Here is a 115,343-nt window from a genome sequence, read left to right as displayed (position 1 = left end):
GGAAAGAAGCCGGCGCGCTGCGCGATGAGGTGTGCGCGGCGAGCGGATCGGGCGGCATCGTGGGCGTCAGATGGCGAGGTGCCGCTGTCGAAGCAGCGATATCCCTTGTAGCGGAGCGCCGCGATGCGATGCGATCGCGATGCAGATCGTCAATCGACGTGGCGGGGCGGACGCTGACCCGCTGGCTCATCTCGAGGAGCTGGTCGTGGCTCACGGTATCGCCGCTCCCGGGAGCGAGACCTCCGGCGCCCCGCGCTCCGTGGGCATCCTCGGGGGGGGGAGAGAGCGAGAGCCGAGACCTCCTTCCCTGTCAAGCGCCCCGTCGAGCGAGGGCGCCGAGCGAGGGGGCGCCGCCCGTCGCCCCCCGATCGCAGCAGAGCCGGCCAGGCCGGTGACGCAGCGCCTGCACGTTGCCCTCGCCGGGGCGAGCTTCTCGGCGTACAGGGACCCCCTGCACTGGGCGAGGGCGTGCGTACCTCCTCACACGAAAGGGTCGCTACCATGGACGGTTTGAATCGCGTGATGCTGCTCGGAAACCTCGGCGCCGACCCCGAGCTCCGGTTCACGCAGGGCGGGCAGGCGGTGCTCAACATGCGCCTGGCCACGACGGAGACGTACCTCAACAAGGACAAGGAGCGCGTCGAGCGCACCGACTGGCACAACGTCGTCGTGTGGGGCAAGCGCGGCGAGGCGCTGGCGAAGATCCTGACGAAGGGATCGTCGGTCTTCATCGAGGGCTCGCTCCGCACGTCGAGCTACGACGACAAAGAGGGCAACAAGCGCTACAAGACCGAGATCAACGCCAACAACATCATCCTCACCGGCCGAGGCAAGGGCAGCGGCAGCAGCGGCGAGACGTTCGTGCCCGATGGCGGCGGGTACGAAGCGGAGGGCGAAGGCTACGGCGGCGGCGGCGGCGGGTACGCGCCTCGCGGCGGTGAAGGTGGAGGCGCGCCCCAGGGCGGCGGATACGCCCGCAGCAGCGGCTCCTCGGCGGGCGGCTCCGCCGCCAGCGCGGGGGACTTCGAGGTGAGGTTCGGTCGCGACAAGGGCAAGCGGATCAGCGAGGTCGCGGATCTCTCGTGGCTCCGCGGGACGCTGGAGAGGGACCTCGCCGACGGGTCGAAGTCCCAGTTCCACGAGAAGGCGCGCGGGCAGCTCGCGGCGATCGACGCGGAGCTGGCGCGGCGCGCGGGCAGCGGCGCGCGCTCGGTCGCGACCGGCAGCGGCGGGGGGCGAGCGCCCGCCGGCGGCGGTGGGAGCGCGCCTCGCGGGGGACGCCCGGCGCCGCAGGATGCGCCGCCGGCCGACGACTACGACACCGGCGGCGGCGGCGGCGGCTTCGGGAACGACGACGACATTCCGTTCTGATCGCCGGGAGACAAGGCCAGCGCTCCTTCGCCGCGAAGCTCCGCCAACGAAGCGCGCCAGAGGCGCTCTCGAGCGCCGGATGGCGTTGGCCAGAGTTGACCCAGGGGGACGGGGCGACGAGAATCGCGGGACGAGGGTCGAGGTGTCGCGATGAGCGATGAGACGCACAGCGGGCGCCGCCAGGCGCCGAACAAACGGCCGCCTCACCCGGCGACGGTGGCGCAGCCGAAGGCGCCGCATCTCGCGTCCGCCCCGGGCAAGGGGCGGCCGCCTCACCCGGCGACGGTGGCGCAGCCGAAGGCGCCGCATCTCGCGTCCGCCCCGGGCAAGGGGCGGCCGCCTCACCCGGCGACGGTGGCGCAGCCGAAGGCGCCGCATCTCGCGTCCGCCCCGGGCAAGGGACGGCCGCCTCACCCGGCGACGGTGGCGCAGCCGAAGGCGCCGCATCTCGCGCCCGCCCCGGGCAAGGGACGGCCGCCTCACCCGGCGACGGTGGCGCAGCCGAAGGCGCCGCATCAGGCCCTCATCGCTCGGTCCCCCGTGGCTCAGCGGATGGAAGCGACCTACGACGTAGCTACGTGGAAGTTCACTGCCTTCAAGGCTCACCTCGCGGTCAACGACAAGCTCGACAACGAAGACTGGGATGACTACAAAAATCGGATCCTAGGGGCGTTCAGGAATTATGACCCCGGTCGACAAGCGAAGTTCTTCAACAACGCCGTGACCGCCCGCCAACAGGCGTGGGTGAAGAAGCAGTCCACCAATTCGCCCAAGAAGCCCAGCAAGGAGAAGCTGTGGTCCAGCGCGTTTTGTTACAACGGGGAACGCTGGACCCCGGCAACACATAGCGAACCCAAGCAAAGGGCCAACAGGCGTACCACGACCAACAAGCACGCAGAGCAGAGCCTGTTCAGCACGATGCACCTGCCCATGAGCTCCGGATGGATCGGCTTCGTGCAGAATGAATGGCCGTGTCAAGGTGAAGGATGCTGCTCATTCTTTATCGGAGTATCCAAACTTAAAAACGTGGCGGGCGTGATCTTCACGGTGCAAGGCTCCGGGGGGTACGCCACCGAGCACGGCCGCGAGATAGGATCCAGCGGGCATGTCTATTTCTGGAATGGGAACATGACGTACGACCCGCCCCCGGGGGCCCCGGCCCCGCCCCCCTGACCATCGCTTCTCGCTGGCGGTGCAGGCGGAGTAGACCCAGGGGTCGACGTGGCGCGCAGGGCCGAGCGCAATAGCGGAGCCGTCACCGCGAAGGAGGAGCGAAGGAGACCACCATCCCACCAGCTCCTGCACACCTCGTCCTCATTGAACGGGCCGTTGTCCGTCTCCTCCACGGTAGAGACCCAGTACCCGCCGCTCGAATCGAAGTCGACATCAACAGCGGTGTTGTGCCACGTGTCGATCTCCCAGTCCTCTCTCCAGTACGAGAGCTTGTCCTCGTCCTCTCCGCCGCGCTCGGGCTCCTGCGTTGCGAGCTACATGCCTCCTGGCGGCGCGAGGCGCGCGGCGATGTGACGGCGTGAGCCGCCGTCCTGACGGACACGTGCGTCCGGCTCCATCCCCCGCCAGCGAGCAGCGTCAAGCGCCAAGAGCGCGTGGCTATGACAGACAATGTCCGACATGGTCGACGCCTCGATCGCGCCCCCTTCCTCTCCAGTTCTCCACAGGCGTTCTCCACAGGACATCCCCTGGACAACAGCTGGATTCTGTCGATTACCCTCGCCGCGCGCGCCTCTCCTCGTCATGGCCATTCGCACAGCCTGGCGGAGCCCCGCGCCGCAGGGGATCCCGGCGCCGTCGATCCACGTAAGCACGCGTAATCACAACGATTTTCTGGCCACGGACACCGCCGTCCGCCCCTGACAGGCTGGGACAATGTCCGTCCGATCGATCCCTTCCCCGACGGGTCGAAGATGACTATTGATGGTAGACATCAAGGACGCGGCGCGACGGCGTGTCTCTCGCACGAAGCGCGCACATGGCGCGCCGGAATGCTTCGTTCTGGAGGAGACTTCATGGAAAAAATCTCGCTCACGTACTTTGTCGACTTCGTTCTCAAGGCCGGGACGCCCAAGCTGACCGGCGTCAGGGACCTCAAGGAGCGGAAGGACGACCTCCACACGGACTTTTACAGGCAGGTGCGAGAGGCGATCGTCGACATGCACAGGAGCGGAGAGCCCACCAGCGTGCTCGACGGCTTCCTCGCCGCCCAGCACGACGAGCGGCGCCGCCGCATCTACCCGTCGGTGGTGAACGGATATCGCAAGTTCCTCGCCTCGGCCAGGATGACGTGGTTCGCGCCGCCGGTGTCGACGTATCGCCTCGGCGATCTCGAGATCAACGTCAACCCGGAGCTCGGGCTCGTCATCGATGGGACGCCCCATGTCATCAAGATGTATTTCCGCGGGGAGCCTCTGTCGTCCAAGCGCGTCTCGGTCGTGCTGAACCTGCTCATGAACGGACTCGCGGAGAGCACGCCGGGCGGCGCCTTCGCGGTGCTCGACGTGCGGAACGCCAAGATCCACACCTTCAAGGTGCCGAACCCGCGGCTCAGCCTGCTGCTCCGCGGCGAGGCGGCCTCCTTCGCCACCATCTACACCGGGTTGTGATCGCGGCGCCGCCGGAGGATAGCCCGCGCAGAGCCACTCCGACCTGTCAAGAAGGAGGCGATCGGTCGGCTGCGCGGGCTGCCGGTGGCACCGGAGGGGTGAGCGAGCTTGGGCCGGACGTCGAGCCCGCCGCTCGCGTGGACTCGCGGGACGGGAACTAGCTAGTATTCGCGGCAGTCGCCCGGCGCCTGGAGCGCGCCGAAGCTGTAGGGCCGCGCCTGCTTGACCAGCAGCCGGCGCTCCGGACCCATCAGCTTCCATTCGATCTGCATCGCGTACAGCCGGTTCTCCCCGCCCGGGTCCACCAGCGGCTTGTAATGCTCGTGGATCGACCCGAGCACGCAGCCGAGCCGCTGGACCTCCGGGAACGACAGCACGTCGCGCCCGCGCGACAGGCTCGAACGCGCGAGGTACTCCGCCTTGATCGTGCGGGGCGGCGGCGTGTACACGATCTCGTCGCTGCTCACGCCGGGCGCGGGGTTCGTGACCGACGCCTCCCCGATCTGCGCGTTGATGTAGTACTGGCTGTCGCGGGTCGCATCGAGCGCGTTGCGGCTGATGCCCACGCCCTGCGCGCGCTCCGATTGCCAGGCCTGGTGCACGAGCACCGCCATCGCCGCGCTCGCCTGCTCGACGTGGCCGAACTCGCGCTCATCGTAGGCGCGCGTGTTCCAGAGGCTCGACCAGACCGTGAGCAGCGCGTCCTCCAGGGAGCTCGACGCCGCGTCCAGCTCGCCGCTTGTCGACGTGTGCAGCCCCGCGCCGTTGAAGGTCGCCAGATCCTCGGTGTTGCTGCTGCTGCGCAGGCGCACGCGGTCGCCGCCGAAGCGCCGCTGGACGGCGGCCGTGACCTCGCTCATGAGCTCGCCATCGACCGGGTGCGCCAGCATCCGCGCGCGCACCTGCGCCAGCCCCTCGGCGTGCGCGTGCGGATCGGCGCGGAACTCGGGATCCTTCTCGAGATCGGCCAGGAGCTCCGCCGCGCCGCTCGCCTGGAAATGATCCATGTAATGCGCGAACGGGATCGCGAACGCCGCGGGCGGCACGTACAGCGGCACCAGGTCGGTCGGGCAATACGACTTCACGCCGCTCACGCGGTACAGCTCGGCCATGCCTGCCGCCTTGGAGCCGATGCTGTCGCTCATCGAATAGCTCGCGGCGTCGAGCGACACGATCCCGCGCACGGAGAGGTCGAGCGCCGGCACGAGCCGCTCGCCGGTCGGCTTGCGCGCCTCCCAGTAAGCGTCCGCCTCCTGCGCGGTCGCCTCGCGGAGGTCGAAGTCCGACGCCCGCACCTCGAGCCGCACCAGCTTGCCGAACAGGCCCTTGAGCCGCTCGTCGTCACGCGCGCGGCGCAGGGCCATGTTCGGCGTCCCCCGGCCGCGCGCCAGCACGTTCACGTGCGCCAGCGGCGTCTGGAACGCCTCGGTGATGAGGCCGCCCATGAACGCCGTCTCGTTCGGCACGTCGTCCGTCACAACGATCACGTTCGGGCCGAGCTCGGCCGTCTCCAGATCGCGCGCCGGGACGAACGTCAGCGTGCCGAAGCCCTCGGCCGGGTTGAGCGGCTGGTAGGTGAGCCCCTTGTACGGCGCGTTCGGCCCGACCAGCGGCGCGTTCCCCTCGATCGCGCGCAGCTCGGCGATCTGGCGCGCCTCGGTGGGCCGGATCGCCCACGCCTGCGGGTCGGGCACCGCCTTCATCACCGCGAAGAACGCGCGTCGCATCTGCTCGCCGACGATCTTGTCGCCGGGAGAGAACTCGACGGTCTTTGTGCCGTTTGTGTGCTCCACCAGCGTGCCGAGGAGGTAGCGCCGGCCCTCGACGCTATAATACTCGGTCTGGCTGAACAGCCCCCAGCCGAGGTTGAACTCCGCGGCTTGCTCGGGGTCGCAGCGATCGAGGTGCGGCTGCCGCTGGATCTGCTCGCGGATGAAGGTGTAGTGGAGCGCCCACTGGCGCGTGCTCAACAGATGCACGGTGTCGTTCGTGGCCATGTCGATCACGAACTTGACGCCGGCCTCGCCGACCGCGGTGCCGCCCCTGGCCAGCTCGGCGAAATCGCCGGCGGTCTCCAGCCGACGCGCGCGCCCGCTCGCGAGCTCACGCCCCGGCAGCTCGGTGCAGCCCTCGTTCGCCGCGCCGGGGCTCGCCGCTGCGCAGTAGCGCGGGGTCCCGGTGGCGTCGGGCACGCGGGCCAGCGAGGCGCCTTCCGGCCAGGCCATGAAGTCGACCCGATCGCTCGGCACCGGCCGGTCCACCTGCCGCAGCGTCACGATGCCCTCGAAATCCGGCGAGGCCTCGAGCTCGGCCGTATCGCTCGCGCTCACCGGAACGCTCACGCGCTCCCCGGGCGCGAGCGTGGCCGACGGCGCTGGCCACGCGAGCAGCACGCCCACGCCGGCGCCGGGCATCGCCTGTCCCGGCGAGAGCGTCGCGAGGCTCAGCGCGAAGGCGTCGAGCTCCACGGCCTCGGCGCTCGCGTTCAGCACCTCGACGAACCCCGCGGGCCGCAGCGAGAGCTCCGAGATGACCAGCGGCCCGGCGATGGCCGGGAACGGCTCGGGCCACGGGAAAGGCGCGAACTGGATGCCGTCGTCGAGGTTCGGCGGCTCCGGCGGATCGCAGGTCTCGCCGTTCTCGCGCTCGGGCGTGGCATAGCGGCAGATCGACGGCTCGCCCGTGCCGTCGGGCAGCCGCGCGTAGCTCTCGGAGCGCGGCAGCTCCGGCACCTCCACCACGTCGGCGAGCTCGCACGACGCCGACCACAGCAGCACGCGCGCGCCCGAGTTCGAGAGCTTGAACGGCAGGTGCCGCGGGCCCTGATCGGGCGTGTCGTCGGCCCAGAACAGCACCGTTCGACCCGGGTCGAGCGCCAGCTCCGGCAGCCGCGTCGCCTTGCCGAGCTTGTCGCCCAGAAAGTACTGCCCGAGATCGAGCGCGCGGTCGCCCATGTTGATCAGCTCGATGAAATCGTCCGTCTCGCCGATCTCATCGACCCACGCGCCGTCGTTGCCGGTCATCACCTCGTTGATGCGCAGACCGCCGCTCGGCGCGGGCGCGCCGCCCGCAGGAGCCACGAAGTCGCAGCTCGGCGGGTCCGGCGGGTCCGGCGGGTCCGGCGGCCCCGGCGGCGGGTCGAGCGTCTCGCCCGAACAGCCGACGAAGAGGGCCAACGACAAGAGGCCCGCCCCCGCACGCGCACGGCGCGAACGAGGGGGGCGGCGATCGAGGGATGAGCTTGCCGTCATGCCCGCTCCGTCAGCATGCCGTATGCCACGCCGGGCGGCGCCCGGCACAGCCAATAAAGTCATCAAATTCAACTGCTTGGCCGTGTGGCCCAGCGTGCGATGCGCCGAGCTGTGCCAGCTCACGCGCGGTCACCGTCAGGGGCGGGTCGACCTCTTAGCTGGGTGGCCCCGGTCAGCGTCGCGTCGCAGCAGCCGCTCGGCGACGAGGAACCCGAGCGGGACGAGCGACAGGCCGAGGACGCGGAGCAAGCTCCTCGTCGGGACCGCTCGTTCGAAATACGCCCGAGAAGCGACCGAGAGCAGCACGAGAAAGAGCAGACCGTGAATGGTTCCGGCGACGCGCACCGCGATCGCGAGGCCGAGACCGTACTTCAGCGGCATGGCGACAAGCAGGAGGAGCAGCAGGGATGCCCCCTCGACGAGGCTCGCCAGACGCAAGGAATGAAGCGAGCTCACTGGAACACCTGCGCCCACGTCGGCTTGAGGACCATGAGCCCGACGACGCCGGCGAGCGGAAGCGCAGCGCACGAGAACGCTCCATGACCCCGCTTGTCACGCGAGACGCAGTAGACGAGGATGACGTTGGAGCCGACGGAGAGCGCGAGCCCGCCGACGACCCACAGCTCGAACATCCGAAAACCACCGAGCGCGGTCAGGGCGTATCCAGCGCACCACGTCGCGAGCAGGCTCGGAGAGGCGATGCGGTGCACGGCGCGCTTCCGCTCGCGCGGATCCGCCGTGACGAAGCTCGCGACGAGCCCGCCGGCGTACCCCATCGCGCCGAGAAACTTCAGCGTCAGGACCAGCTGGTACAACATCATCTCGCCCCCCGGGGGCCTCTCACCGGAGCCCCGCGTTCCCGCCTGACCATGAACGACACCATCGCACGCGCGCCGCGGCCGCGCGATCGGCTGAAACGCCAAACATCGCCAGGTTCTGGCCAAGCGGCTCGAACGCCACGGTGGAGCCGAAATGCCGGCTGGTCGTCGCGCGAGCTGGCCTGGCGCGATCATGGCCTGCATGCATAATCCGGCCATGCATCGCGTCGCCATCGCCGCCTTCGACGACGTCGTGGCCTTCGATCTATCGATCCCGAACGAGGTGTTTGGACGCGTGCGGCTCCCGAACGGACGCCCTGGCTACGAAGTCCGCGTGTGCGCCGCTGCGAAGGAGGTCGACGCGGGGACCTTCGCCTTGCGGGTCCGTCACGGGCTCGAGGAGCTCCGCAGGGCCGACACGGTGATCCTCCCGGGGGTCGCCGACATCGGTCGCCCCGTACCGGAACGGTTGCTCCGCGCCGTGCGGACGGCGGCCGGCGCCGGGGCCCGTGTCGCCTCGATCTGCACCGGAGCGTTCTTGCTCGCCGCGACCGGGCTCCTGGACGGGCGGAGGGCGACGACGCACTGGCTCGCCGCCGGGGAGCTCGCGCGGCGGTTTCCGCGCGTCGAGGTCGATCCGAGCGTCCTTTATGTGGATTGCGGACAGCTGCTGACGTCCGCCGGCGCAGCTGCCGGCTTCGACTTGTGCCTGCACATGGTCCGGCTCGACCACGGGGCGGCCGTCGCGGCGGAGGCGGCGCGCCTCTCGGTGATGCCGCTCGAGCGCGACGGCGGTCAGGCGCAGTTCATCGTGCACGCGCCGCCCACCGCCGACGGCAGCTCGCTGAGCCGCGTCCTCGACTGGGTCGAGGAGAACCTGCGCGAGGAGATCGCGCTCTGCGACATCGCCCGGCAGGCGGCGATGAGCGTCCGCTCGCTGAACCGGCACTTCAAGGAACAGACGGGGACGACCCCGCTGCAGTGGCTGCTGCGCGCCCGCGTGCGCAGAGCGCAGCTCCTGCTGGAGACGACGGCGCGCTCGGTGGAGCGGGTCGCGTCCGACGTCGGCTTCGGCTCGGTGGCCGCGTTCCGCCAGCACTTCCACCGCGTGGCTGGCACCAGCCCGCAGGCCTACCGGAGCGCGTTTCGGAGCCGCACGCGCCCGCAGGACGGACGCCGCGGCTGACTCGCTGCGAGCGCCGCCGAAGACCGCATGACCCTCTACCTTCCGACACGCCACGTCACGCCGCCGCCCGAGGCCTGGGACCCCGGCCGCGCGCGCTCCTGGCTGCAGCGATGGGCCGCCGACGCGCTCTCGGTCCGGGCCCGGCAGGCCTGGCCGGTGCACCCGCGCGACGCCGAGGACTCCCCGGAGCCGGAATCCCCCGCCCCGCTCCACAGCCTGTACCTCGGCGCGTGCGGCGTCTGGCTCGCCCTCGCCCGCGTCGCGGCGGCGGGCCTCTGCAATCTGCCGATGGGCCTGCCGCAGATCTTCGAACAGGTGCTGGAGGACTACACGCGCTCGCCCGACGACGGCGCTCGCGTGCCGTCGTGGTTCCTCGGCGAGAGCGCGCTCTTGACGATCTGCTGTCTTGCCCGACCGGACGCGCACAAGGCCGCTCGCCTGGCCGAGATGATCCGCGAGAATCGCGCGAACCCGACGCGCGAGGCGCTGTGGGGCGCGCCCGGGACGATGATCGCGGCGCTGTTCCTGCACGAGGCGACCGGGGACGAGCGCTGGGCGGAGCTGATCCGCGACAGCGCGGCGGCGCTCTGGGAGAGCTGGGTTCACGACGAGGCCCTGGACGTGTGGTTGTGGGAACAGGACCTGTACGGCCGCCGGATCCATTATCTCGGCGCCGCTCACGGCTGGGCCGGCAATCTCTATTCGCTCTGGCGCGCCCGGCCCCTGCTGAGCCCGGAGCAGCAGACTGCGCTGCGCGCGCGGACCCTGCAGGGGCTCGACCGCCTGGCGGTGATCGATGGAGAGCTCGCCAACTGGCCTGCGCACACGGAATCGCCGTCGAAGCTGCTCTTGCAGTGGTGCCACGGCGCGCCGGGGATCATCACGTCGTTGCGCCACGCGGAGCTGCCCGAGGCGCTGCCCCTGTTGCTCCAGGGCGCGCGGTCGATCGTGGCCGCCGGGCCGCTGGCGAAGGGGGTGGCCCTGTGCCACGGCACCGACGGCAACGGGGCCGCCCTGCTGGAGATGTACCGGCGCACCCAGGACGCCTTCTGGCTCGATCGCGCCCGCGAATTCGCCATGTGGGCCCTCGCGCAGTCCGAGGCCGAGCTCAACCGGGTTGGCCAGTGGCGCTACAGCCTGTGGACCGGGGACGCCGGGCTGGCCTGCGCCCTGCTCGACTGCCTCGACGGGCGCAGCCGCGGTATGCCTGGGCTCGACAGCCTGTGGTGACGACGTCGCGCCCGGCGCGCGCTGGCCCGCCCCGCTCGCCAGGGCGGCGGCCGCCCCGGCGAGACGCGGAGCCCGTCCGCCTGCACGCGCTCCGCGCGGCGACCCGCCGAAGATGCCAGACCTCCCCGGTCGGCGGACCCACCGCGTCGCCGCCGCTGTAGAGTCCGTCCCCGAGATCACCGCCGTCCTCAACCCCCTGGAGAGATCCATGCTGACGAAGCTCGACGAGAGTGAAGCCGTCGCGTCCTGCGAGCGCTGCTGGGAGCAGGAGATCGTCCCCGCGCTCCACGACTACATCCGTATTCCCAACAAATCGCCCGCCTTCGACCCCGCCTGGCGCGAGAACGGCCACATGGAGAAGGCGGCGTCGCTCATCGCCGCCTGGTGCAAGACGCAGCCGATCCCGGGGCTCACGGTGGAGGTCGTGCGCATCGGAAACCGCACGCCGGTGATCCTGATGGAGGTGCCGGGCAGGCGCGACGACACGGTGCTTCTCTACGGCCACCTCGACAAGCAGCCCGAGATGACGGGCTGGCGAGAGGGGCTCGGCCCCTGGGAGCCGGTGCGCGACGGCGACCGGCTCTACGGCCGCGGCGGCGCCGACGACGGCTACTCGGGCTTCGCGTCGCTCGCCGCGCTGCGCCTCCTGCACGAGCAGGGGCTGAAGCACGCGCGCTGCGTGGTGCTCATCGAGGGCTGCGAGGAGAGCGGCAGCCAGGACCTGCCGGCTTACATCGACGCGCTCGCGGACCGCATCGGCAAGCCGAGCCTTGTCGTGTGCCTCGACTCCGGCTGCGGCAACTACGACCAGCTCTGGACCACGACGTCGCTCCGCGGGCTCCTCCAGGGCACGCTCGAGGTGAGCATCCTGCGCGAGGGCGTGCACTCGGGCGTGGGCAGCGGCGTGGTCCCCTCGACCTTCCGCGTCCTGCGGCAGCTCCTGTCGCGCATCGAGGACGAGCGGACCGGGCGCGTCCTCGTGGACGCGCTGCACGTGCAGATCCCGGACGAGCGCGTGGCGCAGGCGCGGGCCGCGGCCGAGGTGCTCGGCGCGACGGTCGTGAGCGAGCTGCCGTGGGTGCAGGGCGCGGGCCCGGTGACCGGCGACGTGGCGGAGCTCCTCCTGAACCGCACCTGGCGCCCGGCGCTCTCGGTGACCGGCGCCGACGGCCTCCCGCCCCTCGCCAGCGCGGGCAACGTGCTGCGCCCGTTCACGAGGGCGAAGCTCTCGATGCGCATCCCGCCGCGCGTCGACCCGAAAAAGGCGGCGGCGGCCCTGAAGCAGACGCTGGAGCAGGATCCGCCGCACGGCGCGCAGGTCCGGTTCCACGTGAGCGAGCCGTCGCCCGGGTGGGACGCGCCGGCAACGGCGCCCTGGCTGCAAGCGGCGATGAGCAAGGCGTCGCAGGCGTTCTTCGGCCGGCCGGCGATGGGGCTCGGCGAGGGCGGGACGATCCCCTTCATGGCGATGCTCGGGGAGAAGTTCCCGGAGGCGCAGTTCCTGATCACCGGCGTGCTCGGGCCGCAATCGAACGCGCACGGTCCGAACGAGTTCCTGCACCTCGGCATGGGGAAGAAGCTGACCTGCTGCGTGGCGAGCGTGATCGCGGACCACGCCGCGCGGCCGCGCTGAGCGGGGTCGTTGTCGCATCGGCCCGGAGGGAGAGAGTTCGCAGGAAGGCGGGAAGGCGGGAGGATTACTGAGCTCTTCTCTCCGCCTCCCCGCCTTCAGCTTCAAACAGGACAACGACCCTCAGCGGGCGCGCGCGGCCGCGCCGGGGGCGACCGCGAACGTGAGCACGACCCTCGCCCCGCCCTCGCGGCCTTCCTCGATCCGGATCGATCCGCCGAAGCTCTTCATCCGGTTCGCCGAGAAATGCAGCCCGATGCCGTTCGCGCCCTCCCGGGTCGTGAACCCGTACTGGAACACCTGCATCCGCGCGCCCTCGGGGACGCCTGGCCCGTTGTCCTCCACGGCACAGCACACCTCGGCCCCGTCCTGCCATGTCGCGATCTCGATCCAGGGCTCGCGCATCTCCCCCTCGTCGAACGCCGCCCGCGCGTTGTCGAGGAGGTTGTACAGGATGGTCAGGAGATCATGGCGATTCGCGACGATGTCGTCGATCGGCCGCAGATCGAGCCGGAGGGCGACGCCCGCGGTCACGAGCGCCACCCCGTGCACGTGCAGCGACTCCTGGACCACCTCGCTCACGGAGAGCCGCTCCGTGCGGTACGCGTTCCTGTACGCGTACCGCTCCTGCGCGCGGATGGCGTCGCGGATGACGTCGAGCTGCTCGCGCACGCGCTCGACGTCCGCCGCGGTCTCCGCCTGCTCCTGCTCCAGGGCGGCGAGCGCCAGGTCGACATAGCGGCGCAGGCTCTCGCTGCGCGGCTCGTCCGCCGGATCCGCGACCTCCGGACCGCCCCTCATCAGCTCGGAGAGGGCCCTCGTGAGCCGCGGGAGCCGCGACCTCTCGAGGCGCTCCCGCACCAGCTCGGCCGTGACCCCGGCGCTGCTCAGCGTGTTGCCCACGCTGTGGAGGACGTCCATCGCGACCTGCGCCATGCCCGAGTGCCGCGCGATCTCGGCCTGCTCCGCGCCGAGCTGCTGGTACGACCGGTACAGCCGCACCATCGATCGCACGCGCGCCAGGAGCTCCCGCGGGGAGAACGGCTTCACAAGGTACTCGTCGGCGCCGCCGTCGAGCCCCGACGCGACCGCCTCGTCGTCGGCGCGGGCCGTGACGAGGATCACCGGCACGTGGCGCAGCACGGGGTGGGCCTTCAGCCAGGCGATGAGCTCGATGCCCGACATCAGCGGCATCATCACGTCGGAGACGATGACCTGCGGGGGCGAGCGCTCGATCAGCCGCTGCGCCTCGAGGCCGTTCGTCGCCTCCAGGAGGCGGTAGCTTGGAGACAGCAGCGACCGCATGAACTGCCGCATGTCCGGGTTGTCGTCGACGAGCAGCAGCAGCGGCCTGTCCGCCTCCGCGCCCGGCCGGGCGCCGGACGGCGGCCCCGGCGGTCTGCTCGACAGGCGCCCTTCGCGCGGCGCGCCGGCGCCCTCCTCCAGCCCGCCGACGCCGGCCGAGATCGCCACGGGCGGCAGCGAGCTGAGCCAGCGCCGCGTCTGCGCGGTGCTGTTCTCGCTGCGCGACCCCGGCTCGACGTCGCGCGGCCCGGCGTCCTCGAGCGCGAGCGGCAGGCGCACGCGGACGGTCGTCCCCTGGTCGATCTCGCTCTCGATCGCGACCGAGCCGCGCATGAGCTCCGCGAACTGCTTGACCAGCGAGAGCCCGAGCCCCGTGCCCTCGTACCTCCGCTTCGCCGAGCCGTCGACCTGGGTGAACTTCGAGAACAGCTTGCCGAGCTCGCCCCGGGGGATGCCGATCCCCTCGTCGCGCACGCTGAGCTCGAACGACGCGTCGTCGAGCGCGCGCAGCGCGACCTCGACGTGCCCTCCGGGGTGGGAGAACTTGAGCGCGTTGCTGATGAGGTTGAGCAGGATGCGCTCGTACTTGTAGCGATCCAGCAGGACGACGCCGATCGCGTCGCCGGTCATGGCCAGGGTCCGCCCGCGGGCCACCGCGCTCGGCCGGATGTCACTCAGCATCAGCGAGGTGAACCGGTTAACATCCACGGGCTCCCAGTCGACCTCCATGCGCGCCGCCTCCGCCTTGGAGAAGTCGAGGAGGTCGCTCACCACATTGAGGAGCCGCGCCGTGTTGCGGCGGATGAGCTCCAGCTCGTCGCGCACGTCGCCCGGCAGGGCCGTGTGCTGGGTCTCGAGGAGTCGCTCCAGCGGGGACAGAATCAGGGTGAGGGGTGTCCGCAGCTCGTGGCTCACCGTGGCGAGGAAGTCGCTCTTGGCGTTGTTGGCGCTCTCCGCCTCGTCCTTTGCGCGGGCGAGCGCGAGCTCGGTGTGCTTGCGGTCGGTGATGTCGGTCCAGGAGCCGAGGATGCCGAACACCTCGCCGTTCTCGTCCTTGAGCGGCACCTTGCACGTGAGCAGGTACCGCTGGCTGCCGTCGGCCTGGCGCTGGGTCTCCTCGATGTTCAGCATCGGCTCGCCCGAGGCCATGACGGCCTTGTCGAGGCGGATGTAGTTCTCCGCCTCCTCGGTGGTCCAGGGCAGGTCGTGGTCGGTGAGGCCGATGATGTCGTCCGCGCGGCTCAGCCCCGCTCCCCGGGCGCTCATCTCGTTGGTGCCGAGGTAGACGCAGTCACGGTCCTTCCACCAGATGCTGTAAGGAAACGTCGAGATGATGTGCCGTAAGAGCTGCTCTTGCTGGGCCTCGACAAGGTTCGGCGGCTTGCGCTTTCGCTCTTTCGAATCCGACATAGGAAGGCCGTGACGACGGGCGGAGCTCTCCGTGGCTGTCCGCGCGGCGCTCCTGACCGGCGGCCCCCACGCGACCTCCCCTGCAGCCTGGCTGCTCCGCGGGCCGCCGGGGATGGATCTGAGACCCGTTGGGCATCCTATCTCACGCAATGGCCTCCGCGCAAACGCTCGGGGGCCGGGGCGCCGCGCGGACCGGGGGCGTCGCAGCGCTCACATGTCGCGCAAGCGCCGCGGCGCGCCGAACGATCTGGCAGTGGGCCGCGGGCGCATAGCGCCCGTGGGCACGAGCGCCCTGTTGGGCAGCATGGGGAAGAAAGAAAGAGAAGAGGACCGCAAGGGCGCGATGCACCCTTGCGGTCCTCTTCGCTTCCGTCATCTCAATGGCTCGGGAAGGGCGATGTGGGGCGGGAGCAGCCGGGCCACCGGACGCCGATCGCGGGCGCAGGGCGGCGCGGCTCGCCTGCGCGCTGAGCCGTCGCGACGGGGTCCGGCCATCTAAGAGGCTACCGCGATGTCCGTGCACCTCCGCGTCGTCCGAAAGCCTCGTCCACCGGACCGCCCTGCCGGCGCGCAGCCCACCTCGCCCCCCGCACAGCCCACCTCGCCCGACCTCCTGCGTGGCCTGCACGCCCGGAATCCCGCGGCGGAGCGCCGCCTGCTCGACGCGTATGCGGGCCTCGTCGAGCGGATGCTGTTTCGCATCCTGGGCGACATCCGGAGCCTGGAGGACCTGGTGCAGGACGTGTTCGCCCGGGTGTTCTCCCGCATCGACGACGTGCGCGAGCCCGAGGCGCTGAAGCCGTTCATCGCCAGCGTCACCGTGTTCGTCGCGCGCGAGGCGATCCGCAGGAAGCGGCGTCACCGCTGGCTCGCGTTCTTCGCGAGCGACGAGCTGCCGGAGATCGCGGCCAGCGTCGATCCAGAGGCCCGGCAGGGCGTGCGCGCCTTCTACCGGGCGCTGGAGACGCTCGATCCCGACGAGCGGCTGGCCTTCACGCTGCGGATCGTCGAGGGCCAGGAGCTCACCGAGGTGGCCGCCGCGTGCAACGTGTCGGTGGCGACCATCAAGCGCCGGATCCACCGCGCGGAGCTCGCGTTCGTCGAGCGCTGCAAGGAGGACGAGGCGCTCTCCAGCTGGCTCGAGGAGGGCGACCGATGGACCTGAGGACCAAAGACGTCGAGGCCTTGGGGCGCCGGATCGCCGCGCACCAGGATGCCGCGCTCGGCCGGCTGGTGCGGCCCTCCACCGCGGATCGGCTCCAGGCGATCTACCGCAAGGAGGCCGCGCTCTCGCTGCGCTCCAGGGCGGCTCCCTTCCCGCGGCGGCTCGGCGTCGCGCTCGCGGCGGCGTGCGTCGCCGCTTCCGCCCTCGTCTTCGCGCTGTCCCGACCGGACCCGTTGATCTACCGGGTCGAAGGGTCGCCGGGCGCCGTCGGCCGGTGGGTGGCCGCGGACGCGTCGCAGGTCGGGCTCGACTTCTCGGATGGGTCGCGCGTGGACCTCGCGCCGGGGACGCGCGCCCGCGTGACCGAGATCGGCCCCCTGGGCGCGAGCGTCCTCCTGGAGCGCGGATCGCTGCGCGTGCGCGTCGTGCATCGCCGCGACACCCGGTGGGTGGTGGCGGGGGGGCCGTTCGAGGTCCACGTGATCGGCACCGAGTTCGACGTCACGTGGGACACGGAGGCCGAGGAGCTCGCGGTCTCGATGATCGACGGCCGCGTGCGCATCCTGGGCCCCTGCGTCGAGCCGGCGGGGCGCGCCGTCGCCTCGCCCGAGTCGATACGGCTGACGTGCGCCGCTCCTCGCGCCGCCGCGCCGCGGGCGTCGCCTCCGGCGCCCGATCCAGAGGCAGGCCCGCCGTCCGCTCCGTCTCCCGCCCTCCGCCCGAGCGCGAGCGCCGCCGCGCCCGCTCCCTTGGCTTCGCCGCCGGCCCGCGCGGCGGCGCCCTCGGCCGAGGCTCCCTCGGGGAGCTGGCGCGCGCACCTCGCCGCGGGGAGGCTCGGCGAGGCGCTCGCGGACGTGGAGCTGCTGGGCATCGACGCGGTGCTCGGGCGCGCCGGTGCCGCGGAGCTCGTCGATCTCGGATCCGCCGCCCGGCTGGCGCGCAAGCCGAGCGTCGCGGTGCGGTTCTACGAGGCGGCGCGCCAGCGGTTCGCCGGGGGCGACGCCGCGGCCGTGGCGGCGTACCACCTCGGCCGCATGGCGTTCGACGGGCGCGGCGCCTGGGCGGAGGCCGAGCGCTGGTTCGCCGTGTACCTCGCGGAGAGGCCCCGCGGCGCGCTCGCGCCGGAGGCGCTCGGCCGCTCCCTGGAGTGCGCCAGGAACCTGAAGCTTCACGCGCGCGCCCGCGAGCTCGCCGCGCGCTACCTCGCGGCCTACCCGGACGGCGCCCACGCCGGGCTCGCGACGGCGATCGCCGGTGGGGCCGATTGAGCCTGCGCTCGCGGAGGTCGCGGGGGTCGGGCCGGCGCCGGCGGAGCTCGCCGGAAGCACGCGGTGTGGCGGGCGCGATGTGCGGCGCGCTCGTCGCTTCCTTCGCGCTCCTGGCGCTCGCCGCGCCGTGCTCCGCCGACGAGCTGCCGCCGGTCACCGTCGTGGCCGGTGCGCGCGGGGCGCTGGCGCACCGGCTCTCGCAGGAGCTCGAGGCGGCGGGCTTGCGGGTGCAGGTCGAGGCGGGCCCGGCGGCGGTTGTTCCCGGGGGCCTGCTCATCGTCATTCCCGAGGGCGACGAGGGGGCGATCGAGATCTGGTCGGCGTCGGGCGGACGGGCGGACGTCATCGCGAGCGTGGCGCCCGACGGCCCGCTCGACACCCGGGTGCTCCGCGCGGCGGAGCTGGTGCGGGCGCTCCGGCCTTCGGCCGGCGCTCCCACCGTCGCGACGCCGGCCCTCACAACGCCGGCGGCCGTCGTGCCGGCGCCGCTTCCGCCCGCCCCCGTCGCGCCACCGGCCGCGGTGCACGGCGCGGCGTGGCGGAGCTTGCCGCTCGGCGCCTGGGCGCCTCCAGCGCCCCCGTTCCCGGTGGCGCCAGCGGCGCCGAGGGCCGCGCTCGTCGATGTAGGCGTCGCGATCGCCGTCGGATGGCAGGCGCCGGGCGCGTCGCTGGCGCTCGACGCCTCGCTCCGGATCTGGCCCTCGGCCCGGATCGGTGTCGGGCTCCTTGCGAAAGTGCCAGTCGTCGGCCCGGATATCGAGGCGTCAGAGGGCAAGGTCGGCTTCCTCCCCGCGCTCTTCGGCGCCGAGCTCGTCCTCGCGCCCATCGCGAGGAGCCGTCGCTTCGGGCTCGTCCTCTCCCCCGGCCTGGGTCTCGGTTACGTGAGCGCGTCCGGCGACGCGAGACCGCCCTACGTCGACAGCGACGAGTCCACGTTCACTGCCCTCGTGTACGGGCGAGGCGAGGCGCGTTTTCGGCTCATCGACTCCTTGTATCTCACGGCAGGCGCGCTCGGCGGCGCGGCGATCCCGCCTGTCGACATCCGGTTCGCAGGACGGGTCATCTCGACGTTCAGCCCGCTCGCGTCCTTCTCGCTCGGCGTCGTCGTCCAGCGGTGAGCCGCCGCGACGACGGGCGGCCATTCATGGAAGCACGACACGCGTGCTTCTTCAAACGCGAGCGGAGGGTTCTCCTTGAAACAGCTCATCGTACCTGGATGCATTGTACTCGTCGCGCTCGCCACCGCGTGCGACAGGATCCCGCTCGATCCCATTCACGGCCATGGCGCCGGAGGTGATGCGACGGGAGGAGGCGGCGGCAGCGGCGGCGGCGGCAATGGCGGCAGCGGCGGCGACGGCGGCAATGGCGGCAATGGCGGCAGCGGCGGCGGCAATGGCGGCAGCGGCGGCGGCAATGGCGGCGACGACGGCGGCAGCGACGGCGGCGCCGGCAGCGGCGGCGCACCCGGCACCGGCGATTCTCTCTGGAGCCGGCAACTCAGCGCGAACGCGGACCGAGCCAGCCTCTGGGCGGGCAGCTGCATCGCCGTGGACGAAGCCGGCGACGTCGTCCTCGCGACGGGGGTTGCCGATGGCGTCGATTTCGGCGACGGTCCGCTCTCGACCGGGGGCAGCGACGTGTTCGCCCTCGCGAAATTCGACGACGAAGGAGGTGTCCTCTGGCACAAGGAATTCTCCCGTTTCACCTACGCGCGTGACGTCGCGGTCAACCAGGCGGGGCTCATTGCGACGACGGGGTGGGTCTCCGCCAGCAGCATCGATCTCGGAGGCGGTCCGCTCGTGGGATCGGACGGATCGCTCGACGCCTTCGTGGCCGTCTTCACGGCAGACGGAGATCACGTATGGTCGACTCGGATCGGCGCCGACGCCTATCAATACGCGGACAGCATCGCCATGGACGCAGCCGGGAACGTCGTCGTGGCAGGGAGCTTCCATCAACAGATCAGCCTCTGCGGCGCCACGCTGACCAGCACCGATGAGCTCGGCTCGCTCGACTCGTTCATCGTGAAATTCGACCCTGCGGGGCATTGCCTCTGGAGCAAGCACTTCGACGGCTATACGGAGGTCCACAACGTCGCTCTCGACGCGTCGGGCAGCATCGTCCTCGCCGGCAGCTTCGGCTCCTACCTCGTCGAGGCGCTCGACCTCGGCGGCGGGCCGCTGATCTCCGCGGGCCGCGACGATATCTTCGTGGCGAAGCTCGATGCTGCCGGAGAGCACCTCTGGAGCAAGCGGTTCGGCGACGCCGCGATCCAGCGGGCGTACGGCGTCGCGGTCGACGGCGCTGGAGACATCGTCATCAGCGGGACGTTCCTCGGGAGCGTGGATTTCGGCGGAGGTCCGCTGGTGAGCGCAGGAGGGTTCGAATATCTTGAGTCCGGCTCTGTCACGTGGGGCGGCAACGCCTTCGTGACCAAGCTGAACCCGGCAGGCGAGCTCCTCTGGGCCAAGCGCCTCGGGCAGCATGGGCCACAGACAGCGCTGGACGTCGCGACGACCGTGGACGGCGATATCGCCATCACCGGCTTCATGTACGGCGACGTCGACTTCGGCACGGGCCTGATGGTCTGCACCTATGGCGATGCCTTCGTCGCGAAGCTCGATGCGACGGGCACCGTGCGCTGGGTGAAGCACACCGGCGACCGGGGGCACCAGTACGGCTATTCCACGGGCATGGACGCGGCCGGCAACGTGTTCGCCGCCGGGCCGTTCCTCGGCACGATCGACTTTGGCACGGGGCCGCTGGTGAATCCGAGGTTCGCCCTGGATCTTTTCCTCGCGAAGTTCGGCCCCTGAGGCCGCGGGCGGCGGTCTGCGGGACGACGTTCACCGCAGGCAGGCGCCGAGCCATCGCGCGGCGTTCTGACCGAGGACGGGGCCCAGTTGCTCGGGGGGGAGATGAAGGCCCTGATAGGTGCCGAGGACGCGGGCGGATTGACCTTCGGTTTGACGAAAGAAACGAAAATTCTCCGCCTTCAAGAGACCCATGTTCGACTCCGCCTGCAGGTCCCACATCTCCGTGGACGTGGGGTTCAGCCCGCTCGTGACGAGATCGGTCCCGAACAGGAAGCGCTCGGGCCAGCGAGAGAACAGCCCGAGGAGCTGGGCGCGCTCGCGCTCGAGGTTCGCAAACCCCTCTGCCGCCGGGCCGGCAGAGCCATGGCTCGTATCGACGAGGAGGCCGGGAAACGCCTGCATCAAGGACTCCACGCGCGCGAGATCGGTGCGGCTGCCGCAGAGGTGTGCGCACGCCACCCGCAGGCTGGGGAAGGCGCGCAGGACCGCCTCGAGCTCGCCCCGGTAACGGACGGTGTTGGCGTGAAGGAGAACCGGGAGAGCCTGATCGGCGAGCGCCTGCCACATCGCCTGGTGCGACGGGTCGTCGAGGGGACGCTCGTGGAAGAGGTTGTGCCCCTGGTAGAGCTTCACGCCGCAGGCGCCTCGGCGGCGGAGCTCGGCGAGGTACGGGAGGTCGTCGTGCCCCAGCTCCACGGTGACGAACGGGATGAGCTTTCCGGGGTGAGCCGTCGCCGCGTCGAGGACGATCTCGTTGCCTGCGCGGTAGCCGGAGAGCCCGGATCCGCCGCGGCCGCTGGTCAGGTCCGGGCTCGCCAGGATGACGGCGCGATCGATTCGATGCTTGGCCATGTGGGCGAGCAATGGTGCCACCGCGTCAGCCTGCGTCAGGTGCACATGGACGTCGATGACCTCCTTACCGGCCGACGGGGTCGGCGAGGAGCGGCACCCCAGGACGGCGGCGAGCGCGGCTCCCCACGCCACGCCGCGCACGCGAGCCCAGCGTTCCGTGTGCGAGACCATCGATAGAGGACGACGACGGCGCGAGCGACGAGAGCGACATGAGCGATGCGGATCCATGGCCGACAAGGATACGCGGCAGCCGGGTTGGCGCCACGAGGAATGGAGGGATGCATGAGAAAATGATGTGATTGACAGTCCACATCCAACCCTGGTTCGCGCAACGCTCGACGCTCGCGCTTCGACAGCGGAGCCTCGCCTTGAAGGTCGTTATTCACCCGTGCCCAAAGGAATCTTTATGTCACCTATCCGTAGCTCGATTCGTCTCATGGGTTTCGCAGCGCTCTACACCTTGTTGCTGGGAACGACGTCTTGCTCGCGTGAGCCGGACGACGGCGCGGGCCCCGGCGCTGGAGGCGCTAGCAGCGGCGGCGGCACCACCAGCACCAGCGGCAGCGGCGGCACCAGCAGCAGCGGCGGCGGCGGCGGCGGCGGCGGCGGCACCAGCAGCAGCACCAGCAGCAGCGGCGGCGGCACCAGCAGCACCAGCGGCGGCGGCGGCGGCGACACCAGCAGCGGCAGTGGTGGAGCCGGTGGAAGCAGCGCCGAGACCGGGAGCGGCGGAGCGTCGGCTTGCGCAGACGACGCCTACGAGGGGAATGACGGGGCCCTCTCCGCGGCGCCGCTCGCCTATACAGCAGGGGGCAGCGGATCTCCCGACGCGTGGTTCTCGAGGATCGATTTTGTCCTCTGCCAGGGAGACGAAGACTGGTACCTGCTCGACACGTCCCTCGGGTTCGAAGAGGTCTACTGGAAGCTTCGCGTCCTGGCCGCCGGGGCAGAGCTCTGCGGCGCGGCCTGTGAGCAATATACTCCCCCATCCCGTCCGGAGAACACGGTGTTCGTGGAGGTCTATAGCGCTGCCACGATGAATCTCATCGGATCTGAGCAGAGCGAGTATGGACGGGTATGGCTCGACGGCGAGGGGCTGGATTCGGCGGACGATCTGCTCCTCCGCATTTATGGGCCGCCCGAGGCGAGCTACCGGTACGACATCACGTTCATCGCGAAGTCCTACGAAGGCGAGGACGAGTGCGAGTGCTGAGCTCCGGTGAGCTCGATCCGATCCATGCTCGAGACCATGCCCCCTGAGCGCGCTCTGTTCTCCAGGTAGCGATTCAGCTCGTCACCTCGTGGCCGGCGTCTGCGGAAGTTGTTCCCGACATCAACCTCACGCTCTCGGAGGACGAGCGGCAGCTCGTCGGCGACATCAATCACGTCACGTGGGTCCTCTGGGACATGTAGCCGAGCGGGTGCGCGGACGGACCGCCGCGCGCGCAGCTCGCCTCAAAGGCTTGAATCGCTTCCGCGCCTCCCCCGGCGGCACCAGGAGGCGGGGCACCGCGCTCGCGCGCGAGGAGCCGTGCGCGTTTACGCGCGCCGCGCGCCCCTGTAGGCTGGATGGCTTGCCCGCTCACATCGAGCGGCCCGGAGGCTTACACGATGGCATATCGCACAGAGCTTGTTGCGCCGAGCACGGCGCTTCTCCTGCTCACCCTCTCCGCCGCGTGCACTGGCAACGCGGGAGCCCCGGCGGCCACGGGAGACGCGGGGACACAGGACGGCACGGGGGGCGCGGGCGCCGGCGAGACGGGCGCGGGCGGCCGAGGGACGGACGCGAGCGCGGGCGCGGGCGGAGGCGATGCGGGCGGAGGCGATGCGGGCGGAGGCGATGCGGGCGCGGGCGGGGCAGGCTCGGGCGGGGCGGGCGCCGGCTACGCGGGCGCGGGCGGTGGCGGCGGTTCGACGGGCGAGCAGGTGTGCGCTCGCTGGAACGCCGACCGGAGCGACGTCAAGGAAGGCACCTGGAACGGCGGCGTGAGCTCGTGCGTGGGCGGCGAGGTCCCGGCCGAGGGGCGGGTGAACGCGGTCAAGCTCCTGAACCTCTACCGCTTCATCGCCGGGCTGCCCCCCGTCACCACCGAGCCGCTCCGCGACGAGAAGGCGCAGGCCTGCGCGCTGATGATGCACGCGAACGGCATGCTGTCGCACAGCCCGCCGCCGAGCTGGACCTGTTACACCGAGCTCGGCGCCGAGGGGGCCGCGAGCAGCGTCATCTCGCCGACTCCCGGCGTCGAGAGCCTCGACCTCTACATGGCCGACCCCGGCAACGAGACAACGATCGGCCACCGCCGCTGGCTGCTCTCCGAGGAGCTCGGCCCGATCGGGCTCGGCTCCACGAGCGATTACTCCTGCATCGTGGTCTTCGGCGGGTCGGGCTCCGGCGAGAAGCCGTTCATCGCATGGCCCGCGCCGGGCCCCTTCCCCTCGGGGGCCCTCCACGCCTCCTACGCGCCGCTCGACGAGACGGGCTGGACAATCCAGAGCTCGCGGATCGACCTCGGCGACGCGCAGGTGACGGTGACCGACGCCGGGGAGGACCTCCCGGTCGAGGTGACGCAGCTCGACCCGAACTTCGGCAGCGCCTTCGCGCTCCGCTTCAACCCGCAGGGCTGGAGTGCCCAGGCCGGTCACACCTACGCCATCCATGTGACCGGCGTGAGCGAGCCCATCGACTACGAGGTCGAGATCATCGCGTGCGAGTGATGCGGATCGGGCGCCCCAACCTCGGTCAGGCGGCCAGCGCCGCGAACGCGGCCTCCGCGCCGACCTTGCCGCGCACCACCGCGCCGTCCCGCCGCTCGAAGTCGACGTGGCCGCTGTGGAGCGACGCGTACAGCTCGCGGTAGAGCGCCGCCATGGGCGCGGACACGCCGAACGACGTCAGGACCGGCTCCACCTGCTCGAGCGGCAGCGGCGCCACGTGCGCGTCCCTGCCGAGGAGGACCTTGCCGAGCGCGCGCGCGATCGCCTCGGGCGTGTAGTCCTCCGGCCCGGCGAGCTCGATGACCCGCCGGCCCGCCCCCCCGGCGAGGAGACGCTCCGCCGCGACCCGGCCGATGTCCTCGGTCGCGACCATCGGAAAGGCGCGCCCCGGCTGGAGGAAGCTCGGGAGCACCCCGTCGCCCTTCACGGCCGCGAACACCGAGCGCCAGTTCTCGAGGAAATACGCAGGCCGGACGAACGTGATGTCCCGCGCCACGGCGGAGAGCCGCTCCTCGGCGTAGCGCACCGTCACGATCGGCCCCGTCCGCTCCGGGTGGTGCGCCCCCACCGACGAGAGGAACACGACATGAGGGACCGCGCTCGCCGCGACCGCCCGCGCCATCGCATCGACCTGCGACCTGCTCTCCCCGAGCGGGTCGGCCGACGCGATCGACGGCGGGCTCAGCAGGTAGACGCCCTTCACGCCCTCGAGCGCCCGCGTGACCGCCGCCGCGTCGTCGAGCTGCGCGACCGCGACCTCGGCCCCCTTCGCCTTCCACGCCTGCCCCTTCGCGGCGTCGCGAACGATGACCCGCACCTCCTCCCCGGCGGCGAGGAGCTCACGCGCGACAACGGACCCGGTGTTCCCAGTAACTCCAGCGACAGCAAACATGGATGTCTCCCTTCGAGCGGGGATGCGCGGCCTCGCCCCCGCAGGGGCGTCGCCGCGCGCTCGATGTGAGGAGGTTTTGCGCTTTCTCCGGTCAGTCATCCAATGCATGATTGCGATACGCATCATGACTGCGGCGCATCTCTCCGGGCTCGACCTCAACCTGCTCGTCGCGCTGGACGCGCTCCTCCGCGAGGCGCACGTGACCCGCGCCGCCGCGCGGATCGGCCTCACCCAGTCGGCGATGAGCCGGTCGCTCGCGCGGCTGCGGGACGTGCTCGGCGACGCGCTGCTCGTGCGCACCGGCCGCGGGATGCGCCTCACGCCCCGCGCCGAGCGGCTGGCCCCGGCGCTCGGGCGCGTCCTCGCCGAGCTCGCCGCCGTCCTCGAGGACGCGCCCCGGTTCGATCCGCGCACGGCGACGCGCACCTTCACGATGGTGATGCCCGACTTCGGCGAGGTGCTCGTCTTGCCGCCCCTCGTCGAGCGGCTGGCCCGCGAGGCGCCGGCCGTCGACGTGGACGCCCGGGGGGCCTCGGCGGATCCGTTCGGCGCGCTGGAGGCGGGGGAGCTCGATTTCGCGTTGCTGGCGCAGCGGGCGGCGAGGCCGGCCATCGTCTGGACACCGCTGTTCCCGGAGCGCTTCGTGTGCCTCGTCCGCGAGGGGAACCCATTGGCCTCGCGCAAGCTGACGGTGGAGCAGTTCGCCGCGATACCGCAGGTGCTCGTGACGCCCGAGGGGAGGCCGGGGGGCGTGATCGACGATGTGCTCGCCGGGATGGGCCTGCGGCGCCGGGTGGCGGTCCGGGTGGCGAGCTTCATCGCCGCGCCGGAGATCGTGGCGAGCTCGGACCTGATGGTGACGCTGCCCGAGCGGATCGCCGCGAGGGCGCAGCGCTACCTGCCGCTGCGCGCGATGGAGCTCCCGTTCAAGCTGAAGGGGTTCACGATGTCGCTCGCGTGGCACGAGCGGATGCGGCAGGACCCAGGCCACGCCTGGTTCCGGGCGCTGGCCGTGTCGGTCGGGCAGGAGTTGAAGCGGCAGCGGACGGGGTAGAGGGGTTAGCCGCGCGAGCGCGAAGGGCGCCAGGCTTCGAGCCCGGCGGGGCTCACTCGATGACCGAGTCCGTCACCGCGATCGGCGTGTCGTCGTGGTTCGAGATCTGCGGGTAGGTCGGGTACCAGGAGCCGCCGATGTTCTCGGTGATCACCGACCGATCGATGACGATGTTCCCCGTGTGGTCGTTGCTCACGAAGAAGATCGCGCTCCCGTGGGCGTTCACCTCGTTCCGCTCGATCCGGGTCCCGCAGAGCGTGAGCGTCATGGCATTGCCGTCGTTGTAGATGGCCCCGCCGCTGCCGCCGCCCGGCGTCCCCTCCTCGGCGGGGTTGCCGCCGTTGCCGAGCGCGCGGTTGTGGGAAAACAGGCTGTTCACGACCGTCCATGAGACGCCGATGCTGCTGATGCCACCGCCGTTCGCGCACGCGTTCCCGTGGCCCTCGGCGCCGCCGAAGGTGCTGTTCACCACGTAGAGCGGCAGGCCATTGTATTGCATGAAGGCGCGGATCCCCGCGCCGCCGACGTCGGGGCCGACCGCGTCGCACGCGTTGTTGAAGAAGCGCGAATTGACGACCTTCAGGCGCCCGCCCTGCGCGAAGATGGCGCCGCCGCCCTCGTCGTCATCGCCTGTCGAGTCGCCCTCGATGAAGGTGAGGTTCTGGATCGTCAGGCGCGGGTGATCCTGGTTGTCGCAGCTCGACGTCGTCCAGACCTGCGCCTCGTCGCAGGTGTTCATGTAGAGGATGCGCCGCTGGCCGCCGCCGCTCAGGGTCACGAGCCCGCCGCCGTCGATCACGATCTCGGGGCCGGTATCGTTGAAGATCTTCGCGGTCTCCTCGAGCGTGATCGTGATCGGGTCGGGGCCGCAGTCGAAGGTGATGATGCCGCCGGCCGCGACGGCGCGGACGACGGCCTCCGAGGTGCAGCTCGCCGGCGTCCCGTCGCCGATCACCGTCGTCGGGGACGAGGTGTCGGCGGCCCGCGCCTCGGCCGGCACAGCGCAGCTCCCGTCGGGGTTGCCCGCCGGCGGGCCGCCGCCCTCATGCGCGGGAGATCCCGCGCCCGCGCCGCCCGAGCCTGGACCCGCGCCGCCCGGGCCTGCGCCCGCGCCGCCCGCGCCCGACGCGCTCGTCGCGCCGGCGCCGCCCGAGTGGGTCGTCGCCTCCCCCCCGCTCGCGTCGTCCCCGCAGGCCCCGAGCGCGGTCCCCATCGACAGGCACAAGATCAGCTCCAGCGGTCGTCGCATCATGTCCTCCTCACCTCGAAAGCATGCGGGCAGCGGCGTCGACCCCTCTCGGGCCGCTCTCGCCGCGACACGCGGAAGGCAGGGTACCCCAAGCTCCGCGGCGATGCCCCGTGCGCCGCCCCATTGACATACCGCCGGGACCGCCGTGTGCTGTGCGCCGAGGAGAACATCGTGATGGCACAACTTCGATTCACTTGGCTCTGTGTCGCAGCGCTCTGCGCGGGAGGCTGCGGCTCGGGCGACGAGCCGGGGGACACCGGCGCGCCGGGCACGAGCGCGACCACCACCACCACCACCACCACGTCCCAGGGATCGACCGGCACCGGCGGCACCGGCGGCAACGGGCAAGGGGGAACGGGCGGCGGGGCCGCGACGACGACCGTCGTTGTGAACGAGATCTCGGCCAAGGGCGGCGACTGGATCGAGCTTGGCAACCCGGGCCCGGGGTCGGCCGACCTCGGCGGGCTCGGCCTCTGCGACGCCGACGATACCGGGCAGTGCAACCCGACCGACGCGCTCATGTTTCCGGAGGGCACGCAGCTCGCCCCGGGGGAGTACCTGCTCATCCTCGGCGATCAGGCCGCCGAGGCCGGCCCTGGGCCCCACACCACGTGCCTGCCGGAAGGCGGCCCGAGCAGCTGCTTCTATGTGACCTGGAAGGTGAGCGCCTCCAGGGGCGAGACCGTCGGGATCATCTCGCCGAACGACCAGGTGCTCACCGAGCTGGAGTACCCGATCGAGGCGGCAGCGGATGGGCAGACGTGGGGCAGGCTCCCCGACCTGACCGGCGAGGGCACCGTCACGGCGCCCACCCCCGGGGCGGCGAACGCGGCGCCCTAGCGCCTCGGGGGGCCGCGGCGCCCCCCCAGCGCCCGCCGGTCGCCGACACCGATCCCGCCGCGTCGAGCGGTAGCGAAGCCTGCGAGAACCTCACCGAACAGGAGACCTGATGTCATCGACGCCTGCGACCGAGATCCTCCGCGCCCCGTTGCTGCCGCCGCGTCCCCGCCGGGCGTCCCGTCCGCGCGGCGGGCCTGCGCCAGGGGCCCTGGCGTGGCGCTCGGCGCCGCCAGCGCTCGCGCTCTCGCTGCTCCTGTCGGGTTGCGGGGCCTCGGATCCGCCGGAGGTGCGGGTCTCGGGCTGCCCTCGTTGCGCCGGGGTGACGCAGATCGGCGCGCTTCCGCGGGGCGACATCGACGAGTGCTCCGGCGTGGTCGCCGGCGGGGTGCACCCGGACGCGCTCTATGTGCACAACGACCACGGCGACGACGCTCGGTTCTTCGCGATCGGGCTCAACGGCGCGCTGCGGGCCGAGGTGAACGTGGCCGGCGCGGCCGCGATCGACTGGGAGGACATCGCGCGCGGTCCCTGCCGTACGGGCGGGGGCAGCTGCCTGTTCCTCGCGGACATCGGCGACAACGACGGCGAGCGCGCCAGCTACACCGTGTACAGCGTGCCGGAGCCGGACACGCTCGGAGGAGCGCCGCAGGCCTCGACCGCCGAGGCGTTCGTGCTCTCGTACCCCGACGGGCGGCACGACGCGGAGACGCTGCTCATTCACCCCACCACCGGGGCGCTCACCCTCGTGACGAAGGTCAACAAGGGCATCTCTCGCATCTACGAGCTGCCGGCGCTGCCTGCCGCGGGCGCGCCGGCGACGCTCGTCGGGGCGGGCTCCATCCAGCCGCCCTCCGGGAGCGCGCGCTTCACGGGCGGCGACGTGCGCCCGGACGGCACGGGCGTGCTGCTGCGGACTTCCTCGCGCGTGCTCTATTACCCCATGACACCGGATCAGACCGTGGCGCAGGCGCTGGCCGGCTCGCCCTGCGTGCTGCCGTCACCCGACGAGGAGCAGGCCGAGGCGATCGCGTGGGTGCCCGGCGGATGGGACTACGTGACGATCGGCGAAGGGAAAGAGGAGCCGATCCACCGCGTGTCCTGCCAGGCGCCCTGAACGGCGCCCGAGGTCCCGAGGCCGCGCCGGTCGTCGCTCGCGGCCCTCGGGCGGCAGGAGCGACCGGGAGCGCCCTGGAGGTCCGGCGTCGGGCCTGCGCGGGGGCGCCGGGACAGCGCGCCGCGCGTTCATGCGGTGTCGGTCACCTCGCCTCGCCTGGACGCATCGAAGAGACCGCGGCCGATGGCGCGCGCGGCGGCCAGATGAGCAGCCGGATCCTGCGTCTCCGATTCTAGCAGGAGCTCGGACGTCACGACGCGTGCGCCGCAGTAATCGAAGATCCCGTGGTCGATCTGCGTCTTCATGGCACCGAGATAGCCGTGCCGCGCATAGGTTCGCGCGTCGCTGCCCGCGAGGGCGACGAGATGAACCCGGAGGTCGCCGAGCTGCTTCACCAGCTTGCTCTCTGGGCTGAAGTCGAAAGCCCAGCCATTGGAGAACACGCGATCGATCCATCCCTTGAGGAGCCCCGGCATCGACCACCAGTAGACGGGATAGACCAGCACGAGGGCATCCGCGCGATCGAGCCTCTCCTGCTCGGCGGCGACATCGGCGGGGGGCGGCGCCTTCCGGCGATGAACGGCGAGATCAGCCGCGGTGAACCTCGGATCGAAGGCCTCCGCCGCGAGGTCCGCGATCTCGAAGGAATTGCCGGACAGGGACACCCCCTCAGCAACCTGCGCGGCGACGCCATGGGTGAGCGACGCGGGCTCGGGATGCGAGATAACGATGAGCGCGTGCATGTCGACAGCTCCTGCTCGCTGATGACGGAGGAAAGGGTGAGCTACTTTTAGACGCTCTCATCGGAACGGCCACGGCTCGCCGACGCTCCGCGAGGCGATGCGGTAGTCGCCGGGCTCGCCCCACACCGCGGCCTCCCGGTCGGGCGCGTTGGGCCCCATCGCGAACGTGAACGACAGGACAGGCCGCTGCCCCGCGCGCGGTCGCCGCTGGGGCCCCGACCAGCGGACCTCCAGGTTCGTGGCGAGCGCCGCCTCCAGGGCGGCGACGGCCTCGTCGGCATCGGTGGTCGTGACCCGGGTGCCAACGAAGAAGCCGGGGGTGTTCTGCTCCACGATGTGAAGGTGCTCGCGCAGCCACGCGGCCCCGTGCGCTCCCGACGCCGGGGCGAACGGCGGCGCGTAGAAGACCGCGGCGACCGCGGCGCCGACCAGGCCGGCCACGCTGATGTGGTGCCACTGCAGGCGCTCCGGCTCGGGCGGCCAGGGCTCCGTCTCCAGCTCGATGGCGAGCGCCTCGAGGTACTGCGCCGGCCCGTCGAACGCCGGCGCCACGCCCGCAGCCTCGGTGTCGACCAGAACCACCTGGCCGCCCTCGCCGATCCAGACCGAGGGGTACCCCTTCGCCACGACCGGCAGCAGCACCTTGCCGCCCGCGCGTGGCAGCTTCTCCGGCCCGAGTGGCCGCCCGCCTTCGAGCGCCTTCAGCGAGGCGAACACGCCGAGCCGCTTGTCCGGTGGGAGCGGCGTGCCCCCGGCGAGGCCCTCGAGCTCGATCGCGCCCTCGTAGACCGGCAGCCCGCGCGCTTCCAGCAAGGCCCGCAGCGCGTCGGGCGACGTGGTGTGCTCGGGGTCGCGGCGGAGGTCGAGTTCCTGGAAGACCTCGACCGCGTGCCGGCTCAGCCGCCTGCGCGCACTGTCGGCAAGCCGGATCGGACGGTCACTGCCCCCGCGTGCCTTGCTCATCTCCGTCGCTCCCGGCGGCGCTGCTGCCGTATGCCCTGCGCCCGACGTCGCGCTCGCGAGCGAAGGACGAGTAGCTGCGGCGCAGTTCGAAGACCATGGGCCCTGTCAGCACCAGGTCCGTCTGCGGGAGCGTGTAGACCCGCCCCGTCACCGGGTCGACCGGGTCGCCGGCATGCGTGCCGCCGTTGCCTCCGTGTGCCGGGTTCATGCAGCCGCCGCCGCTGCCTGGCCCGCACCCGTTGGCGCCTGGCCCCCCGCCGTTCGCGCCGTTGCCGCCGTTTGTCCCGCCAGCGCCCTGGCCCGAGCCGCTGCCGCTGCCGCCTCGTCCGTTGCCGCCCCCGCCGGCGCCGCCGCCGCCCAGGATGAAGACGCCTGGATTCATGCCCGGGATCGCGGGGATGTTCGGGACCGGAGCGGTGCGCGCCATGGCTGGGCAGTATCGCTTGAAGCGCCCGAAGCGCACCAGCGGGAACTCCCGTCGTGCAGGTACGCGACGTACTCGAAGATCGGCCGCCCTGCGGGGCGAGGCGGTGGTGGAGCAGCCGGCGGAGGATGTCCGGAGAGCCGGTTGTTGACCTTCGTCACGAGGGTGAGCACCCCGGTGGTGGCGGGCCTCTGGTTCCCGGGACGCTCGTTTCCTCGGCTCCCGCACGCGCCCACCACGGTCCCTCCACGGTAGCTCCTCCCGCTTCTGGAATCGACACGAGCCGCCTTCCGTTACTCTGAGCGCGTCTCATCGGATCTCCGCCCACCCGCGGATCCCCATCGTCATCGCGGTTCCGGTCCGATGAAGCGCAGGATCCCGAGGAGGCGCTCATGAAGGTGAGGATTGTCGTGAATTACGTCCCCCGCTATCGCCGGGGGCACCGCTTCCACTTCGTCCCGCCGGTCACCGGGATCCACCTCGCGGCGATCACCCCGCCGGAGCACGAGGTCGAGCTCTTCCACGAGCAGGTGCGCCCCGTCCCCGTCGACGCCGCGCCGGACGTTGTCGCGCTCTCGTTCTTCTCCGGCTTCGCGCGCCGCGCCTACGCGCTCGCCGATCGCTACCGCGCCCTCGGCGTGCGCGTCGTCGCCGGCGGGCCGCATGTCTCGTACTGGATCGAAGAGGCGCTCCAGCACGTGGACGTGGTGGTCACCGGGGAGGCCGAGGCGGTCTGGCCCGCGGTCCTGCGCGATCTCGCGCGAGGCACGCAGCGCCGCGTCTATCACGGCGAACCGGCCTCGCTCGCCGGGCTGCCGACCCCTCGCTACGATCTGCTCGAAGGCAGCTTCCTCGTCCCCCGCGTGCTCCAGGCGACGCGCGGCTGCCCGTTCACCTGCAGCTTCTGCACGGTGCCCGACCTCAACCCCGGCTTCCGCATGCGCCCTGTCGACGAGGTGATCCGCGACATCGCGACAACGCATTTCCCCCGCTTCTGGCAGGAGAAGGTCGCCTGGTTCTGGGACGACAACCTGCTCGTCCAGCGCCGCTGGGCCAAGGAGCTCCTGCGCGAGCTCGCCGGGCTCGATCGCTGGTGGCTCACGCAGGCCTCCATCGATATCGTCAAGGACCGGGAGCTCCTCGACGCGATGGAGCGGTCCGGCTGTATCGGCATCTTCCTCGGCATCGAGAGCCTCGATGACGCCGATCTGAAGAGCGTCGACAAGCGTCAGAACCGCGCGCGCGAGTACCGCGAGGCCATCCGCAGACTGCACGATCGCGGCATCTGCGTGATGGCAGGCTTCATCTCGGGCTTCGACGATCAGACGCCGGAGGTCATCGCCTCCACGGCCGATCGACTGAACGAGATCGGCGTCGACGTCCCGTTCCTGAGCATCCTCACGCCGTTTCGGGGCACGCCGCTGTACGACGAGCACCGGCGAGACGGGCGGATCCTGGAAGAGCGCGACTGGCCTCATTACAGCGGCTACGGGGTCGCCTTCCGGCCGGCGCGCATGTCCCCCGAGCAGCTCCTCGCCGCCCACCGGCAGATGTGGAATCGGGCCTTCCGCCCCGCGGCGGTGCTCGAGCGCCTCGCGCGCGGCGCGCGGTCGTTGAGCCGCGGCGCGATGATGCTGTCGGCGGCCATGAACGGCTTTTACGGCCTGAAGCAGGTCACCGGCAACGAGCCGGCCGCGCCGCCGCTCGAGCCGCGAGGGACGATCCGGCACCCCGCGCCCGGGGACCCCCCGGCCCGGCTCTCGCGCCTCGGCCTGAAGCGGGCCGAGGCCGCCGTCGTTCACCCGACAGGGTCACACGACCCCGCCACCTCGCTCGGGTGAGCGCGGCGGCGCTCCGCCACGCCGCGGCAGGTCACAGCGCTCCGCGCCGGCCTCACTGCAGGCGCAGGTAGAACTCCGCCGCGTCGAGGCGGTTCATCGAGCCGGCCGGACCGGTGACCACCGCGTGCCCGCCGGCGATCAAGAGGCCGCTCTCGTAGAGCGCGCGCATGCCGGCGTCGACCTGCGCCGGCGTGGCCCCGGACGCGGACAGATCGATGCTGTCGAGCGAAGCGCTGAGGTTTGTGTTCAGGCTCAGCTCGGAGAGGGAGGGGCACGGGTGCGTTATGCAGACGATCCCGGTCTCATCGACGCGAGAGAAATGGCCGTCTGGCGTGTTGCCGGTCGCCCCGAGCCAGATCTCGCTGGCGATGAGCACGTCGGCCGGCCGCCCCCGGAGGTCGCCGAGGTCGACCTGCTTCAGCGCGCCGCGAACAAGCGCCGTCCCCGCGGCGAACGCCTCTTTGGCCTTGCCCTCGGTCGATCTGTCGAGCCCGAGGCTCGACAGATCGAGCTCGAACATGTGGCATTCCTCCTGCCAGGTCCCATCGGCGCAAGGGGCCACGCTCGTGTTGACGCGGGCGACGAAATGGCCGCCGCAGAGCGGTGAAACGCACCTGCGGTAGTCAGGGTGGGTCACGATGTAATAGTCGGCCACGGCGACCTTGGCCTTGGTCAGCGCGCCGGGGGCGTCCTCGACGGCGAGCTCGGCCTGAGGCTCGTCCCGCACGACGACGTCCCCGCCCGAGGCGTCGCAGGCCAGCACCGGCAAGGTCAAGAGTCCGACGAGGGTGAGCAGCGAGACGCGGTGATGGGTGAAATTGAGCATTTGTGTTCTCCACGAGCAGACACAGGGTGACATTGGCACGGGCGCCTCGCGAGCGTGCGCGCGTTCGCGGGCACGTTCTCCAGGGAGCTCGCCCTCCACGATGAGCGCATCAGGCGAGGAAGCCGGGAAGCGGGCCGCATTTCGGCTCGATGCCGATGCCGGTCGCGGCGTGGCCGAGCGCATTCATCACCGACGTGAGCAGCTTGTTCGCGCTCTGCGCGGTGGTGTTGTTGATGTACTGGCCCACGTTCACGCCCAGGTTCTTCCCGCCGATGACCAGGTACTGCATGTCCCGCGGGCTGTGGTTGTGGTTCGTGCCGCTCTCCACGCCCCAGAGCAGGATCGTGTTGTCGAGCATCGTGCCGCTGCCCTCGGGGATGCCCGCGAGCTTCTTCGCCAGGTACGCGACGTGGCTCGCCCAGAAGCGATCGAACTTCATGAAGGCCTCGCGCGTGGTCATCGATTTACCGTCGACGGTGACGCTGTCGTTCGTGCGGCTGACGTGCGCGACAACGTCGTGCCAGCTCTGACCGAAGCCGAGCAGGCCCTCGTGGTGGCCGCCGGAAAAGCTGAAGTGGTAGTCCGCGACCCGCGTGCGATCGCACGTGAACGCGTTGACGATGAGGTCGGCCTGGATCTGCGCCCAGCGCGTGATCGTCGTCGCGTTGTTGGTGCTGCCGTTGTAGCCGGAGGTGTCCACGCGCTCGCACGCGCCGCCGGTCGGGACCGGCGTGCCGCTGCCCATGCCCGCGATGCGCTGCTGCAGCTCGAACAGCGCCTCCACGTGGAGCTCGAGCTTCTGGCGCTCGGCCTGGCCGAGGAAGCGCTGGAGGGTCTTGAGCTCGCCGGTGTTGATCTCGAGGATGCGCTGGTCGGCTCGGCGCCTCGCGGCCGCGACGGCGTCCGGCATCGTGGTGGGCGTCGGCGCGGCGCCGCCGAAGGTGACGCCGCTGAAGATCGTGCTGAACGCGCGCGCGGGATCGGCCGTGTGCGTCATGGGCTGGCCGGAGCCGCTGTACGAGATGATGTGGCGCTTGTCGGCGCCGCCGCGATCGGCGACGCACAGGTGGATGCTCGCGATCGGCGTGCCGCCGCGCAGGTCGGAGCTCTTGAGCAGGATCTGATCGAGCGAGGGACCGTTCGCGTGGCGTGAGCTGTCGTCGCTGAAGCGCGCGCCCGTGAACAGCTGCGCCATGCCCGCCTCGTGATGATTGCCGACCGTCCAGGCATGGTCGAGCCGGCGCAGGAACAGCATGTCGCCCTCCAGGCCGCGGAAATCGGCGAGCGGCTCCTGGAGCTGAAACGTCGACCCGCTGCCGGTCGGCCACCACTCGGGCGGGTGCGAGTCGGGCGTGAAGATCAGCACCAGCCGCTTGGGCACGGCGGTCTGCGCCCTGACCTCGCGGTGGCGCAGCAGCGGCGCCAGGAAAATCGCGCCGAGCGCCGTCTTCAGGAGGTCTCGTCTGGATACGTCGAAGGGCCTGGGCATGTTCGATCCTCGATGGCCGGAGCTATTCGCGCACGCGCTCCACCGTGCTCGGCGAAGAGAGGAGCGCCACGAGCAGGTCGCGCAGGAGACCGGTGCGATCCAGCGCCGCCGTGCCCTGCACGACCGGCGGAATACCGCGCGCAGACTCGGCCTGGCCGAAATAGAAGCGGAAGGCTTGCCGCGCCACGCACTCGCGGACCCAGGAGCTGCGCGACAGCGCTTCCCCCAGCTCGGCGGCGCTGTCGTACTCGCCATCGACGTCGGTGTTGAGCAGCCGGCCCGCCGCGTTGATCGGCTGTGGCCCGGCCACGGGCGCGGTGAGCGACGGGCTCGTGTACTGCTCGAGCGTGCGATAGCGGCCCGCGCCGTCGAAGTTCTCGAGCATGTAGCCGACGTTGTCGGTCAGCGCGTGGCAGGCCTTGCAGGCCGACTGCGCAGCGTGCGTCTCGTACAGCTCGCGCGTGGTCTTCGGGGCCATGCGCTGCTCGCTCTCTTCGATCGGCGGCGGCGTGAAATTCTCGGGCAACGTGATGTGCTGGCACAGCAGCTGATCGCGGATGAACAGGCCGCGGAGCGTCGGAGACGTGAGGTACTGCTTGGCTGTCTTGGCGAGCACGGAGCCGAGCGAGAGCAGGCCGCTCCGCTCGGTGTCCGTCGCGCCCGAGGCGTCGCTGCGATAGAACGCCGAGAGCGCGGGATCGGCCTGGGTCACAGGCGCCGTGAACAGGCTCGCGATCGAGCTCTCCATGCCTCCGTTCGTACGGAGGAAGCTCTGCGTCTCGGCGAACATCGCCGCCTTCACCTCCGCGAAGCCGGGGAACACGTCCTCGAACTTCTCCACCTCGGCCTCGAACGTGTGCAACCGCAACCATTGGACGAGGAAATGACCGAGCTGGTCGGTGGCGCCCGGCGTCGAGAGCAGCTGCTCGATGTGACCCGGGAGCAGCGCGGGATCGGCCAGCTCACCACGATCGGCGGCGGCGACAAGCGTCGCAGAGGGCGGCGCGCCGAGCGCGCTGTACGAAAGGAAGGTCGCGATCTCGTGGTTCGTCAGCCGGAACGCGGCCTTCGCCTCGTCGCTCGGCGCGCCGATCTCGGTCCGGTACAGGAAATAGGGCGAGCTCAGCACGCCCTTCAGCGCCCAGCGGAACGGCAGCGCCGGATCCCCGGACTCGGCGGCGAGATCGAAGACTTCGCCGTAACGGGTCAGGTCCTCCTCCGTCGCGGGCCGCCGGAACGCCTTGCTGACCGCCGCACGCAGGAAGTCCGCCTTGCACGTCGCGTCCACCTTGCCGCACGGGATCAACGCGCGGAGCTGCTGATCGCTGAGCGCGAGCACCGCGGCTTCGGCCTTGGCCCCATACTGCTCGGCCAGGGTCACGCGGACGAGCCCGCTGGTGGACATGTTCGGATAAACGCCGTTGTCCGGCACGGGCTCCATGTCGGAGACGTCGACCGGCACGCCGAGCACGCTCTGGACGGAGCGACCGTATTCCTCCGGGGTGAGCAGCCACGTGCGGGCGCGCAGCGCCGCGGAGGCGGGCTGTGGCGTCGCGTACGGCAAGCTGCCGTCGGCCTGCGGCGGGGGAACGTCGCTGCCGGTTCCGCCGCTCGCCGTGTCCAAGGACGGATCGCCGAGCTGCCCGGTGCAGGCGAGCGCCCACAAACCCAGACCGCAGATCCAGCCGAGAGATCGAAAACTCATATCGGATCTCCACATGGGCACGCGGCCTCGATTGACACCGCTCCCCTCGAGGAGGCTAGAGTCCAAACGCTATTCGCAAGTCAAGCTTCTTGTGGCCGCTCACCAACGTACAGCCTCATTGTCGCGCTGTAGTGGATGGCGAAGGCCCCGCTGCGCAGGACGACCGATCCAGAGCCGAGCAGAACGGTGTCCCTTCCGCTCGAATGTGAGCGACGCCATGGACGATGTCTACTCCAATCGGCCCGCCAGCGGCGCTCCTCGAGCCCGATGGATGATGCCCACATGTGCATCGTAAATCTATTGCTCGGGCATAGTCTCCAGCGGTCTCGCGGGTCCTGCGCGACAGCGCGCTCAGGTCACCGCTCCGGACGCAGCGCACGGTGAGGTGGGCTCATGCACCTCGACCGGGCGCTCCCGGTGGCGCACGCACCGGCACCGGGCGAAGATGGGCGTCCATGGAGATCCACCAGGTCCGCTATTTTCTAGCGGTCACCGAGACGCGCAGCTTCACCCGCGCGGCAGAGCGCTGCGCGGTCTCGCAGCCCGCGCTCACCGCTGCGATCAAGAAGCTGGAGGAGGAGCTTGGCGGCGCGCTCCTCCTGCGCGAGCGCGGCGGCGCGAAGCTGACGGCGCTCGGACAGCACGTGCTGCCTCGCTTGCAGCGGCTACACGACGAGACGCAGGCCGTGCGGGTGATCGCGGACAACCACCGGCGCCTCAAGCAGGTCCCGCTCCGCGTCGGCGCCCTGTGCACCATCGGGCCGGCGCGGCTCGTGCGGGCGCTCGCGGCGTTCCACGGCGAGGCGCCGGGCGTGGAGCTGGAGATCTCGGTGGCCATGCACGCGGAGACCCTGCGGCGCCTGGAGGAGGCCGAGGTCGACGTCCTCATCACGAGCCTCGGTGTCGCCGTCCCGGACTGGTGCGTCGTCGCCCCGCTCTACGACGAGCGATACGTCGTCGTCCTGCCGCCCGGCCATCGGCTGGAGGCGCGCGAGGCGCTCCGGATCGAGGATCTGAGGGGAGAGCCGTACCTCGATCGGCTCGCGTGCGAGATGCGCGAGTCGGTGACGGCCGCGTGCGCGGCCCGCGACGTCGAGCTGTATGCGGCGTATCGGACCGAGCGCGAGGACTGGGTCCAGAGCCTCGTCCACGCGGGCCTCGGCTTCGCCTTCATGCCGGAGCACTCGGTGCTGCTCGCCGAGGCGTCCCGGCGGCCGCTCATCGACCCGGCGCTCCAGCGCACGATCGCGCTTGTCCGCTCGGGGGATCGCACGCCGACGTCCGCGCTCCAGCGCTTCTGGGACACGATGCTCGCGCGCGCCGCCCGCCTCGAGCCGCAGGGAGGCGGCGCCCGGCCGCGCGAGCGCCCTCCCGGGAGCGGCGTCAAGGCTTCGCGGCGATGATGTCGACGCGCTCGATGACGGGCGCGGTCGCGAGCAACTCGGGCGCCTTCGCCATCAGCGCGGCCGCGATCGGGCCCTCGAGGTGCGCCTTGCGGCCGTCCTCCTCGACGAAGGTGTCGAAGACACCGAAGGTCGACGGGCCGATCCGCAGGGCGAACCAGTGAATCGTCCGCTGCTCCTCGACGGCGAGGCCGATGGCGCTGCGGAGGAAGGCCTCGACCTCGGCCTCCTTGCCGGGCTTGGCCTCGATCCGGACCAGGAGGGAGCGGGTCACGGCAGGGAGCTTGGTAGTCGTCATGGGGGTCTCCTTGTTCGGCGGCGCGCTGCGCGCCGCGCTTGATAGGGAGGGTTATGACGCCCGCGCGGCCGCTCCACCCATCGCTGTTCTCGATGGATCCATCAGCGGCGTCGATGGCCGGCTCCTTGACTCCCCCCGCGGCTACCTTTACGATCTCGGCGCCCGTGAGCCCTCCCCTGGCCTATGTGTTCTGGCACTGGCGACAACCACAGATCGCCGCGGAGGAGTACGAGAGCCGACAGCGGGCCTTCCACGCGGCGCTCGCAGCGGCGCCCTCGTCAGGCTTTCTCCGGTCGTTCAGCGTCGGGCTCTCAGGGGCCCCCTGGGCGGCGGGCGGCGGCGACGTCTACGAGGACTGGTACCTGGTGCAAGATTTCGGTGCGCTCGGCGCGCTGAACGAGGCCGCGGTCTCCGCCAGCCGCGCGGCGCCGCACGACGCAGCGGCCGCGGCGGCCAGCGGCGGGGCCGGAGGACTGTATCGTCTGCGGGCCGGAGCAGCGCTGCGCACGCCCGGGTACGCCCACTGGTTCGGCAAACCCGACGGCATGTCTTACGGTGAGCTCTTCGCTCGGATCACGCCGGTCCTGGATCAAGCGAGCGCCGGCCTGTGGATGCGCCAGATGGTGCTCGGGCCCGGCCGGGAGCTCTGCTTGCACGCGGCGACCCCCGTCTCCCTGCCCGCTCCGTTCGACGCGCTCGTCATCCCGCTCCGGCCGGCCTGGCCGGAGCTCGCCCCCACCGGCACGGAACCGGCGCGCTGAGGCGCGCGCCTCGTGCCCGGCGTCAGCCGGATCCTGTATCCATGAAGATGGATCTCGCGTTCGCGCCGGGCTTCCAATGGATGAGACGCTCATCGCGCTGCCCCACTGACAGGGCCGCGCCCGGCTGGATGACGCGTGGGTGAATTACGCGTTTGCACGACCCCGCCTGCGCGATGCACGGACGAACGCCTCGACCCCGTGGAAGGAGCGATGTAGAGTGCGCGCCATGCGCTACCGCCAGCTAGGTACGACCGGCACGCAGGTCTCGGTGCTCTGTCTCGGCGCCATGACCTTCGGCGAGGTCGACGAGAAGTCGATGATGCACAAGGTCGGCTCCGATGAAAAGGAGACCTTCGCCGTGCTCGATCGGGCCCTCGAGGCCGGCGTCAACTTCGTCGACACGGCCGACGTCTACGGCCCAGACGGCCTCTCCGAGCGCCTGTTCGGCGCGTGGCTCGCGTCGCGCAAGGCCCGCGACCGCGTCGTCGTCGCGACCAAGGGCCGCTTCCGGATGGCGCCGGGGCCGAACGGCGCGGGGGCCTCGCGCATGCGGATCGTGCGGGCGATCGACGCGAGCCTCGCGCGGCTGGGCACGGACCGGATCGATCTCTACCAGATCCATATGCAGGATCTCCGCACGCCCGAGGAGGAGCTCGTGCGCGCGCTCGACGACGCAGCGCGCGCGGGCAAGATCGTGTATTTCGGCGCGTCGAACTACACGGCGTACCGGCTCATGGAGTCGCTCTGGGTCGCCGACAAGCGCGGGCTCGACCGGTTCGTCACCTTGCAGGCGCATTACAACCTCGCGACGCGCGGGCTCGAGCGCGAGCACGTGCCGCTCTGCGCGAAGTTCGGCCTGGGCCTGCTGCCCTGGTCGCCGCTCGCGTCGGGGCTCCTGACGGGCAAGTACCGCCGCGGCGAAGCGCCGCCGCCGGGAACGCGGCTCGCTCAGTGGAAAGAGCGTTACAAGGGCTTTGACAAGGAGCGCAACTGGGCGATCGTCGAGGCGCTCGTGGCCGTCGCCGACGAGGTCGGAAAGACGCCGAGCCAGGTCGCCCTCGCGTGGCTGCTCGCGCGACCGGCCGTCTCGTCGGTCATCTTCGGCGCCCGGACGGTCGCGCAGCTCGACGAGAACCTCGGCGCCGGCGATCTCGATCTCCCCGCCGACGCCATCGCTCGCCTCGACGCCGCGAGCGCGCCCGAGCTCGGCGATCCATACGAGTTCATCAGGAACATCGACGGCGCCTGGTGAGCGCCGCCGACCTCGTGTTCATCGCACTGGCTGTCTACAGCCTGACGGCCATCGCCGAGGCGATGGGCAGCCTGTTCGTCAGGACCGCCGAGGTGCTCCCGCCGCACATCGGCCCGTGACAGGTCGGCTCGAGCGCGTGAGGTGCGACACAGCCGCGGCGCGCCGGCTCGCCAATTCCCCGTGTCGACCTGTACGCCAAGCTCCTATTACGATATAGGCTCCGTATTGTCCTCGAGCGCTGTCTTTCTTTGTAACGGGTTGCACATCGAGCGCTGGTGTATCGTGGAGCGAGGCCATGACGACGTCACCATGAGGGGAAGCGAATGAACGGAGAGGCGGTTCATGGCGACGCGTCCACCCCCGAGATCGCCGCGGCGCGGCAGCAGATACGCGCGCTGGAGAGCGCGCTGGACGAGGCCCAGGCCGCGCTGGCCGAGGCGCGGGCGGCGCTGGACGAGGCGCGGGCGGGGTACCAGAGCCTGTGCGAGGTGCTGAGCCAATCGCCCGCGCCCATCGCCATATGGCAGGGCGACGACTTCGTGTATACCTTCGTGAACCCGGCCTATCGCGCCGCCCTGCCGGGCCGCGAGTTCCTGGGCAGAGCGCTCGTCGATGCCGCTCCCGAGACGAAGGAGCAAGGGCACCTGGACCTCTTCAACCACGTTTATCGCACGGGCAATCCGTTCATCGCCAACGAGCTCCCGGTGGCGGTCCACGACCCGACGACGGGCCGCGAGGAGCAGCGTTGGTTCAACGTCGTATACGCGCCTGTTCGCAACGGGGCTGGCGCGATCGTCGGGGTGTGCAACTTCAGCGTCGAGCTCACCGACCAGGTGCGCGCGCGGCAGGCCGCCGAGGCGAAGGCCGAGGAGCTGCAGCGGAGCGCCGAGCTCATCGCAGCGCAGCGGGAGACGATCCGTGCCCTCGGGACGCCGCTCCTGCCGCTCGCGCCCGGCGTCCTGGCCATGCCCCTCGTCGGGCCCATCGACACCCGGCGCTCCGAGCAGATCATTGAGGAGCTGCTCCAGGGGGTCGCGGACGAAGGCGCGTCCACGGTGATCCTGGACGTCACGGGCGTGGAGACGATCGACACGCAGGCGGCGAACGCCATGATCCGCGCGGCGCAAGCCGTGCGATTGCTCGGAGCCCGCGTGCTGATCACCGGCATTCAGCCGGCCATGGCCCACGTCCTCGTGCAGCTCGGCGTCGATCTGCGCGGCATCGCCACCTTCAGCACCCTGCGCTCCGGCATCGCCGCGGCCCTCGGCGCGACGTAGCGACAAGACAGACAAGCATTCGATTTTATTAACGTTTCAACGCTCGCCACGCGCGCCCGCCCGCCAGCACCGGTGCTGGCGTCGCGGCGCCGTGCGCCGCGGCGCGCGGGCCGGGCGGCGCCCGCGTTCGTGTACACTGCGCGCCATGAACCGCTTCCTCCTGATGAGCATGCTGACGCTGGCCTTCGCGTGTACCCCCGAGCGCCGCGAGTTCACGGCGAACAGCTCCTCTGCCGCGAGCGCGGGGACCTCCGGCGGCGGCGTTAGCGACGGGAGCGGCGGGAGCGGCGGGGGCGGCGGGGGCGGCTTGCCCGGCTGCGACGCGGGCCAGCTCTCCTGCTCCGGGCTCTGCGTGGACCCGACCTCCGATCGGGAGCACTGCGGTGCTTGCGACCATTACTGCCTGGGACAGGCGTGCGTGCAGGGGCGCTGCGAGCCCCTGCTCCTGGCCTCGGGTGGAATGGAGCCGGTGGACGTCGCGGTCGACGACACCACCGTTTACTGGGTCGATCCCGTCGCTCACCAGGTGATGACGGTGCCGGTCGGCGGCGGCAATGAAGCGTTCTTCGTCGAGGGAGATCCCCCGTTCGCCCCCCGGAGCATCGCGCTCGACTCCGGCATGGTCTATTTCTCGGACTCCGGCACCGAGCTCATCATGAAGGCGTCGCTGGAGGGCGATCTGGAGATCCTCGCGGATGGACAGACCTACCCCATGGACATCGCGGCCGACGCCGCGAACGTCTACTGGACGAGCGCCGACCAGGGCACGGTCATGAAGGTGCCGGCCCTCGGCGGCGAGCCCGTCGCGCTCGCGACAGGGCAAGACTCGCCGCTCGGCATCGCGGTGGACGCGACCCACGTCTACTGGGTGAATGAAGGAGGCACCGTGATGAAGGTGCCCATCGAGGGCGGCGACGCCGTCACGCTCGCAGAGGGGCAGATGAAGCCGAAGGACATCGCGGTGGACGCCACCGGCGTCTACTGGACCGACGACGGAGGCACCGTGATGAAGGCCCCGCTCGGGGGCGGCAGCCCCCTCGCGCTCGCGGAGGGGCAGCGCAACCCGCGGAAGCTCGCGCTCGACGCCGCCAGCGTCTACTGGACGAACGACGACGGGACCGTGAAGAAGGTGCCAGTCGGAGGCGGCGACGTCGTGACGCTCGCGACAGGGCAAGATCATCCGCTGGGCATCACGGTGGACGCCACGAGCGTTTACTGGACGAACAGCGCCGCCGGCACGGTGATGAAGCTCCCGAAGTAAGCCCCCGCCGGGCGGCGAGCGGCGCATCGTCCGGCGGAGCCTCTCGCGCGCGCGGCGCCCCGGACCCTGCCGAGATCGCTTGCCACGCGCGCCGTTCGGGCGCGACGATCGGCGCTCCATGAGACGCGCCGCCCTCCTGCTCCCGATCGCCCTCGTCGCCGCGTGCGCCGGCGCTCCGGCTCCCCAGCACGGCCCTGTCGCGCCGCTGCCTCCGGCGCCCCGCGCGGCGCGCGCCCAGCCCGCCCTCGCGGCGGCGCAGCCCGTGACCGCGCCGGAAGGGCTCTCCGCGGTGCTGCGGATCGCCGACCCGCAGCGGAGCTGGAGCCACGTCACGCAGCTCATGGCGAGCACGCCCTTCGGCGTGTTGCTGTTCAGCACGGGCCCGAGGGGACCCGAGATGCTGCTCGAGCAAGCGCTGGGTCCGGCGCTCGCCGACGTGGTCGATCTGGACAAGCCGATCGACGTCGCCTGGTTCGGCATCACGGACCCGGAGCTGCGCCCCGTGGTCTCCCTGTCGGTCGCGGAGCAGGAGGTGCCGCGGCTGCACGAGCGCTTCGTGCTCAAGGAGCACCGAGGCATGCTGCGCGTGGAGGGCGTGCGCGACGCGGATCCCGACGAGGAGACGCCGCGCCAGAGCTGCGCCTTCGAGCCCGGCGAGCGCCGGGGCGGCGCGCGCCTGCTCTGCGCCAAGGACGCGAAGGATGTCGACGCCGCCGCGCCGTACCTCGTGGAGGTCGTGGGCCGGGAGCCGATCGAGGCGGACGCGCGGCTCGAGATCATGGAGTGGACCCTCCGCGAGGTCATGAAGAGCCCGGACGACGCGGACGGCGACGACGGCCCCACGGGGGCGCTGGGCCGGGAGATCGGCGACGCGTTCATGCGCGACCTCGAGAGCATGAGCATGGACCTCAGGTGGGGCCGCGCGGAGGTCGACATCGGCTTCAGCATGCGCTTCGCGAGCCGGCGCTCGCCCCTCACGCTGGCCTTCGCCCCGGCCGTGGCGCCGGACGCCGCCCCCCCGCCAGCCTTCCTGCGCCTGCCGGGCGACACGGCCGTCGCCTTTTACACGCAGGGCGCGTCGCGCGCGGAGCTCACCCCGCTGCGCGACGTCATCTTCCCGGCGCTGCGCGACGACCTGATGGACGACGGCTACGACGCGGCGGCGCTCGATCGGCTCATCGAGCGCCTCGACACGCTGTTCGTCACGGGCGGCCCCATCGTGATGGGCGCGGGCGGGGATCGCGCGGCGGCGGAGCGGGCGCTCGCGGCCTACCAGGGCGGCAAGGGCGCAGCGCGCTCGCAGAAGGCGGTGCACCGCGCGCTGCAGAGCTGGATCCTTGTCGCGGTCGAGGAGCCGGCCCAGACCTGGATCCCGGGGATGAAGGAGCTGCTCCTGCTCGGCGAAGAGCTGGACAGGCTCAAGGCGAGCCCGAAGGCGGCCGGCGGCGCGGGCACGCCCGGCGGCGCGCCGGAGGGCCGCGCGAGCAAGGACGAGGACGAGGACGAGGACAAGGACGAGGACGAGGACGAGGAGCGCACAACGCCGGTGATCGTCCGCGCGCCCGCCACGCTGCCCGCGGGGACGCTGCACGTCGAGCTGCGCTCCAAACCGCTCACGAAGGACGCCCCGCCCGCGCACACGACCCATTTCTACGTCGTACCCGCCGGCCAGCGGACGTGGTTCGGGATCGGCGAGAACGACGCCGCCGTGGTGGCGCGGCTGCGCGTCGCCGCCGACCCGGGGCGCGACGAGCGCACGCTCGCCGCGGCGCCGGGCCTGGAGGCGCTGCGGCAGCCCGGGACGCTGGCCGGCGGGCTCTTCTCGCTGGCGGGCCTCGTGTTGCTGGGGGCGCGCGGGGACACGCCGGAGGCGCTCGGCGAAGCCGCCAAGGAGCTCGCCGGGCTCGCGACGCTGCCGGCGCGCGGCGAGGTCTCGATCCCGCTCGCGGTCACCTCCGAGGTGCTCGGCTCCGGCGCCGCCCGCGTCACCGCCCGCGTGCGGCTGCCCCTCACGGCGATCCACGACGCGATCGCGCTCGGCTCGCGCTGACGCCGAGCCCCCTCGAGAGGCGCGCGGGCAGCGCGCGAGGCCGCCTCACATCGAGACGTCGATCGTGGGCGTCTGGTCCGTCGTCCAGCCGCTGACGCTCGGGAAGTAGGTCGTCTCCTCGTCGCCGCCCTGGCTCGTGTGGATCTGGTACCGGCGATTCGCTCCGCAGTTGAAGAGCGCCCCATAGACGACCGATTTCGTCTGACCGGCGCCGACAAGCTCGGACGAGGTGTTCGCGAGCTTGCTCCACGTGCCGCCGGACACCTTCACCTTGCTCTCATCCCAGTTGACCGTGAACGCCTGGCTGCCGGAGTTGTGCACGCGCACCGTGATCTGACACCCGGCTACGGCGTCATTTGGCGCGCTCACAGCGACCGCGGCGCCGATGGGCAACAGAAAGGCGGCGGCGATCAAGGTCCGGCGGATGAGCACACGTTGTTCGAGCTTCATGGCGAGTTCTCCTCTGGTTGTGCGGCCGTCGATTCATCGCGACGGCGCGCTCTCGCCGGCACACTCAGCAACCGGCAGGCCAGACGCGAGCTCGCGCCGTTTCCCGCGAGGATCGAGCCTCATCGCGGTCGCGCGCCGCCTGCCTCGACCGCGCCGAGGCGCTCGCGCCGAGCCCGCCGGCACGCGCAAGCGCGCTTTTCCTCGGAGCGCCACGGGTGACACACTGTCACAGGGGTGTCCGGTGACACCCTGTGACAGGAGGCGCCTCCACGTCTCCCTCGGTGGGCGCGGCGCGCTCGATCCGTCGCCGGGAGAGGCCACGACGTCGCTGCCGGACACGGGAGCGCGGGACGAGCGTCGGCTACGCCCGCTTCGGCGGGATCGGGTACATCGCGGCCAGGTCGTCGTTCCGCCGGAACCCGAGCGCCTCCCTGTGAACGCGCAGCTCCCACAGCGCCTGCGCCGCCACCTCGCGCTGCCGGTTGAAGGCCGCGACCCTCGCCGCCCGCTCTCTCGAGTCCGCGCCCTCGCCCTGGGCGAGCTCATCGAGCGCCTTGCCCTGCAGCTCGAGCTCGAGCAGCGCGACGTTGATCTTGTCCTCGGACCGTCCGAGCGCCGAGGCCATCTCCCTGAGGATCTCGCCGGCGAGATCCGACGGGTCAGAGGCGGGCAGGCGCTGCCGGAGACGATCGAGGTATGGGCTCTTGTACCCCTGGTCCTTGAGCTGGTCGACGAGCTTCTTCCACGTGGGCTCGGCCATGCCGCCAGAGCGTAGCAGCGCCCCGGGGACGCACCGCCTCCGCCGCGGACGCCGCCAGTGCGTCCGCGGCCGGCGCGCCCGCGCGCGCCGCAGGGCCCCGGCCGAGCCTGCCTGATCCAACCCTCGCCCTTCAGAGCCACCGAGGAGAGCAAACAGCAGAAGTTCATGACGGAAATCAGGCAAGAATCAGGCAAGAATCAGGCAAGAATCAGGCGAAGCCAGACCGCCACCGACTCCCCGTGTCGTCTTGCGCGGTGCGGGGATGAGCGATAATCTGGTCAATCAACGTTCGATGCTCCCGCGGGCGACGGGACTCGAGGGCCAATCATGATGCTCGATCCTGCCGGACAGCCAGGACCTCACGCCGTCGTCATCGGCGCCGGGATCGCCGGGCTCATCGTGGCTCGGGTCCTCACCGATCACGTCGAGCGGGTCACCGTGATCGAGCGGGATCGCGCGTCGCCCGAGGGCGACGCGCGCAGGGGCGCCCCGCAGGGCCGCCACGTGCACCTGCTGCTCACCGGCGGCAGCCGCGTGATCGAGCGGCTCTTCCCGGGCATGGATGAGGAGCTCGCGGCGGCGGGCGCGCCGGGCGGCGACTGCGGCCTGTGCTCGATCGTCCACTTCCCCGCGTGCCGGATGCCGCGCCGTCGCCTCGGCTTCGATCTCCGCCTCGCGAGCCGGACGCTGCGCGAGCGCCTGCTCCGCCGCCGGCTGGACCGCGACGCGCGGATCACGTTCCGGGAGGGCGCGCTCGTGAAGGGGCTGCTCGGCGACGGCCAGAGGGTCAGCGGCGCGCGGGTGCGGTCGCGCGACGGAGGTGAGGAGGCGCTGCGCGCCGATCTCGTCGTGGTCGCGTGCGGCCGCGACGCGCCGGTCACGGCCTGGCTCGAGGAGCTCGGCCACCGCGCCCCCCGGGAGGAGGTCGTCGACGCGCACCTCTCGTACGCGTCGCGCTGGTACCGGCCCCGCTCGGTGGACACGCGCGACTGGCACTTTGCCATGGACATGCCGAGCGCCCCGCACCACCGGCGGGGCGGCGCCGCGGTGCGATATGAGGGCGGCAGATGGCTCCTCACGCTCGAAGGCATCGCCGGAGACCGGGCGCCCTCCGGGGATGCGGAGTTCGTCGCGTGGGCTCGCTCCCTCCGGGTGCCCGAGATTCACGCCTTGATCCAGGACGCCGAGCCCATCTCGTCCATTCATGGATTCGCGAGGACGGAGAACCGGCGCCGCCATTTCGAGGAGATGGCGAGCTTCCCGGACGGGCTCGTGGTGCTCGGCGACGCGGTGGCGGCCTTCAACCCCATCTATGGCCAGGGCATGAGCGTCGCGGCGCTCGGCGCGCAGGAGCTCGACGCGTGTCTGCGAGAGCAGCGGGCGCGGCTGGGCGCGCCGGGCCTCGACGGGCTCTCGCGGCGCTTCCAGCGGCGGCTGGCCCGCGTCACGGAGATGCCCTGGCAGTTCGCGACCGGCGAGGACTTTCGCTGGCCCGAGACCACGGGAGGACGTCCAGGGGCGATCCAGCGCTTCATGCACGCCTATTCGGACCAGGTGATGCAGCTCGTCGAGGAGGACGCCGAGGCAGCCCGCACGCTCATGCGCGTCCTGCACTTCATCGAGCCTCCCAGGGCGCTGTTCCGGCCGTCGATCGCGGGCCACGTCCTTTCGCGCGCCGCGCGGCCTGCGCTCGCGAGCGCGCGCCACTCCGCGAGCGCCGCCGCCGCACGGCTCTTCACGCTCGCCGAGCGCCGGGGCGGCATCCGGTGAGCCGGTAACCCGAGCGTTCGACGCGGACGCGCGTCGTCGCGGCGGGCGGGGATCGATCGCGCTCGGGCCCGACGAGCCAGGCCCCCTGACCCTCGCGCCGGATGCCGTCGTCGACCGGCGCTGCTCGCGGGCCGTCAGCGCGCCCGGAGCGCCTCGTCGAGGTCGGTCCAGAGGTCGTCGATCGACTCTAGGCCTATCGAGAGCCGGAGCAGGTTCGGCGGCGCCAGCGTGCGCGGGCCCTCGACGGTCGCCCGGTGCTCGACAAGGCTCTCGACGCCGCCGAGCGAGGTCGCGCGGAGAAGGACCTTCACGCGGCCGGCGGCGCGGAGCGCGTCCTCGGCGCCGCCCCGCACGAGGACCGAGAGCATCGACCCGAACCCGCCCTTCATCTGCCGCGCCGCCACCGCGTGTCCGGGGTGCGACTCGAGCCCTGGATACAGCACCCGCTCCACGCCGGCATGGACCGCGAGCCGGCGGGCGAGCTCCAGGGCGGTGGCGCTCGCCCGGCTGACGCGCACGAAGAGCGTCCGCATGCCACGCAGCAGGAGCCACGCCTCGAACGGGCCGGGGACCGCGCCCTGCACGTGACGGAGGTGGCGGATGCGCTGCCACGCCTCGTCGTCGCGCGCGGCCACGATCGCGCCGGCGAGGACGTCGCTGTGGCCGTTGAGCGCCTTGGTCGCCGCGTGCATCACGAGGTCGGCGCCGAGGGCGAGCGGCTGGGTGTGGACGGGCGTGGCGACCGTGGAGTCGACGGCGAGCCGCGCGCCGCCCGCGTGCGCGATGTCGGCCGCGGCGGCGATGTCGACGACGTCCCAGGTGGGGTTCGCGGGCGTCTCGATCCAGACGAGGGACGTCGGGCCGCGCTGGACGGCCGCGCGGAGGGCGTCGAGGTCGGTCGCGTCGACGAGCTCGAGGTCGACACCCCACGTCGCGCACCACTCGGTCATCCAGAGGCGGAGGCCGTTGTACATCGCCCGCGAGGCGACGAGGCGCGCCCCCGGCCGCAAGAGCGCCTGCACGGCCGTGGTCGCGGCGGCCATGCCCGACGCGAACAGGCGTGCGTCGGCGCCGCGTTCGAGCTCCGCGAGCAGCTGCTCGGGCGCGCGGTACGTCGGGTTGTCGTCGCGCGTGTACTCGTGGGCGGCGGGCAGGCGGTAGCCCTCGTCGCGCGCGTACGTCGTGCTCGCGTGGAGCGGCGGCACGACCGCGCCGGTCGCGCCGTCGACGAAGTGGCGCGCCTGCGCGGCGAGCGTCTCGGGAGAGGTCATGGGCCCGAGGATAGCGCGGGCGCCGCGGCGCGCCCCAGGGCGGTGGATCGACCGACAGGACGGTCGCCCTTCGGCTCAATCCACGCGGACGACGGCGACCTGCGCTATCGTGCCGGGGGGCTCGACGTCGACCGTGACGAAATGGCGCCCGATGCCGTCGAGCCGCTCGGGGATCGCGCCGCCGCCGCCCGAGATGTACGCCGGGATCCCCGCGTTCTCGAACGCATAGAACGAGTGGATGTGGCCGTAGAACGTGAGATCCACGCGCCCGTCCGCGAGCATCGTGAGGAGCTTGTTCGCCTCGGCGCGGCTCGCGAACGCGCCGTTGCGGGAGCCCACCGGGTCGAGGGGCGCGAGGTGCATCGTGACCACGTGCAAGAGCTCCTGCCCCTCGGCGAGCCATCCGTCGAGCCACCCGTAGACGAGCGGATCGATCGTCGCGCTCGCCGAGTCGAGCATCGTGAACTGCACGCCCCGGAACACGAAGCGGAAGTTCCCCCGGCCAAACCACTCGTGGTAGAGGTCGTCCCGCGTGCCGAGCTCGTGGTTGCCGAGCGTCGCATAGCAGGGGAAACGGAGCGTCTTCATCTCGCGCTGGAACCGCTCGAGCTGCTCGGCCGAGCCCTGCGAGGTGAGATCGCCGCTGATGAGCGCGAAGCGGACGCCCTCCGCCTCGTTCATCTTCGCGTAGATGTCCTGAACGCGGTCGATCTCCTCCTGGACGTCGGCGAAGACCGCGAACCGCCACGGCTCGCGCCGCGCAGCGTCCGGCGGGCGCAGCGAGAGGGTCACTTCGGCGCCGGGCGGCAGGGAGAGGCGGAAGGTGCGCTGGGTCGGAAACGGCGCGTCGACGAGCTCCACGGGCACGCGCTCGTCCCCGACGCGGGCCGAGAGCTCGGCGTCGGCGAGCATGTTCTCGATCGTGACCCTCCACGGCCCGCCCGCCTCGTCGGTGAGGCGGATCGAGAGCGCGGGCGCGCTCGCCCAGAGCGAGAGCTCGCCCGGCTCGAGGCGGCGGATCGCCGCGAGCCCCTCGTCCACGGCGACGCGCGCCTGGCCCTGTGAGGCCTTTCCTACCTCCCGATCGCGGCGCGCGCGGCCCTCGGCCACGTCGAGGCAGGACAGGGCGAGCGGCGCGGTGAGGGCGAGCAGCGCGAGGAGAGCGTCTCTCAGGATCATGGCGAGTCTCCGGGGCGGAAGAGCAGCGACAGGCGCCCGACGTACGCGGAGCCCGCCTGCACGTCGGCGAGCAGGCCCCAGCGGGGCGAGGCGTAGAGCCGGCCCTGCAGGCCGAGGTGGCCCGGGACGCCGCTGCCGAGGCCGGGGATCTTCGCGCCGCCAGCGTACCCGTCGTGCCGGTGGCCGTAAACCACCTTGGCCTCGCCGCGCGGATACCCCGCGTGCCCGAGGTACATGCCGAAGGCGAAGTGGGGAATCAAGAGCTCGTTCCCCTCGAACGGCCGGCCGCCGTTGCGGTAGCCCTCGATCGCGATCCCCCACCCCATCTCGGCGAACGAGCCCCGCAGCGTGCGCCCGATGTGGGCGAGATCGAGCCGGCCCTGGAGGGTGACCTCGCCGGTGGTGATCGAGAAGTCGTCGGACGTGTAGCGGTGATGGGTGAGCGCGCCCTCGAGCTCGAGGAACGAGCCGTCCGCCGCGCGCGCGCCGTCCGGCGTGCCGGGGCCGATGAAGCGATGCGCGGCCTCGGCGCGGAGGCGCGCATTGTCGTCGTTCAGGCCAAACCAGCCGGAGCCCGAGAGGCGGAGCGAGCTCAGGCGCAGATCCATCCCTGGCACGAGAAACGTGCGGTAGGCGAACGTGGGGTCGTGGACGTAGGCCAGCCCGAGCTGCGTCTCGACCCAGGGCAGCGACAAGGGAGGGCTACCGGTGCCGCCCTCCGGGGCGAGCACGCCATAGAGGTCCGCCAGAAGGGAGATCCCGAACAGGCCCACGCCCGTCACGGAGGCGAGCACGATCGGGGCGATGACGCGCCGCGAGGCCCCGGAGACCGCCGCCCCCGCGAGCCCGCCCACGGTGAGCCCGGCCCCCGCGCCCTCGAGCGCCAGGAGGGTCCACCCCGTGCGCGACTCGCCCAGGATCAGGTGTCCGGTGCCGTGCGCCACGACCCCGGGGAACACCGCGCCGGCCGCGGCGAGGGCGCGCCGCCCGGTGGAGGCGTCCTTCCTTGCCGGCGCCGCGGTCGCCGGCGCCTCGCCCGGCGCGGCCACGGCGGGGGAGCCCGGCGCGGCCACGGCGGGGGAGCCCGGCGCGCCCTCGCCCTCGCCCTCGCCCGCGTCGGCCTGGACCGGCGCGGTCACGAGGAGGAGCAGCAGGGCGAGGAGGTGGCCTGTTGTGCGCGGGGGCCTCAGCATCGAGCTCTGCGTGGCGGACGTCTACCGTGGCACGGCCGCGCCGGATTTCTGGCGGTGGATGTGCTTGTCATCGTTTCTTGAGCCCATACGTTGCATCCAGCAAGAAGGGAATATTCGCATGAGCACGGGTCGAACTTTACGGGTACCGGGGCTTCCGATCGCGCTGGCGGCGATCTTCTCTCCGTTCGTCGCCTGCTCGACGGACCCAGCGCCTCCGTCCGGCACCTCCTCCGACGTGCCGCAGCATCCTGCATCCTGCTCGTACAGAGTCACGACGAGCGTTTACGACGGGAGTCCGGACTACTGGGGCACGATCGAGATCGAGAATACCGGATCGACCGGCTGGACGAGGCCGGAGGTCGCGTTCGGGGTGCCGAGCGGCGCCACGTGCGATGATCACGAGGCGGGCTGGACCCACACGCAATCCGGGTCCACTTGCACGTATTCGAGGACCTCCAGCGTATCGGTGGGTCCGGGCTCGTCGTTCACGTTCCATTTCTCCACGACCTCGGACGCCTCGTTCACCCCCTCGAGCATCGAGCTGACGGATCCGAGCTGTGCCGGCGCCGGCTCAGGGGGCGGCGCCGGCTCAGGAAGCGGCGCCAGCTCAGCGAGCACCGCCGGCTCAGGAGGCGGCGCCAGCTCAGCGAGCACCGCCGGCTCAGGGAGCAGCGCCAGCTCAGCGAGCACCGCCGGCTCAGGGGGCGGCGCCGGCTCAGCGAGCAGCACCGGCTCAGGGGGCGGCGCCGGCGCAGGGGGCGACACCGGCGTGGTGTGGCGCACGGCCAGCCTGACGGAGTTCGAGTCGTACCCCGACCCAGGCAGCGAGGAGTGCATCAAGTTCAACGGGTGCATGTGGGCAGGTCAGTTCGCGGCGCTCGAAGGGCAGCAGTCGGAGAGCTGGGTCCAGGAGCACAACATCGCGGCCGTCCACTCCAAGGACTTCGAGGCCTACAAGCTGAAGACCCTGCGTCTCCGGAAGGATGGAAAGGAGATCGACGTCACGGTGTACGACATGTGCTCCGACTCCGATTGCAGCGGGTGCTGCACCGAGAACGCCCGGCCCTCGGGGTTCCTGATCGACATCGAGAAGTACACGGTCGGGCGGTTCGGGGTGCCCGCGGACGGTCAGGTCGAGTGGAGGTGCCTCGACTGCGACTGAGGCGCGCCTCTCCTGCTCCGGCCAACTACGCTCCTCGCTGCCGCTCGAGCCGCTCCCGCATCACGTTGGGGATCCTCCCCGCCGCCTCGATCGCCCTCGCGAGCGCCGCCTTCCCCTCCTCGTGGCGGCCGCGCCGCGAGCGCGCCCGCGCCCGCGCCTCGATGACCTCGATCTGCTCCTGCCCCACGAAATGGCGAGTGGACCGCTGCTCGATCTCGTCCCATTCCTCGTCGCTCGCCTCCCGCGTCGCCAGGTCGATCATCGACCACAGCACCTCTTCCGCGGGGGTCATCGCCGTCTGTTCGCCCCCCGCCGCGGCGGCATTCGCCTGCTGAGCCCGGATGGGCTCGATGATCTCCCGCGCCCTGCCCTCTTCGCCCTGGTAAAGGAGCAGCCTCGCCTGAAGGAGCTGCACCACCGGCCGTATCTCCTCCCCCCGCCGCTGGCGCTCCAGCGACATGGCCCGCTCCACGTGCGGTACGGCCGCGTCCAGGTCACCCATCAGGTAAAGGTACTCGCCCAGGTTGAACTCGCTCACGAGCTCCAGCATCCCGAGACCCAGCTCGCGCGAGATGGTGAGCAGTCGACGAAAATCCAGGATCATCCCCGCGTTGTCCCCGAGGCACGCGCGGAGCATCGCCCGGTTGTTGATCGCGGGCCCGAGGTGCACGAGATCGCCGCGCTCCTCGCACATGCGAATCGCACGATCCAGCACCGCGCCTGCCTCGTCCAGCTTGCCCAGCCCCGGGTAGATGAAGCCCAGGAGGAGCAGCGACACCACGAGCGTCTCGTAGCCCTCGTCGCCCACCCCTTCTGCCTGCGCCGCCGAGCGCTCGAACTGATGCGCCGCCTCCTCATCGCGGCTCTCGCGGTGAAGCGAGCGCGCCGCCGCCATCGAGAGCCGCGCCGCCAGCGCGGGCGGCAGATCGCCGCGGACGAGCGCCCTCGCGTCCTCCACGCGCTGATTGGATCGGCCGTAGTCGTCCATCCAGTCGAGCACCGTTGCCTCGTCGAGCAGGACCTCGATCTGCTCGATCACGTCGCCCTCCTCGACCGCCATCGCGCGCGCGCGATCGAGGTCTCCGAGCGCGTCGTGGTAGCGACCCAGCCGGTAGCGCATCAGCCCCCGGCCCCGGTACGCCGTCCTCCGCCGCGCGCCGCGCTCCGTGGCCGGCTGCGCGAGCCCGCGGCTGTAGTGGAGCTCCGCCTCCACGTAGGCGTGCCGCCCCCGCGCCCGCTCGGCCATCGCCAGGTACGCCTCCTCCGCGACGTCCGCGAGCCCCGCCTCGGCCGCGTGGTGCGCGATCTTGAACCGCCGCTGCTCCCGGCCCTCGTGATTCGCCTCGAGGTGGTGCTCGTACGCCGCCTGGTGGATCTGCCGCCGCTCGGACTCCGCGACGTCCTGCGCGACGGCCTCCCGCACCAGCGCGTGCCGGAAGCGCAGCCCGCCCTTCCGATCGCCGACCAGCACCCCCGCCCTCAGCAGCCGCTCGGTCCCGACGCGCGTGTCGAGCGGGAAAGCCGCGCCCTCGCCGCGCTCGTCCAGGTGGCGCAGCACGCCCGCGATCTCGTCGATCGACACCTCGGCGCCGAGCAGCGAGACGAGCCGCGCGTGCGCCCCGAGCGCCGGCCCGAGCGCCGCGATCTCCGCCTGCGCCAGCGGATCGAGCGACGGCAACGCGGGGAGCCGATCGAGCTCGTCGGTCGCCAGGTACCACGCGTCTCCCCGCGGGTGCCGGCGCAGGATCCCCTCGCGCTTGAGCCCGTGCACGAGCTCCACGAGGAGCAACGGCACCCGCTGCGAGCGCTCGAGCAGGCGATCGATCGCCGGCTCCGGCACGTCCCGCGCGGGCAGGAGCAGCCGCCGGCACAGCGCCCGCGCGCTCTCGTCGTCCAGCGGCTCGAGCCGCAACACCTCGCGCCGGGCGGCGCGCTCGCCCCAGGAAGGGTGCGCCTCGGCGAACGCCGGGCGCCCCATCGCGCAGATCCACAGCGGCGTGGCCTCGTCCGCGAGCGCCGCGTACTCGAGCGCCGCGAGCGTCGCGTCGTGGGCGAAGTGCGCGTCGTCGAGGATGACGATCACGGGCGACGCGGCAGCATGCCGGCGCAGGCACTCGCCCGCCGCCCGCACGCGCGCCGAGCGCAGCGCGCCGGGCGCGGCCCGGAGCGCCTCGATCTCGGGGAAGATCTCGCCGCCCGTCTGCTCGTCCACCCACCCGAGCGCCATCGCGAGCCCCGAGCAGAGCTCCTCGCCGAGCGCGGGGCCTAGCCGCTCCGCGAGCGCCGCGCGGACGCCGCTCTTCGGGGGCTCCTCGGGCATGCCGAGCGCCTCGCGCACGAGCTCGTGGAGCGTCGCGTCCGAGGCGGCGCTCGTCGGCTCGTGCCCGCGGAGGTCGATGATGTGGGCGTGCGGCAGGCGCTCCCGCAGCTGCTTGCCGAGCTCGACGAAGAGACAGCTCTTCCCGTGGCCGGGCCCGCCCGTCACGGAGACGGCCGTGGGCTGCTTCAGGCGGAGCGCCTCCTCGGCGCTCTGCAGGAGCTGATCGAGGATGTCGCGACGGCCGATGAACGCGCCGGGGCGCGTCGCCTCCCGCGTCTCGTCCTCGGCGCCCGGCGGGAGCTCGTCGCCCGCCGCGACGCGCGACGGCTCCGGGAGCGCGGCCGACGCCTCGGGCGTGAGGAACGGCCCGGGCGGCCCGGCGGCGGAGGGCCACCGCTCGGCGCGCGAGAAGAGCGGGCTCAGAAAGCGCCGCGCCCCGTCCGGGCGCGCCTGGATCGACACGGGTGCGAGGTCGATGAGGACCCGCGCGCACGTCCCGCGTCGGAGCAGCTCGTCGGCCGCGCGCCGCGCGCGGTGCGCGGGGCTGGCCGCGCCCTCCTGGGGGAAGGCGCCCACGTAGCGCGCGCCGGAGGCGTGCGCGAGCTCGCCGCCGAGCGCCCGGAGCCTGCGCTGCACGGCGACGCGATCGGCCGCGCTCTCGAAGAACAGGAGCCCCATCGCGCGGCGCTCGATGCCGGCCACGGAGCGCGGCGCCTCGCGCGCGCTCGTCGTGAGCTCGTCCCGGAGCGCGCGCTCCAGCGCCACGCGGAGCTCGGTCGCGCTCGCGAACCGCTCGCCCCGTTCCTTGGCCAGACAGCGGTGCACCACCTCCTCGACCGCCCGCGGCACGGCCACGCTGGCCGAGAGGCGCGGCGGCCTGCGGCTCCGGTGGTCCTCCAGCACCGCCGCGCGCGGCCCCCAGAACGGGGGCCGGCCCGCGAAGAGCTCGTACAGGATGACGCCCATCGCGTAGATGTCGGCGCGCGCGTCGAGATCGGCCCACCCGGCGGACTGCTCCGGCGCCATGTACTCGGCCGTCCCCACGGCGAGGTCCTCGTCCTGCCCGTCGTAGCGCCGCCCCACGACGCGGGAGATGCCGAAGTCGATGAGGGTCGCCTTCGCCTCATCGGCGAGGATATTCTCGGGCTTGAGGTCGCAGTGCACGTAGCCGCGCGCGTGCACGGCCTCGAGGGTCGAGAGCGTCGCGAGCCCGAGCCGGGCGGCCTCCTCGAGCTTCGGCGCCGGGCGCGCCGCGAGCCGGGCGGCGAGCGTGGGCGCGGCGATGTGCTCGATCACCGCGTAGGGCGAGCCGTCCTCCAGCGCTCCCGACCCGTGCACGGCCGGCACGTGGGGGGCGCCGACGGACGCGAGCGCCTCGATCTCACCCCGGAGGCGCTGGCCTGCGCCGCGCCGATCCGCGCGCGCGAGCTTGATGGCCACGCGCGCCCCGCCGCCCTCGGGCTCGGCCTCGAAGACGAGGCCGAAGCCGCCCTGCCCCAGCGTCCTGCGCGTCCAGTAGCCGGGGAAGCGGGGCAAGGAGACGGGGACGACCGCCGTGATGTCCGGCGGGATCGACGACTGGCCGGCGGGCGGCCGAGCGGACTGCGCGCACTCGGGGCACGCGCCCTGGTTCCGCCGTCCGCAAGCCGGACAGCGCCCCGCTTCCCAGGCCGCGCGTTCCGCCTCCTTGCCTCGCAGGGCTTCCGAGCGCATTCACGCTCCTAGGGGGAGGGGGCGGGCTTCAAGAACGTGGTCACCACCTGGTCCCAGCGTACCCAAGGCGAGACCGAAGGATTCACGAGACACCCCCTGTAGAAGCCGTTCGTGTAGTCCGACCCGTTGCACACCGTCTCGCAGGAGCCCACGATCACCATGGGACCACACTGCTGAACGGTTGTCGCCCCGGTCACCGGGTCGACGCTGAGGTGGCCGACCGCACAGTCGCGTTGCACCTGGCGCGCGCGTGCGATGCTTCCTGGGGCTGATGAGTAGCAGGCCCGCAGAAAGGGTGCCTCCGTCGTGGAGAACAGGTTGCCCCAGAACGCGCCCTCCCTCACCGGATAGGCCGCGCGCTCCGCCGGCGTCGACGTCAGCTCGTTGTTGCGCAGGGAGATGCTCACCGAGACACCGTACCAGTTCATCCGCGCGGCGAGGCAGGCCGTGAGCTGGCTCTGAACATAGGTGTTGTTGGTCGTGGCGGTGCCGAGGGGGGTGGTCGTCCACCAGTGCGCGTAGCCGAGGTCGCCGCGGTACACCTCCGGGTGGGCGACCCCGGCGCTGTCGGTCCATGAGAACGAGAACGTCTGGTCGGGGCGCAGCGCACAGCTCACGACGTAGCGAAGGAGGTCTCTCGACAGGGCGCCGTTCGCTCCCGGATTCTTGATGGCCGACAGCGCGTTGACGCTCAGCGCGTTGACGCTCAGCGCGTTGACGCTCAGCGCGTTGAGGGCCAGCGAGTTGACGCTCAGCGCGTTGACGCTCAGCGCGTTCGGGAGGAAGCCGTTGTCGCTCTCGAGCGCGCTCTCCCCCTCACCGAGGAGCGCCTCCGATTCCTCGTCGAGCTCGGCTCCGATGCAGGCGGTGGTAACCAGAGGTACTACGAGAAGAGCAGCGAGACGCGTAAAGCAAAGTTCCATGACGGTCTCCACCTTTCATCGCGGGTTTTTGGCACGAGGTCGAGCTATGGGAAAGTTTAAGTTACCATTTGGAAACGCTCCTGTGTATGCCTTCTTAACAACTTCATAAAAACTATTGCCTGACCAAAAAACTATTGCTTCATTGAACGCCCGCAACTCACGCAGATCACGTAGCGCACGCGCAGGTGGTGCGACGTCAACACACCACGCGAAGAGGCGACATGACCGACGACGACGAGGCCGAGACCAGGACCTTCTTGTACTCTGAAAGGCTCGCCGCGCGCGGCGAGCTCCCGCCGGGCACCCTGGCCGGCGAGTACATCCTCGAGGAGTTCATCGCTCGAGGCGGCTGCGGCGCGGTCTATTCGGCGCGGCACAGCCGCTCGGGGAGGCGGGCCGCTGTCAAGGTGCTGAACGAGGCGGTGGCCCACTCCCCCCGCGTGCTCGAGCGGTTCGCGCGCGAGATCGAGGTCCTGCGCAGGATCTCCCACCCGAGCATCATCGAGATCTACGAGGTCGACAAGCTCGACGATCACCGGCCCTTCTATGCGATGGAGCGCCTCGAGGGCCAGACGCTCGACGCCTTCATCAGGGCCGAGACGCGGCTCGCGCTCCGCGATGTGCTCGAGCTGATGGAACCTGTGTGCGCGGCGCTGGGGGCGGCGCACGCAGCGGGGATCATCCACCGGGATGTCAAGGCGAGCAACATCTTCATTTGCTCGAGCCAGCCGCGCACCGTGAAGCTGCTCGATTTCGGCATCGCCAAGATGCTGGCCCCCGAGGAGAGCTCGACCTGGCTCACCACCGCCGGACGTATGCCCGGGACACCATCGATCATGGCCCCGGAGCAGATCCTTGGCGGACCCATCGATGCGCGGGTGGACATCTATGCTCTCGGGGTACTTCTCCATCGCATGCTGGTAGGCCGATTACCATTCCACACACATGACACGGACGAGATGGTGCGGAAGCATCTGGAGGAGATGCCGCTGCCCCCGAGCGTGCGGGTCCCGCTGCCTCCCGAGCTCGACGCGGTGGTGCTGCGGTGCATGGAGAAGCAGCGGGAGCGGCGCTACAGCTCGGTCGAGGAGCTGATGCGCGCGCTCGGCGAGGCCATCGGCGGACCGTCGTCGTCGGTGTCGAGCCGTCCCGAGCCGAGGATGCCGGCGGTGGCGGTCTACCTGGAGGTGCGGACGCGCGGCGGCGCCGACGAGCTCGACGACGCCCTGGTGGCCGATATCGGGCAGGTGCTCGACCTCAGCGAGGCGCAGCTCGCGCGCGCGGGCTTCATCCTGGCGTCGATCACCGGCAACGAGGTGCTCGGGGTGCGCCTGCTCCCGAGCTCCGCGATCGAGGAGCGGCGGGAGCGGCGCGCGGCGCTCGACGCCGCGGCGGCGCTCCACGAGATGCTTGTCCAGCGCCCGGACGCGGACGCGCGCGTGCACGTCAACGTGTGCGTCCACGCGGACGAGGTGCAGGCGCGCCCCGGGCCGCAGCCCGAGATCACGGGGGGCGCGCTGATGAACGCGGGGCAGTGGGCGCCGCCGGGCGAGGTGCACGGCGTGTTCGCGACGCCGAGCGCGACCGCGGGCCTGACGAGCAGCACCCCGGCAGACCCGACGCCGGTTCGATGACGGCGGTGGCGGCGCCGCATGGTAAGAGAGCGCCCCCATGGCGAGCCGCTTCTACGTCACGACGCCCATCTATTACATCAACGACGTCCCGCACCTCGGCACCGCCTACACGACGATCGCCGCGGATGTGCTGTGCCGCTATCACCGGATGCGCGGCCACGAGAGCCGCATGCTCACCGGCACGGACGAGCACGGCCTCAAGATCCAGCGCGCCGCCGAGGCGCGCGGCATCGCGCCGGGCCCCCACGCCGACGAGATCGCCGCCGTCTTCCGGGCCACGTGGCCGAAGCTCGGCTGCGCTCCGGATGACTTCATCCGCACGAGCGAGCCGCGCCACAAGCAGGCCGTGCAGGAGCTGTGGCGCCGCATCCAGGCGCGCGGGGACATCTACCTCGGCCACTACGAGGGGCTCTACTGCGTCGGGTGCGAGGCCTACTATACCGAGAAGGACCTGAAGCAGCCCGGCAACGTCTGCCCGCTGCACCACAGGCCCGTCGAGAGCGTCAAGGAAGAGAGCTATTTCTTCCGCCTGTCCAGGTACGGAGACGCGCTGCTCGACTACTACAAGCGCAACCCGACCTTCGTGCAGCCGACGACCCGCCTGAACGAGGTGACGAGCTTCGTGCGCGAGGGGCTCCAGGATCTGTCGGTCTCCCGCACCACGTTCCAGTGGGGCATCCCCGTCCCGGGCGACCCGAAGCACGTCATGTACGTCTGGTTCGACGCGCTGGCGAACTACCTGACCGCCCTCATGGCGCCCGAGGACAACACGCGCTTCTGGCCCGCGGACGTGCACCTCGTCGGCAAGGACATCCTCCGCTTCCACGCGGTCTACTGGCCGGCATTCCTGCTCTCGGCCGGCTACGGCGAGGCGGAGCTGCCGCGCCAGGTCTTCGCCCACGGGTTCCTCACCTACAGCGGACAGAAGATGTCGAAGACGCTCCGCAACACCATCAGCCCCGTCGAGGTGGCGGAGGCCCTCTCCGAGGCGGCGGCCGCGGCCCTGCCCGGCGGCCCGGGCGCCGCGGCCGGCGCGCCGTCCGTCGGGGTGGACGTGGTGCGTTATTGCCTCATGCGCGCGATCTCGTTCGGTCAGGACGGGGATTTCAGCATCCAGGACCTGCTGTCGCGGTACGCCTCGGAGCTCGGCAATGCGCTCGGCAACCTGCTGAACCGGGTGCTCCCGTTCGCCGACGAGGTCCCCGAGAAGGGGGCGCCGGGCCCGCTCGAGGAGGAGCTCAGGAGCGCGCAGCAGCAGGCCTCGGCGGCCGCGGCGGGGGCGTTCGACGCGCACCAGCCGACGCGCGCGCTCGACGCGATCTGGACGGTGGTCGCGGCGGCGAACCTCTACGTCGACAAGGCCGCGCCGTGGGTGGCCAAGAAGACCGACCCGAAGCGCCTCGGGACGATCGTCGGGACCCTGATCGAGCAGCTCGGGGCGATCAGCCTGATGATCTCCCCCGTGATGCCGGTGGTGGCGAGCCGGATGCGCGAGCAGCTCGGGCTGCCGCCGATCGCGCCCGAGGTGGGCAGCGATCAGTGGCCGTTCAACGCCCCTGCCCGCAGGCCGGGCGAGAAGCTCCACAAGGGCGCGCCCATCTTCCCGCGCCTCGAGAAGGAGAAGGAGGCCGAGCTGCTCGCCCGGTTCGCCCCGCCGCCGCCGGACGCCGAGGCGGCGAAGGCGATCCCCGAGGCGAAGGCCGCCCCGGAGGCGAAGGCCGCTCCGGAGGCGAAGGCCGCCCCGGAGATGAAGGCCGCCCCGGAGGCGAAGGCCACGCCCGAGGCGAGCGGCGGCGCCGAGGCGGCCGCCCAGCCGGCGCGCCAGGGCAAGAGCCCCGTGGCGTTCGACGATTTTGCCCGGCTGGACCTCCGGATCGGCGTGGTCACGAGCGCCGAGCGCGTGAAGAAGAAGGATCGGCTGCTCGACCTGCGCGTGGACACCGGCGACGGCGCGCCCCGGCGCATCATCTCGGGCATCGCGGCGAGCTACGCCCCGGAGGAGCTGGTCGGCCAGCGGGTCGTCGTCCTCTGCAACCTGCCGCCGCGCGACTTCGGCAAAGGGCTCGTGTCCGAGGGCATGCTGCTGACCGCCGAGGTCGAGGGGCGAATCCGCACCCTCACGGTCGACGGCGCCGCGCCGGGCACACCGGTGCTCTGACACCGCGCGTGGCCGCCGCGCCGCAATCGTGCTTTCCGCGGCGGCGGGCGGGGGGCCTCCCGGGGAAGCCGGTCCGCGCGCCGGGGGACATGCTAGCCTTGCTCGATGCGTAGTCGCCTTGGCTCGAGGAGGCGGTGAGCATCGCGCTGCGGGGACGCGAGGCTGTGGCCCTGGCCATCGCGGTCGCGGCGCACCTCGCGATCCTCGCCGCGCCGACGCCCGAGCGGCCCCCCGAGGCCCCGGCCGGGCCGCCGCCGCTCGTGGACGGCATCGATCTCGAGCTCGAACCGCCGGCGCCGCGGGGCGCCGCAGCGGCGGCGGCCGGAGGCGAGACGGTCGCGAGCGATCCGGAGGAGGCCGGTGAGGTCGGCAAGGCCGCTCCGGCCGAAAAGACGCAGGCCCCCGCGCCGGGCGCCGCGGCCGCCAAGGTCGCCTCGACCGAGCGCGCGAGGCCGGTGCCGGCCGCGCCTGAAGCGCCCGCCGCCGAGCCGAAGGATGCGCCGGAGGTCGCAGCGCCGGAGGTCGCGGCGCCGGAGGTCGCGGCGCCCGGGCCCGTGGCCGAGGCGCCGGGAGCCCCGGCGACGGCGCCGCCCGGCGGCGAGTACAGCGGGCCGCCCCCCGCGGCGGGCGGGGATGTCGCGCTCGCGCCCGGGATCGGGACGTCCCTCTGGACCGTGCCCGGCCTACTCCCCGGCCCCGACGCGCCGCGCGCCGCCCCGACGGCCGCGCCGCGCGCTCGGCCCGTGGATCCGGCGATCGCGGGCAAGGTGCTGAACGAGACGGTGCACGGCAAGGACAAGAGCGTGGGGATCAGCGTCCCGGCGGCGGGCGTGGTGGCGAGCACCCTGGCGGACACGGTGCGCGCCTCCACCGCGCCCCTCGACGCGCGCGCGACCTTCGAGGTCAAGCTCGGCGCCGACGGCCAGGTCCTCGGCGTGCGGCTGGTGAGCGCGTCGGCCGGCGACGGCCCCACGTGGGATCGCATCGTGGACGCGGCCAAGGGCGCGCTCGCGGCGGGCGCGCTGCAGATGGGGTCTGACCGGCAGCCGGTGACCGTGACGGTCAAGGTCCAGTCCAAGGTGCAGTATCCGTCCGGCAGCCGGAAGAAGCCCAAGCCGGAGCTCGTGTGCGCCGAGGAGGTGTTCGAGCAGATCGCTCAGGCGATGGAGAACCCGAACATGCTCGGCGATCGGCGCGGCCTGGGCGGCGGGGCGCCGCCGGCGGCCGACATGGATGAGGAGGAGAGAAAGAGGCTCTTCTGCATCCCTATCGGGCTCCGCGTGAAGGGCGATCTGTCCGATGTCGGGGCGCACAAGGTCAACGTGGTGTCGGCGTCGTTCGCGGTGAAGCGCGAGGGCGAGCGCGCCCTGCCGCACGAGGACATCCTGCCGGTCGACACGCGCGTGCCGTGGGCGCCCAAGGACCCGAAGAAGGTGAAGCCTCCGCCGCGCCCGAAGAAGAAGTGGAAGAAGAAGAAGGAGCCCTGAGGCCGCGTCCATAACCTCGCCGGGGGACCGCGGCGATGGGCGCGACCCGTCTTTTCTTGGAGGCACGTCCACCAGGAGACGGGTGCCGCCCGTCTCTTCTTGGAGGCACGTCCACCGGGAGACGGGTGCCGCCCGTCTTTTCTTGGAGGCACGTCCACCGGGAGACGGGTGCCACCCATCTTTTCTTGGAGGCACGTCCACCGGGAGACGGGTGCCACCCATCTTTTCTTGGAGGCACGTCCACCGGGAGACGGGTGCCACCCATCTTTTCTTGGAGGCACGTCCACCGGGAGACGGGTGCCACCCATCTTTTCTTGGAGGCACGTCCACCGGGAGACGGGTGCCACCCATGTCCCGCGTGGACGCGGCGTCTCACGCGGATGGGTTCACGGCATGCCGACCGCCCCGGGCGGGGGCGCCGGGACGGCTTCGGGCTTCCTCGCGGGGGCTCTTCGGCGGGGCCTCGCGAGGTCGTCGACCATCGCGACGTAGGGCGCCAGCAGGAACGCGACCAGCGCCTCGCTCCCCGGGATCTCCGGATCGGCGTGGCTCTCGATCTTCTGGATCAGGCTCCGCAGCGCATCCCGGGCGGCGGTCCACTGCGGCCGGCCATCGGTCGGCCCGCCATCGTTTGCGATGACCACGGCCGTGAAGCCGTAGGCCTCGCCGAAGCGGGCGTGGGCGGCGACGAGCTGCCGAACATGCCGCGTCCCGCCGAATCCCGCGATCACCGCCTGGGCGCGCTTCTCCTCCAGCGTCTTCATCCGCTGCACCATCGCGGCCCACTGGACCCGGGGCCGGCGCGTGATGAAGCGAAGCCCCTCGGGCGCCGGGAAGAGCTGCGCGTAGAGCCAGCGCGCCTCGGACGGCGACGGCTTCTCCCCGTCGTCGGAGAGCCCGGCGACTCCCGCGTTCCACTGCTCGAACGCGCGCCATCGGTCGTCGCTGTCGGTGTTCGCCGCACCCCGCTCGGCCTCGCTCGTCGCCGAATGGCGCTGGTCGGCCTGCGCGCTCGCCCGCACGCCGCGGAACCCCTGGAGCTCTGTCGCGGCCGCGTCGAAGCGCCGCCACGGCCTGTCGATGTGCGGCGGCAGCGCCGCGAGGGGCTCGACCCCCTTGGGCAGCGACGCGTCGCCCTCCCTGCGCTTGCCGCCCTTCGGCCGAAGCACCGCCGCGATCCGCGCGCTCACCTGATCTCGGAGTCCGATCACGTCGTCCGCGACGAGCTCCGGGGGGAGGACCATGGTCGAAAATGATTCACTCACGGGGAAAACCTCCTGCGATGTCTCATGGGATCTGGCCTGCCACCGCGGCGGCACGCCGTGGTTTCGTTGCGGGGCGGTGGGGCAGCAACAGACGTGCCGCCGCGAGGTGCTCCGGATGTCCCGGCGCTGCGCCTCGAGACGGCGAGGAGGGGAGCGCAACGCGCTGCCATGGACCGCAACGGATTGCGCCGTTGCGCAACGCTTCCGCCGGCGCGTCACGACGCGTTTGCGCGTCGAGCACCGCGTGCGGGCATGATGTCTGCTACGCTCGCGCTGTAGGTCGATGGTCGACACCTCCCCGCAAGCCGACGCGCGCTACCATGAGCTGCTACGGCGCATGCCTCCGGAGAAGCGGCTCGACGCGTCGAGGCGGCGGAGCCAAGCCGTCCGTGAGCTGGCCGTCGCTGGCATCCGTGCTCGCCATCCAGGCGCAGACAAGCAAGAGATTCGTGTTCGCCTTGCGGTGAGGATGTACGGGCGAGACTGCGCGCGGAGGCTGTTCGGCCACGTACCTGACGACGCGACGTGACCTCATGAGCGCCTCGACAGATGTCGCCACGGCCCCGGACGCGCGTCGTGGTCGTGGGCCACCACGAACGACGCCGCGCCGGAAGGCGCAGGATACGTGATCGTATCGATACGGCCGAGTTCGTCGTAGCCCAGCTTGGCTTCCAGGGGAGCGCCCTCTCCATCGATGCGGAGCGTTATCGTCTCGGTCTGGCTGACGCGGGTGTACCCGTACGTCTTCTCGCCATCGGGGCTCGCGAGCCTGTGGAGCTTGCCGATCCCGTGCGCCGCGGTGTCCCAGGTCCACTTCGTCGTCAGAAGCTCGGCGCCGTGCTGGTCCATGCGCGTGTCGGGTCGGCCGAGCGCGTCGTACATCCACGTGATCTCGCGCCCGAGCGCATCGGTCGACGACATCAGCTCGCCGAAGCCGTCATGAATCGAAAGCGTCGTGCCCCGATCGGGGTCGTCGAGCTGCCGGACGCGGCCGAGCGCGTCGTGCGCGCCACCGCACCGCCTGGATCGGTGACCGTGTGCAGCATGCCAAACGGGCCGTAACCATAGCGGGTGATCCCGCCGGCCGCATCGGTGATGGACGCGGTTCTCCCCAGCGGATCCTGCTCGGTCACGGTCACGCGATCGAGCGGGTCGGTGACGCGCGTGAGCAAGCCGTCGTGCTCCGTCGTCGTGACCGCGCTTCACGGCGTCGTATGGCGCACTTCGCGGCCTACGGCGTCGTGCTCGTCGCGGTCGTACAGTATCTCCCGCTCGGGCGTGTTCCCGCTGACCGGGAGGTCAAGGAACGCCTGGAGCATTGTCAAGGAGCTCGACCCATATTCTGGCTGGGTGCATCTCGTCATCTACCAATACTCTGATAGGCACTCGACGACGATTGATATTCATCTCAAGCAGCGCTCGATTCTCGGACGTAACCAGCGCCACTCTTTCGCCGGGAGTATCGATGAGCCCACGAAACACTTCTGTGCTGCCTGCAATGGTCCCAGGCGGGAGATCTGCTGCAAGAGTCACGGTTACATCGCCGTCGACATCCGCTATCGTGCGAATCGACACGCAGGAGGCGTTAAAAGAGACTGTCCGCCCGGGATCATACACAGGCACATCCATGCTGCTGTTTGATGGATCGAAGACGAAGATGATGGGATGCGAAGGGGAATATGTCGTCGTTTCCATTGTTCATTCCCTTCTTCTTAGCTCTCGCAGAACCTCGCCGCCTTGACGCGCTTTGCAGTGGTTGCAGTGCGGAAGGAATACCTTTGGTTCATCAAGTGCCTGTGGCGGTTGATGGTCGGCAATAGAATTACCGCTCTTAGTTCCCGGGTCCTTGGTACCACAGGTATGGCAACCATGCTTTCCCATTAGTGTATTAACTTGCTTCTGCTCGCTGGCGGTTGGCCGACCTCGATGGGCGGGTATCGACTCCTTCGCGAACGGACCCGGTTTGAGGGTAGTGGGTTCCTCTCCAGCGGGCGCCGTGCCCTTCGGGCCCGTGCTGCCCGAGCCTTGCGACATCATCGCCTGCGACAGCCCCTGGATACCCGCCGCGATGTTCCCGACCCCACCGACGACGAGCCCGGTTGACACCACGATCGCAGGCACACCGACCGCCGCGCCGATTCCGGTGGCGCTCGTGACGCCACCGAAGGCCTCCCCCGTCAAGCCTCCGATCGTGAGGGCGATCCCACCGACGATCTGCCCGATGGCCAGCCCCATCCTGGCCTCCGGGGTCCCATGCGCCAGCACGCCGGCGGCGTCCAGCAGCTCATGACCCACGCCGGCGAAAGGAACGGCCCCGAGCAGCAAGCCGGCGACGAACCCTCCCTCGACCTGGACATAGGGGTTCTGCGACCAGTCGATCGGCGCCGTGGTCACCGGCTGCGGCACGTACCCGGACGCGCTTCCGGTCGTGCTGACGTCGATCGGCGGCACGGCGCCGCCCGTCTCGGCAGCCATGGTGTTTGTATCGGCGTCGGAGCGCGCCCCGCGCTCCGAGGATGGAAGGACCAGCTCGATTTCGATCGGCGGCAGGCCGAGCTCGTCCGACGTGAACTCCCCGCCGGCAGCCCCGTCCTCCGGGAGCGCTCCCTGAAAGCCGCTCGGATCCACGAAGTTGAGCGGGCTGTTGAGCACGTAACTGTACGGATTCCAGCTCTGCCCGAAGAACGGGAGCGAAATGATCGGATCCGTCGTCAAAAACCGCCCGATCCTGGGATCGTAGATCCTGCCCTTCAGGTTCACGAGCCCGAGCTCGTCGTCGCTCTCATGCCCCGTGAACCCCTGCGTCGTCTCGCTGGAGAACGACGCCGGCGCACGCTCTCCCCACACGGGGTTTCTCCGCTGCCCGAACGGGTCGTAGCTCCGCCGCTCGATCACGTCGCCGTCCTCGTCGGTGAGCGCATCGACCGAGCCGAGGTGATCGACGTGCACGTACCGCGTGCCGTCGTCCGAGCCTCCCCGGGTCACGATCGCCACCACGCGCTCCGGCGAGTGGACGTGGTACCGATGCTCTACCGTGCCCGACGCCGCCTCGGTGACCCGCTCGTACAGATCGCCGAAGTAGAGCGTCTCCTTGTCCGGCGTGGTCTTGCGGATCCGCTGCTGGTCGCCGTCGTAGGCGAACGTGACGGTGCTCGCGCCCTGCGTGATGCGCACCGGCAGGTCGAACGGCGTATAGCGCACGGTCGCTCCACCGGGGCGCGCGATCTGATTGCCGAGCGCGTCATAAGAGAAGCTGTCCGTTCCCGCGCTTGTGACCGCGTGCGGGTGCACCGGGTCGTCGTAGAGAAGCGTTCCGACGTCCGACTTGAAGGTGAGGTTGCCGTTCGGCGCGTAGTCGTAGCGGAGCGTGCAAGGCGCCGAGGCGCTCTCCACCTCGCCGAAGTACGCGCAGGTCAGCCGGTGGAGCGCGTCGTGCCGGAAGCGCTCCGTCGTGTTCTGGGGCTGGAGCGAATCGGTGCGGCGCGTGAGATTCAGGCGATCGTCGTAACCATAGTCCAGGTCTTGCACCTCGCCCGCGTTGCTCTGCGTCACCATGTGCCTCAGGCGCTGCTTGTCGGCGAGGTAGCTCCGCTCCGTGACCGCGCCATTGCCGAACACCTCCTCTCGAAAGCGCCCCGCGTTGTCCACGTTCGTCAAGCGCCAGTACGCGGCGTTCGTCTGGCTGTCGCGCACGGCGAGCACATGGCCATGCGGGTCGTGGTCGTGGGCCACGACGAACGACGCCGCGCCGGAAGGCGCAGGATACGTCACCGTATCGATCCGGCCGAGATCGTCGTAGCCCAGCTTGGCTTCCAGGGGAGCGCCCTCTCCATCGATGCGGAGCGTGATCGTCTCGGTCTGGCTGAAGCGGGTGTATCCGTACGTCTTGTCGCCATCGGGGCTCGCGAGCGTGTGGAGCTTGCCGATCCCGTGCGCCGCGGTGTCCCAGGTCCACTTCGTCGTCAGAAGCTCGGCGCCGTGCTGGTCCACGCGCGTGTCGGGTCGGCCGAGCGCGTCGTGCGTCCACGTGCTCTCGCGTCCGAGCGCATCGGCCTGTGACATCGGCTCGCCGAAGCCGTCGTGGACCGAGACCGTCGTGCCCCGATCGGGGTCGTCGAGCTGCCGGACGCGGCCGAACGCGTCGCGCGTCGTGCGCGTCACCGCGCCGCCTGGATCGGTGACCGTGTGCAGCATGCCGAACGGGCCGTAACCATAGCGGGTGATCCCGCCGGCCGCATCGGTGATGGACTCGGTTCGCCCCAGCGGATCCTGCTCGGTCACGGTCACGTGATCGAGCGGGTCGGTGACGCGCGCGAGCAAGCCGTCGTACTCGGCCGTCGTGACCGCGTTCCACGGCGTCGTATGGCGCACTTCGCGGCCCACGGCGTCGTGCTCGTAGCGGTCATACAGCCGCTCGCTCTCGGGCGTATCTTCGCTGACCGGTACCGAGCGCCGCGCGATGTGCTCGCCCAGCGCGTCGTACTCGATCTCTTGCAGGATGCGCTTCGCCTCGCCCCAGCCCTGCGACGGTTCCGGCTCGGGCCCGTACCACCACGACCGGATCGGGCGGCCGAGGCTGTCGTACTCCACCGTGTCGTCGGCGCCGCCGGTCGTCGTGCTCTGCTGCATCACGCGCCAGGCATCCTGGCTCGGGCCGCCGTCCTTTGTGCGCGAGAGCGTGACCGTCGTCGTGGTGCCGTCCGGGCGCGTCTCGATGCCGAGGCGCCCGAAGCCGTCGTACTTCCACTCCGTGACGAGCTGATTCGGGTCGACCCGCTTGAGGAGCACGCCGAGCGCGTCGTCGTACTCCACGATCGTCGTGTGCTCGGCCGCGTTCACGTACTTCTCGGGGAACAGGCCCTCCTCGTCGAGCTCCGTGGTGGATGTACGCTTGTGGCCGAAGGCGTCCTCCGCCGTGACGCCGGTGATGTTCCCGAATTCATCGCGCGTGTACGTGAGCGACAGCTTCGTGTCGGGCAGGCCGTCGTCGCTCTCGGTCGACTCGGTGTCGACCTCGCCGTGGATCGTCGTCGTTCGCGTGAGGGTCCGGCACTGCGACAGCCCCGCCGCCGCGCTGCACTCCTTCTGCGTCTCGAGCTGGCCGAGGACCCAGCGCTCGGTGTCGTTCTTGAACGTCCGCGTGACGTTGAGCGTGAGGTCGACGCCGCCCGTCGAGGCCTCCTCGGCGCGCACGTTCCCGAAGTCGTCGAACTCCGTCACCTTCGACATCGAGTCGCGCAGCAGCGTCGCGCCGCCGCCTCCGCCCTCGACCTGACGCACGTACGTCTCGAGCGAGGGCATCGCGCCGCTCGGGGGAGGATAGACCCCTTGCGCTCGCCTCACCCGGCGCTCGGTCGGCAGCGTGAAGTACGTCGCGCCGTCGTTCGTCGGAACGACCGTCCGCTTCACGTCGAGGAACGAGAGCTCGATCTGCTCCGGGCTGGGCTGGCTGGGCAACCCCGGCGCCCAGCGCCACGTCCGTCGGACGTGCCCCGCGAAAGGAAAGACCTGCAGCTCGTCGTCAAAGGTGACGTGGTCGTAGACGTCGATCCTCGCGGCGCCCGTATCCAGATCGGTGACGATCCGCTCTCCGAACCCGAGAAATCCCCGGCCCAGCCGGTGATAGCGCCCGTCCCGGTAGCTGAACTCGAAGCGCCGCGGTCGGTCCGCGCCATTGTTGAGGGCGTACCCGCTGACCACCCGCCGAGGGCCCACGATGCAGCGCCGCGGATAGCCGCAGTCGTCCGCCGCGCCGGAACGGGCGAGATAGAGCGCGCTCCTCCGGTCCGGATCCTCCTCCGCTGCGCCGCCGCTCGTGACCGACGCATCGGTCAGGTGACCGTACGAAATGCTCACGTTGGGCACGAAGTCCGGCTCGGTCGGGTCGTGCGCGTTCATCCCGTCGGAGACCGCGACGAGGAGATCCTGATCGGCCGAGAGGTTCTGGAAGATGTTGAACACGCCGCCGAGCGGCAGGATCACGTCCTGGGCGCCGTCCCCATTGACGTCTCCGGTGCGCGCCCCGTGCGGATCGGCCAGCGTGACGGCATCGCCGAGGCTGGCCGCGAACGGCACGCCTGCATCGACGAGCTTGAACGGCGGCCCCGCGCGGTCGCCGGTCGCCTGCAGGACGGCCCAGGATGGGAGCGCGTCGGAGCCGCCCAGCAGCATGCCTGGTGGGACGGGCATGAGGAGATCCTGCCGCCCGTCGCCGTTGAAGTCGAGCGGCACGGCGAACCGGAAGAACGCGTCTTGATCCGACAAACCCAGCAAATCACCGAAGCTGAACGCGCTCACGGTCCGGAACGACGAGGCCACGAACGTCGGCCCGGTGTTGAGGTAGGTGATGAGCTCGTGGTGGCTGAAGCCGGATTCCACGGCATCGGGCAGCCCGTCGCCGTTGATGTCGAGAAAGACGACGCGGCCCCCGCCCCACACGACAGGGAGCTCGGTGTCGATCACCTCCCAGCGCCCCTCGCCCCTGCGCATGATCGCGTCGTAGCTCTCTCCGAGGAGGACCGTCCCGTCACCGAACCGCCGCAGGGACGGCACGAGGAGATCGATCTTGCTGTCGGCATCGACGTCGAGCGTGTGGAGCTCCGTATCGCAGGGATAGCCCGTGAGCAGCTCGATCGATTCGCCCGTGGGGTCAAAGCCCGCGGGCGTCGCGCCGCGCACAGGTCGCCAGAGGTGGACGGTCCACACGGAAGAGGCCGGGATCGGCGATTGTCCCAGTCGGTCGTGGTCCTCGCACTGGAACAGATCCGGCATGCCATCGCCATCCAGGTCGGCGAGATGCATCGAGCCGCCGGGGCTGTTCAGGCTCGGCGGTGCGGGCGTGACCCCGAGCGGGAACGGCCGGCGGATGCCCGTGTCATGAAGCGCGAAGGTCCGGTCCGGCCGGGACAGGAGCACATGCCACGTGGTCTTGGAATCGTAGGCGTCGTGAAGCAAGACGTCCCTCCGCCCATCGTCGTCGAAGTCCAGGACCGTCCCGAGCTCGGGCTGGAGAAGGGCCGGGTCGGAGGGCCCAGCCGGATCGGCGACGAACAGCCAATCCTCGAGGAAGGCGAGCTCCGCCGGTGCGAGGTAGGTCGGTGAGCTGCGCGGTCCGAGGTTTCGCGCCACCCGCCACCCGGTGATCGGATTCGACGACGTGCTGAGCCCCGCGACCATGTCCGGAATGACGAGGTCGTCGAGCCCGTCGGCGTCGATGTCGAACACCATCGGGCTCGCCAGCTCGGAGACCGGCTTGTCGACCTCCGTCGTCAGCCGCTTGAACCCCGGCTTCCCGTGACTGTACTGAAAACGTGTGGGAGGCTTGCAGACCCGATCGCTCGCGCATTCCTCGACCTCAGTCAACAGCGTCCGGGTCGTCGTCGGGCTGAGCTCGTAGCTGAATCCGTAGCTCCGGACCAGCGCGTCGCCCGGACCGAGCATCTGGATCTCCTCCAGGCGAAGCGAGCGCTGGAGCGCCATGCCGCCCGAGTAGCCGGTGCGAATGGCGGCCGGATCCTTCGTGCCATACACGAAGCGTACCGCTCGGGAAGGCGCGAGCGACGGCGTGCCCTCGAAGCCCGTGTAGCGGATCTCGTCCACCGCGTACTCGGCGGCATGGCCGTCCTCGGCCTCGGCGAGGCAATACGTGGTCGTCATGGCGTTGCCCCGGCCGTCACGGACCTTTTCCGCGAGCCACGCGCGCGGGACGCCTCCCCGCGCGAGCGGCTTACTACCCTCGGTGCGCCCGTACTCGACGACGCGGCCATTCGGCAGGTAGGCCTCGAAGAAGAGCGCCTCGGCAGGCGCACCGCCCTCCGGAGAATAGTGCCCGACCACCTTGACGAAGGTCTCCGGGAACGTCCGGTACTCGATGGTTCCCGGTCCCTCTCCCACGGGGACGAGGCGCTGGCCGTCGAGGCAGAGCTGATCATCGCGGTCGTACCGCACGCCGCGGATCTCGCCGTCCTGCGCGAGGCTCTTCGGACATCGCGTGATCGCGGAGAGCCCTGCGATGGAGAAGCCGGCGCCGACTACGCCGTCGCCGCCATCGCTGCGATAGACGAGCTGGAGTCGAGGTCCCATGCCAGCGCGGGAGGGCACGGTAGCCAACTCCATGGTGTACACGGCCTCCCCGGTGCTCGTGATCGAGAACGTCCCCGGCAGGGTGCCGGCGCCGACGGTCTCGACCTCTGGCGCCGGGCGGGACGTGGCGGGGCCACGCGCGCCCTGGGTCCGGCAGGCGATGAGGCCATGAGCCGGATCCATGGGCGGATCGCCGCGCACACACTGGCAGCCTCCCTGCGCGAGCACGCTGGCCAGGAACATCAAGAGCGGGATCATCGCCCGGAGAACGCGTCGCAGAACGAGCGCCATCGCAGCCTCCCTCGCACCGAGGAGGCCATGGCGCGGCGGCCCGCGTCAAGCGCTGATCTGGAGTCGTTCCCCCTTCCCTATGCTGATCTCAAGGCATTCATCAGGGTGCCTGTGCGCGGCCAGCGTGCACGCGGCAACAGGGATTGCGCTGTGTTCATAACGCTTTTGGTCGTCCGTGCTAGAGGCGCAGCAAGGCGAGATCGATCGGACGGTGCATCCACATCATCGCCCCCCCATCGCCCTGGGTGTGGCCCTCGCGGCGCTCACCGGGGTCGACCCTGCCATCACCGGGGCCAGCATCCCCCGTCGTGAGCGCGCGCGCCGGGAACGGAGGATGTCGTATCGCCGGGCGGGCTTCGCCCCGCGGCGTCAGGCCACCGCGGCGGCGCGCGTGCCCGGCTCGAAGCAGACCGGCAGGCGCACCGGGCCGTGCACGATGAGCGCCTTGCGCGGCTCCCACGGCTCCTTGCTCGCCAGCGAAAGGCCCCTCAGCCGCGAGAGGAGATCCGGCAGCGCGATCCTGGCCTCCAGGCGCGCGAGCGACGCCCCGATGCAGAAGTGGATGCCGTGCCCGAACCCGACGTGCGGGTTGGGATCGCGCGCGATGTCAAAGCGGCCAGGATCGCGAAAGTGCTGGGGATCTCGGTTCGCAGAGCCGATCACCGGCAGGACGAGCTGCCCGGCCGGGATCGCCTGGCCGTGCATCTCGACGACGCGCCTCGTCTCGCGGAACACCATCTGGAGCGGCGAGCGGTACCGCAGGACCTCCTCGATCGCCGAGGGCACGAGATCGGGCGCCGCCCGGAGGCGGGAGAGCTCCGCCGGGCTCTCGATGAGACACAGGATCGCGTTGTCGATCAGGTTCGTGGTCGTCTCGGTGCCCGCCGCGAGGAGGAACTGGAAGAAGTTCACGAGCTCGTCCTCGTTCAGCCGCTCGCCGTCCACCTCGGCCTCGACGAGGCGGGTCAAGAGATCATCCGCCGGCGCCCTCCGGCGCGCCTTGAGCAGGTCCGCGAGATAGGCCTTCATCTCCTCCTTGACCGCGGCGTGCTCGCTCACGACCCTGGCCGCCTCCTCGCCCCCCGAGAGGGTGTGGCTGAGGTTCACGATCGCCTCGCTCCAGCGCATGAACCGCGCCCGGTCCCCGGTGGGAATGCCGATCATCTCGGCGATCACCATCGTGGGCAGCGGGCCCGCGTAGTCCGCCGCGAGGTCCATCGTCCCGTGCTCGATCCGCTGATCCAGGAGCTCGCGCGACAGCTGCCGGATGCGCGGCTCGAGGCCCGCGATGGATCGCGGCGTGAAGGCCCGCAGGACGATCCCGCGAAGCTTCGTGTGGCGCGGCGGGTCGGAGAAGACGATCCATTCCGGGGCCTTGCCGGTCGGGGGCGTCACGGCAGAGCTGAACGCGTCGTGGTCGGTCAGCGCCCGCTTCACGCCCTCGTAATCGAAGATCATCCAGAGATCGAGCGGGGCGACGTGGAGCACGGGAGAGCCGCTCCGCATCTGCTCGTACAGGGGGTAGGGATCACGCCGCATCTCGTCCGGGAAAAGGTTCATCGCCAGGACCTCCGTCGTGAGGAATCGCCGGGAGCTGCCGCCGGCAGAGAGACGATGCAAGGATATCCAGCCAGGGATGGCGCGCTGGATGAAGCGCGATCCGCAGGCCCCGGTGGCGCAGCGCAGAGGCCGCCAGTACGGCAGAGCCCGCCAGCCCGAGCGGGAGCGAGAGCAAAAAGCCTTGCCAACCCGCGATGACCGCGCCGATGATGCCCGTGAACATCAGGAGCGGCGCGCCGCTCCCCACGTGGAACAGCCCGAAGCGCCGGTGAACGGCGTGAACGGCGTGAACGGCGCGGAGCTCCCCGACCGGTCGCTCGTCGGGAGGCGCCGTGGGGCGCTCCGCCGGCTGGCGAGATGGGCGCCGCTCCGCGGAAACGGCGCTGCACAGGCGCGGCGGCGGCCGCGAGAGAAGCGCGCTGGCGCCGGCACCCGATGCACCCGGGCCGCAGCCCTGATGTCCGTAGACCTCTATCGCCCCGCCGCGGCGCCGCTTTGAGGCGCGAAGTCGCCGGAACGAGCCGGCACCGCGCGCGGACGAGGCGTGCACAACGCTTGCAAGGGCGGCGCTGCGAAGCCCGGGTCGCAGGAGGAGCCGCCCTGTTGAGGCCGATCCGAATTCGGCCGGCCGCCCATCGAAAAGTCCACCGGTGGCGTCCGGCGGAGAATATAAGACGGCCCGGGATTCCACGCCGCTCCCCCCACATCGAGGACGCGGTGTTTTCCCCAACGTGCCTGCGCGCCGGTGCAACCGACGGCCGCTCGCCCAATGCACTCAAAGGTGATCCTGCGCATGAGAGCCCATTTCCCCCCTCGATGGTTCTGCGGCGCCGCCGTGCTAGCGGCGGCGGCGTGGGCCGCGCCAGCGTCCGCTCAGGAGGCGGGACCGGCGCGCGGCCTAGCGCTCAACCGCTTCAACCCCGCGCCCGCCGGCGACCGGATGTTCAGCGTGCCGTCGCCGTACGCGGCCTCGCCGCACCAGGACGGCAGCCCGACGCTCCACCTCGCGCTGCTCGGCGACTACGCCCACAACCCGCTCGTGCTCACGCGCGTGGGCACCGACGACCACCTCGGCGCCATCGTCGGCCACCAGCTGTTCCTGCACCTCAACGCGTCGCTCTCGCTCTGGGACCGGCTGCACATCAACGTCGACGCCCCGCTCGCGGTGCTGCAGGAGGGCGATAGCCCGGCAGCGGAGGGCCTCTCGTTCGCCTCGCCGAGCGGCGCCCAGTTCGGCGACCTCCGGGTCGGGCTGCGCCTGCGCCTGGTCGGCGAGTACTTCGACCCGTTCCAGCTCGCCGTGGGCGGCTTCGTCTGGCTGCCGACCGGCGGCGGCGAAGGCTCGTTCGTGGGCGAGGACTCGGTGCGCGGCATGCCCCAGCTCATCGCCGGCGGCCGGATCCCGGGCTTCGTCTGGTCGGCCGCGGCCGGCGTCGACCTGCGCCCCGCGCAGACGTTCGCGCAGGTGCGGCAAGGCCTGATGTTCAACGGCGGCGCGGGCGTCGGCCTGCTGCTGCTGCCCGAGGAGCAGCTCCAGATCGGGCCCGAGGTGACCGTGTCGACCGTGCTGGAGGAGCCGGAGGCGCGCAACACGAACGTCGAGGCCCTGCTCGGCGTGCGCTACCGCTTCGCGCCGACGCTCCGCGACTTCGAGCTCGGCGTCGCCGCCGGCCCCGGCTTCACGTCGGGCATCGGCACCCCGGACTTCCGCGCCATCGCGATGCTCGCGTACTCGCCCGAGGTCCGGCGCGAGGACCCCGACCGCGACAAGGACGGCATCGCCAACGAGCAGGACGCGTGCCCGGACGTGCCCGGCGTCCGCGACAACGATCCCAAGATGAACGGCTGCCCGCCCTCGGATCGCGACGAGGACGGCTTCCTCGACCGCGTCGACGCGTGCCCGGATACGGCCGGCATCGCGAACGACGACCCGAAGAAGCACGGCTGCCCGCCCCCAGGCGACCGCGACAAGGACGGCATCACCGACGACGTCGACGCGTGCCCGGAGGAGGCCGGCCCGAGCAACGAGGACCCGAAGAAGCACGGCTGCCCGCCGCCCCCGGACAAGGACGGCGACGGTGTGATCGACGCGGAGGACGCCTGCCCCGAGATCCCCGGTCTCCGCACCTCGGATCCGGCGACGAATGGCTGCCCCGGCGATCGCGACGGCGACACGGTGCGCGACGATCAGGACGCGTGCCCCGACGAGAAGGGCAAGCCCAACTCGGATCCGGCGAAGAACGGCTGCCCCGTCGCGGTGCGCGTGACCGAGCAGGAGATCGTCATCCTCCAGCAGGTGCAGTTCGACACCGGCAAGGCGACCATCAAGAAGGCGAGCGACGAGCTCCTCGAGGAGGTCGCGGGTGTGCTGAAGGAGCACCCGGAGATCACCAAGATCGAGGTGCAAGGACACACCGATCCGCGCGGCGGACGCGCGTACAATATCAAGCTCAGCCAGGCGAGGGCGGAGTCTGTCATGAAGGCGCTGGTCCAGCGCGGCGTCGAGGCCGATCGGCTCGCGTCGAAGGGCTACGGGCCTGACGTCCCGATCGCGGACAACGACACCGACGAGGGACGCCAGCAGAACCGCCGCGTGCAGTTCAAGATCCTCGAAAAGAAGCCGAAGCAGCAGCAGGAGGCGCCGTGAAGAGACGTTACGCGATAGGTGGTCTAGTCGGGCTCGCCTGGGTAGGCGGGCAGGGCGGCACCGCGCACGCCGCGCCCGAGCTGCGCGTGCAGGTCGACCAGCGGGGCGACTTCGCCCTGATCGGGAACACGCTGGGCCACGAGTGCGGCAGGGACGACATCGAGTCGCCCTTGCTGGGCGACATCGGCCCCTGCGGGAACAACATCGGCGACAGCTCGCCCGATACGTACTGGCGCGCCGACTCGCCCGCGGAGGGCGACGCGGAGGCGAACACCAGCATCACCGCCGCGCAGGCGCGCACCACCGCGGTGCTCCAGCTGCCGGCCGGCGCGACGGTCACCCACGCGTACCTGTACTGGGGCGCGCACCTCGGGACCACCGGGGACGCGGATACGGCCGTCACCCTGGAGCGGCCCGGCGCGAGCGGCTTCTCCGAGGAGGTGACCGCCATCGACAGCGTCGAGACGATCAGCTCGAGCCGAGTCTACTACCAGTCGGTCGCGGACATCACCGCCGTCGTGCAGGCGCGAGGGCCCGGCGCGTACCGGGTGAGCGGCGTCGACAGCGCGACCTTCACGAACAACAACTTCGACAACCACTTCGCCGGGTGGTGGCTGGTCGTGTTCTACGAGCTCGCCTCCGAGCCGCCGCGCAACCTCGCGCTCTTCGACGGCTTCGACACGGTGGCCACCGGGTCGCCCCGGGACGCCACCCTGGACGGGTTCCTGGTGCCGAACGCGGGCTACGACGCGAAGATCGGGATGGTCGCGTTCGAGGGGGACGTGGCCCACACGGGAGACCAGTTCTTCTTCAACGGGACCGCTCTCGGCGACACGCTGAACCCGGCCGACAACTTCTTCAACGGCACGCGCTCGTACTTCAACGCGCCGGTGTCGAACGTCGGGGACCTGCCGCAGCTCGCCGGGACCGCCGGGAGCATGTCCGGCATGGATATCGACGTCTTCGACATCACCTCCAGGGTGGCGCCGGGGCAGACCTCGGCGCCCATCCGGGCGTCGAGCACCATGGACCTGTACTTCCTCGCCGGCTTCATCACGTCGATCTCGACCTTCAAGCCGGACTTCACGTCCTCCACCAAGACGGTCGTCGACGTGAACGGCGGGCGGCTGCGCCCGGGCGACGTGCTCCAGTACACGGTCGAGGTCGTCAACAACGGCAACGACGCGTCGGTCGGCACCGTGCTCACCGATCCGCTGCCCGCGGGCGTGACGTACGTGCCGGGATCGCTCTCGGTCACGGCCGGCGCCAACATGGGCGCGAAGACGGACGCGGCCGGCGACGACCAGGGCGAGTTCGACGCCGGGACGCGCACGGTTCGCGTGCGGCTCGGCGCCGGCGCGAACGGGACGGCGGGGGGCACGCTCGCCGTCGGCGGGTCGGCGACGATCACCTTCCAGGTGAGGGTCGACGCCGGCGTCTCGGGTCTCATCGCCAACCAGGCGATCGTCAACGCCGCCGGGCAGCAAGGCTCGCCGGCCGAGGACACGCCGACCGACGGCAACGGCCCGGAGGGCGGCGTGCCGCCGACCGAGGTGTCCGTCGACGAGTGCGAGACGAACGCGGACTGCGCCGCGCCGACGGCGTACTGCGATACGGCGGCGGCGCCCTTCACGTGCGTCGAGTGCCTCACCGACGCCCACTGCGGGCCGCTCGCGCCGACGTGCGACCCCGCGGGCAACGCCTGCGTGTGCGAGCCCTCGGGGGCCGAGGTCTGCGGCGACGCGATCGACAACGACTGCGACGGCGTGATCGGCAACGGCTGCGACTCGGACGAGGACGGGATCGACGATCCCGCCGAGATCGACGCCGGCACCGATCCGAACGACGCCGACAGCGACGACGACGGCGTGCCCGACGGCGCGGAGCCCAGCTTCGACGAGGACTCCGACGGCGACGGGCTCGTCAACGCGCTCGACCCCGACAGCGACAACGACGGGCTCTACGACGGCACCGAGCTCGGCCTGCCCTGCGACAACCCGGCCACCAACGCCGCCGCGGGGCACTGCCGCGCCGACGGGGATGAGGGGGCGACGAAGACCGATCCGCTCGACGCCGACAGCGATGACGGCGGCGTGCCCGACGGGCACGAGGACTTCGACCTCGACGGCGTCATCGACGAGGGCGAGACCGATCCGAACGACGGCGCGGACGACGCGGCGCCGGTGGACACCGACGGCGACGGGCTGAGCGACGACCTCGAGGAGACGATCGGGAGCGATCCGCTCGACGCCGACAGCGACGACGACGGCGCGCTCGACGGACAGGAGCCGAACCCCGCCGACGACACCGACGGCGATGGGCTCATCAACGTGCGCGACGTGGACAGCGACGACGACGGGCTGTTCGACGGCACCGAGCTCGGCCTGCCCTGCGACAACGCCGCCACCGACGTCACCGCGGGCCACTGCCGCGCCGACGCGGACGAGGGGGCGACAAAGACCTCGCCGATCGACGCGGACAGCGACGACGGCGGCGTGCCCGACGGCCAGGAGGACATCAACCTCGACGGCGCGATCGGCGGAGCGGAGACCGACCCGAACGACGGCGACGACGACCTGCCGGTCGTGGACACCGACGGCGACGGGCTGAGCGACCCGCTGGAGGACCTGATCGGCACCGATCCGGAGGACGCCGACAGCGACGACGACGGCGTGATCGACGGCGACGAGCCGAACTTCAGCGACGACCACGACGGCGACGGGCTCATCAACGCGCTCGACCCCGACAGCGACGGCGACGGGCTGTTCGACGGCACCGAGCTCGGCCTGCCCTGCGACAACGCCGCCACCAACCCGGAGGCGGAGACCTGCATCGCGGATGCAGATCCCACGACGACCACGCACCCGCTCGATCCGGACACGGACGACGGCGGCGTGACCGACGGCGCGGAGGACGCGAACCACAACGGCGCCATCGACGAGGGCGAGACCGATCCCAACAACGGCGATGACGACGCGGTGGGGGACGATCGCGACGGCGACGGGCTGCCCGACGCGGTCGAGGAGATGATCGGGACCGATCCGGACGACGCCGACAGCGACGACGACGGCGTGATCGACGGGCAGGAGCCGAGCTCCGGCGAGGACACCGACGGCGACGGGCTCATCAACGCGCTCGACGTGGACAGCGACAACGACGGGCTGTTCGACGGCACCGAGCTCGGCCTGCCCTGCGACAACGAGGCCACCAACGCGGAAGCGGGCCACTGCCGCGCCGACGCGGACGAGGGGGCGACCAGGACCAACCCGCTCGACGCGGACACCGACGATGGCGGCGTGCCCGACGGCCAGGAGGACTTCAACCTCGACGGCGCCATCGACGAGGGCGAGACCGATCCGAACAACGGCGACGACGACGGGACGCCGGCGGACACCGACGGCGACGGGCTGAGCGACGCGCTGGAGGACCACCTCGGCACCGACCCGGAGGACGCCGACAGCGACGACGACGGCGTGCTCGACGGCGAGGAGCCGAACTTCAGCGACGATCACGACGGCGACAACCTGATCAACGCGCTCGACCCGGACAGCGACGGCGACGGGCTGTTCGACGGCACCGAGCTCGGGCGCGACTGCGCCAACGCGGCGACCAACGCGGCGGCGGAGACCTGCATCGCGGATGCAGATCCCACGACGACAACGAACCCGCTCGACGCAGACACCGACGACGGCGGCGTGGCCGACGGCGTGGAGGACGCGAACCACAACGGCGCCATCGACGAGGGCGAGACCGATCCCAACGACGGCGCCGACGATCAGGCCCAGGCCTGCCGGCAGGACATCAACTGCGGCGGGCCGACGAGCGGGATGATCTGCGAGGACCACGCCTGCGTGGAGGGCTGCCGCGGCGCCGACGGGAACAGCTGCCCGTCAGGCGAGGTGTGCAGCTCGATCGACAGCTCGCCGGGCACCTGCGGGCCCGCGGCGAACGACCCGAGCGGCATCTTCGCCGAGGGCAACGGCCTCTGCGCCGCGCGGCCCGGCCCCGCGGGCAACCTCCGCGCGGCCGCGCTCCTGCCCATGCTCGCCGCCCTCGCCGGCCTCGTCCTGCGCCGGCGCCGCCGCGCGGGCCGCTAGCAGAAACGAGAGAGCCCACGGCCGCGCCTCCCCCCGCCTCGCCGGCGGGGGGAGGCCCCCTCCAGCGACCGTGGGCTTCCTGAGGAGGCCGTGGGCCTCCTCAGGAAGCCGTGGGCCTCCTCGGGAGGCGCCGAGAGACCCGACCCCGCTCCCACCTACGTTCGCCCTCGACCCTGCCGCAGCGCAGGGAACGCAATGTAAGTTTATTGCCCACCTGTAGCGATCCTCCGTAGCGTACCGCACCGAGGAGGACGACCATGGAAATGTTGCTCGCCAGCGAGCGCCGCGTCACGCGCCGCGCCGCGATCGTGGAGTGCCAGGCGGTGCGCGAGCGGGGCTTCCGGCTGCTCGGGACCCGGGCGATCGACCTGTCCATCGACGGCATGCTCGTGCTGACGGGCGCCCGCGCGCTCACGGGCGAGCCGGTGATCGTCTCGTTCCGGATCCCGGGCACGGACCTCTGGGTCGACGCGACGGCGACGATCGCGCGCACCCTGCACGGCCGGCGCGAGGGCGACCCGGGCCGCGCCGTGGGCCTGCGCTTCGATCCGCTCGACCGCGCGTCGAGCCGGCGCCTCCGCGAGGCGCTCGAGCGCTTCCCGCCGACCTACCCGTACCGCGCGCAGCGCGTCGACTACGCGGCGACGGCGGCGATGATCTCGCTCAGCTGATCCGCCGCGCAGCCGCCTCCCTCTCGAGCGACCACCACACAACCTGTCCGTCCTGCACCCAGGACCGCCGGCACGAGCGTTCGCCACAGAACGCGCGGCGGGGCCCCAAAGCCATCTCCGGCGCGAGCATTGACTCTCTGGAGACCCCAGCTACCCTGGTCATCGCGCGACTAGCGAGCATCCGCAACCGCTGCGTGAGCCCTGCTGTCGAGCGGCGCAGCTACGGAGCACGGCGAAGGCGGCGTTCGATCCCGAGGAGCCGGAGACCGTCGCGACGACGATCGTCAACGCGCTCTCGTTCAATATCTTCGCCACCAACGACGCGATCACGCAGCTCGGCGGGAACCCCTATGACAACCGCGGGCGCATCTACTTCGGCTCGCGCAACGATCTCCTGCTCAACCTGCGGGTCGCGCGCTTCGCTGCCTCGCCGACAGCGCTCAGGAACGTCGCTCTGCACGAGACCACCGGCGATGTCTCCCTCCCGCTCGTGACGCTGCACACCACCCTGGACGAGATTGTCCCTTACTGGCATGAGCCGCTCTACCTGCTCAAGGTCGACACCTCGGACCGCGGCGTCGTGGTCCCTTTCCCGGTCCACCGCTACGGCCACTGCAACCTGACCAACAGGGAGATCCTCGGCTCGCTGGAGCTCCTCTTCGCGCTCGGCCATTGAGCGCGCGCCGGGCGTGATCGACGCGCGGCGCGCGGCCGGGCCAGCAGCGGCGCTCGGCGCGAGGCTGCGCGGGTGTGGAACCGGACGCCGAAGGGAGATAGCTCTCAGGGGCCGCCGGGGAAGCGCCCCGCGCGCGCGCATCGATAAGGAGCTCGAGCGATGATCAAGGTCTCTGGCCCGAACGCCGATCAGATCCAGTACTGGAACGAGGTCGGCGGGCCGAAGTGGGTGGCCCTCCACGACGTCATCTCGGCGCAGATCCGGCCGCTGGGCGCCCTCGCCATGGATCGCGCCGGGCTCGCCGCGGGCGAGCGCGTCCTCGACGTCGGCTGCGGTATCGGCGACACAACGCTCGAGCTCGGCCGCCGCGTCGGCCCCGGCGGCGCCGTCGTCGGCGTCGACGTGTCCGCGCCGATGCTGGACAGGGCGCGCGCGGCGGCGCTCTCGGCGGGCGCCGCGAACGTGGCCTTCGAGAACGCGGACGCGCAGACCGCGGCGCTGCCCGGGCCATTCGATGTCCTCTACTCGCGCTTCGGGGTCATGTTCTTCGCCGACCCCGAGGCGGCCTTCGCGAACCTCCGGAAGGCGCTGCGGCCCGGCGCGCGGCTCGCGTTCGTCTGCTGGCGCTCGCTCCAGGAGAACCCCTGGCTCGTCGTGCCGACCCTGGCCGTGGCCAGGCACCTCCCCCTGCCGCAGCCCGATCCGCACGCCCCCGGCCCGTTCGCGTTCGCCGACGCAGCGCGCGTCGGAGCGATCCTGTCGCGCGCGGGGTTCGTCCGGGTGCATCACGAGCCCATCGACCGGGAGCTCTCGGTGGCAGGCGGGAGATCGCTCGACGAGACCGTGGATTTCCTCCTGCAGATGGGTCCGGCGTCCGCCGCGCTGCGCCAGGCGAACGCCGCGCCGGAGCTCGTCGATCGCGTGCGGGCCGACCTGCGCGAGGCCATCGCGCCCCATGCGGGCCCCGAGGGCGTGCGCATGGGAGGCGCCGTGTGGGTCGTGACGGCGGCCGTGGACTGACGGAGAGGCGCGCCGGGCCCGCTACCGGAGCAGGTCGATCCCTCCCGGGGGCCGCGGCGCGACCGCGAGCTCGGAGCGCTCGAGGTGGGCGAGGACGGCGAGGACAGCCGCCTCGTCCCACGCGTCGCCGACGATCTGCAGGCCGATGGGGAGGCGCTCGGCGTCGCTCCCGACGGGCGCGGTGCCGGCGGGGAGGCCGGTGAGGTTGGCGAGGAAGGCGAAGCGGCACAGCCCGTCGAGGGCCGCGGGATCCAGGAACGCGCGCCCCTCCTCCGCCTGGAGGTAGCGGGGCGCGGTGATCGCGGTCGTCGGGAGCGCGAGCACGTCGACGCCGGCGAGGGCCCTCGCCACGTCGCGCCGCATCCCCGCGCGCAGCCGCGCGGCGTCGCGCTGCTCGCGCGCGGTGACGCCCGAGAGCACGCTGAAGGTGACGCGCAGGTCCTCGCTGATGAGGTGGCGCTGCTCCCGAAAGGCGCGCTGGTGGGCCGCGAGCGACTCGGGGCCGATGACGAGGTAGCCGATCTGCGCCGCGTACCGCGCGATGGGGATCTGCACGTCCACGAGGACGGCCCCCTCGCGCTCGAGCTCGCGCAGCGCCCCCCGGCACACGCTCGCGACCGGGATGCTGGCGTCGCGCCACTCGGCCTCGTCCACGCCGATGCGCAGGCCGCGCACGCCGGCGCCGAGGAGCGCGCCGAAGCCGCCGGGGGGCGGCGGGGGCGCCCACGCGGTGAGGTCGTCGTCGGGGTCGGGCTCGCCCGCGACGGCGTCGAGGAAGAGGGCGAGATCGGCCGCGCTGCAGGCGATCGGGCCGGCGTGGGCGACCGAGCCCTTGAAGCCGTCGCCGGCGCGGCTCACCCGGCCGAAGGTCGGCTTGATGCCGAAGACGCCGTTCATCGCGGCGGGCGTGCGGATCGAGCCGCCGCCGTCGCCGCCCGCCGCGAGCGGCGCGAGGCCGAGCGCGACGCCCACCGCGGAGCCGGTGGAGGAGCCGCCGGCCGCGCGCTCGCTGTGGTGCGGGTTGTGGGGCATGCGCTGGTGGACGCTGTTGCCGATCGGCGACATGCCCCACTCGGTCAGCACCGTCTTGCAGAGGAACACGGCCCCCGCCTGCCGGAGCCGGGCGACCACGGCGGCGTCGCGCGGCGCGGGCGAGAGCGGGCCGCAGCGCGAGCCGAGCGTGGTGGGGAGGCCCTCGACGTCGAACTCGTCCTTCACCAGGAAGGGCACGCCGTCGAGCGGGCCGCGCGCCTTTCCCGCGGCGTGGCGCGCGGTCGCGGCATCGGCGTCCCGGAGGGTCGCCTCGCGCGCGGCGGCGACGGCGATGTTCATGCACGGGCGCTGCGCGGCGAGCGCGTCGATCTCGGACAGGGCGCGCTCGGCGACGCGGCGCGGGGTCGTGGCGCCCCGACGGTAGGCCGCGGCGTAGGCGAGCGAGGTCGTGGGCCAGTCGCGGAGCGGGAGCGCGCCGAGCCCGGCGTCGTCCCAGCGCCGCGGCGCCGCGGCCTGGATCGGCCGGGCGTCCGCGGGGACCTCGTCGCGCCAGGCGTCCGGGAGCGACGAGAGCCGATCGATGCCCATGGTGCGCTTCAGCATTTTCCGGAGCGCTGCGGACGACCCGGGCGCCTCGGCCGCGAGGCGCGCTGCCGTGAGCGCGCGGCCCGTGAGTCGGGGGACCTTCATGGCGGCGCAGCTTACTCGACGGGGCCCGTCACGCGACGGGCCGCGATCGCGGTGCGCGTCGACAGCGCGCCGCGGCGGCGGGTGATCGGCGGCGGGGTGATCGGCGCTCCTCGTGGGGCCACGTGCACCAGGTGCGAGGGGGCCGTCATGAGCGCCGGCGGTCGGACGCGCGGGATCTCCGTATCCGTGCCATCGCTACCCGAAGCGACCTGCGATTGCCAGCACGTCCGACACGCTGGACACACGGCGGGACATTCGCTGGATGCCGCACTCCTCGACGAGCCACACGGCATCTCCGTCCACGAAGATCTGCGCAGCGGCGTCGGAGAGATCTTCGCGGAGACTGAGCCCGGGCGGCAGCGCCTCTTCCGTACGGCACGTGGCCTCCGACGCGTAGCCGTTCTCGAGAAGGTAGACCTGACGTTCGAACCAGCGCTCGACGCTCGTGCCCACCAGGCGCACTTGCACCTCGTCGTCGTCTGGCTCCTGCCACGAGGCCCATACCCCGCCATTCTCGTCCACGTAGACGCCCGTGCGTACCGCCGTGTTCTCGATCCACCCGATGAACCAGGCGCCGTTGTAAGGGTGGACTGGCGCAGACCAGATGCCGGACGCAGTCCGTTCACGGATCATGCTCGCCGCCCACGGCGCGACGATCGAGATCCCGCGCTGCCCACGGAACCCTCCTACGAGCTCGTCCGCGGCGAGCACCGCAGTCGCGAGCGCGTCCGATGCCTGGTATCTCTCGAGCTGGACGCGCAGGCCCTCCTGCTCGCGCAAACCCGGCTGCCACTCACCGAACGAGCTGGCTCGCGCGAGCCGATCGGGGTGACGCGGAGCCGTGGCGATACAGCCGCCGGGCTTTATCTGGAACTGCGTCTCGAGAGCGCCCTGGAGCACCCCCGCGGACACGGCAGCCGGTCTCCGTCTCGTAGAGCTTCAACGCCTCCGGGAAGTACCGATCCATGTACTCTATCGACCCAAGCAGCGCTTCGGGCTGCGAAAGGCCGGCGATCGGGCCGTAGGAGTACCTCGCTGGCGCGGGCGAGAGCCCGGGCGGCGCGGGGTGTGCGAGCAGTGCCTGGAGTCGCTCGCTGGTCGCGCACGCCACGGTCAAGACGTCGGCCAGCAGCAGGACGAGCGCGCCCTCGAACCACAGCAGTTGCTCCGAAGGCCCGATCGAGCGAACCACGCGCGGCGGCCCCAGCGCCCCCTCAACCCAACCGATCATGAGCGCGCCCTGCGCTCCGTGATTGTGACGCTGGCGGAGAACGAGCCCCTCGGAGCCCCGGCTGCTCTGTCCTCAGGCCCCCGGCTCGACCGCCGCTTCGTAAAGCTCGCGGACGTCGAGCCTGGCGCCGATCGACGACAGGTGCGCGACGTCCCCCTCACACGCGGTAGCCGACGTGAAGCCGCCATCAGCGTCGCGCGTCCAGACCTCCACGCTGCGCTCCCGATGCGACCCGAGGACATACTCTCGCAGAGAGGCGAGGCTCTTGTAATGCTCGAGCTTGTCGCCGCTGTCGTACTCCTCGGTGCTGCGGCTCAGCACGCTCGAAGATGAGCGTGGGGAAACCAGGGAAAGGGGAGGGAGAAATGCCGGGACGGCCTCCCTCACCTGCTCCCTCATGCCGGTCTTGACCGGCGCATCCGCCATGGCGGTTCTTCTGCTGCTCAGGGCAACTTCCCGCAGCAGTGCTAGCTCAGTCGCCCAGCACAACGAGCTTCCGCAGGCCGCCCCCAACCCTGCTGTCTCCACGCGCGCTCGCCGCCGCTCGCTCCCTGGCACGGCACCCGCATACCCGATCGCCACGAAGAACGTGACGGGGGGACCACGCAGAGGAGAGCCATGAGCCAGAGACCATCCGATCAAGCCATCCAGGTGAAGCCGCTCGCAGGGCACACCGGCGCCGAGATCCACGGCGCCGATATCTCCAGGCCGCTGCCCGACGAGTCCGTGGCGGCCATCCGCGCGGCGCTGTTGAAGTGGAAGGTCGTCTTCTTCCGGAACCAGACGCTCGGCCACGCCGAGCAGATCGCCTTTGCGGCGCGCTTCGGCGAGGTGACCTACGCCCACCCGCACGAGGACGAGCCGTTCGACGAGCACCCGGAGATCCTCGCGATCGACAGCCGCCGCTACGATCGCCGCTACGGCAAGCGCTTCAGCTACGAGAACCGCTGGCACACCGACGTCACCGCGGCCGTGAACCCGCCGGCGGCGTCGATCCTGCGGGCGCACATCCTGCCGCCCTTCGGCGGCGACACCACCTGGACCAACCTCGTGGCGGCCTACGAGGGGCTGTCCGCGCCGCTGCGCGCGCTCGTCGACGGGCTGCGCGCCGAGCACCGCTTCGGGCTGCGGTTCGCCCCGCAGGACCAGGACAGCCCGTACCTGCGCAAGGTGCGCGAGGCCCCGCTGGTCTCGGTCCACCCCGTGGTGCGCGTCCACCCCGAGACCGGCGAGCGCGCGCTGTTCGTCAGCCCCGGCTTCACGAGCCACATCGTGGGCCTGTCCGCGCGCGAGAGCAGCGCGATCCTCGACCTGCTCTTCGAGCAGATCAGCCGCCCGGCCTACACGGTGCGGTTCCGGTGGGAGCCGGGCAGCGTCGCGTTCTGGGACAACCGGGCCACCGCGCACCTCGGCCCGCAGGATCTCGGGCACCTCGACGTCGAGCGCGTGCTCTACCGCGTGACGCTGACCGGGGACATCCCGGTCGGGGTCGACGGCGTCCGCTCCGAGATCGTGGCCGGCGAGCCGTTCGGCAAGCGGCCCCCGAGCAAGCTCAAGGCCGCCCGGAAGGACAAGGCGCCCGAGGCGGAGGCGCAGGCGTGACCGCGGCGAGCGCAGGCGTCGAGTGGACGGGGTTCCAGGGTCCCCACGGGCCGGACACGTAACGAGCATTACACAGATATCGGCGATGCACTGCGGTCAGGCCGGGCCGCCTCAACCTGGGTCGGCCGGCCACCTCAACCTGGGTCGGCCGGCCGCCTCAACCTGGGTCGGCCGGCCGCCTCAACCTGGGTCGGCCGGCCGCCTCAACCTGGGTCGGCCGCCTCAACCTGGATCGGCCGCCTCAACCTGGGTCGGCCACCTCAACCTGGATCGGCCGCCTCAACCTGGGTCGGCCACCTCAACCTCGGCCACCTCAACCTCGGCCACCTCAACCCGGGTCGGGTCGGCCCAACCCGGGTCGGGTCGGCCAGCCGCCTCCTCTGGCACGGCGGCTGCCCACGGTCAGGCCATGACCGCTTCCACGCCCATCGCCGAGAGCAACGCTCCGAGCCCCATCCACACCGACGACGCCGGCCTCATCGCCGGCGCCGTCACCGTACCCGCGCCGGCCGGTGACCTCCCCGGCTACCGCGCCCACCCCGCCTCCGGCGGTCCGTTTCCGCTGGTGCTGGTGATCCAGGAGATCTTCGGCGTCCACGAGCACATCCGCGATGTGGTCCGCCGCTTCGCCAAGCGCGGCTACTACGCCCTCGCCCCGGATCTGTTCATTCGCCAGGGCGACCCGAGCCGCCTCGGCACCGTCGACGAGTTACGGGCGCTGGCGGGCCGCGTGCCCGACCGCCAGGTGCTCGCCGACCTCGACGCGAGCGTCGCCTTCGCGGGCGCCTCCGGGAAGGCCAACGCCAGCAAGGCCGCCGCGGTGGGCTTCTGCTGGGGCGGGCGCATCACGTGGCTGTACGCCGCGCACAACCCCGCGCTGAAGGCGGCGGTGGCCTGGTACGGGCGCCTCGCCGGCGATCGGACCGAGGCGCAGCCGAAGCACCCGATCGACGTGGCGAGCGCGCTTCAGGTGCCCGTGCTGGGCCTCTATGCCGGGCAGGACCAGGGCATCCCCCTGTCGACGGTCACCGAGCTGCAGCAAGCGCTCCAGGCGGCCTCCGAGGCCGGCGGCGCGCCCGGCGCCGCGCGCTCCGAGATCCGGGTCTACCCCGACGTCCCGCACGCCTTTTACGCCGACTACCGGCCGAGCTACCGCCCTGAAGCCGCCGCTGACGCCTGGGAGCGTCAGCTCGACTGGCTGACCCGGCACGGCGTCGCCTGACGGCGGGCCAGCCGCGACCGCGGCTCCGCGGCCGCTGCTGCCCCGGCAGCACGCTGCGCCTCCGCTGCTACTCCACACGCAACCCGGGCCCCCTCGCTACCCCGCGCCCGCCCCCCGGCGCGCCGCCGATGGGATACCCTGACGCCGTGCGCGCGAGGATCAGAGACGCCGACCTTGGCCTCGATCGCATCGTGGTGATGGGCACCTCCTACGGCGGCATCGTGGCCATCGCCTCATCGACCGGTCCAAGCAGATCGTGGCCGACCGCGGCACCGAGCAGGGTGCCTACCCTCGTCATCGCCGGCCGGCACGACTGGATCTGTCCGCCCGCTCTCTCGGAGGAGATCGCGCGCCTCATCCCGGGCGCCGATCTACGGCTCTTCGAGCACAGCAGCCACTCGGTGCGCGCCGACGAGCCGCGGGCGCTGCTCGACGCCATCGCCGGCTTCCTGGTCTACCGGCGGAAGCGCAGGCGGCGGCGCGCCGAGCGCGGGCCTCTTGCGCGCCCGGTCAACCGACCGTCACCTCGTCGCCCACGCGCAAGGTGCCGGACTTCGTCTCGTGGATATAGTTCTGACCGAAGTTCAAGTCGCTGGGTTTCTGCGGATCGCGCCGGTACGTGGCGAGCGTGCGGAGCGGCTCCAGGCCGCGCTCCGCGGTGCGCTGATCGGTCGTGGTGACGGCGCAGCGGACGCATGGGCCGCCGGCGCGGAGCACGAGGTCGCCGATGCGGATGCGGCTCCACCGGTCCTCATCGAAGGCAGCGCAGCCGCTCACGACGAGGCTGGGCCGGAAGCGATCCATCGGCAACGCCGCGGCGCCCCTGCCTTCGAGGCGAGCGTTCAGATCGGCGAGGGTGGCCTCGGAGATCACGAGCAACGGGAACTCGTCGGCGAACGACACGACATCTTCCTTGCGCGCCACCGACGCCTTCAGGACGGGCCGCCGGAACGCCTCGCCGGCGCGGACGAGCCGCGCCGGGTGCTCCAGGAAGTCGCTGAGCCACGCGGCGGCTTCATCGCCGCAGTCCTCGGCCAGGAGGCCGGTGCTGCTCCAGACCTCGACGGTGAGCAGGCGCGCGCCCTGCGCCGGCGGCGCGGCGCGCGGCACGGAGATCGGCGGGCGGCCGGCGGCGCCGAGCGTGAGCGTGCTCTCGGAGAGCTGGGTCTCGATGAGGGCCATGCGCGGCAGCGGGCGCTGCGTGAGGGGTTTGCCCTCGAGGTCGACGACCATGAACCGCCGGTCGCCGGCGAGGCCGAGCTCGTCGACGGCCGCCGCGTCGAGCGCGAGGCCCCGGCAGCCTTTGACGGGATAGATGTGGATGGCGGCGAGTCGCATTCGTGGGTTTATAACACTTCTCTGGTCCGCCGGGGGCTCCGGCGTCTCACGCGGTATCGCAGGCGGACAATCGCGCCGCAGTCGGTGCAGCCGACGGCGAGCCAGAGGTGAACTCCGCCCTGCGGCCCGGCCATCACCGGGAGCGTGGCGCCATCGTCGATGCGCTCGGAGGCGGAAGCGCTGTAAAGGGGTAACCCGCGCCGGCGACCGCGCGTCGGGAAGCGGTCCCCTCCCGCCGCTGCCCTCGCGCTCACGCCACCCCGTCTCCCTCCGGGATCCCGAGCACCTGCCGCAGGTCCATCCCCACGATGATCTCTGCGTTCTGCCGCACCCAGTCGACCAGCACGGGGCCCAGGGCGCGCGCGATCTCTTCCTTGACGAGCCCTTCGACGACGCTGGGCCCGAGGCGCTGCGGGTCGAGCGCGACGCCGCCGCCCGCGGCCAGCGCGCCGAACAGGCGCACGAGCGACTCGACGCCCGCGGCCTGGCCGGCGGCGCCGAGCGGCTCGACCCGCTCGACGGCGATCTCCCCGCCGCGCTTCACGACGAAGCGGCGGAGATCGGCCTGGTCGACCCCGTGCTTGCGGAGCACCGCCGACGAGCAGTCGACCTCGATGCGCTGCACGCGCGGCGCCGTCTCGATCTCCTGCCGGGTCCCCTCGACGTCGACGCTGGCCGCGATGGTCGCGCCGGCCGGGATGCAGAACCCGTCCGAGCCCACCGCGCCCGCGAGCTCCTCGCGCAGCGTCAGCCGCGCGGACACGCGGGCGCCGCGCACGGCGGGGCCGCCGCCGTCGGACTCGAGGTTCAGGAGCACCTGGCGCACCGTCACGACGAGATCGGGGTCGCTCGTCGGATCGTACGGGGGAATGGCCATGGGCGTCGAGGTGACGAGCGCGCGCATGAAGGCGCGGGCCTCGTCCTCGGCCGAGTCCTTCCCGACCCGGACGAGCCCTCCCGTGTAGAAGACGTTGGGCGTCATGGCGCCTGAGCGCAAATCGTACTCGACCTGCTGCAACCCCATGTCGCCGAGCGGCGGCGGCAGGTCGATGACGAGGTAGGGCTCGAAGGCGACGCGCAGGAGCGTCGGCGCGAGCGTCACGCGCAGCGCCGTTGCGCTCGACGTGCCGAGCGTGGCCACCCCGGTGCGCTTCAGGACGGTGCGCGCGGGAAGGTCGAACGACATCGAGACCGACTCGAGATCGAGCCACGGGGGCAGAAAGCGCCAGGCCATTCAGGGAGGGTACACCCATCGCGCCCGTCGACGGGCGGCCTATTGACCTGCCGCCCAGGGCACGCCCATCATGCCTCCCATGAAGCCAGAGGAATTCCTCGACGAGCTCGACCAGAGGGTCGGAGAGCGCCTTGCCCGCATCGGGGCCGCGGCCGGCGCAGCGGAGCCAGGGAGCGGGATCGGCGTCCCGGAGCTGCTCGCGACCGCGCTCAAGAAGGAGCTCGAGGCGACCGAGGAGGCTGCGCTCTGGCTCACCACCGAGACCGACATCGAGGTGAAGCTCGCCCTCGCCCGCCAGTGCGGCGACGAGGCGAGGCACTACCGGCTCATCGCCGAGCGGCTCCGCGCGCTCGGCGTCGATCCGGCGGCGATGCCGGCCAGGTTCGGGCCGCCCACGCCGATGTTCGGGTACCTGAAGGGGCTCGGCTCCACGGTCGAGCGCGTCGCAGCGGGCCAGTTCACGCGGGAGGCGCTGGCCAAGGTGCATAACCAGGCCTTCATCGAGTACTGCGAGGCGCAGGGAGACGCCGAGACGGCGCGCCTCTACCGCGACGTCATCCAGCCCGACGAGGGCCACCACCACGAGATGGGCCGGCGGCTCCTCGAGCGCCTCGCGAACACCGAGGAGGCCCAGGCGCTCGCGCGCGCCGCCGCGATGCGCACGCTCGAGATCGCCGAGGAGCTCCAGGAGATCGCGCGCATCAAGATGGGTATCTGCCGCGCGCCCGGGTGCTAGCCAGCCCGCGACGCGGCGGAGGACGCCGCGTCCACGGCTCGGCATGAACGAGCGACCCGGGCGGGAGCGGCCGTTCGGACCGCGACGGCGTGTGTCTCCAGGCGACGAGCCGCTCGCGAGGCGCGTTCGGGACACCGGCGTCCCGGCGCGTCGGTCGCTGTTCCGAGGCCTATATGCGGGATGGCCCGACGTGCAGAGGCCGCTCAATCCATTCAACCTCTGGATACCAAGGTTGCCTCTTTTGTCGCGAGATACCCCCGCGGCGGAGGGCGGCCCAGTTGACCGAGGGGGATTGTCATGAGCAGGTTTCCGGGGGACAGATCGTTCCGGGAGGTGGCCCGGTTCACCCAGGATTGTGGTTCGATCTGCACCCATGCAAGCCAGTATTGCCTCGAGATGGGAGGCGCTCACGCCGACGCCACGCACGTGCGGCTGCTCCAGGACTGCGCCGACATCTGCGAGGCGGCCTCGAAGCTCCTCCTGCGCAGCTCGCCGCAGCGCGCCCAGATCACGAGCGCGTGCGCGAGCCTCTGTGACCTGTGCGCGGCGAGCTGCGACAAGCTCGCCGGCGACCCCCAGATGAAGGCGTGCGCGGACGAGTGCCGCCGCTGCGCCACCGCTTGCCGGCAAATCTGAAGCGGCGACCCGACCCAGGTTGAGCTGCGACCCGACCCAGGTTGAGCTGCGACCCACCCAGGTTGCGACCCGAACCAGGTTGAGCTGCGACCCACCCAGGTTGAGCTGCGACCCGACCCAGGTTGAGCTGTCGGTAGGCACCCGACCCGGGTTGGGGCATCAGGCACCCGACCCGGGTTGGCGCGACCCACCCGGGTTGACCTGTCGGGAGAACCCACCTGGGTCGGGACAACCGACCTGGGTTGATCTATCGATTGGGCCCGGCTACCGGCACGCACGCTCCTGCTCAATCAAACCGAGCCTACAACAACCAGCCTCCGGCGCCGCGTCGTGAGCGTTCGGCTTGGCACGCTTTCCTACGTCGCCATGCACACCGCACCATGCGCGCGTTGACCGCCCGCTCCGCCATCTTCCGACGGACGTGCCCCACGACGACGCGTCGCCCCCGTCGCCCTCCCTGCCCGCCTCGCCGTGCCACACCCGACGCAGTGACTACACCGTGAACACGACGTCGGTCACGCTGGCGCCGTGAAACGTGCGCATCCACCACGTCCCCGACGGGAATACAGCGCCGCGTACTCCGCCGCGCCACCGTTCGAGCGCCGCGCGGTACGATGCGCGAAACGCACGCACGGCGGCGGCAGCGATTCGCCATGCGTCCCCCTGCTCACGGCCGACCGCAAACGTCGGATTGCGACCGCGCAGCGCCTCGAAGCTCGTGGCGCGTTCGTAAGGGGAGACGTTCCTGGCGCGCTCAGCGCCAAGGACGCGCATCCCTTGCCGCTCCACCTCCTCGCGGGCCCGCGCTTCGTGTCGCTCGAGCTCCGCCGCGACCTCGCATCGAAAGCCGTCGCCGCCGTCCTGCTCGATGGCGGGGGGCAGTGCGAGCGTGAGCGCTACTTCCTCGGGCCACTGGGGATTTTTTGGATCGAGATATGCCGCGGGCCGCAGCGCGCGCAGCACGCCGCAGCCGAGCTCGTCCACATCCACCTTGGCGCCCGGCCACTCACGCGCATGTCGGACCAGGCCAGCGGCCACCGGGTTCGCGAGGACGTAGGCGATCTTCTCCACCACCGCCGCGCGCGTCAGCAGCCGCACCACGCTCGTGGCCTCGTGATCCCACACTGGCCCTTCCCACGTGCGGAGCACCTTCGTTCCAAGCGCGACGATGCGATGGAAGAATTGCAAGAAGCGCGGTAGGACGCCCATCGTATCGGTCACGACGAGGTGCAGGTGCGTTGACATCGCGCAGAGCGCGTGGACTTCGATACCGAAGCGGCGCGTCGAGACTGCGAGGGAGTAGAGCAGGAGCTGGGTGATGGCTGCATCCGGGCGGAAGAGCAGATGCCTGCGCAGTACGCGACGGGTGATGAGGTAGGTAGCGCCTGCAGCAATTTCGCGGGGCTGGCTCATGACCGGCGTACACTGACAAAGGCCGTGCCGGGGGTTGCGGCGAATGATTCCAAGGCTTTACCTCGCCCCATGGGTGGCGCCGCCAGGTGGTCCGCCACCTGGCAGTTCTCTGGGCTCGCCCAACCTGCGGTTGCTCCTCCAACCTGGGCTGCCGCGGCAACCTCCCCAACCCGTCAACCTACCTCCTACCTCCCCTCCTCCTCCCCCCTCCCTCCTCCCCAACCTGGGTCGGGTCACCGGCCCCAACCTGGGTCGGGTCACCGGCCGGGGTCACCGCCAGCGCAACCTGGGTCGGGTCGCCTCCACCTCCGCGGGTCGGGTCGCCTGCGCCTGCGCAACCTGGGTCGGGTCGCCTGCGCCCGCCGGAGGTCTGGCCCCCCTGGCTGCCGCCTCGGAGCGGTTCCCCCGGGCCCCTTCCCGCCGCCTCCGCACGCCCGCAACGACACGATTTTACATGCATTTCTGCGAAGGCTCGCCCCGGTCGCATTTGACAGGGCGAGATGCTTGCACTACGAGCCGACATGGCATTCATCTACGATGAGCCGAGCAGGACCTTTGGCGAGTACCTGCTCGTCCCGAATCTGACGACGAAGGACTGCGTCCCTGCGAACGTCGACCTCACGGCCCCCGTCGTCCGGTTCAAGGCCGACCGGGGCGCGAGCCCGCCGGACCCGAAGCGCGCGCCGCTCACGATCAACGTCCCGATCACCAGCGCGTTGATGCAGTCGGTCTCGGGCGCCGATCTCGCGATCGCGCTCGCGCGCTGCGGCGGCCTGTCGTTCGTGTACGGCTCGCAGGGCATCGAGGAGGAAGCCGCCATGGTGCGGCGCGTGAAGAACTACAAGGCCGGGTTCGTCGTGAGCGACTCGAACCTGCGCCCCGACGCGACGCTGGGCGACGTGCTCGCGCTGACCGATCGCACGGGCCACTCCACGATCGCGATCACCGAGGACGGCACCCCCACGGGCAAGTTCGTCGGCATCATCACGAGCCGCGATTACCGGCTCGGCAAGACGCCGCTCAGCACGCCCGTGCGCGAGATCATGACGCCGTTCAAGTCGATCCACTGCGGCAAGGTCGGCGTCGATCTCCAGGAGGCCAACGAGCTCATCTGGCGCCACAAGCTCAACACCCTGCCCGTCATCGACGAGCGACAGCACCTGCAATACCTGGTGTTTCGCAAGGACTACGAGTCGCACCAGGCGCACCCGCTCGAGAACGTGGACCACGAGAAGCGGCTGATCGTCGGCGCCGGCATCAACTCGCGCGACTACAAGGACCGCGTGCCCGCGCTCGTGGAGGCGGGCGCCGACGTGCTCTGCATCGACTCGTCGGATGGCTATTCGGAGTGGCAACGCGACACCATCGCCTTCGTGAAGTCGCACAGCAAGCCTGCCTATATCGGCGCCGGCAACGTCGTCGATCGCGAGGGCTTCCTCTACCTGGTCGAGGCCGGCGCCGACTTCGTCAAGGTCGGCATCGGCGGCGGCTCGATCTGTATCACCCGCGAGCAGAAGGGGATCGGCCGGGGCCAGGCGTCGGCCGTGATCGAGGTGGCCAAGGCGCGCGACGAGTACTTCCAGCGGACCGGCATCTACGTGCCGATCTGCTCCGACGGCGGCATCAGCCAGGACTACCACATCACGATCGCGCTCGCGATGGGCGCCGACTTCGTGATGATGGGCCGCTACTTCGCGCGCTTCGACGAGGCGCCCGGGCGCAAGGTCCGCGTGAACAACCAGTTCATGAAGGAATACTGGGGCGAGGGGAGCAACCGCGCGCGCAACTGGCAGCGCTACGACCACGGCGACGCCAGCAAGAAGAAGGACCAGCTCGAGTTCGAGGAGGGGGTCGACAGCTACGTTCCGTATGCCGGCAAGCTGAAGGACACCCTCGACGTCACGCTCGCCAAGGTGCGCTCGACGATGTGCAACTGCGGCGCCGTCTCGCTGCGCGACCTGTACATGCGCGCGCGCCTGACCGTCGCCTCCGCGGTCAGCATCCACGAGGGCGGCGTCCACGACGTGACGCTGAAGGACACGCGCAGCAGCCCGCGCGAGGCCTGAGCCTTCCGGAGGCCCCGGCCTCTCCTGCCCCCGCTGCTCGCCCTCGATCCGCTTCGGCGTCCGCGCCAGCGCCGCGCGTCCATCGAGCGCTGCGCCTGCTACGCCCGGAGAAGCGCCCGCGTCCGCTGCTCCGCGCGGCGCCCCTCGGCCGCCAGCCGGTCGATGAAGCGCTCGATGACCGGATTGCGACGGAAGTTTTCACGCGTCATCAGCTCGACGGGCAGCGGCTCCACCTCGGCGACCTCCACGTCCAGCCGCGAGCGCGCAACCTCGGTCAGCGCGAGCGCCGGCGCGAGGCCGATGCCGAGCCCCCCCGACACGTACGACACGAGGAGCGACACGCTCGACACGTCGATCGTCGAGATCGGCCGGATCCGCTCGCGATCCAGGTAGGCGTCGAGCATCCGCCGCCCCACGCTGCCCGGCGCCAGCCGGAGCAGCGGCTCGTGCCGGAGGCGCTCGCGCAGCGCCGGCGCCTTGCCCTTGAGCCGCGGCCCCACCCAGAGAAACGGCTGCACGAACAGCGGCTGCTTCACGAGGTCGCCGCCCGCCGAGGACGCCGACGCGAGCCCCAGGTCCACCTCCCCGCGCTCGACCCACCGCGCCGCGTCGATCGAGTTCGCCGTCGTGATCGCGAACCGCACCGGCGCGCGCTTGTCGAGCATCTGCCGGATGACCGGCACGAGCAGCCCCTTGCCGAGGTAGTCGCTCGCCGCGAGGCGCAGCGTCGTCGACGGCTCCCCCGCCAGCTCCGAGAGCAGCTCGAACACCCCCTCCGCCTGGTCGAACAGCCGCGTGATCGCGCCAAGCGCGGCCTCGCCCGCCGGGCTCAGCCGCACCCCGCGCCCGTCGCGCTCGAACATCGCCACCCCGAAGTGCTCCTCCACCCGGCGCACCTGCTGGCTCACCGCCGACGGCGTCTTGTGCAGCCGCCGCGCCGCCTCGGCGACCGAGCCCGACCGGGCCACCAGCAACACATCCTCGAGCGCGGGGAGGAGCGACGCATCCATGTAGCAATACTTAACTCATCGTGAAAAAAGTTTCATTCGACTTAATTCTCCCCTGCCCGCATAGTCCTCCCGCCTGCCCGACGCCGGATCGCCGGCTCGGGGCGCGGCGGCCGTCTCCGGAGAGGCAGCCGCCGCGGCCCGGCGCCTGCGCCCGGGCCGGCCCGCTTCGCACGCCGTTCCCTTCAGCCGCGTTCAGCCGCATCGCGAGAGGCCATCATGGGTAAGAGTCTCTATGACAAGGTTTGGGACCTCCACAAAGTCCGCACGTTGCCGAGCGGCGAGGACCAGCTCTTCATCGGCCTTCACCTGATCCACGAGGTGACGAGCCCCCAGGCGTTCGGGATGCTCCGCGACCTCGGCCTGCGCGTGCGCATGCCCGAGCGGACGTTCGCGACCCTCGACCACATCGTCCCCACCGACAACCGCAAGCGGCCGTTCAAGGACGCGCTGGCCGAGGGGATGGTCGACGCGCTCAGGAAGGCGTGCACCGAGCAGGGGGTCACCTTCTTCGATCTCGAGTCCGGGCGGCAGGGCATCGTGCACATCATCGGGCCCGAGCTCGGCCTCACCCAGCCTGGCATGACGATCGCGTGCGGCGACTCGCACACCTCGACGCACGGCGCGTTCGGCGCGATCGCGTTCGGGATCGGGACGACGCAGGTGCGCGACGTCCTCGCCACGCAGACGCTGAGCCTCCAGCGGCTCAAGGTCCGGCGGATCCAGGTCGAGGGCAAGCTCGGCCCGGGGGTCTACGCCAAGGACATCATCCTCGAGATCATCCGCCGGCTCGGCGTGTCCGGCGGCACGGGCTACGCGTACGAGTACGGCGGCTCGACCATCGAGGGGTTCTCGATGGAGGAGCGGATGACCCTGTGCAACATGTCGATCGAGGGCGGCGCCCGGGTCGGGTACGTCAACCCGGATCAGACGACGTTCGATTACATCAAGGGCCGTCCGTACGCCCCGAAGGGCGAGGCGTGGGAGGAGGCGCTCGGGTACTGGCGCTCGATCGCGTCGGACGAGGACGCGCGTTACGACGATGTCGTCCGGATCGACGCGAGCGCGATCGCGCCGACGGTCACGTGGGGCATCACGCCGGGCCAGGCGATCTCGGTGAAGGAGAAGGTCCCGGCGGCCGAGGACGCGGCGAACGAGTCCGAGCGGGCGCTGATCCGCGAGGCGCTCGAGTACATGCGCCTCGAGGGCGGCAAGCCGATCGAGGGGACGAAGATCAACGTCGCGTTCATCGGCAGCTGCACGAACGGCCGCCTCTCGGATTTCCGGGAGGTCGCGCGGCGCATCGTGGGGCACAAGGTCGCGGCGCACGTGCGCGCGCTGGCGGTCCCCGGGTCGATGGAGGTGGCGCGCGCGGCCGAGGCCGAGGGGCTGGATCGGGTCTTCCGCGAGGCTGGCTTCGAGTGGCGCGAGCCGGGCTGCTCGATGTGTCTGGCGATGAACCCCGACAAGCTCATCGGCGACGAGCTGTGCGCGTCCTCGTCGAACCGCAACTTCAAGGGCCGGCAGGGGAGCCCCACGGGCCGCACCGTGCTCATGAGCCCGGTGATGGTGGCCGCCGCCGCGGTTCGCGGCGAGATCGCCGATGCTCGTGACGTGTTCGGAATCTGACGACGCTCGCACCCGAGGGAGATCTCCATGGCACTCGACTTGATCCAATCCGTCACCGGCCGCGCCGTTCACGTTCCTGGGGACGACATCGACACGGACCGCATCATCCCGGCGCGCTTCCTCAAGTGCGTCACCTTCGACGGCATCGGCGAGCACCTCTTCCGGGACGTGCGCTTCGACGAGCGCGGCGAGAAGCGGGAGCACCCGCTGAACGACCCGCGCTTCGCGGGCGCCGCGATCCTCATCGCCGACCGCAACTTCGGCTGCGGGTCGTCGCGCGAGCACGCGCCGCAGTCGATCGCCAAGGCCGGCTTCAAGGCGGTCATCGCCGAGAGCTTCGCCGAGATCTTCTTCGGCAACTCGACGACGCTCGGCATCCCTTGCGTCTCGGTGGGCCCCGAGCACCGCGCCGCGCTCGTGGCCCGCGTGAGCGCCGACCCCACGACGCTCGTCACGATCGACCTGCAGGAGCAGGTCGTCCGGGCGGGGGGCGATCTCGCGGTGCCGTTCACCATCAAGCCGGGGGCGCGCGAGTCGCTGCTCCGGGGCACGTGGGACCCGATCGCCCAGCTGCTCGAGGGGGCGGACGAGGTCCAGAAGGTGGCGGCGCGGCTGCCGTACGTGCAGCGCGCCGCGGCGCAGTAGCCCCGCGCACGATCGCCGTTTCGCCGGCCACCTCAACCTGGGTCGTTTCGCCGGCCACCTCAACCTGGGTCGGGCACCTCAACCTGGGTCGGGTCGCCCTTCCCCCTCCTCAACCTGGGTCGGGTCGCCGCCCCCTCAACCTGGGTCGGGTCGCCCTTCCCCCCCTCCTCAACCAGGGTCGGGTCGCCGCCTCAACCTGGGTCGCCCTTCCCCCCCTCCTCAACCAGGGTCGGGTCGCCGCCTCAACCTGGGTCGGGCCGCCACCTCGGGCACCTCATTGGTCGGTCGCCGCGGGCACCTCAACCGGGTCGGGGTCGCCGCCGCCGCCCCGCCGCCCAACCCGGGTCGGGGTCGCCGCCGCCGCCTCAACCCGGGTCGGGTCGCCCCGCCCCGCCTCAACCTGGGTCGGGTCGCCCCGGGTCGCCGGATGGCCCGGCGGCACAGCTGGCGCAACCTGGCACCGAACCAGCTCCCTCCGTCACACTGTGGCCCTCTAGCGCGCTGCGGCGTCGCATCGGGGGAGCCCGCCTCCCTCGAAACCCGCCTCGAAAAGCCCGTCGAAACGCCTCGCGCTCGGCGACGGAGGCATCGTCGAGCGGGCGGACGGGGGTGGCACGCCCAGTGCTTTAGCTCCACGCGAGCTCTCCGAGTGGCGCCGAGAAGCCGCGGAGCAGCAGCGCTCCGCATGCCGCGGCGCAGAGCCATCGTTCCTTGATCGCGTGTCTGTCACTGGCACGCAGGACGGAGTCTTCCCATGCGATTCGCGATCTTCTCCTCTCTTATCACGCGTTCGTCGACCGCTCGCTCCTCGCTCCAGGGGCTCGTCGCGCTCTCCGCGCTCGTGGTGCTCACCGGCGCCAAGGGGCAGGGCTGTGGGTCCCCGGACGAGCCGACGACGCCGCCCGAGCCCGACTGCGGGCAGGGCTTCCACTGGGAGACGGTCTGTTCCCCGTGCGAGATCGGCGAGATGTGCGAGGAGCAGTGTGTGCCCGACAACGTCTGTCCTCCTGGATGGGGTCAGCAGACCTTCTGCAGCGACAACAGCACCACCACCTCCGTGGGCCAGGGCGGCATGGCCGGCGGCGGCGCCATGCCGGTCGATCCGGGCGGGTGCTGGACCGAGTGCGTCCCGCCGCAGCCGTTCTGTCCGCCGGGCACCATCGAGCAGACCGTGTGCGGCGGCGGCGTCACCTCCACGACGACCACCGCCGGCTCCGGCGGCTGGACCGGCACCAGCAGCGGTGTCGGCGGCTCCGGCGGCTGGGCTGGCACCGGCGGCATGATGCCGATGCCTCCCAATGAGTGCTGGACCGAGTGCGTGCCCGTGGAGCCCTACTGTCCGCCGGGCACGCAGGCGCAGACCGTCTGCGGTGGCACCACCACCGCCACCGCCGTCAGCGTCGGCGTCGGGGTCGGCGGCTCCGGCGGCGCTGGCGCCTGGGAGGGCACCGGCGGGGCCGGCGGGGTCGCGGTCCCGCCATACCCCGGTTGCTGGACCGAGTGCGTGCCCGTGGAGCCCTACTGCCCGCCGGGCACGCAGGCGCAGACCGTCTGCGGTGGCACCACCACCGCCACCGCCAGCAGCAGCGTCGGCGTCGGCGGCTCCGACGGCGGGGCCAACCTGGTCGCCCCCCCCTACCCCGGCGATTGCTGGACCGAGTGCGTGCCCGTGGAGCCCTACTGCCCGCCGGGCACGCAGGCGCAGACCGCCTGCGATGGCGGCCCCGATGTCGACGTCAGCACCAGCGTCGGCGCTGGCGGCTTCGGCGGTGCCGGCGGCAGCGGCAGCGGCACCGGCAGCAGCACCGGCAGCGGCTGGGGCGGCTGCTGGACCGAGTGCGTGCCCGTGGAGCCCTACTGCCCGCCGGACACCATCCCGCAGACCGTCTGCAGCGGCAGCGCCGTCTCTGTCGGCAGCACCGGCACCGGCACCGGCACCGGCGGCGGCGGCATCGGCGGCAGCACCGGCACCGGCGGCTGCTGGACCGAGTGCGTGCCCGTGGAGCCTTACTGCCCGCCGGGCACGCAGGCGCAGCAGGTCTGCTACGACGGCATGCCCGAGCCCAGCGAAAGCGTCGGCACGGGTTACGGCACCACCAGCGGCGGCGGCAGCGGCGGCTGCTACTTCGAGTGCATGCCCGTGGAGCCCTACTGCCCGCCGGGCAGCATCGAGCAGCAGGTCTGCTCCGGCGCGGGCAGCACCGGCTCCGGCATGGACGACGCCGCGTACCCCAGCGAGTGCTGGACCGAGTGCGTGGAGGGCTCCGTCTGCCCCCCCGAATCGATCGAGCGGACCATCTGCGAGCAGCCGGCCGGCGGCGGCTCAACCCCGGTCTGCCGGACCGAGTGCGTCCTGATGCTCCCGTGACGCGACGAGCGCGGGCGATCCCCCCGGCCACGGGAGGCGTCTGCAACGCGACCGCATCGCCCGCGCCCTGAAGCCTCACCGCTCTGATTGAAGAAAAGCGCCAGAAGCGCCCGGGAATTCCAATCCCGTGGCGCTTCTGGCGCATCAGCGGTTCGCGGGGGAACCGCGGCGGCCCTTGCGCGGCCGAGCCCTCCTGGAAAGACGCTGGCCGGTACGATTTCGCGAAGGGCGACCGGGGCCAGCCGCATCCAGAGAGGCAGGAGACGGTTCCATGAACCTGGCCCACCCAGAAGCGCCCCTCTGCCCGGCCATCCGACGGCCCCTGGCCCTGCTGCTCCTCTCGTGCGCGGCGCTCCCGCTCGCAGGGTGCTCCCTCCAGACCGCCTCCATCGGCCGTCGAAACGAAGACGCCTCGCACATCGGGACGCCCGATCCCCCCGACGAGATCGTCGACAGCGACACGCCGGGCGCCGGCGGAGGTTCTTCCTCCGAAGGCGGCGGCGGCAGCGTCGATGACGACCCGCTCATCGGCGGCGGCGCCGGCGGCAGCGCTCCTGGCAAACCTCGTCCCGCGCCCCCCGACACGAGCCTCTGCACGGCGAGCTTCCCCATGACCGTGCGCGACTTCTCCGAGAAGCACCCGGATTTCGGGCCCTCTCAGACCACCGGGGGGAAGAGCTTCAAGCCCGATACAGAGCTCCGGAACGGCAAGCCTGTCGTCGGGACCCCACCCGCGAACGGCGCCGGCGGCGACGACGACGACGACAGCTTCAACGAATGGTTCCACGACGACCCGGTCGTCAACAAGACGTTCGACCAGCTCATCCACCTCGAGCTCCGGAGCGGCCGTGGCCAGCTGGGCGGCAGGAGCTTCTATTCCCTCGACGGCCGTGGCTTCGGCAACGAGGGCTACGCGCACAACTTCGGCTTCACCGTCGAGTTCGAGGTGCCGTTCATCTACGAGCGCGGGAGCTCTTTCTCCTTCGAATCGAGCGACGACGTCTGGATATCCATCGACGACACGATCGTGGCCGACCACGCCGTGAGCGACGGGGTGAACGGGAGGATCGTCCGTCTGGACGCGTGGGCCCAGGCGCTCCACCTGGTGCCCGGGTCGTCCCACAAGCTCAAGGTCTTCTACGCCGAGCGGAACTTCGACGACTCGGTCTTCCTCCTGGAGACGGCGCTCCGCGTCGATTGCGTCGAATCCATCGATTGAGCCGCCCGCGGGGCGCTCTGCTCGTCGGATACATTGCCCGCCCGATCACGGGATATTTCTTGGTCATCGCCAACCTCTCCGCGAGCTGACTCATCGCTCCTGGTCAGTCATCAGCGAGGAGTTGCGAAGCTGCGTGCCAACCCTGCACATTTCCGTGACAGGAGATTGTTCCAGGCTGCTATCCCCTCGATGCTCGCGGTCCGGCGCCCGCCCATTGACGCGGCGCTCCGGAGGAGCCCCATACAGCCTTGTGCGTTTCGGCATCGAGACGGCCCGCGGGCCGGTCGATCGGCGTTGACATCGGCCATGTGAGCGTTCACATTGCGCCCGAGGGGCATCTCTTCGTCTCGCTTTGTTCGGGTCGTGATCCGCATCGAGACCTTCGTCGATCGATAGGCTATAGGACGATCCGAGCAGGCGCCCTCGGCCGGCCGCCCTGCGGCTTCGGCTCCGTCTCCCGCGGTAGATGTTGAATTCGCTCCCGGAGTTCGTCCGGCAACAGCAGCTTGCCCGCGCCGTATTCTGTCGCCCCTCCGCTTCTTCTCTCGAGCGAGCGGTCTCGGCGAGCTGCTGTTAGGTGCTCTTGCCCTTCGCCAGCGGTGCGAAGCGTGGGCTGAAACGGCTCCCTGCCAAACCGCATGGAGACAGTCAGCGCTTTACAGCTGGCGCATGCTGTTGATTTTACCGACGACTATTGTGGATTCGGTAGCTCGCGAGGAGTCATGCGAAAGCTGCAATCGATCAATCATTATCTATACGCGGCGCTGGTCGGTCTCTTGCCGCTCGGCGGCGCATGCTCGGGCGGGTCCGACCCCGGTCCGGGTGCCGGCGGCACGACGACCAGCGCCGCTGGCACGACCGGGATGGGTGGCGGTGCGTCCAGCACGACCGGGATCGGCGGCGCCGGCGGCGGCGGCTCCGGCGGCGAGGGCGGCGGCGACCAGCTCGAATGCCCGCCTGCGCCTCCAGAGACTGGGCTCTATACTGCCGACGCCAACGGCATCACCTTCAACCTGGAGACCGGCCTACTGAGACTGGAAGTCTGCAACGAAAGCATAATCAGAGTCCAGTACGCCACGGCTCCTTCACTCCCCGACAAGACCTCTCTGTCTATCAATATGAAGTGGGGCACACCGAGCTTTTGCATCGCAGCGAGCTCGGGGACCGTGACCATTACCACATCACGCTTGAAGGCGAATGTCGACACGACCAACGGCCTGGTCACCTATACCGACTTGAACGACAGCGTCATCCTGGCGGAAGACAGCAAGACCTTGACACCCGCAACCGTCGAGGGTGTCAGCACGAATCGCGTCGATACCGCCTTCAACTCACCCGCCAGCGAAGCGTTGTTCGGCCTTGGCCAGCACCAGGACAACGTGATGAATCGCAAAGGAACGACTCGACGTATCATCAACGCCAACACGGAGATCAACGTTCCGGTGCTGGTGTCCAACAGGGGTTACGGAATCTTCTGGGACAACTATTCCGCCTCGACCTTCGACGGGACCAGGTCCAACAACACCAGGTACAGCTATTCGTCCGAAGCCGGCGAGATGGTGGACTACTACTTCTTCTATGGTCCAAGCATCGACCAGGTCGTAGCCCGATACCGCACCGCGACCGGCGCAGCCCCGTTGTTCCCGAAGTGGGCTTACGGTCTCTTCCAGTCGAAGGACAAGTACGGTAGCCAGGCTGAGCTGCTAAGGATCAAGGACGGCTACCGCAACAACAACATTCCGGTCGACTGCATCGTTCAAGACTGGGATTACTGGAATCCGTACGCGTGGGGCTCCCACTTCATGGAGCAAAGCCGCTATCCAGATCCAGCAGCTCTCATCTCCGAGATGCACAAATCCAATGTTCATACGATGATATCGATCTGGCCGTTGTATGAACGCGTGAACACGGAGATGAAGGCGGGAGAGATGGCCAACTTCAATGCGCTCGACGACATTGGAGCGCTGTTCGCCAGCGGCGGCACACACCATTTCTATGACACATTCAACCCCGACGCCAGAGCTCTGGTGTACCAGCAGATCCATGATCGCCTGCTGGGGCCGCATGGCTGGGACGGCATCTGGGCCGATAACACCGAGCCTCAGGGCTATCCGGACCCCGTCGATGTGCGGGCGGCTGATACCGAGCTCGGCAAGGGGGCGCTGTACGTGAACGCTTATCCCCTGGGACACGCCCAGGGGTTGTACGAGCATTGGCGTGCCACCGGTCCGAAGCAGAAGCGAGTCTACGTCCTCAGCCGCAGCGCCTTCGCCGGCCAGCAGCGATATGCCACGACGTGCTGGTCGGGAGACATTGACAGTAATTTTCAAACCTACGCCAGGCAGATCCCTGCGGGGCTCAATTTCTCGATCGCGGGGATGCCCTATTGGACCACTGACATAGGCGGGTACTGGGGCCACAACGTGGACTGGACCACCAGCGCGAACAATGAGCTCTTTACCCGCTGGTTTCAGTATGGCGCCTTCAACCCGATTTTCCGGATACATGGCGGCGGCACAAGGGAACTGTACAGCAACAGCTGGAGCGCTGCCACCAAGGCCAATCTCCTCAAGATCGACAACCTGCGCTATCGGTTGATGCCTTACATCTACTCATTGGCATGGAAGGTGACCAGCGAAGGCTACACCATGATGCGGCACCTGGTCTTCGACTATCCCAATGATGAAAATGTATTCGGCATCAAGGATCAGTTCCTGTTCGGCCCTGCCTTCCTGGTCAATCCAGTGACCACCGCGGGCGCTACAAGCCGCTCCGTTTATCTCCCCGCGGGTACCTGGTACGATTTCTGGACAGGCGCGACGACAGACGGCGGGCGTACGGTCTCGGCTCCCGCGCCGCTGAGCGAGATGCCGCTCTACGTCAAAGCGGGCTCAATTGTTCCCATGGGTCCCAGCATCCAGTATGCAACGCAGAGCATCGACCCGCTGGAGATCCGGATCTACACAGGCCAAGACGGGTCCTTCACTATTTATGAGGACGAGGGCGACACCTATAACTATGAGGAAGGGCAACACTCGACAATCCCACTCACATGGAACGACTCTGCCAAGGCGTTGACCATCGGCGCAAGGCAGGGAAGCTATCCCGGAATGCCGGCCAGCAGGACGTTCAGGGTCGTGTTGGTAGGCTCCAATCATGGCGCCGGCGTCGACGTCACTGCTGCTCCAGATCAAATGGTCACGTACAGCGGCTCAGAGGTGGTTGTAACCGCAAACTGAGCAACAGCTGTTGACGCTCAGGCTGATGGATGGGGCGGCCGCTCGACGGCCGCCGCCGCCCTGAGCAACACCGCTCCGACGGAAGAAGAGACGCGCCGGAGGCGCCAGGGGAATTTCAGTCCACGGCGCCTCCGGCGTGTCCGTACCTGAACCCGAAGGCCCACGCCGGGAACACCGTGGCCGCGAGGCCCGCGCCGAGCCCGTACAGGATCTCGTCGAGCGGGACGCCGAGGAGCGCCTTGCCCGGGAGCAGCGCGCTGGGCCGCCACGTGCGCTCGAACACGCCGGGCACGAGCGCCGCGAAGACGAGGCACAGGCCGAGATAGACGGTCGCCGACAGGAGCGCTCCGAGCAGGCTCGGCACGATCAGGTCGCGGCGCGTCGCGAGCAGCGCCGCGGTGACCGCGCCCATGGCCGCCACCGAGGCATAGAGGACCGGCACCCCGGCCGCGAGCAGCGCCCCGGCCGCCGCGAGCGCGAGCGCGATCCCCGCCGCCGCCCGCAGCCACGGTCGCGCGCCCGGCGCGGCGCAGGGCACCGGCGCGCGGCGGAACACCACGGCATACGCGGTGGACGAGAAGGCGCTGAGCCCGGCGACGAACAGCACGTCCTCGATGCCGAACCCTATCCGATCGGCCAGGTCGAACAGGAACTTGGGCGTCCAGTAGCTCGGGTAGAACAGCCGCTCGGCCGCCACGAACGGCAGCGAGGCCAGCGCCATCCGCTTCATCAGCGAGCGCAGATCCGGGCGCGCCAGCCAGATGACGCCCCCGGGCAGGAGAAAGAGGAGCGAGAGCAGCAGGAACTCGTGGGTCACCGCCCCGCCCTCCTCAGCGCGCGGCGAGGGCGAGGGCGGTGAAGGCGACAAGCGACAGCGTCGCCGTCCCCGCGGCCGCGACCCGGACGAGGAGCAGGCGCGAGCCCGGCGGCGCCGGGCGGGCCAGCAGCACGACGAGCGCCGCCGCCGCCGGCACGAGCAGGCCCGGCCCCGGGCGCAGGCCCACCGCGCCCAGGCCGATCGGCGCGAGCAGGAGCGAGAGCCCGTTCAGGAGCGCCACGCACAGCGCGGCCCGCTCTCCGCCCACGCGCACGGGCAGCGTCCGCTTGTCGCTCTCGCGATCCGAGGGCTCGTCCGGGAGCGCGGTGGCGATCGCGCAGCCGAGGTGGCTCGGCAGCAGGAAGGCGAGCAGCGCGAACGGGAAGCGCGCGAGATCGCCCCCCTGCGCAAGGTAGCCGTAGAGCGGCAGGACCGCGCCGACCCCGACCATCTGGAGCAGCTCCCCGCCGCCGCGGTACGAGAGCCGGAGCGGCGGGTAGCTGTAGGCCCAGAGGAGCAGGAGCGCCGCGAGCGCGAGGAGCACGAGGAGCGGCGCACCCACCGCCGCCGCGAGCGCCGCCGAGACGGCCACGAGCGCCGCGGCGCAGGCGGCGGCCGCGGCGCCGAGCGCGCGGGGCGAGAGGCGCCGCTCGACAAGCACGCGCGAGCCGCCCGAGAAGGGGGTGGCGGTCCGGTTGCGGCGGTCGGTCTCCTGGTCGGCGACGTCGTTCGCGTAGACGATGAAGAGCTGGTCGAGGAGGCCGAAGAGCTGGACCGCCGCGAGCGTCCCGAGGTCGAGCGGGCGGCCGGCCGCCCGCGCGCCGAGCAGCTGCCCGAGCAGCAGCGGGAGCGCGAGGGTCGGCTGCGACGAGAGCCGCGACGCCGCGAGCCAGGCCCGGAGCGCCCCCGGCCGGCCGATCCTCGCGCTCCTCGCGCTCATCGCCCGCTGCCCCGCGACAGGCCGAGGCGCTCGGCCAGCTTGGCGCGCAGATCGGTGAACGGGAGGTCCCATCGGCGCTCGCCGTCGAGGCGCCACGCCTTGAGCGGGATGAGGTCGACCTGGGCGAGCAGGTAGTGGAGCTGCGACTCCTCGGGCGGCTCGCGGAGGAAGGTGAACGGGTTGCGGTACTCCCGGCCGTTCAGCTGGGAGTACTTGCGATCGTTGCTGGCCACGAGCTCGACGAGCGCCTTCTGCCGGCCGTCGAGGTAGTCGAGGAACGCGAGATCGAACGGCCCGACGCCCGCGCGCTCGTCCGGCTTGCGCATCACCCAGCGGGCCCAGTCGTAGCCGTAGAGGAAGTCGTGCGCGTAGCGGAAGCGCAGCTTCGACTGGTTGCCGAAGCCCACGCAGAGCGACACCACGCGGCGGGCGAAGTCGCCGATCGCGGGGGCGCTCCCGGCCTGCCACAGGCAGCACGCCAGGTAGTCGAGGTCCCAGAAGATGTTGTCGGGGAAGTTGTCGGCGACCGCGCGAATCACCTCGGCGAGCCCGCGGGCGAAGGCCTGCGCGCGCTCGGTGTCCTCGCTGCCGCCCAGGACCTGCTCGACGAGCGCGACGGGCGTGGGCGCGCACGTCCGGCCCGGCGCGACCGAGGCCCGCGCGCCGAGGAGCGGCGTGAGCCGCGCGAGCTCGTCGCGCGCCTCGGCGGGGATCGCGGGAACGGCCGGGGCGCCGGTCACCTCGTCCCCCCGCCGGCGACGAGCCCGGCGGCGAGCACGGCCGCCGACAGGGCGGCCGTCCCCCACCAGATCGCGCGGTGCAGCTCGAGCTTGTAGGCCGCCTGCGCGGCGAAGGCGTTCGTCACCGCCTCCGGGCTCTTCTCGACGAGCCGCTCCCTGAACCAGAGCGCGACGGCCGCCGCCGGCGCGACCGACCAGGTCGGCGGGGCGCCCCCGGCGACGAGAGGCGCCCCGAGCCAGAGGAGCGGGCCGAGGCCGGCGAGGGCCTCCGTGACCCGGCGCGAGATCGCGTTGCCGAGCAGCGCGGTCACGGTGCGCTTGCCGCCGGCGCGGTCGCTCTGCTCGTCGGACAGCCCGCTGGCCAGGGCGCTCGCCAGCGCGAGCGCGAGCAGGCCCGGCAGGAGCGCCACGAGCCACGCCGGCGCCCACGCGCCGCACTGCGCATACGCGTGCAGCAGCGGCAGCACCCCGCCGACGCCGATCATCTCGAGGAGCTCGCCGCCGCCCCGGTAATTGAGCCGGAGCGGCGGCAACGTGTACGCGGCGAAGACGAGCAGGCCGACCGCGGCCAGGGGGAGCAGCAGCGGGCGATCGAGCGCGATGCCGGCGCCCACGGCGACGATCAGCGCGGCGGCGCCGGCCCCGAGGCCAGCGAGGAGGAGCGCACGGGCCGGAAGGATGCCGTCCGGGATGGTCTTCGGCGAGCAGCCGTCCGGGAACATGCGCCGCTTGAGGGCGTCGACCTCGCGATCACCCCAGTCGTTCAGGAGCACGACGAAGGCGACATCCGCGATCATCCACAGCGCGCCGAAGGCGAGCGCGCCCGCGGACACCCGGCCGGCGACGGCCGCGCCCACGGCCTGCCCGCACACGGCCGGGACGAGCACCTTGGGCCAGCTCGCGGGCTTGAGCGCGTACCACCACCGCGCTCCAGGGCTCATCGACTCGACGCGCATGGATCAGGTCTTCCTGCTGCTAGTACAGCGTGCCGGAGATCTGGCCAGGGATCCCGAGGAAGAATTTCAACGCAAAGGCGCAAAGACGCAAAGGCGCAAACCTGAGATTTTTCAGTATTTTTACGCCCTGCGTCCCGGCGCTCCGGTTTCCACAGGCGCGGCGCTCGGGCGCGGCGCCCGGGCCGGGGCCCGGGCAGGGCGGTCGGTGGAGCGTTTCCCTCCACGCCGATCTGAGCCACCCTATCCCCCCCGACAGCCCCGACACGCGACCTCGTGCCGCACGCACTCCTCCCCTCCCCGAGCCTGGCCGGCGCGCCGCCGCGCGGCCCCGCGCAGCGCGCTGATCCGGCGCGGAGGCGCGCATGAGCGCCGGCGCGGCCCGGGCGCGCGGCGCGCGGGAGCTCGTGGACGAGCCCGCCCGCCGCCGCATCCGCGAGGATCTCCGGACGACGCTCGTCGTCGAGGCCGCCGCGGGAACCGGCAAGACGACGGCGCTCGTGTCGCGGATCGTCGCCGTGCTGCGGAGGGCGCCCGAGGAGGGCGGCGGGACGCTCGATCGCATCGTCGCCGTGACCTTCACGGAGAAGGCGGCCGGCGAGATGAAGCTGCGCCTCCGGGCCGAGATCGAGCGGGCGCGCGGCGACGCGAGGTCCGGCCCGGCCGAGCGCGCGCGGCTCGACGAGGCGCTCGCGCACCTGGAGGCGGCCCGCATCGGCACCATCCACTCGTTCTGCGCCGACCTCCTGCGCGAGTGGCCGGTCGAGGCGCGCGTCGACCCGCTGTACCAGGTCGCGGCCGCGGACCAGGCCGAGGCGCTCTTCGACCAGGCCTTCGACGCCTGGTTCCAGCGCACCCTGAACGACCCGCCCGAGGGCGTGCGCCGGATCCTGCGCCGGCGCCCGCGCGACGGCGCGCACGGCCCGCGCGACCTGCTCCGGAGCGCGGCGCTCAAGCTCGCCGAGCACCGCGACTTCACGCGCCCCTGGCGCCGCGATCCGTTCGATCGCGAGCGCGCCATCGACGAGATCCTCTGCCGCCTCGCCGTCCTCGCGGACCTCGGCGCCGAGGCCGACCGGGAGGGCGACTACCTCGCGCAGAGCCTCAGGAACCTGGACCGGTACCTCGCGGAGCTCCGCCGCCGCGAGGAGGTGACGGGCGGGCGCGATCACGACGGGCTCGAGGCCGAGCTCGGCGAGCTCGCGCGCTGGAAGGAGTGGCGCTGGAAGGGCTCGGGCAAGGCGTTCGGCGCGGACCTCTCGCGCGCCGAGGTGCTCGCGCAGCGCGACCGGGTGAAGGCCGAGCTCGACGCCGTGCTCACGGCCGCGAGCGCCGACCTCGCGGCCTGCCTCTCGCGCGAGCTCCGGCCGCCGATCGACGCCTACGACGCGCTCAAGGCGCGCGCCGGCAAGCTCGATTTCCTCGACCTGCTCCTCTGCGCCAGGAACCTCCTTCGCTCGAGCCGCGCCGTCCGCGAGGAGCTGAACCTCCGCTTCTCGCACCTCTTCGTCGACGAGTTCCAGGACACCGACCCGCTCCAGGCGGAGCTCCTGCTCCTGCTCGCGGCCGACGACCCGGCCGAGATCGACTGGACACGGGCGCGCCCGGTGCCCGGCAAGCTGTTCGTCGTCGGCGATCCGAAGCAGTCGATCTATCGCTTCCGCCGCGCCGAGGTCGCGCTCTACGAGGCGACGAAGGCCCGGCTCGTCGCGTGCGGCGCGAGCGTGCTGTACCTCTCGACGAGCTTCCGCAGCGCCCCGTCGATCCAGGAAGCCGTCAACGCGGCGTTCGCGCCGCGGATGCAGGGCGGGTCCGGCGAGGGCGCCGCGAGCCAGGCGCGGTACGTCGCGCTCGAGCGGTTCCGGGAGGACCCGGTGGACCAGCCGACGGTGATCGCGCTCCCGGTGCCGCGGCCGTACGGCGACTTCGGGAAGATCTCCGATTACCGGGTGCGGCAGTCGATCCCGGACGCGGTGGGCGCCTTCGTCCACCAGCTCATCCACGGCGGCCGGGGCGGCCGGGGCACGATGAGCGGCCCGCGGTGGACGGTGACCGAGCGCGAGCGCCCGGGCCAGCGGGTGCCGATCGAGGCGCGGCACATCTGCCTCCTGTTCAAGCGTTTCCAGACGTTCGGCGAGGACGCGACCCGCGCCTACGTGCGGGCGCTCGAGGCGCGGCGGATCCCGCACGTGCTCGTGGGCGGGCGGTCGTTCCACGATCGCGAGGAGGTGATGGCGGTGCGGAGCGCGCTGCTCGCGATCGAGTGGCCGGACGACGAGCTCAGCGTGTACGCGACGCTGCGCGGGCCGCTCTTCGCGCTGACCGACGACGTGCTCCTCCTGTACCGCGACAGGTTCCAGCGCCTGCACCCGCTGTTTCAGCCCGACGACGGCGCGCTCGATCTCGTGGCCGAGGGCGGGATGCGGCCGCTCCGGGAGGTCGCGGAGGCGCTCGCGGTGCTCGGGCGCCTGCACCGCGAGCGCAACCGGCGGCCGATCGCGGACACGATCGGCGGGCTCCTCGACGAGACGCGCGCGCACGCGGGCATCGCGATCTGGCCGACGGGAGAGCAGGCGCTCGCGAACGTGCTGCGGGTGATGGATCTCGGGCGGCGGTTCGAGTCGGGCGGCGCGACGTCGTTCCGGGCGTTCGTGGAGCGGCTCGAGGTGGACGCGGAGCGGGGCGAGGTCGCCGAGGCGCCTGTCGTCGAGGAGGGGACGGAGGGGGTGCGGATCATGACGGTGCACCGGGCCAAGGGGCTCGAGTTCCCGGTGGTGATCCTGGCGGATCCGGCGTCGCCGGCGGTGCACCAGCACCCGTCGCGGCACGTGGATCAGGAGCTCGGCCTGTGGGCCGAGCCGATCGCGGGCTGTGTGCCCGCGGAGCTCTACGAGCGCCGCGACGAGGTGCTGCGCCGCGATCGCGAGGAGGCGGTGCGGCTCGCGTACGTGGCGGCGACGCGGGCGCGCGAGCTGCTCGTGGTGCCCGCGGTGGGCGACGCGCGCCCGGGGGACGGCTCGAGCGACGGCTGGCTCGACGTGCTGCACCCCGTGCTCTACCCGGCGCCGCGCGACCGGCGGAGCGCGCGGCGCTGCGAGGACCTCGGCTGCCCTCCGTTCGGGACCGACACGGTGCTGGAGCGCCCGGCGCGGTGCGAGGCCGACGAGCGCGACGCCGTCGCGCCCGGCGAGCACACGCCGATGGCGGGATCGCACCGCGTTGTGTGGTGGGATCCGGGCACGCTCGACCTGGATCGCGAGCCGGAGGCCGGGCTCCGGCAGCAGCGGATCCTGCAGGCGGACGCGGGCGGGGCCGGGGCGGCGGCGGGCGCCGGGGCCGGGGCGGCGGCGGGCGCGGGGGAGCTCGGGCAGCGCGGGCACGAGGTGTGGCTGGAGGCGCGGCAGCGGGCGATCCTGGACGGCGCGGTGGCGGCGCTCCGCGTGAAGACGGCGACGCAGATCAGCCACGAGGCGGCAGCGGAAGCGGAAGCGGCGGCGGGGGCCGGGGCGGAGCGGCGAGATCGGGCGGACGCGTTGCCGGTGATCTCGTTCGAGCAGACGGCGATCGCGCGCGAGGGCCGGCCCTACGGCAAGCGGTTCGGGACGCTTGTGCACGCCGTCCTCGCCGAGGTGGACCTCCGGGCGGGCGAGGACGAGGTGAGGACGGTGGCCGCGGCGCAGGCGCGGCTGCTCGGAGCGCCGGCCGAGGAGGTCGACGCGGCGGTCGCGGCGGCGGTCGCGGCGCTCGAGCACCCGCTGCTCCGGCGCGCGGCGGAGAGCGCGGCGCGCGGCGGATGTGAGCGGGAGACGCCGCTGCTCCTGCGGCTCGAGGACGGGACGATCGCCGAGGGCGTCGTCGATCTCTCGTTCCGGGAGAGCGTGGGCGACGTGGGGGTCTGGACCGTGGTCGATTTCAAGACCGGGTCGGACGCGGGCACGGCGCACGCGGCCCAGGAGGCGCAGGTGCGGCTCTACGTGCAGGCGATCGCCGAGGCGACGGGCGAGCGGGCGAGAGGGGTGGTGCTCCGGGTGTGAGGGGCGCCGGCGGGCATGGCGCGGGGGGTGGGCCCTGCGTGGCGCGTCGCGGGAGGCCCGAGGGTGGTACGATGGGCGGCATGGGTTCGACAGCGACAGCGGAGATCCTCCGACCTGAGCTGATGACGCTGGAGCAGTGGGCCGACCTGGAGGAGGACCAGCCGGGTGAGCTCCTGGACGGTCATCTCGTGGAGGAAGAGGTGCCGACGACGCTGCACGAAGCGGTGGTCAGCTGGCTGATCGAGGTGCTCCGCGGATGGGCCCGACCGCGGGGCGGCTGGGTGTTTGGCTCGGAGTACAAGCTCGGCGTGTCGGCGCGCCGCGGGCGCAAGGCCGACGTGTGCATGTACGCCCAGGGCGCGCCGCTTCGCGGCCGGGACGCGCTCTCCCGGCTCCCCCCGACCGTGGTGGTCGAGGTGCTCTCGCAGCGTCCGCGCGACGTGCGGCGCGACCGGATGGAGAAGGCGATCGAGTACGCTCGCTTCGGGGTGCGCTGGTACTGGCTCGTGGATCCCGAGGCGCAGCTCTTCGAGCTGTGCGAGCTCGGCCCCGACGGGTATTACGTGCAGAGGCTGCCCGCATCGGAAGGCAAGGTGCGTGTGCCGGGGCTGGACGGGCTGGAGCTCGATCTGGACGCGCTCTGGGCCGAGGTGGCGCCGCTCCTGGACGACGACGAGCCGGAGCGGGACGAGAGCGGCGACAGGTGAGCCGGGGGATCAGGCCGGCGGTGGCGCTCATCCTCATGGCGGGCAATCTGGGCACGTACTTCTGGTTGCTCTCGGCTCCTCGGATCTCGATCGTTCGCAGCTGAGGCGCTCACCGGAGCGTCGAGGATCGGGCTCGGCGGCGACACGTCGGAGGAGCCATCGCGCGCCTGCTCGCAGGGCGCCAGGTGACCCCGCGGGAGCCCCCCGCGGGGCGCTCCGGGGTTCCCTCGCGCCTGGGCGCGGCCGATGCCACAATCGCGGCCCGTGAGCGCCCTCCTTGCCGAGATCGAGCGGTTCTACGACGCCGTCCCCCGCCAGCGCGCCGACGCCGAGGACCACGGGCCGCTGACCCTCTTCGTTCGCCGCGGCGACGGCTGGCCCTACTATGCCCGCCCCACCCTCGGACATCGCGGCCCTCTGTCGGCCGAGCACGTGGCCGCGGTGCGCGCCCGCCAGCGGGAGCTCTCGATCCCGG

The 115,343-nt window shown here is 71.3% G+C and carries 86 protein-coding genes and 1 pseudogene (1 of these 87 cut by a window edge); 48 read left to right on the top strand and 39 right to left on the bottom strand.

Annotation, left to right across the window (positions count from 1 at the left end):
- Nucleotides 1-501 precede the first annotated feature (501 nt).
- From WME75_RS00855 to WME75_RS00845, 3 genes are all read left to right on the top strand, one after another.
- Nucleotides 502-1,371 (top strand): single-stranded DNA-binding protein, encoded by an 870-nt coding sequence (locus WME75_RS00855; protein WP_437485427.1) that lies wholly within the window; start codon nucleotides 502-504, stop codon nucleotides 1,369-1,371.
- Nucleotides 1,372-1,521: 150 nt separating this feature from the next.
- Nucleotides 1,522-2,544 carry a hypothetical protein gene (locus tag WME75_RS00850; RefSeq protein WP_437485425.1) on the top strand — a complete coding sequence of 341 codons (1,023 nt, stop codon included), beginning with the start codon at nucleotides 1,522-1,524 and terminating at the stop codon, nucleotides 2,542-2,544.
- 854 nt (nucleotides 2,545-3,398) lie between these two features.
- Nucleotides 3,399-3,992 (top strand): hypothetical protein, encoded by a 594-nt coding sequence (locus tag WME75_RS00845; protein WP_437485423.1) that lies wholly within the window; start codon nucleotides 3,399-3,401, stop codon nucleotides 3,990-3,992.
- 161 nt (nucleotides 3,993-4,153) lie between these two features.
- On the opposite strand, the gene WME75_RS00840 is transcribed toward WME75_RS00845, so the two are convergent.
- From WME75_RS00840 to WME75_RS00830, 3 genes are all read right to left on the bottom strand, one after another.
- Nucleotides 4,154-7,174 (bottom strand): PEP/pyruvate-binding domain-containing protein, encoded by a 3,021-nt coding sequence (locus tag WME75_RS00840; RefSeq protein ID WP_437485421.1) that lies wholly within the window; start codon nucleotides 7,172-7,174, stop codon nucleotides 4,154-4,156.
- A gap of 204 nt (nucleotides 7,175-7,378) precedes the next feature.
- The gene (locus WME75_RS00835; RefSeq protein WP_437485419.1) at nucleotides 7,379-7,699 is read right to left on the bottom strand and encodes a DUF3817 domain-containing protein; all 321 of its coding nucleotides are present in this window, start codon (nucleotides 7,697-7,699) and stop codon (nucleotides 7,379-7,381) included.
- Nucleotides 7,696-8,064 carry a hypothetical protein gene (locus WME75_RS00830; protein WP_437485418.1) on the bottom strand — a complete coding sequence of 123 codons (369 nt, stop codon included), beginning with the start codon at nucleotides 8,062-8,064 and terminating at the stop codon, nucleotides 7,696-7,698. The genes WME75_RS00835 and WME75_RS00830 overlap by 4 nt, the downstream gene beginning before the upstream one ends.
- A gap of 214 nt (nucleotides 8,065-8,278) precedes the next feature.
- Between WME75_RS00830 and WME75_RS00825 the strand changes: the two genes are divergently transcribed.
- The 3 genes from WME75_RS00825 (at nucleotide 8,279) to WME75_RS00815 (ending at nucleotide 12,110) form a co-directional block, all read left to right on the top strand.
- Nucleotides 8,279-9,247: a GlxA family transcriptional regulator gene (locus WME75_RS00825; RefSeq protein ID WP_437485416.1), complete on the top strand. Its 969-nt coding sequence runs from the start codon at nucleotides 8,279-8,281 to the stop codon at nucleotides 9,245-9,247.
- A 27-nt stretch (nucleotides 9,248-9,274) separates the two neighbouring features.
- On the top strand, nucleotides 9,275-10,477 hold the full coding sequence (locus WME75_RS00820; protein ID WP_437485414.1) for a lanthionine synthetase C family protein: 1,203 nt from the start codon (nucleotides 9,275-9,277) through the stop codon (nucleotides 10,475-10,477).
- A gap of 208 nt (nucleotides 10,478-10,685) precedes the next feature.
- Entirely contained in the window at nucleotides 10,686-12,110 is a 1,425-nt protein-coding gene (locus WME75_RS00815) for a M20 family metallopeptidase (RefSeq protein WP_437485412.1), read from the top strand.
- Nucleotides 12,111-12,230: 120 nt separating this feature from the next.
- Here the strand turns inward: WME75_RS00815 and WME75_RS00810 are convergent, their stop codons facing one another.
- The gene (locus WME75_RS00810; RefSeq protein ID WP_437485411.1) at nucleotides 12,231-14,822 is read right to left on the bottom strand and encodes an ATP-binding protein; all 2,592 of its coding nucleotides are present in this window, start codon (nucleotides 14,820-14,822) and stop codon (nucleotides 12,231-12,233) included.
- A gap of 511 nt (nucleotides 14,823-15,333) precedes the next feature.
- Between WME75_RS00810 and WME75_RS00805 the strand changes: the two genes are divergently transcribed.
- From WME75_RS00805 to WME75_RS00790, 4 genes are all read left to right on the top strand, one after another.
- On the top strand, nucleotides 15,334-15,987 hold the full coding sequence (locus WME75_RS00805) for an RNA polymerase sigma factor (RefSeq protein ID WP_437485409.1): 654 nt from the start codon (nucleotides 15,334-15,336) through the stop codon (nucleotides 15,985-15,987).
- Nucleotides 15,978-17,255, top strand: a complete 1,278-nt coding sequence (locus WME75_RS00800) for a FecR domain-containing protein (protein WP_437485407.1) — start codon at nucleotides 15,978-15,980, stop codon at nucleotides 17,253-17,255. Before WME75_RS00805 ends, WME75_RS00800 begins: the two co-directional genes overlap by 10 nt.
- A gap of 65 nt (nucleotides 17,256-17,320) precedes the next feature.
- Complete coding sequence (locus WME75_RS00795; RefSeq protein WP_437485405.1) at nucleotides 17,321-18,373, top strand: hypothetical protein; 1,053 nt, start codon at nucleotides 17,321-17,323, stop codon at nucleotides 18,371-18,373.
- Between the two features lie 75 nt (nucleotides 18,374-18,448).
- Entirely contained in the window at nucleotides 18,449-20,071 is a 1,623-nt protein-coding gene (locus WME75_RS00790) for a hypothetical protein (RefSeq protein WP_437485403.1), read from the top strand.
- 30 nt (nucleotides 20,072-20,101) lie between these two features.
- Here the strand turns inward: WME75_RS00790 and WME75_RS00785 are convergent, their stop codons facing one another.
- Nucleotides 20,102-21,094, bottom strand: a complete 993-nt coding sequence (locus tag WME75_RS00785) for an amidohydrolase family protein (protein ID WP_437485401.1) — start codon at nucleotides 21,092-21,094, stop codon at nucleotides 20,102-20,104.
- 265 nt (nucleotides 21,095-21,359) lie between these two features.
- Here WME75_RS00785 and WME75_RS00780 point away from each other — a divergent pair, with 265 nt between their 5' ends.
- Nucleotides 21,360-22,136, top strand: a complete 777-nt coding sequence (locus WME75_RS00780) for a hypothetical protein (RefSeq protein WP_437485399.1) — start codon at nucleotides 21,360-21,362, stop codon at nucleotides 22,134-22,136.
- Nucleotides 22,137-22,534: 398 nt separating this feature from the next.
- Nucleotides 22,535-23,638 carry a CAP domain-containing protein gene (locus WME75_RS00775; protein WP_437485397.1) on the top strand — a complete coding sequence of 368 codons (1,104 nt, stop codon included), beginning with the start codon at nucleotides 22,535-22,537 and terminating at the stop codon, nucleotides 23,636-23,638.
- A gap of 25 nt (nucleotides 23,639-23,663) precedes the next feature.
- Here WME75_RS00775 and WME75_RS00770 read toward each other — a convergent pair whose 3' ends face one another.
- Complete coding sequence (locus WME75_RS00770) at nucleotides 23,664-24,530, bottom strand: NmrA family NAD(P)-binding protein (RefSeq protein ID WP_437485395.1); 867 nt, start codon at nucleotides 24,528-24,530, stop codon at nucleotides 23,664-23,666.
- Between the two features lie 124 nt (nucleotides 24,531-24,654).
- On the opposite strand from WME75_RS00770, the gene WME75_RS00765 reads away from it, so the two are divergent.
- Nucleotides 24,655-25,584 carry a LysR family transcriptional regulator gene (locus WME75_RS00765; RefSeq protein WP_437485393.1) on the top strand — a complete coding sequence of 310 codons (930 nt, stop codon included), beginning with the start codon at nucleotides 24,655-24,657 and terminating at the stop codon, nucleotides 25,582-25,584.
- Between the two features lie 52 nt (nucleotides 25,585-25,636).
- Here WME75_RS00765 and WME75_RS00760 read toward each other — a convergent pair whose 3' ends face one another.
- Entirely contained in the window at nucleotides 25,637-26,836 is a 1,200-nt protein-coding gene (locus WME75_RS00760) for a hypothetical protein (protein ID WP_437485391.1), read from the bottom strand.
- A gap of 171 nt (nucleotides 26,837-27,007) precedes the next feature.
- Between WME75_RS00760 and WME75_RS00755 the strand changes: the two genes are divergently transcribed.
- Together WME75_RS00755 and WME75_RS00750 are read left to right on the top strand one after the other, a co-directional pair.
- Nucleotides 27,008-27,673: a lamin tail domain-containing protein gene (locus tag WME75_RS00755; RefSeq protein ID WP_437485390.1), complete on the top strand. Its 666-nt coding sequence runs from the start codon at nucleotides 27,008-27,010 to the stop codon at nucleotides 27,671-27,673.
- Between the two features lie 109 nt (nucleotides 27,674-27,782).
- The gene (locus WME75_RS00750; protein WP_437485388.1) at nucleotides 27,783-28,787 is read left to right on the top strand and encodes a hypothetical protein; all 1,005 of its coding nucleotides are present in this window, start codon (nucleotides 27,783-27,785) and stop codon (nucleotides 28,785-28,787) included.
- Nucleotides 28,788-28,915: 128 nt separating this feature from the next.
- Here WME75_RS00750 and WME75_RS00745 read toward each other — a convergent pair whose 3' ends face one another.
- The 3 genes from WME75_RS00745 to WME75_RS00735 are packed head-to-tail and all read right to left on the bottom strand — an operon-like array spanning nucleotide 28,916 to nucleotide 30,920.
- Complete coding sequence (locus WME75_RS00745) at nucleotides 28,916-29,530, bottom strand: NAD(P)H-dependent oxidoreductase (protein WP_437485386.1); 615 nt, start codon at nucleotides 29,528-29,530, stop codon at nucleotides 28,916-28,918.
- A gap of 57 nt (nucleotides 29,531-29,587) precedes the next feature.
- Complete coding sequence (locus tag WME75_RS00740) at nucleotides 29,588-30,493, bottom strand: hypothetical protein (RefSeq protein WP_437485384.1); 906 nt, start codon at nucleotides 30,491-30,493, stop codon at nucleotides 29,588-29,590.
- On the bottom strand, nucleotides 30,468-30,920 hold the full coding sequence (locus tag WME75_RS00735) for a DUF6531 domain-containing protein (protein ID WP_437485382.1): 453 nt from the start codon (nucleotides 30,918-30,920) through the stop codon (nucleotides 30,468-30,470). The genes WME75_RS00740 and WME75_RS00735 overlap by 26 nt, the downstream gene beginning before the upstream one ends.
- 389 nt (nucleotides 30,921-31,309) lie before the next feature.
- Here WME75_RS00735 and WME75_RS00730 point away from each other — a divergent pair, with 389 nt between their 5' ends.
- A complete protein-coding gene (locus tag WME75_RS00730) occupies nucleotides 31,310-32,758 on the top strand; it encodes a B12-binding domain-containing radical SAM protein (RefSeq protein WP_437485380.1) in 1,449 nt (482 codons plus the stop codon).
- Between the two features lie 52 nt (nucleotides 32,759-32,810).
- Here WME75_RS00730 and WME75_RS00725 read toward each other — a convergent pair whose 3' ends face one another.
- The 3 genes from WME75_RS00725 to WME75_RS00715 form a co-directional block, all read right to left on the bottom strand.
- Nucleotides 32,811-33,584 (bottom strand): DUF6748 domain-containing protein, encoded by a 774-nt coding sequence (locus tag WME75_RS00725; RefSeq protein ID WP_437485378.1) that lies wholly within the window; start codon nucleotides 33,582-33,584, stop codon nucleotides 32,811-32,813.
- Nucleotides 33,585-33,693: 109 nt separating this feature from the next.
- Complete coding sequence (locus WME75_RS00720; RefSeq protein ID WP_437485376.1) at nucleotides 33,694-35,073, bottom strand: DUF1552 domain-containing protein; 1,380 nt, start codon at nucleotides 35,071-35,073, stop codon at nucleotides 33,694-33,696.
- 22 nt (nucleotides 35,074-35,095) lie between these two features.
- Nucleotides 35,096-36,778, bottom strand: coding sequence for a DUF1588 domain-containing protein (locus WME75_RS00715; RefSeq protein WP_437485374.1), 1,683 nt, complete (start codon nucleotides 36,776-36,778; stop codon nucleotides 35,096-35,098).
- Nucleotides 36,779-37,233: 455 nt separating this feature from the next.
- Here WME75_RS00715 and WME75_RS00710 point away from each other — a divergent pair, with 455 nt between their 5' ends.
- On the top strand, nucleotides 37,234-38,181 hold the full coding sequence (locus WME75_RS00710; protein WP_437485372.1) for a LysR family transcriptional regulator: 948 nt from the start codon (nucleotides 37,234-37,236) through the stop codon (nucleotides 38,179-38,181).
- On the opposite strand, the gene WME75_RS00705 is transcribed toward WME75_RS00710, so the two are convergent.
- Nucleotides 38,162-38,479: a putative quinol monooxygenase gene (locus WME75_RS00705; RefSeq protein ID WP_437485370.1), complete on the bottom strand. Its 318-nt coding sequence runs from the start codon at nucleotides 38,477-38,479 to the stop codon at nucleotides 38,162-38,164. The genes WME75_RS00710 and WME75_RS00705 overlap by 20 nt on opposite strands.
- Before the next feature lie 164 nt (nucleotides 38,480-38,643).
- Here WME75_RS00705 and WME75_RS00700 point away from each other — a divergent pair, with 164 nt between their 5' ends.
- The 6 genes from WME75_RS00700 (at nucleotide 38,644) to WME75_RS00675 (ending at nucleotide 45,080) form a co-directional block, all read left to right on the top strand.
- Entirely contained in the window at nucleotides 38,644-39,240 is a 597-nt protein-coding gene (locus WME75_RS00700; protein WP_437485368.1) for a hypothetical protein, read from the top strand.
- Between the two features lie 226 nt (nucleotides 39,241-39,466).
- On the top strand, nucleotides 39,467-40,492 hold the full coding sequence (locus WME75_RS00695; RefSeq protein WP_437485366.1) for an aldo/keto reductase: 1,026 nt from the start codon (nucleotides 39,467-39,469) through the stop codon (nucleotides 40,490-40,492).
- Nucleotides 40,489-40,611 (top strand): hypothetical protein, encoded by a 123-nt coding sequence (locus tag WME75_RS00690; protein ID WP_437485364.1) that lies wholly within the window; start codon nucleotides 40,489-40,491, stop codon nucleotides 40,609-40,611. The genes WME75_RS00695 and WME75_RS00690 overlap by 4 nt, the downstream gene beginning before the upstream one ends.
- A gap of 204 nt (nucleotides 40,612-40,815) precedes the next feature.
- Complete coding sequence (locus WME75_RS00685; protein ID WP_437485362.1) at nucleotides 40,816-41,769, top strand: STAS domain-containing protein; 954 nt, start codon at nucleotides 40,816-40,818, stop codon at nucleotides 41,767-41,769.
- Between the two features lie 145 nt (nucleotides 41,770-41,914).
- Entirely contained in the window at nucleotides 41,915-43,030 is a 1,116-nt protein-coding gene (locus WME75_RS00680; RefSeq protein ID WP_437485360.1) for a hypothetical protein, read from the top strand.
- Nucleotides 43,031-43,148: 118 nt separating this feature from the next.
- Nucleotides 43,149-45,080 (top strand): hypothetical protein, encoded by a 1,932-nt coding sequence (locus WME75_RS00675; protein WP_437485358.1) that lies wholly within the window; start codon nucleotides 43,149-43,151, stop codon nucleotides 45,078-45,080.
- Between the two features lie 45 nt (nucleotides 45,081-45,125).
- On the opposite strand, the gene WME75_RS00670 is transcribed toward WME75_RS00675, so the two are convergent.
- Together WME75_RS00670 and WME75_RS00665 are read right to left on the bottom strand one after the other, a co-directional pair.
- A complete protein-coding gene (locus WME75_RS00670; RefSeq protein WP_437485356.1) occupies nucleotides 45,126-45,530 on the bottom strand; it encodes a hypothetical protein in 405 nt (134 codons plus the stop codon).
- 361 nt (nucleotides 45,531-45,891) lie between these two features.
- Nucleotides 45,892-46,290 carry a hypothetical protein gene (locus tag WME75_RS00665; RefSeq protein WP_437485354.1) on the bottom strand — a complete coding sequence of 133 codons (399 nt, stop codon included), beginning with the start codon at nucleotides 46,288-46,290 and terminating at the stop codon, nucleotides 45,892-45,894.
- A gap of 327 nt (nucleotides 46,291-46,617) precedes the next feature.
- Here WME75_RS00665 and WME75_RS00660 point away from each other — a divergent pair, with 327 nt between their 5' ends.
- Nucleotides 46,618-48,060 (top strand): FAD-dependent oxidoreductase, encoded by a 1,443-nt coding sequence (locus WME75_RS00660; RefSeq protein WP_437485352.1) that lies wholly within the window; start codon nucleotides 46,618-46,620, stop codon nucleotides 48,058-48,060.
- Between the two features lie 134 nt (nucleotides 48,061-48,194).
- Here WME75_RS00660 and WME75_RS00655 read toward each other — a convergent pair whose 3' ends face one another.
- From WME75_RS00655 to WME75_RS00640, 4 genes are all read right to left on the bottom strand, one after another.
- On the bottom strand, nucleotides 48,195-49,331 hold the full coding sequence (locus tag WME75_RS00655) for a trans-sulfuration enzyme family protein (RefSeq protein WP_437485350.1): 1,137 nt from the start codon (nucleotides 49,329-49,331) through the stop codon (nucleotides 48,195-48,197).
- Between the two features lie 75 nt (nucleotides 49,332-49,406).
- Nucleotides 49,407-50,510: a metallophosphoesterase family protein gene (locus WME75_RS00650; RefSeq protein WP_437485348.1), complete on the bottom strand. Its 1,104-nt coding sequence runs from the start codon at nucleotides 50,508-50,510 to the stop codon at nucleotides 49,407-49,409.
- Entirely contained in the window at nucleotides 50,507-51,703 is a 1,197-nt protein-coding gene (locus WME75_RS00645) for a hypothetical protein (RefSeq protein ID WP_437485346.1), read from the bottom strand. Before WME75_RS00645 ends, WME75_RS00650 begins: the two co-directional genes overlap by 4 nt.
- A 396-nt stretch (nucleotides 51,704-52,099) precedes the next feature.
- Complete coding sequence (locus tag WME75_RS00640; protein ID WP_437485344.1) at nucleotides 52,100-52,486, bottom strand: hypothetical protein; 387 nt, start codon at nucleotides 52,484-52,486, stop codon at nucleotides 52,100-52,102.
- Between WME75_RS00640 and WME75_RS00635 the strand changes: the two genes are divergently transcribed.
- Nucleotides 52,476-52,865, top strand: coding sequence for a hypothetical protein (locus tag WME75_RS00635; protein ID WP_437485342.1), 390 nt, complete (start codon nucleotides 52,476-52,478; stop codon nucleotides 52,863-52,865). The two genes, WME75_RS00640 and WME75_RS00635, sit on opposite strands and share 11 nt — an antisense overlap.
- Nucleotides 52,866-52,890: 25 nt before the next feature.
- Here WME75_RS00635 and WME75_RS00630 read toward each other — a convergent pair whose 3' ends face one another.
- Together WME75_RS00630 and WME75_RS00625 are read right to left on the bottom strand one after the other, a co-directional pair.
- Nucleotides 52,891-56,898, bottom strand: coding sequence for a serine/threonine-protein kinase (locus tag WME75_RS00630; protein WP_437485340.1), 4,008 nt, complete (start codon nucleotides 56,896-56,898; stop codon nucleotides 52,891-52,893).
- An 8-nt stretch (nucleotides 56,899-56,906) separates the two neighbouring features.
- On the bottom strand, nucleotides 56,907-57,821 hold the full coding sequence (locus WME75_RS00625) for a hypothetical protein (protein WP_437485339.1): 915 nt from the start codon (nucleotides 57,819-57,821) through the stop codon (nucleotides 56,907-56,909).
- A gap of 221 nt (nucleotides 57,822-58,042) precedes the next feature.
- Here WME75_RS00625 and WME75_RS00620 point away from each other — a divergent pair, with 221 nt between their 5' ends.
- The 3 genes from WME75_RS00620 (at nucleotide 58,043) to WME75_RS00610 (ending at nucleotide 63,100) form a co-directional block, all read left to right on the top strand.
- Nucleotides 58,043-59,455, top strand: coding sequence for a serine/threonine protein kinase (locus WME75_RS00620; protein ID WP_437485337.1), 1,413 nt, complete (start codon nucleotides 58,043-58,045; stop codon nucleotides 59,453-59,455).
- 37 nt (nucleotides 59,456-59,492) lie between these two features.
- Nucleotides 59,493-61,613 carry a methionine--tRNA ligase gene (gene metG, locus WME75_RS00615; RefSeq protein ID WP_437485335.1) on the top strand — a complete coding sequence of 707 codons (2,121 nt, stop codon included), beginning with the start codon at nucleotides 59,493-59,495 and terminating at the stop codon, nucleotides 61,611-61,613.
- A 134-nt stretch (nucleotides 61,614-61,747) separates the two neighbouring features.
- Nucleotides 61,748-63,100, top strand: a complete 1,353-nt coding sequence (locus WME75_RS00610; protein WP_437485334.1) for a hypothetical protein — start codon at nucleotides 61,748-61,750, stop codon at nucleotides 63,098-63,100.
- Nucleotides 63,101-63,486: 386 nt separating this feature from the next.
- Here the strand turns inward: WME75_RS00610 and WME75_RS00605 are convergent, their stop codons facing one another.
- The 6 genes from WME75_RS00605 to WME75_RS00580 all read right to left on the bottom strand — a co-directional run bounded on the left by WME75_RS00605 (nucleotide 63,487) and on the right by WME75_RS00580 (nucleotide 74,298).
- On the bottom strand, nucleotides 63,487-64,365 hold the full coding sequence (locus WME75_RS00605; RefSeq protein WP_437485332.1) for a hypothetical protein: 879 nt from the start codon (nucleotides 64,363-64,365) through the stop codon (nucleotides 63,487-63,489).
- 531 nt (nucleotides 64,366-64,896) lie between these two features.
- The gene (locus tag WME75_RS00600) at nucleotides 64,897-65,286 is read right to left on the bottom strand and encodes a hypothetical protein (protein WP_437485331.1); all 390 of its coding nucleotides are present in this window, start codon (nucleotides 65,284-65,286) and stop codon (nucleotides 64,897-64,899) included.
- Nucleotides 65,286-65,537, bottom strand: coding sequence for an RHS repeat domain-containing protein (locus WME75_RS00595; protein WP_437485329.1), 252 nt, complete (start codon nucleotides 65,535-65,537; stop codon nucleotides 65,286-65,288). The genes WME75_RS00600 and WME75_RS00595 overlap by 1 nt, the downstream gene beginning before the upstream one ends.
- 127 nt (nucleotides 65,538-65,664) lie before the next feature.
- Complete coding sequence (locus WME75_RS00590; protein WP_437485327.1) at nucleotides 65,665-66,060, bottom strand: hypothetical protein; 396 nt, start codon at nucleotides 66,058-66,060, stop codon at nucleotides 65,665-65,667.
- A 3-nt stretch (nucleotides 66,061-66,063) separates the two neighbouring features.
- Nucleotides 66,064-72,738, bottom strand: a complete 6,675-nt coding sequence (locus WME75_RS00585; RefSeq protein ID WP_437485325.1) for an RHS repeat-associated core domain-containing protein — start codon at nucleotides 72,736-72,738, stop codon at nucleotides 66,064-66,066.
- Nucleotides 72,739-73,107: 369 nt separating this feature from the next.
- Nucleotides 73,108-74,298, bottom strand: coding sequence for a cytochrome P450 (locus tag WME75_RS00580; RefSeq protein WP_437485323.1), 1,191 nt, complete (start codon nucleotides 74,296-74,298; stop codon nucleotides 73,108-73,110).
- A 76-nt stretch (nucleotides 74,299-74,374) separates the two neighbouring features.
- Between WME75_RS00580 and WME75_RS00575 the strand changes: the two genes are divergently transcribed.
- The 6 genes from WME75_RS00575 (at nucleotide 74,375) to WME75_RS00550 (ending at nucleotide 83,409) form a co-directional block, all read left to right on the top strand.
- Nucleotides 74,375-74,797: a hypothetical protein gene (locus WME75_RS00575; RefSeq protein WP_437485322.1), complete on the top strand. Its 423-nt coding sequence runs from the start codon at nucleotides 74,375-74,377 to the stop codon at nucleotides 74,795-74,797.
- Between the two features lie 294 nt (nucleotides 74,798-75,091).
- Nucleotides 75,092-76,945 (top strand): OmpA family protein, encoded by a 1,854-nt coding sequence (locus tag WME75_RS00570; RefSeq protein WP_437485320.1) that lies wholly within the window; start codon nucleotides 75,092-75,094, stop codon nucleotides 76,943-76,945.
- Nucleotides 76,942-81,042 (top strand): DUF3344 domain-containing protein, encoded by a 4,101-nt coding sequence (locus WME75_RS00565; protein ID WP_437485318.1) that lies wholly within the window; start codon nucleotides 76,942-76,944, stop codon nucleotides 81,040-81,042. Before WME75_RS00570 ends, WME75_RS00565 begins: the two co-directional genes overlap by 4 nt.
- A 257-nt stretch (nucleotides 81,043-81,299) precedes the next feature.
- Nucleotides 81,300-81,713, top strand: a complete 414-nt coding sequence (locus WME75_RS00560) for a PilZ domain-containing protein (protein WP_437485316.1) — start codon at nucleotides 81,300-81,302, stop codon at nucleotides 81,711-81,713.
- A gap of 490 nt (nucleotides 81,714-82,203) precedes the next feature.
- Nucleotides 82,204-82,389, top strand: coding sequence for a hypothetical protein (locus tag WME75_RS00555; RefSeq protein WP_437485314.1), 186 nt, complete (start codon nucleotides 82,204-82,206; stop codon nucleotides 82,387-82,389).
- A gap of 159 nt (nucleotides 82,390-82,548) precedes the next feature.
- Nucleotides 82,549-83,409: a class I SAM-dependent methyltransferase gene (locus tag WME75_RS00550; RefSeq protein ID WP_437485313.1), complete on the top strand. Its 861-nt coding sequence runs from the start codon at nucleotides 82,549-82,551 to the stop codon at nucleotides 83,407-83,409.
- Between the two features lie 21 nt (nucleotides 83,410-83,430).
- On the opposite strand, the gene WME75_RS00545 is transcribed toward WME75_RS00550, so the two are convergent.
- The 3 genes from WME75_RS00545 to WME75_RS00535 form a co-directional block, all read right to left on the bottom strand.
- Nucleotides 83,431-85,092 carry an amidase gene (locus WME75_RS00545; protein WP_437485311.1) on the bottom strand — a complete coding sequence of 554 codons (1,662 nt, stop codon included), beginning with the start codon at nucleotides 85,090-85,092 and terminating at the stop codon, nucleotides 83,431-83,433.
- 195 nt (nucleotides 85,093-85,287) lie between these two features.
- A complete protein-coding gene (locus tag WME75_RS00540; protein WP_437485309.1) occupies nucleotides 85,288-85,992 on the bottom strand; it encodes a hypothetical protein in 705 nt (234 codons plus the stop codon).
- Nucleotides 85,993-86,395: 403 nt separating this feature from the next.
- A complete protein-coding gene (locus WME75_RS00535; protein WP_437485307.1) occupies nucleotides 86,396-86,644 on the bottom strand; it encodes a hypothetical protein in 249 nt (82 codons plus the stop codon).
- Between the two features lie 297 nt (nucleotides 86,645-86,941).
- Between WME75_RS00535 and WME75_RS00530 the strand changes: the two genes are divergently transcribed.
- The 3 genes and pseudogenes from WME75_RS00530 to WME75_RS00520 all read left to right on the top strand — a co-directional run.
- The gene (locus WME75_RS00530) at nucleotides 86,942-87,925 is read left to right on the top strand and encodes a TauD/TfdA dioxygenase family protein (protein ID WP_437485305.1); all 984 of its coding nucleotides are present in this window, start codon (nucleotides 86,942-86,944) and stop codon (nucleotides 87,923-87,925) included.
- Between the two features lie 409 nt (nucleotides 87,926-88,334).
- A complete protein-coding gene (locus tag WME75_RS00525) occupies nucleotides 88,335-89,147 on the top strand; it encodes a dienelactone hydrolase family protein (protein ID WP_437485304.1) in 813 nt (270 codons plus the stop codon).
- Nucleotides 89,148-89,428: 281 nt separating this feature from the next.
- Nucleotides 89,429-89,611: pseudogene (locus WME75_RS00520) on the top strand (alpha/beta fold hydrolase); the annotation flags it as partial.
- A gap of 46 nt (nucleotides 89,612-89,657) precedes the next feature.
- Here WME75_RS00520 and WME75_RS00515 read toward each other — a convergent pair.
- Together WME75_RS00515 and WME75_RS00510 are read right to left on the bottom strand one after the other, a co-directional pair.
- Entirely contained in the window at nucleotides 89,658-90,485 is an 828-nt protein-coding gene (locus WME75_RS00515) for an MOSC domain-containing protein (protein WP_437485302.1), read from the bottom strand.
- A gap of 250 nt (nucleotides 90,486-90,735) precedes the next feature.
- Nucleotides 90,736-91,719, bottom strand: a complete 984-nt coding sequence (locus tag WME75_RS00510) for a hypothetical protein (RefSeq protein WP_437485300.1) — start codon at nucleotides 91,717-91,719, stop codon at nucleotides 90,736-90,738.
- 79 nt (nucleotides 91,720-91,798) lie between these two features.
- On the opposite strand from WME75_RS00510, the gene WME75_RS00505 reads away from it, so the two are divergent.
- On the top strand, nucleotides 91,799-92,455 hold the full coding sequence (locus tag WME75_RS00505; protein WP_437485298.1) for a ferritin-like domain-containing protein: 657 nt from the start codon (nucleotides 91,799-91,801) through the stop codon (nucleotides 92,453-92,455).
- 297 nt (nucleotides 92,456-92,752) lie between these two features.
- On the top strand, nucleotides 92,753-93,091 hold the full coding sequence (locus WME75_RS00500) for a four-helix bundle copper-binding protein (RefSeq protein ID WP_437485296.1): 339 nt from the start codon (nucleotides 92,753-92,755) through the stop codon (nucleotides 93,089-93,091).
- A 492-nt stretch (nucleotides 93,092-93,583) separates the two neighbouring features.
- Here WME75_RS00500 and WME75_RS00495 read toward each other — a convergent pair whose 3' ends face one another.
- Entirely contained in the window at nucleotides 93,584-94,504 is a 921-nt protein-coding gene (locus WME75_RS00495) for a transposase (protein ID WP_437485294.1), read from the bottom strand.
- Between the two features lie 521 nt (nucleotides 94,505-95,025).
- Between WME75_RS00495 and WME75_RS00490 the strand changes: the two genes are divergently transcribed.
- On the top strand, nucleotides 95,026-96,570 hold the full coding sequence (locus tag WME75_RS00490; RefSeq protein WP_437485292.1) for an IMP dehydrogenase: 1,545 nt from the start codon (nucleotides 95,026-95,028) through the stop codon (nucleotides 96,568-96,570).
- Nucleotides 96,571-96,668: 98 nt separating this feature from the next.
- Here WME75_RS00490 and WME75_RS00485 read toward each other — a convergent pair whose 3' ends face one another.
- Nucleotides 96,669-97,580, bottom strand: a complete 912-nt coding sequence (locus WME75_RS00485) for a LysR family transcriptional regulator (protein ID WP_437485290.1) — start codon at nucleotides 97,578-97,580, stop codon at nucleotides 96,669-96,671.
- A 216-nt stretch (nucleotides 97,581-97,796) separates the two neighbouring features.
- On the opposite strand from WME75_RS00485, the gene leuC reads away from it, so the two are divergent.
- The 5 genes from leuC to WME75_RS00460 all read left to right on the top strand — a co-directional run bounded on the left by leuC (nucleotide 97,797) and on the right by WME75_RS00460 (nucleotide 106,677).
- Nucleotides 97,797-99,206, top strand: coding sequence for a 3-isopropylmalate dehydratase large subunit (gene leuC / locus WME75_RS00480; protein WP_437485289.1), 1,410 nt, complete (start codon nucleotides 97,797-97,799; stop codon nucleotides 99,204-99,206).
- Nucleotides 99,207-99,233: 27 nt separating this feature from the next.
- Nucleotides 99,234-99,851 (top strand): 3-isopropylmalate dehydratase small subunit, encoded by a 618-nt coding sequence (gene leuD / locus WME75_RS00475; RefSeq protein WP_437485287.1) that lies wholly within the window; start codon nucleotides 99,234-99,236, stop codon nucleotides 99,849-99,851.
- A gap of 754 nt (nucleotides 99,852-100,605) precedes the next feature.
- The gene (locus WME75_RS00470) at nucleotides 100,606-102,219 is read left to right on the top strand and encodes a hypothetical protein (RefSeq protein WP_437485285.1); all 1,614 of its coding nucleotides are present in this window, start codon (nucleotides 100,606-100,608) and stop codon (nucleotides 102,217-102,219) included.
- 271 nt (nucleotides 102,220-102,490) lie between these two features.
- Nucleotides 102,491-103,438 (top strand): fibro-slime domain-containing protein, encoded by a 948-nt coding sequence (locus WME75_RS00465; protein ID WP_437485283.1) that lies wholly within the window; start codon nucleotides 102,491-102,493, stop codon nucleotides 103,436-103,438.
- 722 nt (nucleotides 103,439-104,160) lie between these two features.
- A complete protein-coding gene (locus WME75_RS00460) occupies nucleotides 104,161-106,677 on the top strand; it encodes a glycoside hydrolase family 31 protein (protein WP_437485281.1) in 2,517 nt (838 codons plus the stop codon).
- 115 nt (nucleotides 106,678-106,792) lie between these two features.
- Here the strand turns inward: WME75_RS00460 and WME75_RS00455 are convergent, their stop codons facing one another.
- From WME75_RS00455 to WME75_RS00440, 4 genes are read right to left on the bottom strand one after another with little or no spacing between them, the layout of a single operon-like run.
- Nucleotides 106,793-107,494, bottom strand: coding sequence for a lycopene cyclase domain-containing protein (locus tag WME75_RS00455; RefSeq protein ID WP_437485279.1), 702 nt, complete (start codon nucleotides 107,492-107,494; stop codon nucleotides 106,793-106,795).
- A gap of 13 nt (nucleotides 107,495-107,507) precedes the next feature.
- Nucleotides 107,508-108,434, bottom strand: a complete 927-nt coding sequence (locus WME75_RS00450; protein WP_437485277.1) for a prenyltransferase — start codon at nucleotides 108,432-108,434, stop codon at nucleotides 107,508-107,510.
- Nucleotides 108,431-109,174 carry a ferrochelatase gene (locus WME75_RS00445; RefSeq protein ID WP_437485275.1) on the bottom strand — a complete coding sequence of 248 codons (744 nt, stop codon included), beginning with the start codon at nucleotides 109,172-109,174 and terminating at the stop codon, nucleotides 108,431-108,433. The genes WME75_RS00450 and WME75_RS00445 overlap by 4 nt, the downstream gene beginning before the upstream one ends.
- On the bottom strand, nucleotides 109,171-110,130 hold the full coding sequence (locus tag WME75_RS00440) for a prenyltransferase (protein ID WP_437485273.1): 960 nt from the start codon (nucleotides 110,128-110,130) through the stop codon (nucleotides 109,171-109,173). The genes WME75_RS00445 and WME75_RS00440 overlap by 4 nt, the downstream gene beginning before the upstream one ends.
- A gap of 362 nt (nucleotides 110,131-110,492) precedes the next feature.
- On the opposite strand from WME75_RS00440, the gene WME75_RS00435 reads away from it, so the two are divergent.
- From WME75_RS00435 to WME75_RS00425, 3 genes are all read left to right on the top strand, one after another.
- Nucleotides 110,493-114,161, top strand: coding sequence for a UvrD-helicase domain-containing protein (locus WME75_RS00435; protein WP_437485271.1), 3,669 nt, complete (start codon nucleotides 110,493-110,495; stop codon nucleotides 114,159-114,161).
- Nucleotides 114,162-114,241: 80 nt separating this feature from the next.
- Nucleotides 114,242-114,868 carry a Uma2 family endonuclease gene (locus WME75_RS00430; RefSeq protein WP_437485269.1) on the top strand — a complete coding sequence of 209 codons (627 nt, stop codon included), beginning with the start codon at nucleotides 114,242-114,244 and terminating at the stop codon, nucleotides 114,866-114,868.
- A 264-nt stretch (nucleotides 114,869-115,132) separates the two neighbouring features.
- Nucleotides 115,133-115,343, top strand: partial view of a GNAT family N-acetyltransferase gene (locus WME75_RS00425; protein WP_437485267.1) — the 5' end (the start) only. The gene runs 638 nt beyond the window's last position; 211 of the gene's 849 nt are visible here — the first part of the coding sequence; the start codon lies at nucleotides 115,133-115,135; its stop codon lies beyond the right edge, outside the window.

The sequence above is a fragment of the Sorangium sp. So ce1014 genome (assembly GCF_051521505.1).
Classification (GTDB): domain Bacteria; phylum Myxococcota_A; class Polyangia; order Polyangiales; family Polyangiaceae; genus Sorangium.
This window is presented reverse-complemented; position numbering and strand designations above follow the sequence as displayed.

Coding starts and splice junctions, on each gene's coding strand:
- WME75_RS00855 (WP_437485427.1), top strand. CDS start 502: ATGGACGGTTTGAATCGCGTGATGCTGCTCGGAAACCTCGGCGCCGAC.
- WME75_RS00850 (WP_437485425.1), top strand. CDS start 1,522: ATGAGCGATGAGACGCACAGCGGGCGCCGCCAGGCGCCGAACAAACGG.
- WME75_RS00845 (WP_437485423.1), top strand. CDS start 3,399: ATGGAAAAAATCTCGCTCACGTACTTTGTCGACTTCGTTCTCAAGGCC.
- WME75_RS00830 (WP_437485418.1), bottom strand. CDS start 8,064: ATGATGTTGTACCAGCTGGTCCTGACGCTGAAGTTTCTCGGCGCGATG.
- WME75_RS00825 (WP_437485416.1), top strand. CDS start 8,279: ATGCATCGCGTCGCCATCGCCGCCTTCGACGACGTCGTGGCCTTCGAT.
- WME75_RS00820 (WP_437485414.1), top strand. CDS start 9,275: ATGACCCTCTACCTTCCGACACGCCACGTCACGCCGCCGCCCGAGGCC.
- WME75_RS00815 (WP_437485412.1), top strand. CDS start 10,686: ATGCTGACGAAGCTCGACGAGAGTGAAGCCGTCGCGTCCTGCGAGCGC.
- WME75_RS00810 (WP_437485411.1), bottom strand. CDS start 14,822: ATGTCGGATTCGAAAGAGCGAAAGCGCAAGCCGCCGAACCTTGTCGAG.
- WME75_RS00805 (WP_437485409.1), top strand. CDS start 15,334: ATGTCCGTGCACCTCCGCGTCGTCCGAAAGCCTCGTCCACCGGACCGC.
- WME75_RS00800 (WP_437485407.1), top strand. CDS start 15,978: ATGGACCTGAGGACCAAAGACGTCGAGGCCTTGGGGCGCCGGATCGCC.
- WME75_RS00785 (WP_437485401.1), bottom strand. CDS start 21,094: ATGGTCTCGCACACGGAACGCTGGGCTCGCGTGCGCGGCGTGGCGTGG.
- WME75_RS00780 (WP_437485399.1), top strand. CDS start 21,360: ATGGGTTTCGCAGCGCTCTACACCTTGTTGCTGGGAACGACGTCTTGC.
- WME75_RS00775 (WP_437485397.1), top strand. CDS start 22,535: ATGGCATATCGCACAGAGCTTGTTGCGCCGAGCACGGCGCTTCTCCTG.
- WME75_RS00770 (WP_437485395.1), bottom strand. CDS start 24,530: ATGTTTGCTGTCGCTGGAGTTACTGGGAACACCGGGTCCGTTGTCGCG.
- WME75_RS00765 (WP_437485393.1), top strand. CDS start 24,655: ATGACTGCGGCGCATCTCTCCGGGCTCGACCTCAACCTGCTCGTCGCG.
- WME75_RS00760 (WP_437485391.1), bottom strand. CDS start 26,836: ATGATGCGACGACCGCTGGAGCTGATCTTGTGCCTGTCGATGGGGACC.
- WME75_RS00755 (WP_437485390.1), top strand. CDS start 27,008: ATGGCACAACTTCGATTCACTTGGCTCTGTGTCGCAGCGCTCTGCGCG.
- WME75_RS00750 (WP_437485388.1), top strand. CDS start 27,783: ATGTCATCGACGCCTGCGACCGAGATCCTCCGCGCCCCGTTGCTGCCG.
- WME75_RS00745 (WP_437485386.1), bottom strand. CDS start 29,530: ATGCACGCGCTCATCGTTATCTCGCATCCCGAGCCCGCGTCGCTCACC.
- WME75_RS00740 (WP_437485384.1), bottom strand. CDS start 30,493: ATGAGCAAGGCACGCGGGGGCAGTGACCGTCCGATCCGGCTTGCCGAC.
- WME75_RS00735 (WP_437485382.1), bottom strand. CDS start 30,920: ATGGCGCGCACCGCTCCGGTCCCGAACATCCCCGCGATCCCGGGCATG.
- WME75_RS00730 (WP_437485380.1), top strand. CDS start 31,310: ATGAAGGTGAGGATTGTCGTGAATTACGTCCCCCGCTATCGCCGGGGG.
- WME75_RS00725 (WP_437485378.1), bottom strand. CDS start 33,584: ATGCTCAATTTCACCCATCACCGCGTCTCGCTGCTCACCCTCGTCGGA.
- WME75_RS00720 (WP_437485376.1), bottom strand. CDS start 35,073: ATGCCCAGGCCCTTCGACGTATCCAGACGAGACCTCCTGAAGACGGCG.
- WME75_RS00715 (WP_437485374.1), bottom strand. CDS start 36,778: ATGAGTTTTCGATCTCTCGGCTGGATCTGCGGTCTGGGTTTGTGGGCG.
- WME75_RS00710 (WP_437485372.1), top strand. CDS start 37,234: ATGGAGATCCACCAGGTCCGCTATTTTCTAGCGGTCACCGAGACGCGC.
- WME75_RS00705 (WP_437485370.1), bottom strand. CDS start 38,479: ATGACGACTACCAAGCTCCCTGCCGTGACCCGCTCCCTCCTGGTCCGG.
- WME75_RS00695 (WP_437485366.1), top strand. CDS start 39,467: ATGCGCTACCGCCAGCTAGGTACGACCGGCACGCAGGTCTCGGTGCTC.
- WME75_RS00685 (WP_437485362.1), top strand. CDS start 40,816: ATGAACGGAGAGGCGGTTCATGGCGACGCGTCCACCCCCGAGATCGCC.
- WME75_RS00680 (WP_437485360.1), top strand. CDS start 41,915: ATGAACCGCTTCCTCCTGATGAGCATGCTGACGCTGGCCTTCGCGTGT.
- WME75_RS00675 (WP_437485358.1), top strand. CDS start 43,149: ATGAGACGCGCCGCCCTCCTGCTCCCGATCGCCCTCGTCGCCGCGTGC.
- WME75_RS00670 (WP_437485356.1), bottom strand. CDS start 45,530: ATGAAGCTCGAACAACGTGTGCTCATCCGCCGGACCTTGATCGCCGCC.
- WME75_RS00665 (WP_437485354.1), bottom strand. CDS start 46,290: ATGGCCGAGCCCACGTGGAAGAAGCTCGTCGACCAGCTCAAGGACCAG.
- WME75_RS00660 (WP_437485352.1), top strand. CDS start 46,618: ATGATGCTCGATCCTGCCGGACAGCCAGGACCTCACGCCGTCGTCATC.
- WME75_RS00655 (WP_437485350.1), bottom strand. CDS start 49,331: ATGACCTCTCCCGAGACGCTCGCCGCGCAGGCGCGCCACTTCGTCGAC.
- WME75_RS00650 (WP_437485348.1), bottom strand. CDS start 50,510: ATGATCCTGAGAGACGCTCTCCTCGCGCTGCTCGCCCTCACCGCGCCG.
- WME75_RS00645 (WP_437485346.1), bottom strand. CDS start 51,703: ATGCTGAGGCCCCCGCGCACAACAGGCCACCTCCTCGCCCTGCTGCTC.
- WME75_RS00630 (WP_437485340.1), bottom strand. CDS start 56,898: ATGCGCTCGGAAGCCCTGCGAGGCAAGGAGGCGGAACGCGCGGCCTGG.
- WME75_RS00625 (WP_437485339.1), bottom strand. CDS start 57,821: ATGGAACTTTGCTTTACGCGTCTCGCTGCTCTTCTCGTAGTACCTCTG.
- WME75_RS00620 (WP_437485337.1), top strand. CDS start 58,043: ATGACCGACGACGACGAGGCCGAGACCAGGACCTTCTTGTACTCTGAA.
- metG (WP_437485335.1), top strand. CDS start 59,493: ATGGCGAGCCGCTTCTACGTCACGACGCCCATCTATTACATCAACGAC.
- WME75_RS00600 (WP_437485331.1), bottom strand. CDS start 65,286: ATGTCGTCGACCGATGCGCTCGGGCGCGAGATCACGTGGATGTACGAC.
- WME75_RS00590 (WP_437485327.1), bottom strand. CDS start 66,060: ATGGAAACGACGACATATTCCCCTTCGCATCCCATCATCTTCGTCTTC.
- WME75_RS00585 (WP_437485325.1), bottom strand. CDS start 72,738: ATGGCGCTCGTTCTGCGACGCGTTCTCCGGGCGATGATCCCGCTCTTG.
- WME75_RS00580 (WP_437485323.1), bottom strand. CDS start 74,298: ATGAACCTTTTCCCGGACGAGATGCGGCGTGATCCCTACCCCCTGTAC.
- WME75_RS00575 (WP_437485322.1), top strand. CDS start 74,375: ATGGCGCGCTGGATGAAGCGCGATCCGCAGGCCCCGGTGGCGCAGCGC.
- WME75_RS00570 (WP_437485320.1), top strand. CDS start 75,092: ATGAGAGCCCATTTCCCCCCTCGATGGTTCTGCGGCGCCGCCGTGCTA.
- WME75_RS00560 (WP_437485316.1), top strand. CDS start 81,300: ATGGAAATGTTGCTCGCCAGCGAGCGCCGCGTCACGCGCCGCGCCGCG.
- WME75_RS00550 (WP_437485313.1), top strand. CDS start 82,549: ATGATCAAGGTCTCTGGCCCGAACGCCGATCAGATCCAGTACTGGAAC.
- WME75_RS00545 (WP_437485311.1), bottom strand. CDS start 85,092: ATGAAGGTCCCCCGACTCACGGGCCGCGCGCTCACGGCAGCGCGCCTC.
- WME75_RS00530 (WP_437485305.1), top strand. CDS start 86,942: ATGAGCCAGAGACCATCCGATCAAGCCATCCAGGTGAAGCCGCTCGCA.
- WME75_RS00525 (WP_437485304.1), top strand. CDS start 88,335: ATGACCGCTTCCACGCCCATCGCCGAGAGCAACGCTCCGAGCCCCATC.
- WME75_RS00515 (WP_437485302.1), bottom strand. CDS start 90,485: ATGCGACTCGCCGCCATCCACATCTATCCCGTCAAAGGCTGCCGGGGC.
- WME75_RS00510 (WP_437485300.1), bottom strand. CDS start 91,719: ATGGCCTGGCGCTTTCTGCCCCCGTGGCTCGATCTCGAGTCGGTCTCG.
- WME75_RS00505 (WP_437485298.1), top strand. CDS start 91,799: ATGAAGCCAGAGGAATTCCTCGACGAGCTCGACCAGAGGGTCGGAGAG.
- WME75_RS00500 (WP_437485296.1), top strand. CDS start 92,753: ATGAGCAGGTTTCCGGGGGACAGATCGTTCCGGGAGGTGGCCCGGTTC.
- WME75_RS00495 (WP_437485294.1), bottom strand. CDS start 94,504: ATGAGCCAGCCCCGCGAAATTGCTGCAGGCGCTACCTACCTCATCACC.
- WME75_RS00490 (WP_437485292.1), top strand. CDS start 95,026: ATGGCATTCATCTACGATGAGCCGAGCAGGACCTTTGGCGAGTACCTG.
- WME75_RS00485 (WP_437485290.1), bottom strand. CDS start 97,580: ATGGATGCGTCGCTCCTCCCCGCGCTCGAGGATGTGTTGCTGGTGGCC.
- leuC (WP_437485289.1), top strand. CDS start 97,797: ATGGGTAAGAGTCTCTATGACAAGGTTTGGGACCTCCACAAAGTCCGC.
- leuD (WP_437485287.1), top strand. CDS start 99,234: ATGGCACTCGACTTGATCCAATCCGTCACCGGCCGCGCCGTTCACGTT.
- WME75_RS00470 (WP_437485285.1), top strand. CDS start 100,606: ATGCGATTCGCGATCTTCTCCTCTCTTATCACGCGTTCGTCGACCGCT.
- WME75_RS00465 (WP_437485283.1), top strand. CDS start 102,491: ATGAACCTGGCCCACCCAGAAGCGCCCCTCTGCCCGGCCATCCGACGG.
- WME75_RS00460 (WP_437485281.1), top strand. CDS start 104,161: ATGCGAAAGCTGCAATCGATCAATCATTATCTATACGCGGCGCTGGTC.
- WME75_RS00450 (WP_437485277.1), bottom strand. CDS start 108,434: ATGAGCGCGAGGAGCGCGAGGATCGGCCGGCCGGGGGCGCTCCGGGCC.
- WME75_RS00440 (WP_437485273.1), bottom strand. CDS start 110,130: ATGCGCGTCGAGTCGATGAGCCCTGGAGCGCGGTGGTGGTACGCGCTC.
- WME75_RS00435 (WP_437485271.1), top strand. CDS start 110,493: ATGAGCGCCGGCGCGGCCCGGGCGCGCGGCGCGCGGGAGCTCGTGGAC.
- WME75_RS00430 (WP_437485269.1), top strand. CDS start 114,242: ATGGGTTCGACAGCGACAGCGGAGATCCTCCGACCTGAGCTGATGACG.